Source organism: Nocardia sp. NPDC004860 (assembly GCF_040609015.1).
GTDB lineage: Bacteria > Actinomycetota > Actinomycetes > Mycobacteriales > Mycobacteriaceae > Nocardia.
Window position 1 is genome coordinate 1 of the sequence record NZ_JBEXJI010000006.1, and the last position, 113808, is coordinate 113808.

Sequence of the window (113808 nt, forward strand, 5' to 3'; positions counted from 1 at the left end):
GCACTAGCCATCAGAGCCGCCTGTCATCAAACCAGCCATCCTGAAGTAGACCGATATCCCGAAGTTGACCGACATCACAGTTCGAACAGCACTCGAAGGATGGGTGAACCGTACCACCCGGCTGCGTGCTGCCAGTCGATTCGAGCATTCGACCCGTCCTCCTTCGCAATTCGCTGGTTAACTGTCCAGTTCTGCCCCGCTAGGACAGACATATCAGACCTGAATTCAAACCGCCGGGTTCTATAACCCCTTGCCGCTCGGCCATTCCGACGCCAGCTGGGGTTCGGCCTCCAAATGAGTGAGGCCGTTCCAGCACAGGTTCACCAGATGCGCGGCCACCACTTCCTTGGATGGCTGGCGCTCGTCCAGCCACCAGGTCGCCGCCGTCGCAACCATTCCCACCAGCGCCTGCCCGTACAGCGTCGCCAGCGTCGGATCCAGCCCGCGGCGCTCGAAATCCCCGGCCAGAATGTGGGCCACCTGATTCACGGCCTCGTTCAGCAGACTCGAGTAGGTGCCCTCCGCGGCCGACACCGGCTGATCCCGCATGAGGATCCGGAAGCCGTCGGTGCGCTCCTCCATATAGGTGAGCAACGCCAGCGCCACCTGCTCGAGCCGCACCCGCGAACGGTTCTGGGTGAGCGAGGAGGTGATCATCTCCAGCAGCGTCGACATCTCCCGGTCGACCACCACGGCGTAGAGCCCCTCCTTGCCGCCGAAGTGCTCGTACACCACCGGTTTCGACACCTGGGCCCGCGCCGCGATCTCCTCGATCGAGGTGGCGTCGTACCCCCGCTCCGCGAACAGCGCCCGGCCGATCTCGATGAGCTGCTGGCGGCGCTGAGTGCCGGTCATGCGCGCCCGCGCGGGCCGACTGCCCTCACCGCCCGTCATCGCTACCGCCTCCCTACTCCGCCGTCAGACCGCTCATAACTGTTCCAGACTCTCCAGGAGAATGCGGCCAGGGGGCACTCGCCGTCCGTATTCGCCAACGTAACAACTGATTTGTCTCGATCGAGGTAACTCCTGGGGTACGGGGTCAGTCCGTTGCGTCGTAACCGCCGGTCCGCGACGCGAACCGGCCCCGCACGTGACTCGTCGGCAAGAAACACGGAGAGGCGGGGGAGCACGGTTCGACGTAGGGGCGTACTTCATGCGAGGATCAGACCCGCATGAAGCGCCAATCCGCCGTGGTGTAATGGCAGCACAACTGATTTTGGTTCAGTTTGTCCAGGTTCGAGTCCTGGCGGCGGAGCTCACGAGCAGGGTCGATATGGTGGGCCCCGCACAGAATCGCTGACCACGCTGTGGGTGCTGACCCACTGTGGCCCAGCACAACCTGACTCAGCACACGATGACCGGCAGCCGAGGGAGATCCATGCCACAGCAGACCGCCGTCGTCGTTCTCGCCGCCGGAGCCGGAACCCGAATGCGGTCCAAGACACCCAAGGTGTTGCACCCGCTTGCCGGTCGGAGCATGCTCGCCCACGCACTGCATGCCGCGCACGAGATCGACCCGACGGCGCTCATCACCGTGATCGGTCACGATCGCGAACAGGTCGGCGACGCGGTCGGCAAGGTGGGAGCCGAACTGGGCCGCCAGATCACCCTCGCGGTGCAGGAGGAACAGCGCGGTACCGGGCACGCCGTGCAGTGCGCGCTCACCTCGCTGCCGGAGAACTTCGACGGCGACGTCCTCGTCACCTACGCCGACGTGCCACTGCTGGACGGTCACACCCTGCACGCGCTGCTCGACGAGCACCGCAGCTACTCCGACGGATCCGCAGTCACCGTACTGACTTTCGAGCCCGAGGACCCGAACGGCTACGGCCGCATCGTGCGCGACGCCCAGGGGCACGTGCTGGAGATCGTCGAGCACGCCGACGCCAGCCCGGCCCAGGCGGCCATCACCGAGGTCAACTCCGGCGTCTACGTCTTCGACGCGGCCGTGCTGCGAATCATGATCTCGCGCATCGATACCGCCAACGCCCGCCACGAGCTGTACCTCACCGACGTGCTCAAGCTGGCCCGCGAGGCCGGACATCCGGTGCACGGCGCGCGGCTGATCGATTCCGCCAAGGTCACCGGCGTGAACGACCGGGTGCAGCTGGCCGGCGCGGCCCGCACCCTCAACCGCTACATCCTCGAACGGCACATGCGCGCCGGGGTCACCATCATCGATCCGGGCAGCACCTGGATCGACAGCAATGTGATGATCGGCCGCGACGCCGTCATCCGGCCGGGCGTACAACTGTTGGGCGACACCGTGATCGGCGAGGACGCCGAGATCGGACCGGACTGCACGCTCACCGACGTGACCGTCGGCGACGGCGCCAGGGTGGTGCGCACGCACGGCGAGAAGTCGAGCATCGGCCCGGGCGCGAGCGTCGGCCCCTTCGCCTATCTGCGGCCCGGCACCTCGCTCGGCGCTGAGGGCAAGATCGGCGGCTTCGTCGAGACCAAGAACGCCACCATCGGTGCGCACTCCAAGGTCCCGCACCTCACCTATGTCGGCGACGCCACCATCGGCGAGTACAGCAATATCGGCGCGTCCAGCGTTTTCGTCAATTACGACGGGGTCAAGAAGCACCACACCACCGTCGGCTCGCACGTGCGCACGGGCAGCGACACCATGTTCGTCGCGCCGGTCACCGTGGGTGACGGCGCGTATTCGGCGGCGGGTACTGTACTGCGCAGAAGCGTTCCCCCGGGAGCGCTCGCGGTGTCGGGTGGAGCACAACGCAACATTGAAGGCTGGGTGCAGCGCAATCGCCCCGGCACCGATGCAGCCCGCGCGGCCGAAGCGGCGCTCGCGGCTCTCCCGGATCCGCCGGGAACCACCGAGATATCCAACGAGCAAAAGGATGGCGAACGTCAGTGACCGCGTTCTCTACCGATAACCAGAAGAATCTGATGCTGTTCTCGGGGCGCGCTCATCCTGAGCTCGCCGAGGCGGTGGCCAAGGAACTCAACGTTCACGTCACTCCCCAGACCGCGCGCGACTTCGCAAACGGTGAGACCTTCGTCCGGTTCGAGGAATCGGTGCGCGGCTCCGACGCTTTCGTGCTGCAGAGCTTCCCCGCCCCGCTGAACCAGTGGGTCATGGAGCACCTGATCATGATCGACGCGCTCAAGCGCGGTTCGGCCAAGCGCATCACCTCGGTGCTGCCCTTCTACCCCTACGCCCGTCAGGACAAGAAGCACCGCGGCCGCGAGCCGATCTCGGCCCGCCTGATCGCGGACCTGCTCAAGACCGCGGGCGCGGACCGCATCATCACCATCGACCTGCACACCGATCAGATCCAGGGCTTCTTCGACGGCCCGGTCGATCACATGCACGCGCAGGTGCAGCTGGCCGAGCACATCCGCAACAACTACGACCTGTCCAACATCACGGTCGTCTCCCCCGACGCCGGCCGCGTGAAGGTCGCCGAGAAGTGGGCCAACTCGCTGGCGGACGCGCCGATGGCGTTCATCCACAAGACCCGCGACCCGCTGGTCCCCAACCAGACCGTCTCCAACCGCGTGGTCGGTGAGGTCGAGGGCCGCACCTGCATCCTGATCGACGACATGATCGACACCGGTGGCACCATCGCCGGCGCGGTCAAGGTGCTCAAGCAGACCGGCGCGGGCGACGTGGTCATCGCCGCCACCCACGGCATCCTGTCCGACCCGGCCGCCGAGCGTCTGGCCAGCTGCGGGGCCAAGGAGGTCGTGGTGACCAACACCCTGCCGATCGACGAGGCCAAGAAGTTCCCGACGCTGACCGTGCTGTCGATCGCCCCGCTGCTGGCGCAGACCATCCGCGAGGTCTTCGAAAACGGTTCCGTCACCGGCCTTTTCAACGGGAACGCATAACCGGAACTCTCGTAGGCTCTCAGGGGCTCCGCCCCTGAACCCAACGGCAACCGGGGCTCTGCCCCGAACCCACCGGGGCGGCCATCACCATCGCTTCAACGAGCGCCCCTCCCACTTCCGGGAGGGGCGCTTTTGCGTGAAATGGGGGCGACAATGGATGTCCGTTTCTGCAGGTAAGCGGTAGCGTTGGATCGAACTCAGGGTTGCTACTGGTGCGCTGACTGCGCGGAGAGGTGGTGCCGAATGGCCGGCCGGCCCGACGAGGACGATGCCCGTCTGATGGACGAGATCTTCGACACCGATCAGGTCTTCGACAGCGATGTCGACAACCTCGACTACGACCTGGGCGACGACGATCAGGAGGACGAGATCCGCGAGTACACGCGGTTCATCACCGATCCGCCCGAGGACCTCGTCATCCGCGATCGCGAGAGCGACGACACCGGCAGGCTCGGCATCGGAGCCGAACTCGACCAGGAGTGGAGCCGCCGGCGGCAGCGCGAGGAGTTCGTGGCCGAGGACGACCGGCCCGCGGAGGTCGCCGCCATGGACATCGTGGAGGAACTCGGCGATTAGGACTGTTGCGTAGCACGCCCCGCAGAGGGATATCCCTGAAGACGCACACCACGATCGAGGAGGGCGCGATGAGCACGCCGCCGCACGAGCCCGGCAAGCCGTCGGACGAATCCGGCACCGGACCGGCCGACATGTTCAAGAAGGAACCCGACACGCCAGCGGCGGACACGCCGGAAAACGTCTCGAAGGCACGGCCCACCGAGGAACCGCCCGCGGACGACATCACCTTCCGGTACATCCCGGGCACTCCCCCGCCTCCCGGTCAGCCCGACCCCACGCAGTTCAATCCGGCCGCGCAGTCCGAGCCTCCACCGGCCCAGCCGCAGTACCCGGCGGGCGGGATGTACGGATACCCGCCACACGGCGATCAGCCACCGGGCGCCTACCCGGGCGGCGGGTTTCCGCCCTACCCGAACGCTCCCTACCCTCAGGGTTCGCAGCCTTCTCACCCCCAGGGTGCGCAGCCGCCGTACCCGCAGCAGTTCGGACCCGGTCAGGAGTCCTACGGTCGGCAGCAGCCGTACGGTCAGCAGCCCTATGGGCAGCCGTATCAGCCGTATCCCGGTGGCGCGAATTTCGGTGCGCCGCCACCGCGCAGCGGGCCGCAGACCTTCTCGATCATCGGATTCGTCTGTGCGGTCATCGCGCTCATCTTCTGCCCACCGCTGTTCGGCATCGCAGGCATCGTGCTCGGCGTGATCGGGCACAGCAAGGGCGAGCCGCTGGGCAAGTGGGCCGCGGTCGCCTCCGGGGTGGCGCTGGTGCTGGGCATCATCATCGGGGTCGCGATCTACGGCTCCGGGGTCATGCCGAACACTGATTGACATGACCGCATTCACCGGATTCCCGCTCGCCGGACTCGACTTCTACGAGGATCTGGAAGCCGACAACAGCAAGACCTTCTGGAACGCCCACAAGCAGGTATGGGAGGAGTCCGTCCGGGATCCGATGAAAGCGCTTGTCGCCGAGCTGGAACCGGACTTCGGCGAGGCCAAGATCTTCCGGCCGTACCGGGATGTGCGCTTCGCCAAGGACAAGTCGCCCTACAAGAACCATCAGGGCGCGGTGGTGTACAGCGCGCAGTACTCCGGCTGGTACGTCCAGATCAGCGCGGCCGGACTGCGAGTGGGGGGCGGCATGTACGCCGCCGAGAGCGCCCAGCTGGCCGCGTTGCGGGCCGCCATCGACGACGAGGTGCGCGGGAGGGAGCTGGAAGGGCTGATCGCACAGCTCGTCTCGGCCGGATACCAGATCGGCGGGGACAGACTGGCGACCAAACCCAAGGGCTACGACATCGATCACCCGCGCATCGAGCTGCTGCGGCACAAATCCCTCACCGCCGGAAGAGATTTCGGCGCACCCAAGTGGCTGAGTACCCCGCGCGCCGGCCGGGAGGTCCGGGCGGCGTGGGAGGAGATGCGGCCGCTCATCGAGTGGCTGGCGGCGGTGACGGCGCAAAAGTAGCCGCCACCGCCCGCACTCCTACCTGCGCTCGGTGAGCACCCTGCCTACCTGCGCTCGGCAAGCACCAGGGCGAACCGCTCGGCGGGATCGGTCCACACCCGCTCGGTGGTGAAACCGGCTGCGTCCAGTTCGCTTTCGAGAACCTCGCGGCGGAACTTGGCGGAGATCTCGGTGCGCAGCTGCTCGCCCGCCGCGAAATCGACGGTCAGGTCGAGCGCCGGGATGTGGACGGCCATGGCCTCGGTGGCCTCGAGGCGCATTTCGATCCACTCCCGCTCGGCGTCCCAGATCGCGACGTGCCGGAACTTCTCCGGTTCGAAGTTCGCGCCCAGCCGGGCGTTCAGGACATGCAGCACATTGCGATTGAATTCCGCGGTGACACCCGCGGCGTCGTCATAGGCGGGAACCAGGACCGCCGGGTCGATGACCAGGCCCGCGCCGAGCAGCAGCTGCTCGCCCGGTTCCAGGACATCCCGGATGCCGCCGAGGAATTCGGCGCGCTCGGCGGGGATCAGGTTGCCGATGGTGCCGCCCAGGAAGGCGACCATCCGGCGGCCGCCGCCGGGCAGATTGTCGAGGGTGGCGGTGAAATCACTGACCACGCCGTGCACGCCCAGGCCGGGGAACTCCGCGGCCACCTCGTCCGCCGCCATCCGCAGCGCCGAGACCGAGACATCCTGCGGCACATAGCTCTTCAGCGGACCCTCGGCCTTCAGTGCGTTGAGCAGCAGCCGGGTCTTGGCCGCCGAGCCCGCGCCGAGCTCGACCAGCACCTCGGCCTGCGCGGTCCGCGCGATCTCGCCGACCACCCGTTCCAGCAGGGCCCGCTCGGTGCGGGTCGGGTAGTACTCGGGCAGCTCGGTGATCTTCTCGAACAGCTCGCTGCCACGCGCGTCGTAGAACCACTTGGGCGGCAACCACTTCGGTTCCGCGGTCAGCCCCTGTCGCACGTCCGCGCGCAGGGCGGTCGTCAAATCCTCGTCGGTCAGATGAATTTCCAGCGTAGCCGCAGTCATGAGCCAGCCTTTCCGATCTCGATATCCAGTGGTTCCACCGACACCCGCCCGTCCCGCACGCTCAGCAGCTGCCGATCGGCAATCGGCCGCCACCGCGGATCGTCATCGAACGGTTCCGAGGCCACCAACACGAACCCGTCGGTCTCCAACACCGACAAAGAGTGATGCCACGTCGTCCCCCAAATCCCCGCCCCATCCCCCATCAGCAAGTTCAACCGCGCGCGGGGCGACCGCGCCAGCACCGCCGCCATCACCAGCCGCAGTACCTCCCCCGGATCTCTCGCCCCCGCACCGTGGAACGCCGCGCCGGCCGAGCCGTTCGTGGCCGACCCCCAGGTCCGAACCTCGGGCGCCGCACCGGAAGCCGAGGTGACACTGATCGACGACCGGGACGTCACCGTCGCGCCGAAACTCCGCGATTCGCCGATGCCCGAATGCGCGACGCCCGCAGTGGTGTCGCCGCCACCGCCGAGCAGCCCACGCAGGATCACCCACAGGGCGGCGGAGTCGGTCAGGGATTCTGCCTCCAGGAGCGGTGGCGAATCGAATTCGGCGGCAACCGCACTCAGGGCCCGCCGCCAGTCGGGGATCGCGCCGTTGTGGCTGAAGGCCCAGCGGCCGTGGGTGAACGGGGCGCAGGCTGCTCGCTCCACCGGCATTCCCACTGTGGCGGAACGGATTGCGGCCAGTACTGCTCCGGACCGGATCTGCGGCAACACCTCGTCGACCGCCGGATCCGTCCAGATCGGTGCCGCATTGCGATACCGGCTGACCACCGGACCCGTGCCCGGGGCACCGGCTCCGGCCTGATCCGCCGGAACGCCGGCGGTTTCCGCCGCAGCCCGGATATCCGCCGCCGTGCCGCCGTGCCAGATGACGCCGGGCCCGTGGTCGGGAGCGGCGGCATCGGGGTGGTGCCACCAGGCGACGCCGAAACCGTCGGCGTTGATGGTGCCGCCGCCGCGCATGTCGCGCGGGGCCCAGGATTGGGTGCGCAGGGAATTCGGGCCCCGGGTCAGGAGCACCCCTACCGGGGTGGGTGGGCCCAGGTAGGCGAGGTGACGGCACATCAGCGCTCGTCCGATCTCAGGTCCCGGGCGAGGCGGAACCCGGCGAAGATCTGGCGGCGGATCGGGTGATCCCAGTTCCGGAAGGTGCCGCGGGAGGCGACCTGGTCGGCACCGAAGGAACCACCGCGCAGGACGCGGTAGTCGCCGCCGAAGAAGACCTCGGAGTATTCCCGGTAGGGGAAGGCACGGAAGCCGGGGTAGGCCTCGAAACCTGAAGCGGTCCACTCCCAGACATCGCCGATCAGCTGATGGACACCGACCGGGGACGCCCCCGCGGGGTAGGCCCCGACATCGGCCGGTTCCAGGTGGCGCTGGCCGAGATTCGCCAGGGCCTCGGTGGGATCGATATCGCCCCAGGGATATCGGCGGGAGCGGCCGGTGGCCGGATCGAAGCGGGCGGCCTTCTCCCATTCCGCCTCGGTGGGCAGGCGCTTGCCCGCCCAGTTCGCGTAGGCCTCGGCCTCGAACCAGCAGACGTGCACCACCGGCTGGTGGGCGCGCAGCGGCTGCATGGTGCCGAAAACCCTACGCCACCAACGACCCCCGGCGTCCTGCTCCCAGAACTGGGGCGCGGTCAGCCCCGCCTCCACGCGGTGCGCCCAGCCGCGCTCGGACCACAGCTCGGGCCGCTCGTAGCCGCCGTCGTCGACGAAGGCCAGATACTGCTCGTTGGTGATGGGCGCGGCGTCGATGGCGAAGGCGCCGACGTGCACCGGGTGCGCGGGCCGCTCGTTGTCCAGGGCCCAGGGATCGGAATCGGTGCCCATGATGAATTCGCCTGCGGGAACGACGACTTCACCGGTGACCGCCACCCGCGCGGCGGGCGTGGGCGGCGCGGACAGCACCGCTTCGCCGGTCCGCAGCTGGTGAGTGGCGAGCATGGTCTCGTCGTGCTGCTGCTCGTGCTGGGCGATCATGCCGAAGGCGAAACCGTCGTGGACCAGGTCATTGCCGTGTAAGGGGCTGCGGTCCAGCACATCCCACACCTTGTCCCGCACGGTGCCGACATAGTCGCGGGCCTGCGCCGGATCCAGCAGCGGCAGCGCGGGCCGGTCCGCCCGCGCGTGCCGGAAGGCGTCGTAGAGGTGATCGATGTCCTGCCGCACGGGTTCCCGCCCGCCCACATCGCGCACCAGCCAGAGTTCCTCCTGGTTGCCGATGTGTGCGAGATCCCAGACCAGCGGGCTCATCAGCCGCGAGTGCTGCGCGACCAGTTCGGCCTCGTCGACGCACTCGGTCAGTCCGATGGTCCGCCGGCGCGCCCGCTCGAGCGCGTCCGCGATTCGTCCGCGCAACGCCTCGGTCTCCGCCCGATCCGAACCCGGCAGATGCTGAACAGTCATGAGAGAACTTCCGATTCTGTCGGGGTGCGGCCGCTGCGACATCGGTCGGCGGCGGCAGCCAATTCCTTGGCCGCCTCGGGAGTGGCGGCATGCGCGGTGGCCAGGTCGAGCAGGGCGACCGCGGCTGCCCGCAGCTCCGCGTCGGCCAGCCCGCGCCGGGCGGATTCGGACCAGAGATCCGCGGTGGAGGCGGCCAGAGCCGTTGCCTCCGTAATGGTTCCGGGATCGGACAGCAGCGCGTCGATGGCATGCACCGGCACCGACCACCCGTCGCCCGGCTGCGTGTCGAGGTAGCGGACCTCGAGGTGACCGGCCGCGCGGACCGGCGGGAACAGGGTGGTGAGGTGATAGTCCAGATCCGCCCGGTCCGGGCGGCGACCGATCTCCTCGTCCAGCGCCCCGCACAGCCAGTCGGCGAAGGTGGCCCCCGGCGGGGCCGACCAGTCACCGGCCTGCGGGTCCAGCGACCGCACGCACAGCAGCGGCACGTCCAGCGCCCAGCGCGCGTACCCGGTGATCGGGTCGGTCCAGTCGTGCACGGGCGGCCGGGTGCGGAGCTGATCGAGCCGCTGCCAGGCCCGCATGCGCTGCGAGGCCCAGTCGCCGGGCGGGGCGGTGTGCAGAGCCGGTGAGCAGGCGAAAGCGGCCAGCAGGGCCGGACCCACGGCGTACAGGACCTGCCAGCGGGCGGCGATCTCGGCGGGATTCGCGCCCGCGTCGACGCTCACCTGGGTGGCGGCGGTATTGCACATCATGAGCGCGCCGAACGGGCCGATGCCGGCGAAGGACCGCTCCATGGCCCGGTAGCGCGGCAACTGCAGCACACGAAGCGGCCGCCGAGTGGCATCGGCGGCGGCGGAAACAGTTCGGATTTCGCGGGATTCGAGCAGCTCCCGCAGGCGTATCGAGTCTGCCCGCAAGCGCTCGCACAGTTCGGCGGCGGTGCCGAACGGGGCACTGGACAGTTCGATCTGACCGCCGGGTTCGAGGGTGACCCGGCTGCCTCCCGGCAACGGAACGGCCGGGGAATCGGGGGAAATGGACCGTGGCGCATACGGTCCGAGAGCATCCGCGAGGACCCTCGGGTCCGGACGCGAGTTGGTCGCCGAAAGTTCACCTTGCGCGGTGAGCCACTCCAGTTCGGCGCCGATGAGCAGCGGTGGGCCCTGTTTGAAACAGACTTTTCCGACGTAAGCCTCGGCGGCGGCACGTGACGTGAATTCGCCGCCCGGCTCCGATTCGGCCAGGCCACTGTGCAGCACATCGGTCGGTGACGCCGTGACAGCCATTGCCAACCTCCGTCTGATGCGGTCGCCGCTGGGGATCGCACGGCGACCCAAACAAGAGTAGCGAGCGACGGTGACAAGAAATCTGACGAAAGGGAGAACGCCTGCAGAGGAACAGCCGATTCCCGATCCTGCTATCAGGGCCGCACCGAGAGCACGATGGCCCCGGCATTGCGGCATTCCTCCAGCTCACGGTGGGCATCCGCGGCCTGTTCCAGCGGATGGCGGGCATGGATCCGGGGCCTCGGCTCACCACGGCCGATGCCCATTCGGCATCGCCGCCGCTACTCGGCATCGCCGCCGCTACTCGGCGTCGGATGCGGAAGCTGGGCCGTCGCGCCGGCCCCGGTTCGCCGACCGCACGGGCGCGGCGCCGGCGGTCGTGGTCAGCGAGCATCTGCCCGGGCAGGGCGGTGACGCCCTGGCACCGGCCGCCGTGTCGGCGATGTTCATGCCATCCCATCGTGGGATGGCGCGAAAGCGCAGGCGGCGCAACGGGGTAGCGCGGCTCCCCGGTGGGCGCTCGGCGCGGTGGATAGGGTCGAACATGTGAGAGACAACGCCACACTGGACATCGCCCGTCTGCGCGCCGACACGCCGGGGTGCCGGGATCAGGTCTTTCTCGACAGCGCCGGGTCCTCGCTCCCCCCGCGGATCGTCGTCGACACCGCCATCGACCACCTGCGGCGCGAGGCCGAGATCGGTGGCTACCGCGCCGCCAACGAGCGCATCGACGACCTGCACGGCGTCAAGACGGCCATTGCCGAACTGATCAATGCCGACCCGGCCGCGCTGGCCCTCAGCGACAGCGCCAGCCGCTCCTGGAGCGACTTCTTCTACTCGGTCCCGCTGAGCCCCGGCGATCGCATCCTGATCTCCGGCGTGGACTACGGCAGCAATGCCATCGCCGCCCTGCAGCGCGCCCGGCAGACCGGCGCGGTCGTGGAGGCCATTCCCAGCGACGGCAGCGGGCAGCTCGACCTCGACGCCCTGGACGCCATGATCGACGAGCGCGTGAAACTGGTGTCGCTGGTGCATGTTCCGACCAATGGCGGCCTGGTGAACCCGGTCGCCGAGGCCGCCCGCATCGCACACCGGGTCGGTGCGCTGGCGCTGCTGGACGCGTGCCAGTCGGCCGGTCAGCTGCCGCTCGATGTCGCCGAACTCGATGTGGACGCGCTGTCCGCCACCGGCCGCAAGTGGCTGCGGGGCCCGCGTGGCACCGGATTTCTGTATGTGCGGCCCGACCTGGCGCTGAGTCTCGAGCCCGGCCGGCTCGACCTGCACAGCGCCGAGTGGATCGCCCCCGACGACTACGTGCTCTCCCCGGACGCCGGCCGCTTCGAATTCTGGGAATGCTCGGTCGCGAGCCGCCTCGCGCTGGGCGCGGCCGTGCGCTACCTGCTCGACCTGGGTCCGGCGCAGGTGTACGCGGCGATCGCCGCACGCGCCGAGTACCTGCGCAAGGCCCTGCAGGAGATTCCCGGCGTCGAGGTACGCGACCGGGGCATCCAGCACGCGGGCATCGTGTCCTTCACCGTCGACGGCCTGGAACCGGTCCAGGTGCGCGATCGGCTGGCCGCCGAGGCCATCACCGTGACGGTCAGCCACCGCGGCTCCACGCTGCTCGATATGACCGCCAGAGAACTGAACTCGGTGGTCCGTGCCTCCCCGCACTGCTTCGTCGACTACCAGGACCTGGATCGGTTCGTCGGGGCGGTCAGGACCTTCGCCTGACCGCCGCCCAAAACTCCGAAACGGTTAACAGCCCGGACCGGGCGCGGGATCATTTGAGGTGCTGGTTCGGCGTTTGAGGAGTCGATTGTGAGCCGATTCACCGACGAAATGTATGCCACCGCCCGCGTTTCCCGGAGAGGGCTGGTGACCGGTGAACCGGATGCGCCGGTGCGGCACGACTGGGGCCGGATCCATGACATCGCCCGCCGGATGGCCGGCGGCCTGGCCGCCGCCGGGATCGGCGCGGGCGACGCGGTGGGAGTGCTGGCCGGCATGCCGGTGGACATCGCGCCCGCCTGCCAGGCGGTGTGGATGCGCGGCGCCTCGATCACCATGCTGCACCAGCCGACCCCGCGCACCGATCTGCAGGTGTGGGCGCACGACACCGAGACCGTGCTGAGCATGATCCAGGCGCGGGCCGTCATCCTGGGCGCGCCGTTCGAGATCGCGGAACCGCTGCTGCGCGAACGCGGTATCGCGGTGGTGACCATCGCGGCCATGCGCACGGGCGAGCCGATCGAGCCGGTGCCGACCGGCGAGGACGATATCGCCCTGCAGCAGTTGACATCCGGATCCACCGGGTCGCCCAAGGCGGTGCAGATCACGCACGGCAACTTCTTCGTCAACGCCCACGCCATGTTCGATCGGGTGAAATTCCAGCTCGACGACGACGTGATGATCAGCTGGCTGCCGCTGTTCCACGACATGGGCATGGTCGGATTCCTCAGCGTGCCCATGCAATTCGGCGCCGAAGTGGTGTGCGTGACCCCGCTGGACTTCCTGACCCGCCCCATCCTGTGGGCCGAGTTGATCTCGAAGTATCGCGGAACTGTCACCGCCGCACCGAATTTCGCGTATTCGCTGCTGGCCCGCCGATTGCGCAACGCGGCCGACGGTGCGGTCGATCTGAGCTGTGTCCGCTACATGTGGAACGGTGCGGAACCCGTCGAGGCCGACACCATGGACGCCCTCGCCGAGGCTGGAAAACGCTTCGGCCTCAACCCCATGGCCCTCACCCCCGTCTACGGCATGGCCGAGACCACGCTCGCGGTCTCCATCCCCGATCCGGGCCTCGGCCAGGTCCTCGACGTCGTCGACGCCGACCTGCTGGAGGCCCTCGGCAAGGCCGTCCCCATCCGCGATCCGGAACACCATCACGGCGGCGTGCGCCGGCTGCCGACACTCGGCTACCTGGTCGACAACCTCGAGGGCCGGATCGTGGACGCCGAGCGCCGGCCCCTCCCGGTGCGCAGCGTCGGCGTCATCGAATTACGCGGCCCCGCAGTCACATCCGGCTACCTCACGGTGGACGGCTTCCGCGCCGCGCAGGACCCGGAGGGCTGGCTCGACACCGGCGACCTCGGCTACTTCACCGACGACGGGCTGGTGGTGGTGTGCGGCCGCATCAAGGACGTCATCATCATGGCGGGCCGCAATATCTTCCCCACCGATGTCGAGCGAGCGGCCCTGCGCGTCAAGGGAGTTCGCCCCGGCAATGCGGTGGCCGTGCGCCTCGACGCCGGGCAGAAACGCGAAAGCTTCGCCGTCGTGGTCGAATCCAACGATCACCAGAATCGCGAGGAGGTCCACCGCATCGAGCACGACATCGTGCACGCGGTCTTCTCCGAGGTCGGGGTCCGGCCCCGCAGCGTGACCGTTCTCGGCCCCGGCGCGTTGCCCAAGACCTCCTCCGGCAAGCTCCGGCGCTCGGCCACCGCCACCCACCTCGGCTGAGCCGGCCCGGGGGTGGGTCGCGGCACCGGGCTATTCCGTTCCGGCGACCAGGAGTTCGAGGGTCAGCTTCGGCATCTCCTTGGTGATGTACTGCAACCGCCACTTGTCGCTGAACAGCGCGAGCAGCGCACCGTCGGTGCGGGTGAAGACCTCGACACCGCGCTGGCGATTCAGCTCCTCCGCCGATTCCGCATCGGTGCGCCGGGCCAGCTGGTACGGCAGGTGATCGAGCTGGGTCTCGACATTGAACTCGGATTGCATTCGGGCCGTGACGACTTCGAACTGCATGGGACCGACCGCGGCCAGCACCGGCGACTGGTCACCGCGGGCGTCATTGCGCAGCACCTGCACCACGCCCTCGGAGTCGAGCTGATCGATGGCCTTGCGGAACTGCTTGTACTTGCCCGCGGTCTGGGCCCGCAGCGTCGCGAAGTGCTCCGGCGCGAAGGACGGGATCGGCGGGAACTCGACCTTCTTGTCCACGAACAGGGTGTGCCCGGGAGCCAGCGCGGTGGCGTTGACCAGACCGACCACGTCACCCGGGTAGGCGGTGTCGACGGTGGTGCGCTCGCGGCCGAACACCGTCAGCGCGTACTTGGTGGCGAAGGGCCGCCCGGTCTGCGCATGGGTCACCACCATGCCGCGCTCGAACTCACCGGAGACGATGCGCATGAACGCCAGCCGGTCGCGGTGCGCGGTGTCCATGCCCGCCTGCACCTTGAAGATGACAGCGCTGAACGGCGCGGTGGTATCGCGCGGATTGCCCTTGATGTCCTTGCGGCCGCGCGGCGGCGGCGCGAGCTCGACCAGGGTGTCGAGCAGCTGGCGCACACCGAAGTTCAGCATGGCGGAGGCATAGATGACCGGCGAGGTGTGCCCGCCCAGGAACAGTTCCTGATCGTGGTCCTGCCCCGCGGCCGAGAGCAGTTCGCTCTCCTCGGCGGCGGTGGCCCACACATCGCCCTCGCGCTCGGCGGCCTGTTCGGGCGTGAAGTGCTCCTCGGGGGCGATGGTCGCGCCGCCCGCGGTGCGGGTGAAGTGGATGTACTCGGTGGGCGTGCCCTCCTCGCCGCGGCGCAGCAGGCCGCGGAAATCGCCGGCGATGCCGACCGGGAGGAACAGCGGGGTGGGGGTCAGGCCGATGCGCTCGACGATCTCGTCCAGCAGTTCCAGCGGCGCCTGGCCCGGGCGGTCCCACTTGTTGATGACGGTGATGACCGGGATGCCGCGATCACGCGCGACCTGAAAGAGCTTGAGCGTCTGCGGTTCCAGGCCCTTTGCGGCATCGATGAGCATGACCGCCGCGTCCACCGCGGTGAGCACGCGGTAGGTGTCCTCCGAGAAGTCGGAGTGGCCGGGGGTGTCCACCAGGTTGATGACGCAGTCGCCGTACTCGAACTGCAGGGCCGTGGAGCTGACGGAGATACCGCGCGCCTTCTCCATCTCCATCCAGTCGGAGACGGTGGACCGGCGGCCGGCCTTGCCGTGGATCGCGCCCGCCTCGGAGATCATCTTGGCGTGTAGCGCCAGCGCCTCGGTGAGCGTCGATTTACCCGCGTCCGGGTGGGAGATCACCGCGAAGGTGCGCCGCCGCGCCGCCTCGTCGGCCAGCCGACCGGCGGTAGCTGAGGGGGCAGTCGGGGAACTCACGGGGGACTCCTTTTTGTGCAGACGAGGCAACCGCCCCAGGGTACGTGACCGGCCCCTCTGCCCGACCGGCCGGTCCAGCGCCGTCCGGGTCCGGCACGCTATTCGCCGGTTTGCCCTGCGAGGTGCCGGGCGACAGCCTGCGCGACCAGCGCTTCGATATCGGTCCCCGGCGCGATCGCCTCGATACTGCGATTCGCGACCACCACCGCGATGCCGTGCAGCTGGGTCCACAGGCTCAGGGCTCGCTCGTCCGCGCCGTCGCGCACGCACTCGGCGACCAGTGCCCGCCAGCTTGCGAACATGGGCAGTGTCGTGTTCACCCGCAGGTTCTCGCCGGCGCCCTCCAGCAGGTCGTGGCGGAACATGAGGGTGAACATCTCCGGCCGCGCGGCCGCGAAGCCGATGTAGGCCAGGCAGGTGAGTCGCACCCGCGCCGGGGCCGTATCACCCTGCACCGCATCGATTTCGGTCCGCAGGTCGGCGTAGCCACGCGCGGCGATGGCGGCCAGCAGGGCGCTGTGGGTGGGGAAGTATCGCCGGGGGGCGCCGTGCGAGACCCCCGCCTCACGGGCGATGGCGCGGAGGCCGAGCTCGCCGGAGCCGACCTCCTCGAGCAGGGCGACCCCCGCGGTCACCAGGCGTTCCCGCAGCGGCTCGAGCGAAGTCATGCGTCACATTCTCCCAATAGGGGTAGACAGTGTCTACTCGGGTCCGGTAGGACAGTGAGTAGACATTGTCTACGGGCACGATTCGGGAGGCATTCCATGTGGTACTGGCTACTGAAGCAGGTATTGGTGGGGCCGGTGCTGCGACTCCTCGGGCGACCGAAGATCGAAGGGCTGCACCATGTTCCGAAGGACGGCCCGGTGATCATCGCGGCGAACCATCTGGCCGTGGTGGACTCGTTCTACCTGTGCCTGGTGCTGCGCCGCAGGGTCACCTTCATCGCCAAGCAGGAATACTTCACCGGGGGCGGCTTGCGCGGCCGCATCAATCGGTTCGTCATGAATGCCACCGGCCAGGTGCCGGTGGATCGCAGCGGCGGCACCGCGGGATCGGATTCACTGGCCGCCGCGGTCCGTATTCTCAGGTCGGGCGGTATCTGGGGCATTCACCCCGAGGGGACCCGCTCACCCGACGGCCGCGTCTACCGCGGACGCACCGGCGCTGTCCGGGTGGCCATGGAGACCGGCGCTCCCGTCATCCCCGTCGTGCTGTCCGGCACCGATCGGGTCAATCCGCGCAATCGGCGCTTCCTGCGCCCGGCCAAGGTGGGCATCTCCTTCGGCCACCCGCGCTATATCCCGCCCGCCGATCCGCCGGCCGTGCGCCGGGCCACCGACGAGCTGATGGCGGATATCGTGCGCCGCTCCGGCCGCCCGTACGTCGATTGCTACGCGGCCACATTCAAGGCCGCAGACGCCGCGTAATGGACAGGGCCGGGTATATCGAGACGGCCCGGTATACAGAACAGCCGGTTGCCCGGACCCCCGCGCGGGTCCGGGCAACCGGCCGTCGGCCGGAACGTCAGCTCACCTGAGAGGAAGCGCCGAGGCTGCTCAGCAGGTTGCTGATCAGCGGGATCAGCGAGCCCGCGCTACCGGTTCCGGTCGTGGTGGTGGTCGTCGAAGGGTCGGAGACGGTGACATCCACCGGGCCGGAGGTCGGCACCGACTGGGAGCCGCCGCTCAGCACCACCCACAGGTGATGCGAGCCCGAGGTGGCCGGGGTCCACTGCACGGACGCCTGGGTGGAGCCCGAGGAGGTCGCCGAGCCGACCGACACCGTGGTGTTGGAGGCGTTGGTGTCGTACACGTTGGCGGTAACGCCGGGAACGCCGGTGATGATGTTGATGGTGTACGCCGTGCCGGTCTGGAAGTTGCTGCCGACCACGGTCATACCGTTGTTGGAGGTGTCCGCGGCGGCGAACGGGGCGGTGAGGGCGACGGTGGCGGAGATGGCTGCGATGCCCGCGGCGCTCAGACCGAACCGGCGGATGTTCTTCATGAATCTGTTTCCTTACTTCGAAGACAAGCTACTCAGCGTGCCGATCAAATTGCCTAGCACCGGAAAGGAATCTCCGCCACGGAAGCGGGATTACCCGCAGTAACGGTGGCGGTGATCCGCACCGGTTGCGACAACGAGGCAAACAGACAGCCGGCCGCCGGTTGCCGTGCTGATTTTGGTCAGCCGACGGCGGACGAACTGCCGGTCGACGTCGAAGTGCCATGGCCACCCAGGTTGCCCAGACTGCTCAGGATGTTGTTGATGAGCGGACCCAGGCTGCTGGCGCTGCCGGTTCCTCCGGTTCCGCCCGAGTTGGACGGGGGGCAGTTGGCATTCGAATCGGCCGCGGCGACCGGGGCGGTGAGAGCGACGGTAGCGGAGACAGCGGCGATGCCCACGGCACTCAGACCGAACCGGCGGATGTTCTTCATCAAACTGATCCTTACTCGGAAGACAAGCTACTCAGCCTGTCGTTCGAATTGCCCGGCACCGGAAATGGGGGACGCATTTCCCTATGGCGCAAAGCATTCCCCGCGAGGCGGAGTGATGCGAAATGGTAGTGTGTCAGATTGCGGGAAACAAGAGTGGAAATATTCCTGTGCAATTCCTGGGAACGCCCGCCCCGCACCCGGTCGTCGAGGGGGTGCCGCAGAGACGTTCCGGCCGCATGTTAGAGTCTTCAGGTTGTCTCGGCGAGGGTGTGGCACCCAACTGCCCACCGTGATCGACGCGGCTCGGCCTATACGGCCGTCCATGTTGGTCTTCGCCGACGAGCAGACCAACCTCAGCCAGGGCGGCCCCGTCGCCTGGCGACACGCTGACATTACAGCCGGACGAGCCGTAGGGAGTAGACAGTCATGTCCGACGCCAACCTTCTCGAAGCCACCGTACGCACCGAGTTCGGCAAGGGCGCTGCCCGCCGTACCCGCCGCGACGGCAATGTCCCGGCCGTGCTCTACGGCCACAACGAGGAGCCGCAGCACCTGTCGGTGAACGCCCAGGCGTTCGCTGCCATCCTGCGTGAGCACGGCACCAACGCCGTCCTGAACCTCGACATCAACGGCAAGAAGCAGCTGGCGCTGACCAAGTCGGTCGTCGTCCACCCGATCCGCCGCTACATCGAGCACGCCGACCTGCTGATCGTGCGCCGCGGCGAGAAGGTCACCGCCGACGTGCTCGTCGCCCTGGTCGGCGACGCCGCCCCCGGCACCCTGGTCACCCAGGACGCCACCACCCTGTCCATCGAGGCCGAGGCTCTGAACATCCCCGAGTCCATCGAGGTCTCGATCGAGGGCGCCGAGGCCGGCACCCAGATCACCGCCGGCCAGATCGAGCTGCCGAAGGGTGTCGCCCTGGCCGGTGACGCCGAGGCCCTGATCGTCAACATCATCGCCGCCCCGGCCGCCGCCGAGGAAGAGGCCGCCGCTTCCGAGGAAGCCGCGGAGTAACTCCCTACTCCCACAACGGTTCTCGATGACCGAGGCAACGGCCGGGCCCGCGCTGGTGGTCGGTCTGGGTAATCCCGGATCCGAATACGAGCGCACCCGGCACAATGTCGGTTTCCTGGTCGCCGATGTGCTCGCGGAGCGCGTCGGCGGCCGATTCACCGTGCACAAGAAGTCCGGCGCGGATCTGCTCGAGGCCCGCCTGGACGGGCGCAAGGTGTTGCTGGCCAAGCCGCGCACCTACATGAACCTGTCCGGGCGGCCCGTCGCGGCGCTGGCCAAATTCTTCTCCGTGCCCGCCACCGAGGTGATCGTCGTCCACGACGAGCTCGACCTCCCCTTCGGCGCCATCCGCCTCAAGCGCGGCGGCGGCGAGGGCGGGCACAATGGGCTGCGCTCCATCTCGCAGGCCCTCACCACCAAGGATTATCTGCGCGTCCGCTTCGGCATCGGCCGCCCGCCGGGGCGCCAGGATCCCGCGGACTACGTCCTCAAGCCCTTCTCCGCGCCGGAACGCAAAGAGGTTCCGGTGATCGTCGAGCAGACCGCCGACGCGGTCGAACTGCTGCTGCGTGTGGGCTTGGAAACCGCGCAGAACCAGCTGCACTGACGCGCAACGCATTCGGCGCAGGCGACAGTGACACGTTCGCTGCAGTGAGCAGCGGCCCGATGCCGTCAGCCGATCGTGCTCGTCCCGTCCGAGCTGGGTTCGGTGCGCGGCGATTCCGCGGGTTCGCGGGCGATCAGCCCCCAGCGGCTCGAGGTCAGGCGCAGGCTGGGCAGATCCGACAGGGACAGCACCACCTCATAGGTGCGCTCGTATCCGGTGTGCGCGATGCGCCACTGCCCGTCGTCGCAGCGGACGTAGCGGTCCGAATAGAACGCCGCGCCGCGGAGCAGCATGTTGTGTCCCGGGATGAGGACGGTGTCGGCCAGGTACCAGGTGCCGGTGGCCTCGTCGCCGTGAACGTCGATTTCCGGGTGGTCGCAGCGATGTTCGGTGATGACGTGCGGGCCCAGGGTGTTGCGCATGAAGGCCAGGAAGGCGTCGCGCGATTCGAACTGGAGGTACTCGCTGTAGGTGGCGGTGGCCTCCGGAATCATCGTGTCGGCGAACTCGTCCCACGCCTTCGTGTCGAGCGCGCGCAGGTAACGGAACTTCAGCCGGCTGATCGCCGCGACGGCATCGGAATCCATACCTTCAACCATCCCATCAGGTGTAGGAAACCTTCAGGGATCGGCACGGATTTGTACCGGATCGCTATCAGCCGGATACCGACTCAGCCGTTGATGCTGAAGCAGGTGTTGCAGAAATCCTCGCCGAACTCGGTCAGACGCAGACTCTTTCGCACGATCTTGGGCACGCGACCGGCCTTTTTCAGCGCCTGCTCCACGACGGGCTGCACCTCGAGCACCATGTATCGCGACAAAACGACCGGATCTTCCGAGGTCATGGTGAGACCGAGGCGGTTCAGATTGATCAGGTAGTGCCGGGCCCGATCCGGGTAGCGGACGCCGGACTGCTCCGGAACCGAGGTCAGGTCCCCGGCGACCAGCTCGGAACCGATGCCCAGCGGCCGGTTGGTACGGACGTCCACCGACGGCTGCGGACCCTGCAGCGCCATGAAGCGCAGAATCCGAGCCTCGTCGGGGGCGAGTTGATCGAGGATCCGGTCGTAGGCCGGGTGCACGTCCTCGGTGAAATAGACGTCGGCAGACCGGGCCAGCAGCGCGTCGCCGCGCCGGCGCAGGTCCTCGTTGGTGACCGAGCGCACCAGGCCGTTGGTGATGGCCGCCTGCGGCGCGCCCATGGGAGTCGGTACGTAACTGACGATCTCGCGCACCGAACCCTCGGTGACACCGAGGGCGCTGCGCGCGATGGACCGCAGCGCCGCCCCCGTGCGCTCGGCGATATCGGCCGACGACTCGCCGTCCAGCGCGGCCTGCGTCAGCTGTTTGGTGATCTCGAAGCTGGTGCCGACGGCCCACTCGGTCCCCCGCACCGCGGTGCCGACCGCCAGGCCGGCGGCCCGGAAGGCGCCGCGGATCAGCCGGGCCTCATTGCTGATCTGCCGCTTCTCCACATCCGAACTGCGTTCTACGGCACGGGGTCCCGGACGGGCCACGTCCTGCCCCGGGATCCTGTCTTCCGCCACGTCCATCTCCGAATATCGCCAGGTGAACACAATCGTCCACAGATTATTGCCCCCGACGGACCTTCGGGCACGTTGAACCCGCGAGCCAGACGAAGGTTACCCCAGTCCACGTCCGCCGCAGAACGACGCACATGACCCCCAACACGACCGCACAGGGCGCGATATGGATGTGGTCCGTGCCATTCTCGTGTTCCTATCGAGAGAGAGGAACATCGAGCCCGGCCAGTGTGACCGAGATCTCCGACTCAGACACTCCCCGCTGGACTCGATTCCTAAAGAACCAGTAAGGTCCGAACCGCCGAGGGGTTGTCAACGCCAACGGCGGTGCGTTGCGGGTCGGCAGGAGGGTGTCGTGCTGGAAAGTGTCTTTGGGGTGCGTCCGACCATCCTCTTGGAATTGATCACCATCCCGTTGTTCACGGGCGTGATCGGCTATATCACCAACTGGACCGGTGTGCTCATGCTGTTCAAGCCGATCCGGTTCCACGGGTTTCGGCTGCCGGGCCTGGCTGCGTTGTTTCCATTGCTGCCCAAGCGCATTCAGGTGCTGCCATTGCTGCAGTACGACGGCCGGATCGGCTGGCAGGGCATCGTGCCGTCGCGGGCGGACAAGATGGCCAGCATCGCGGTGGACAAAGGGCTGGCGAAACTCGGCAGCGTCGCGGATTTCTATCGGGAACTGGAACCCGACAAGCTCGCTGAACATTTTGTTGAAATTGCGGACCTTCAGATTCGCGACATTGTCGAGGACATCCTGAAGCGCGAACATCCGCAGCTCTGGTACAACCTGCCGACCGGTCTGCGTGAGATGGTGCACAGCCGCGTACGGGAACAGTTGCCCGATATTCTCCGGGAACTCACCGATGAACTCGGCAAGAACATCGATCAGCTGCTGGACGTCAAGTCGATGACCATTCGCTACTTCCAGGCGCGGCCGCAGATGCTGAACTCGGTGTTCCAGGTGCTGGGCGCCAAGGAACTGCGATTCATGCAGAACTTCGGCTTCTACTTCGGTGCGCCCATGGGTCTGGTGCTGGTCGCCATCCTGCACTTCACCGGCTGGTCGTCGCTGGTGGTGCTGCCGGTCGGCGGGGTGATCATCGGCTGGGTGGTGAACTGGATCGGCATCAACCTGATCTTCGAGCCCGCCTACCCGAAGTGGTGGTGCCCGTGGCGGCAGGGCCTGCTCATCAAACGGCAGCCGGAGATCACCGAGGGGTACGCGGCCCTGGTGGCCAGCGAGATCATGACGGTCGCCAATATCGGTGACGAGCTGCTCAACGGGCCGCGCGCCGACCGCACCATGCAGATGCTCCAGGACACCCTCAAGCCCGCGGCCGACCGGGCGCTCGGACCGGCCCGGTCGGTGGTCAAGTTCGCGCTGGGCAGCCGCGAGTACGACTCGCTGCAGGACACCTTCACCTCCGAGGCGATGACCATCGCGCCGATCGCCTTCGCCGACCCGGCCTTCAATGTGCAGCAGGGCAAGCAGGTGCAGGAGTACATCGCCAAACAAATGTCGGCGCTGCCCCCGCCGGAGTTCGTGGACATGCTGCGTTCGGCCATCAAACAGGACGAATGGCTTTTGTTCGTCCATGGCGGCGCGCTGGGCCTGTTCGCCGGTTACGCTCACCTCCTGATCTTCGGAACAGGAGTGGCCACCTCATGGATATGACCGACCCGTCCACCGGTGGGCGCGCCGAATCAGGTTCGGGCGAGGACGATCCCGCCGATACCGGCACCGACATCGCTGTTCGGCAGGCCGCGCCGCTGCCGGTGCCGGTCGACACGGCCGAGCGCCGGGGCGCGGCCGGGCCGGTGCGCACCGCTACCGGGGTGGTGCGAGTGGCGATGTCGGCCGCGGTCGAGGCGAGCTTCTGGAGCGTGCAGACCGCGCTGGGCGTGACCTCGGTGGTGCTGCGCGGCAGCATGGCCGGGCAGCCGCCGCGCGAGATCCTCTCCGATGCCGGTGCGCAGGTGCGGCATTCGGTCCGGCAGGCGCTGGGCGTGACCGCGCCCGAGGCCGCCGAGATCGCCCCCGAGTCGAGTCCCGCCAGCGTGCTGCGCGCCCGCGGCGCCGAATTGCTGCGCCGCTCCGCCGATTTCCACACCGAGGACGACAACCACCATCACACCGCGTACGCCCGCATCCTGGGCGAGCTCGCGCCCGACGAGGCGCGCGTGGTGCGGCACCTGTACCTGGACGGGCCGCAGCCCGCGGTGGAGGTGAAGACCGGGCGGACGGCCTACCGGGGCGTTTTCAACCTGCTGGGCGAGGATGCCGCGCTGCGGTATCCGAACCGGATCGACGAATATCTGACGAATCTGGACCGGCTGGGCCTGATCGACATCACCCGCGAGGCACTGGGCAATCCGAACCGCTACCAGTTGCTCGAGGCCATGCCGGAGGTGCGCCGGCTGCTCAAGCGAGCCAGCTTCGGCACCAAGGTGATGTACCGGACCATCGAATTGACCTCGTTCGGAGCGGGATTCACCCGCACCTGCTTGCCGGTCCCGTCGCTGGACCCGCAGGTGCTCGAACAGCACGGGTAGAGCTCCGGTTGCGCCCCGCGCAACGCGTATGCCAGGGCGACAACTCATTTCGTGACCGGTTGGGGTACCTCGCCGGGTACGTCCGAAATCGGTTCGCCCCCAACCGCCGGCACGGATGCGTAGCGGATAACGGCTCCCGGCCGCCTGCTGTCGGGGGCGGGCTAGCTGTCGGCGAGTTCGAGCCAGCGCTCTTCTGTGGCTTCCTTTTCCGCTTGCACCTGCTTGAGTTCCGCGCCGAGCGTGACCAGCTTGTCCGGCTCGGTGGCCGCCTCGGCCAGGGCCGCGTGCAGCTTGTCCTCGCGGTCGGTGAGTTTCTCCAGGGCGCGTTCCAGCTTGGCCAGCTCCTTGCGGATCGCGCGGTAGGCGGCCGAATCCGTCGCCGGGGCGGTGGAATTCGCGCCGGCCGGGGCTGCCTTGACCGGAACGGCCGCCTTGCCCGCGGTGAGGCCGGCGCGCTTGCGCAGGTACTCCTCGATGCCGCCGGGCAGGTTGGTGAGCTTGCCGTCGCCGAACAGCGCCCAGGTGGAATCGCAGATGCGCTCGATCAGGTAGCGGTCGTGGGAGATCACCACCAGGGTGCCCGCCCAGCCGTCGAGCATGTCCTCGAGCTGCTGGAGGGTGTCGATGTCGAGGTCGTTGGTGGGCTCGTCGAGCAGCAGCACATTGGGCTCGGCCATGAGGATGCGGGTCAGCTGCAGGCGGCGGCGTTCGCCACCGGACAGGTCGCCGACCGGGGTGCGCTGCTTGGCCGGGGTGAAGCCGAGCCGCTCGGCCAGCTGGCCGGCGCTGATCTCCTTGTCGCCCAGCATCATGCGCTGCGCCACGTCCTGAACCGCCTCCAGCACCCGCATGTTCAGCGGCAGGTCGTCGAGTTCCTGACGCAGCCAGCCGATCTTGACGGTCTGGCCCTGGATCCGCTTGCCGGACTTCGGGTCCGCGTCGCCGGCGAGCGCGCGCAGCAGCGTGGTCTTGCCCGACCCGTTCACGCCGACCAGGCCGACGCGCTCGCCCGGGGCGAGCCGCCAGGTCAGGTCGGTCACCAGTTCCCGGCCGTCCGGGGTGGCGAGGGTGGCGTCCTCGAGCTCGATCACCACGCGGCCCAGGCGCTTTCGCGCGAAGGAGGCCAGCTCGACGGTGTCGCGCGGCGGCGGCACATTGGCGATCAGGGCCTCGGCGGCCTCGATGCGGTAGCGCGGCTTGGAGGTCCGGGCGGGCGCGCCGCGGCGCAGCCACGCGAGTTCCTTGCGGGCCAGGTTCTGGCGGCGGGCCTCGCTGGCGTCGGCCTGGCGGACGCGTTCGGCGCGGGCGAAGATCCAGTCGTTGTAGCCGCCCTCGTAGGTCTCGACCCGGCCGCCCTGCACCTCCCAGGTGCGGGTGGCGACGGTGTCGAGGAACCAGCGGTCGTGGGTGACGACCACCAGCGCGCTGCGGCGGTTCAGCAGGTGCTCGGCCAGCCACTGCACGCCCTCGACGTCGAGGTGGTTGGTGGGCTCGTCGAGGACCAGCAGGTCGAGATCGCGGACCAGGGCGGCGGCCAGGGCGGTGCGGCGGCGCTCGCCGCCGGAGAGGTTGGCCACGGGGGTGTCCATGCCGAGGTCGGCGATGCCGATGCCCTCGACCACGGATCGGATGCGCGGATTGGCGGCCCATTCGTGTTCGGCGACACCGTCGGTGCGCTGATCCTCGGCCAGGCCCGCGAGCACGACCTCGCCGACGGTCGCACCTTCGGGCAGCATGCCGCGCTGGGTGACGACGGCCATGCGCAGATCACCGCGACGGCTGACGCGCCCCGAGTCCGGGTCTTCGATTCCGGTCAGCACTTCCAGCAGCGTGGTCTTGCCGCCACCGTTGAGACCGACGACACCGATCCGCTCCCCCTCCTGAACCCCGAGGGAGATGCTGTCGAGCAGCGGCTTGATGCCGAAGCTCTTGCTGACCGCTTCCAGGTTGATCAGGTTGGCCATGAACAATTCCGCCTCTCCGCGCCTTTCGCCGAACCGAAAGAGCCTACTCACCTCACGTTGCGGACCGGCGGTCACGTACGGGGAGACTTGGCCCGTACCCGACGAGTTACCCGGAACCTTACGAAATCAGTTGTCGCCTGCGATTCGGCGTGCGCCCGGGACCGGGCCGTGGGCGGTGCGCACGCTGCGGCTGACTCCGGCGCCCGCGAGTTCGGCGGCGACGGTGACCGCGGCCTCCTCGCTCTCGCACAGGAAGGCGCAGGTCGGGCCGGAGCCGGAGACGATGCCCGCGAGGGCTCCGGCGGTGACGCCCGCGCGCAGGGTGCGGCGCAGTTCGGGTTTCAGCGAGAGTGCCGCGGCCTGGAGGTCGTTGCCGAGCAGCGGGGCGAGCTGTTTGGCCTCGCCGGAGGCCAGCGCCTGCAACAGCTCCTCCGGGCTGCCGAGTCGCGGCGGGTCGCCGGCTTCGCGCAGGCGGTCGAGTTCGCGGAAGACGGCCGGGGTGGACAGGCCGTCCTTGGCCAGGGCCAGCACCCAGTGAAAGGTGTTGCGGGACAACACCGGCAGCAGTTCCTCGCCGCGGCCGCGGCCGAGGGCGGTGCCGCCGTGCAGGGAGAAGGGGACGTCGCTGCCGAGTTCGGCCGCGATATCGGACAATTCGGTGCGCCCGAGGCCGAGTTCCCACAGGTCGTTCAGGCCGACCAGGGCCGCGGCGGCGTCGGCGCTCCCGCCGGCCATGCCGCCCGCCACCGGAATGCCCTTGGTGATGGCGAATTCCACCAGCGGGGCGCGTCCGGCCATATCGGCCAGCTTGACGGCGGCCTGCCAGACCAGATTGCCGCGATCGGTGGGAACCTCGTCGGCCCCCTCGCCGACAACCTTCACGCGTAGCGCCGAGGACGGCGAGATCTGCACGTCGTCGCTGAGCGATAACGCCTGGAACACCGTGGTGAGGTCGTGGTAGCCGTCCTCGCGCAGGTCGCCCACCCCGAGGTGCAGATTCACCTTCGCGGGCGCGCGCACGACGAGGGGGCTGGGCACAACTGAGAGCACGCGCACAGCCTAGTCGACAGATTTCCCGTTCGAATACTTGCGCCCGGTACCCATGGGGGGTATGTTTCTGGGTGTCGGGGATACCCCCTCACCGTATGAACAGCGAGCGAAGGAGACCACCATGGCCACCAGCACCTACACCGTCACCGGCATGACCTGCGGCCACTGCGTCGGTTCGGTGCAGAAGGAGATCGCCAAGATCGACGGTGTCACCAGCGTGGATGTGGATCTCGCCACCGGCCTGGTCACCGTCGAGTCCGGCGCCGCGCTCGCCGACGCCGATGTGGTCGCCGCCGTCGACGAAGCGGGTTACGAGGTGACGGTGTGAACGATCGGCTGAAGTTCGCTGCCTTCGGCGGCGGACTGGTCGTCTTGTTCGGAGCCGCGCTCGGTATCGGCGCCCTGGTGGGCGACCGGTCCGGCGCGGCCCCGGCCGAGGCCGCCCCCGACCACAGTCGGCACGAGGCCGCCGCGGCGACGGGCCTGCAGGACAGCCTCTCCGGCTACACCCTCGGCGATATCAGCGCCCCCGCCGCCCCTGATCAGCAAGGCGCACTGCAATTCCGAATCACCGGACCGCAGGGCGCCGTCACAAGCTACAACGATCTACATGAGAAGGACCTGCACCTGATCGTGGTCCGCTCGGACGCCAGCCAGTTCCGGCACGTGCATCCGACCCGGGCGGCCGACGGCACCTGGTCCATCAACTGGAAGTGGGCCGAACCCGGCAGCTACCGCGTGTTCGCCGACTTCTCCCCCGCCGGCGGACCCGGCGAACTGGTGCTCAGCCGCACCATCGCGGTCGCGGGGAATGTGACGGGCAAGCCACTGCCGCCGGTCGCGAAGACCGCCGAGGTGGACGGCTACCGCGTCACCCTCGACGGCGACCTGACCACGGCGGGCAGCGAACTCACCTTCACCGTTACCCGCGACGGCAAGCCGGTGACCGATCTGCAGCCCTACCTGGGCGCGTACGCTCATCTGGTGGCGCTACGGGCCACGGACCTGGCCTACCTGCACGTCCACCCGGAGGGTGAGGTCGGCAGGACCGTACCCGGCCCCGATGTCGTCTTCCACGCGCAAGCGCCGAGCGACGGCAACTACCGCCTGTACCTGGACTTCCAGCACGGCGGCGCGGTGCACACCGCGGAATTCACCGACGAAGCATCCACTGCCGCATCCGATTCGGATGCGCCCGCCCACCACGGAGGAGGTCAGTCATGAGCGCCCCGGCGCCCGAGCGTTCGATCGAACTCGATATCGGTGGGATGACCTGCGCCTCCTGCGCGGCCCGGATCGAGAAGAAGCTCAACCGCATGGACGGCGTCACCGCGTCCGTGAACTACGCGACCGAGAAGGCGAAGGTCAGCTTCCCGGAGTCGGTGACGGCCGATGATCTGATCGCCAAAGTCGTCGACACCGGCTACACCGCCGCCGTGCGCCACACCGAACCGGTGAAAACCGAGGCGGCCGAATCCGATTCGGCCGCCTCGGCGGCGGATCAGCTGCGGCACAGGCTGTTGGTGACGCTGGCGCTGGCCGTGCCCGTGGTCGCCATGGGCATGTTCCCGCTGCTGCAGTTCACCAACTGGCAGTGGCTGTCGCTGACCCTGACCGCGCCGATCGTGGTGTGGGGCGGGTCGCAGTTCCACCGGGCCGCGTGGGTGAACGCCAAGCACGGCGCGGCCACCATGGACACGCTGATCTCGCTGGGCACGCTGGCCGCCTTCGGCTGGTCGGTGTACGCACTGTTCTGGGGCACGGCCGGCATGCCCGGCATGAAGCACCCGTTCAGCCTGGCCATCGAGCGCGGCGACTCGTCGTCGGCGCTGTACTTCGAGGTGGCGGCGACGCTGATCACCGCGATTCTGGCGGGCCGCTACTTCGAGACCCGGTCCAAGGAGAAGGCGGGATCCGCGCTGCGGGCGCTGCTGGAGCTGGGCGCGAAGGACGTGTCGGTGCTGCGGGCCGGCGTCGAAACCCGCATCCCCATCGGCGATCTGCGAGTCGGTGAGGAGTTCCTGGTTCGTCCCGGTGAGAAGGTCGCCACCGACGGTGTGGTGGTGGGCGGCAGTTCGGCGCTCGACATGAGCATGCTGACCGGCGAATCGGTGCCGGTCGAGGTGGGTCCCGGCGATCAGGTGGTGGGCGCGACCGTGAACGCGGGCGGCCTGCTGACTGTGCGCGCCACCCGGGTCGGCGCGGACACCCAGCTGGCGCAGATGGCCGCGCTGGTGGAGGAGGCACAGAACGGCAAGGCTCCCGTGCAGCGGCTGGCCGATCAGGTGGCGGGCGTGTTCGTGCCGATCGTCATCGCGATCGCGGTGGCGGCGCTGGGCTTCTGGCTCGGCACCGGCGCGGCCGTGGCGACCGCGTTCGGCGCGGCGGTGGCGGTGCTGATCATCGCCTGCCCGTGCGCCCTCGGCTTGGCCACGCCCACGGCTCTGCTCGTGGGTACCGGGCGCGGCGCGCAGCTGGGCATCCTGATCAAGGGCCCGCAGGTGCTGGAGTCGACGCGGCGCATCGACACCGTGGTGCTGGACAAGACCGGCACCGTCACCACCGGCAAGATGACGCTCGCCGAGGCGATTCCGGCCGCCGGCGTGGATGCCGACGAGCTGCTGTCGGTGGCCGCGGCCGTCGAGCACGGCTCCGAGCACCCCATTGCCAAGGCCGTGGTCGCCGGTGCGGCCGAGCGCGGACTCGACACCGAGAAGGTGGAGCAGTTCGTCAGCCACGGCGGCAAGGGCGTGCAGGGTCTGGTCGGCGAGCGGGCGGTGGTCATCGGACGCGTCGAGTTGCTCGAGGACTGGTCCATCGCGCTGCCGGAGTCCTTGGCGGACGCCAAGATCCGGGCCGAGCGGGCGGGAAAGACGGCCATCGTGGTGGCCTGGGACGGGCAGGCGCGCGGCGTGCTGGTCATCGCCGACGCGGTGAAACCCACCAGCGCCCAGGCGATCTCGGAGATGAAGGCGCTCGGCCTCACCCCGGTGCTGCTGACCGGGGACAATGCGGCCACCGCCCGCACGGTCGCGGATCAGGTGGGCATCGAGCAGGTCATCGCCGAGGTGCTGCCCAGCGACAAGCTGGACGTGGTCAAGAAGCTGCAGGACGAGGGCAAGGTGGTCGCCATGGTCGGCGACGGCGTCAATGACGCGGCCGCCCTGGCCCAGGCCGATCTGGGCCTGGCCATGGGCACCGGGACCGACGTCGCCATCCAGGCCGCCGACCTCACCCTGGTGCGTGACGACCTGCGCGCGGTGCCGACCTCGATCAAGCTGTCGCGGGCCACGCTGCGGACGATCAAGGGAAATCTGTTCTGGGCCTTCGGTTACAACGTGGCCGCCATCCCGCTGGCCGCCGCCGGCCTGCTGAACCCGATGCTCGCCGGTGCCGCCATGGCACTGTCCAGCGTGTTCGTGGTCAGCAACAGCCTGCGACTGCGCCGCTTTCGCGGATGAGGGACACCGGTCACTCGTCCCGCGATACCGGCAGGGCCGCCCCGATCACCGGATCCGGGCGGCCCTGTCGCATCGTGTTGAATGGCGGGTGACCACCGCCGTCCCCTCGCGAGGAGCCCCGTTGACCACCATCGCCGAATACCTGGCCGCCGCCCAGATCGAGGCCGCCCCGGTCGACCCCGCAGCTCCCGGCGCCCCCAAGGTCGCCGTCGGCATTCCCGAAGGCTGGCAGCAGGTTCCGCCGAGCATGTTCCCCGGCTCCTACGGCGTCTGGACCCAGACCCCCGTGAACGGCTGGGCCGACAACGCCGTGGTGCTGGTCGCCACCTTCACCCCGCCCGTCGATGCCCGCGAGCTGCTCACCCACGCCTTCGACGATGCCCGCCGGCTTCCCGGCTGGGAGGACCTCGAAACCGACACCACCGACTTCGAGGGCTGGCCGTCCGCCGGCATCACCGGCACCTACAACGTCGAGCAGCTCACCCTCTGGGCCTACAACCGCTACATCATCGTCGAGTCCGAGAACGGCCAGTACCTGGTCCAGCTCACCATCACCACTCGCAGCGACAGCGACGGCGCCGGCCCCACCACCTTGCTCCAGGGCCTGTCCATCTCGGCCTGACCCGCCGCCTAGCGCGGCTCGAGCTTGTTCGAGCCGCGCCTGCCGCGCAGCCGTCGAACCGCCCGGAATGCCAACCGGCCCAGCCCGATCAGCACGATCAGCAGCACGATGAAGGCGACCACCGGGACCACCAGCGCCAGCATCGTGAGCGCCAGTGAGACTCCGTCCTCGGCGGTGGAAACCACTGGATTCCCCACGCCCGCAGTCGTTCCCGTGACCAACGGTCGCGCCACCGTCCGACCGGCGTGCACACTGCCCGCGGTGACGGCGCCCAGGACGGCGGCGACCGCGGGCGGCAGATGCGAGGACAGACTGGTCTCGGCCGCGAACAGGATCGCCCCCGACACCGGAGCCACGAGCGTCCCGATGCCGTGCAACACCGAATCCAAGGCCGGGATTTTGTCCCCCACGAGATCGAGCACCAACAGCACCGCGATACCGATCAACGCCGGGGTCGACGACAACCACCCGTACGAGCTCCCCAGATCGATCCACCCGGCCCGATCCGCGACCCCCACCACCAGCAGCGGCAGCCAAGCATTCAAACCCGCCGCCCCCGACAGCCCGAAGGCGCCGAGAACCGCCCCTACAGCCGACGTGATCTCCATGCCCCCAGTGTGAGCGACGAAGCCCCGGGCAGTCGGATGCCGCGATCGACGAGTAGCGTGGAGTGGCGGTTTGCCGACCAGTTGCCTTATCCCCGCGGTATACGTGAGGAAGGACGAGAGTCATGAAGCGAGGCGCACTGAAGATCGCAGCAGTACCGCTCCTGCCGATGTTGGCGTTCTTGGTACCGGCCGGTCCAGCAACTGCGGACCCCCTGAATTTCGATTCGGCTCAGGTCACCGGTTCCACGCCGGGGTGCTCGGGCACGGCCGACGCCCAACTGTCGGCCGATCAGGGTCAGACGGGCGATACCTTCGTCGACAGCTCGGCCAAGGTGACGGTGAACTTCATCCCCGACACCAATGCCCTCGACTCGTTGCTGGCATCGCCCGGAAGCTGCGAAATCTCCACCACTGTCACCATGCAGAACCTGGACAACGGCACGAGCACGACAGAGACGAAAACCACCGAGTACGACAGCCATTACGGCTGGCACGCCGCCGTCTTCACCATCGAAGGCTCCGGCCGGGTTTCCGCCCAGGTGAGCACGAACCCCAGCCCATCCCAGCTGACCATCGACGTCCCCGCACCGAGCTGATCACGCCCCAGCACACCCGGACAGACCGGGTGCCATAACCGCGCACTACCGGCAAACCGCGAAGAATCCCGCACGTCGATCGTCCGCGTGACCGCGTCGACCGCTTCGGCCGGCGCGGTCAGCACATGCACAAGTGACGGAAATGCGCTCAACCGCGCCGACGGACGAGTCTTCGGCTCATTCCTGCTGGGCGAGGCGGACGTAGGCGGCCGTATCGAGGGTTTCACCGCGGGCGGTGGGCGCGATTCCGGCTGCGGTGAGGCGCTTTTCGGCCTCGGCAGCGGAACCCGCCCAGCCCGCGAGGGCGGCGCGAAGGGTCTTGCGGCGCTGGGCGAAGGCGGCGTCGATGACGGCGTAGACGCGCCGGCGGAAGGATTCGTCCTGGGGCCAGGGGGATTCGGGGAATCGGTCGATGCGCACCAGCCCCGATTCGACCTGGGGTACGGGCCAGAAGATCTGGCGGCCAACGGTTCCGGCGCGACGAACCGTCCCGAAGAAGCCCGCCTTGACGCTGGGCACGCCGTAGATGCGGCCGCCGGGAGTGGCGGCGAGGCGGTCGGCCACTTCCAGCTGCACCATGACGAGAGTGGTTCGGATGCTGGGGAATTCGGCCAGCAGGTGCAACAGCACCGGCACGGCCACGTTGTAGGGCAGGTTGGCCACCAGCGCGGTCGGCGCGGCGGGCAGGTCGGCGTGGGTGACCTTCATGGCGTCCATGGGGACGACGGTCAGCCGATCGGCGAGCTCGGGGGCGCGCGCGGCGGCGGTCTGCGGCAGGTGGGCCGCGAGGGTCGGGTCGATCTCGACGGCGATGACCCGGTCGACCACGTCGAGCAGCGCCAGGGTCAGCGAGCCCAGGCCGGGACCGACCTCGAGCACGGTGTCGTCGCGGTGGACACCCGCGGTGGCGACGATGCGGCGCATGGTGTTGGCGTCGTGGACGAAATTCTGCCCGAGCTGCTTGGTCGGGCGGACGCCGAAACGCTCGGCCAGCTCACGCACTTCGGCGGGCCCCAGCAGGGCGGCTTTTCCACGACCGGCGACTTCGGGTTCGGACATTCTGGAAAACCTATCAAGCTGCGTGAATCACCCGGGCACCCGGTCACACCGCGAGGGCGATGGCGGGCGGAGTCTAACACTGAAGTTAGCCATGCATTTGCCAGCTCGCTCGGCGGGCGTGGCGGCCCCGCGCGCCGGACCAAATCCGCCATGTCGCACCGTCTTTCACCAGGTATCCGAGTAGCGTCGCCCCTTGGGAACACAACCGTGAAGGAGAGTGCATGCCCGCTCGGCGGATTCGACGGCTCGTCCTGGGCGCGACGCTGCTGACCGCGGCGGTCACGCTGCCCGCGGGACCGGCGAATGCGGACACGGCCCCGGGAATGGACCGCTTCTACCACCAGACACTGGAGTGGAAGCCGTGCGACAACGCAGCCCTCGACGCCGCCGGCGCGCGGTGCGCGGGCGTCCTGGTACCGCTCGACTACAGCAATCCGGACGGTCGCACGCTCACCGTCGCGATCTCCCGCATCGCCGCCACCGACCCGGCGCGCCGCCGTGGCATCCTGGTCACCAATCCGGGCGGTCCGGGCGGCGCCGGCCTGGCGATGACGGTCAACACCCAGAAGGCCATGACCGCGGACGTCCGCGCGCAGTACGACCTGATCGGCATGGACCCGCGTGGCGTCGGCCGCTCCGACGCCGTCAATTGCACGATTCCGGTGCCCACCATGCTCTTCTCCGCCGGATTCGACGTGTTCGGCTATGCCCGCGACACCGCCGTGGCCGCGGCGCTGGCCACCGCGTGCGTGGGCACCGACCCGGAGAAGGCCCGCAAGATCACGACTCGCAATACCGCGCGCGACATGGACCTCATCCGAAGCCTGCTCGGCGAGAAGAAGCTCAACTACTTCGGCGCGTCCTACGGCACCTATCTGGGCGCGGTCTACACGCAGATGTTCGGCGACCACGCCGACCGCATGGTCTTCGACAGTGCCGTCGACCCGGACCGCTACTACGTCGGGCTCTACCAGGACATGGGCGCGATCAACGAGTACGCCCTCGACGACTGGGCGAAATGGGCGGCCCGCCACGACGATCAGTACCACTTCGGCAGCACCCCGGAGGCGGTGCGCGCCTGGGTCGAGGACCTCATCCGGCGGTCCGCGGGTCATGAGATCTACGGCAGCGGCTACCTGGTCGACGAGCACACCATTCCCATGATGCTGCTGGCGCTGCTGCCGAACCCGCAGCTGAATCCCAACCTCGCCGAAGTGCTGACCATGGTGGCGTCGGGCGTGGCAGGCGGCCCCATCGACATGGACGCGCTGAAGGCCAAGATCGTCTCCGTGGTGCCGCTCGACGCCGCCGGCATGGCCGCCATCATGTGCGGCGACAAGGCCGCGCCGCGCGATCCCGCCTGGTACTACGGCAATGTCGAGGCCGCGCGGCCCACGCAGCCGGTGTTCGGGGCGTTCGCCAACAACATCACCGCCTGCGCCTTCTGGCCGGACCCGGTGGAACCGCCCACCGAGATCCACAATGCGAGCCCGGTGCTGATCGTGGCCAATGTCCACGACACTCGCACCGCATACTCGGAAGGGCTTGCGCTGCACGCGGATCTGACCGGGTCACGCCTGGTGACGCTGGCGGACACCAGGATTCACGGCGCGTTCCGGCCGGACCTGAGCCCGTGCCTGAACACTATCGTGAACACCTACTTCGCCACCGGTGTCCGCCCGGACCAGGACGTCACCTGCGAACCCGATTTCGGCTGGTTCCCGAAGTAAGAGATCACGCGACCATCGTCACGGCACGGTGGGCGCGGCCAGGATCCGATCGCTGAACGCGCCGATGGCATTCCACATCTGCGGGTTCAACTGGGTATGGGTGCCGGTGCCGACCACCGTCTGGAAGTCCGCGCCGGCGGCGGCGAGCTGCGCGGCCAGCGCCGCGTGCAACGGGGACGGCACAGTGGTGTCATTGGTGTTGAGCAGCAGCAGGATCGGCGCGTTGTAGCCGTTGACCGGCACCGCCATGTACTCGCTCATGGCGGCCTGGAATTCGGGGGTGTCGAGCGGCCGCGACAGCATGTCGCCGATGCCCATGCCGTCGACCACCTTCATGATGTCCGCGAAGCACAGGCTCTCCGAGGCGTCCACGGCCTGCTTGCCGCGCGGGGTCAGGTAGCTGTCGACATCGACCTCGGGATGGGTGGCGCGCAGCCCGGCCAGCATACTGACCACGAACCCGTTGACCGCGGTCCCGGCCTGACCGGGGATCTCCGGCGCCCAGGGACCGACGAACGGGGCGATCTTCTCCAGATCCGATTCCGGGTCGACCGCGATGGCGCCGCGGAAGTCGAGGTCGGGGGTCTGCGACACCTGCAGGTGCGCGGTGCCCAGCGCCGCCTGACCGCCCTGCGAGAAGCCGGTCACCGCCCAGGTGCGCGAGAGCTCCGGATTCGTGGCGCGGGCCGCCTTGACCAGGTCGATAGTGGCACCGGCCTCGGTACTGATCTCCAGGTACGGGTGCGGGCCGGTGTCGAAGCGGCCCAGGCCCAGATAGTCCGGCGCGACCACGGCGAAGCCCTTGTTCACGAAGTACTGCAGCACCTGGTCTTCCTTGGCCCGGCTCACCTTCGAGGTGTCGGTCTGCCCGCCGCAGCCCGGTCCCATGCCGGAGGTGCCGTGGTCGTAGGCCATGATCGGCCAGCCGCCCGCGGGCGCGGGACCGGACGGAACGAACAGCGCGCCACTGGCTTTCACCGGTTCGCCATTGGAGCGGGTGGTCCAGTAGTCGATGATGGTGCCGTTCGGCAGGCCGCGGAAGCCGTCCGGTAGCGCGGTGGTGGCGAAGGCGGTGCCGGCCGTTTCGGCGTGAGCCGCGGTTCCCGGCAGGACCAGCAGCGTGCCCGCCGATGCTACGGCCGCGGTGAAAATCCGTGTACGCCAACCAACCGACCGCATGAATCCTCCATCAGTCCCGACCCGATGACCATTCCTGTTCGGGGCCCGAGTTTATCGATTTGAACGGAGGACCAGTATGAGAAGACTCTGGCAACCAGCTACGCCCAATTGGGCGCCGGCCCATTGACGTGCCTTGAAACTTGTTCTAATTTCTCGCCATGTCGCGCAGATACGAAGGCCGCCGAGTACTTGTCACCGGAGCGGGATCGGGCATCGGACAGGGCGTGGCCCTGCGACTGCTCGAAGAGGGAGCCCACCTGGTCGCCGCCGATGTGAACGAGGCCGGACTGGCCGCCACCGTCGACGCCGCCCCCGCCGATCAGCGCGAGCGCCTGCGCACCATCACCCTCGACATCTCCGACCCGGTGGCGGTCCGCGCCGTCACCGCCGAGGCCCTCGAATTCCTCGGCGGCCTGGACGTTCTGGTGAACGCCGCGGGCATCCTGCGCGCCGCGCACACCCACGACATGCCCCTCGAGGACTGGAACAGGGTCATCTCGGTCAACCTGACCGGTACCTTCCTCATGATCCAGGCCGCGCTGCCCGCGCTCATCGAATCCGGGCACGGCGTGATCGTGAACTTCTCCTCCACCTCGGCGTTCGGGTCCAATCCCTATATGGCCGCGTACTCCGCGTCGAAGGCGGGCGTCAACGCGCTCACCCACTCCATCGCGCTGGAATACGTGAAAAAGGGCCTGCGCGCGGTCAATATCGTGCCCGGCGGCATCAGCACCGGCATCACCTCCGGCCTGGAACTGCCCGCCGACGCCGACTGGACGCTCATGGCGCGGCTGCCCGGGTGGATCGAGGGCGGCGCGCTCGGCAAGCCCGAGGACATCGCGGGTGTCGTGGCCATGGCGGCCTCCGATGACGGCCGCTACATGACCGGCACCGAGCTCCGCGTCGACGGTGGCGCACTGATGTAGCGACACCGCCCATTTCCATTCGCGACCGGTTGGTACGGAGTTAGGCTGACAAACGCTTCAGCAGCTTCATAACCACGTTCCAGCGGACCGGACGGAGAGTTATGGGATACCGGCGGAGTTTCGGCGTGCTCATCGCAGCCGTGGCGTTGACGGTCGCCGCAGGGTGTGGATCGTCGAACGATACGGGGTCCAAGGAGCCCGGATACGCCGCGACATTGCGGCCCATCATCACCGAACTGATGAAGGACAACGCCATTCCGGGAGCGGTGGTGGTGGTCGAGTCGCCCAAGGACGGCGACTGGACCGCCACCTTCGGGACCGGGACCATCGGCAAGGACGATCCGATGACGGTGGACGACCACTTCCGGATCGGCAGCAATACCAAGACCATGACGGTGACGGTCCTGATGCAGCTCGCCCAGGAGGGCAAGCTCTCGCTCGGCGATCCGATCGGCAAGTACTGGCCGGGCGTGCCGAACGGGGACCGCATCACCCTCGCCCAGCTCGCCGAAATGCGCAGCGGCCTCTACAACTACACCTTCGACTACGACTTCAGCGCCGCGATCGACAAGGATCCACAGAAGGTGTGGACCCCGGAGGAATTGCTGGCCATCGCGTTCGCGCACCCGGTCGATTTCCCGCCGGGCGAGAGATTCGAGTACTGCAACACCAACACCATCCTGCTGGGACTGGTCATCGAGAAGGTCACGAATATGCCTGTGGCCGACAACTTCCGGCAGCGCATCTTCGAACCGCTCGGGTTGAAGCACACGTCGTTCCCCGCGCCGGCGGACTCCTCGATGCCGGATCCGCATCCGCAGGGCTACGCCTTCGGCACCATGGTCTCCACCATCGACACCTTCGCACTGCCGCCGGATCAGCAGGCCGCCGCGCTGGCGGGCACGCTGAAACCGGGCAACCAGACGACCTCGAGCCCGTCGTGGACCTGGACCGCGGGTGCGGCGATCTCGACGGTCGACGATATGACCACGTATACGAAGGCGCTCGTCGACGGCAAACTGCTCGACGCCGAGTTCCAGAAGATGCGGATGGACAGTATCCAGCCGATCGATCCGGCCAATCCGGCCATGGCCGGGTACGGCCTGGGCCTCGTGCGTTTCGGTGAGCATCAGTTCGGGCACGACGGTCAGATCCCGGGCTACATGACCTACATGGCGTCGGACCCGGACTCCGGCCTCACCATCGTGGTCGCCACCAACCTGGCGGCCGTCCCCTCCGGCGAAGGGTCGGCGCTGGTACTGGTGAAGGGCATGCTGCCCACCTTCTACGGCTCCGGTGCTGTGCCCGGACACGATCCGGCACAACGTAATTCGGCTACGAACAACCCCGCGGCGTCTGTATCCCCGACAGGTTCGACCCCATGGACGACACCGCGGTAGTCATCGCGGGCGCCGGACCGGTCGGCCTGACCGCGGCGATCGAGCTGCGCCGCCGCGGCGTGCCGTGCCGGATCGTCGACCCGCTGCTGAAACCGCCGCAGTACGCGAAAGCCGTTGGCATCCAACCGCGTGCGCTGGAAGTGTTCGAGCAGATGGGGGTGCTGCGCCGGATTCTGGACGCGGCGATCCAACTGCACGGGCAGCTCGCCTTCGTCAATGGCGAGCCGGGCCCGCGCATCGAGCTGACGCTGCCTCCGGACGTGCCGTTCGGATTCGTCGGCCTGCCGCAGTACGAGACCGAGCGAATTCTGCGGGACCGGCTCGCCGAGCTGGGCGGCGCCGTCGAACGGGGTACGCGGGTCGCGGCTTTCGAGCAGGACGCCGACGGGGTCACCGTGACGCTCGCGAGCGACATGGGCGAGAAGACCACGCGGGCAAGCTATCTCGTCGGTTGCGACGGCGCGCACAGCACGATCCGCAAGACGCTGGGTCTCTCCTTCGAGGGCGCGGCCTTCACCGAGCACTACATGCTCGGGGACGTGGAACTGAGCTGGTCGATGCCGCGCGGCTACAACATCCGCGCGAGCCACCAGACCGACGGCGTCACCGATGATCTGCTGGTCTGCATCCCGCTCCCCGGCCGGCACCGGTACCGCATCTCCATGCTCCTCCCCGACGGCCGGACACCCGACCGGGCGACCGGCGACGACGGCGTCGAGCACGGCTTCACCACCGGGTGGACGCCCGATCTGCCCGATCTGCAAGCGGTCGTCGACCGGCTCGCCCCCGAACCGGCACAGGTGTCGAACCTGCGCTGGTCCTCGGTCTTCCGGATCAGCCACCGCATTGTCGATTCCTACAGCCGCGGAAGGGTTTTCGTGGCGGGTGACGCCGCCCATATCCACCCGCCCACCGGCGCCCAGGGCATGAACACCGGCATCCAGGACGCCCACAATCTGGCCTGGAAACTGGCCTTGGCGCTCACCGGTGACGCCTCCGAAACCCTGCTCGACTCCTACGACGCCGAACGCCGTCCGGTCGGCGAGGAGGTCGTCGGCCGCACGGTCCGCAGCGCCCGCGAGGGCATCGGGGCGGATTCCACCGATCCCGGCTACGTCCTGCGCCGGGAGGCCCAGCTGCTCATCGACTATGCCGGCAGTCCGATCGTCGCGCCGTCTCCGCCCGGCGAGCCCGCCCCGCCGGCGGGCGCCCGCGCCCCCGACGCCCGCGGCCTGACCCGCGACGCCGTCGCCTTCGACTTCCGGCTGCTGCCCCTCATCGATGGCACCGCCCACACCCTGCTGCTCTACGCGGACGACACCACCACCGATCACGACCTGCGCGACCTGGAACAGCTGGCCGTCACCGCGACCGCTACGGCCCACGGCCACCTGGACGTCTACCTGATCGCCGCACCCCGGGCCGGCGCGGCCGCGACCAGCCTCCCGCTGATCCGCGACACCGCAGGCGAATTCGCCCGGGCCTACCGCGCGGGCCACGGATCGGCCTTCGTCATCCGTCCCGACGGCTACCTGGGCTTCGCCTGCCGCCCGGCCACCACTGCCGACCTCGTCGACTTCCTCGAATCCACTTTCCGGTGACCCTGCGCGTTCGTGTCGAGCGCCGATCGCCCGGGCTGCCGATACTTCCGTTCGGTAACAACAGGATTCGCGTTGCCGACATGCCCGGTGGCAGTAACCACTACGCAAGGGAGATGCGACATGGGTTCCGCAGACCTGATGAGCTGGCTGGCCGAGGGCTACCTCAACGGTGATCCGATCCGCTACCCGCTCTATGTCGGGTTGATGTTCCTCAGCATGCCGTTCCAGCTGCTGTCCACGCTGTCGGGACAGCCCTTCTAACCGATGCCGAGCCGCGAGGTACAGGCCGGCCACGCGCCCCAGCCCTGGCGGGCGCGCGTCACTTCGGCGATGGCGATCTGTTCCTCGCGGGTCGCGAGATCGGCGCGCGGGGCGTAGCGGGTGCCGCCCTGGCGTTCCCAGGTGTTCTGGTCGAACTGGATGCCGCCGAAGAAGCCGTTGCCCGTATTGATGGCCCAGTTGCCGCCGGATTCGCATTTGGCCAGGGCATCCCAGGTGGTGCCGTTCTGCACGTCCGGGACCTCGGTGCCGGGCTTGGCGCCCTTGCGCACGGTCTTGGGCTGCGCGGGCACGATCACGGTGGACTTGATCGGATCCTTGCCCGCCTCATGGCCGTTCACGATGGAGACCGCGAAAGTCACGTCCTGCGTGCCGGGTACGCCCGGATTCTCGACGATCGTGCGGCTCATATTGAGCGTCTGATCCTCGATGATGTTCTCCGGCGGATCCAGCGGCACCCGCTCGGTGCGGTTCTCCACGATCTTGCGGGTGACGGTGATCTTCATGCCGTCGGTGAGCGGGGTGCTCGCGACCGGTTCCACGGAGTCCTGATTGACCAGTGGGCGGCCCTGCGCCTGGAGCAGCTCCCCGATGGTCGGGGCGGCGAGGCGGACCAGCGACGCGGGCGCGCCGTTGTCACTGAGCTCGACCGTGCGCGGGTTGGTGATGAGCAGTTGCGCGCCCTCGAGCGGCAGCGGCGTCGGGCGCGCGGGCGAGGTGAAGACGTCGCCGGGCAGGTTGAGCTTGGTGACCGCCTCGGCCACGGTGAGCGCGGTGGTCCAGGCCTTGGAGGGCGTGCCGTCGACGATGAGCGAGACCTCGCGGGCCCGGTTCAGCGTGATGGTGGATCCGTCGCTGATATGCGCTGCGGCGGAAGGGGATACGTCATCACGGTTGGTGATCGCGTACCCGGCGTCCTTGAGCGCGCCGCGGACGTCCCCGCGCATGGTGGATTCGGCGAACTGCTTGCCATCGATGACGAAGGTGATCTGCTTCTTGCTCATGATGGCAACGCCGGCGCCGAAGATGAGCGTGACGAGCATCGCCGCGATAGCCCCGTACAGCATCGGGGAACGCGACGAGTTGATCTTCGTCAATGCGTGCATCGGAAATCCCGGCATGGTCACAGTACGATAACGAGAGGGTCCGGGATTGACAACCACTCCCGGCGGAACTGCGGGGACGAAAATTACGACCCGATATCGAACCGCAGGTAAATCACGATCGCGCTAGATCGTAGTGAGCTGCGACACAGATGGCGACCCAAAGCCCGGTGTCCGATCCCCGGCAGCGACAACTGATTTCGCAGCGCTGAGGGTAACTCGCCGGGTACGCCCGAAATAGGTTCGCCACCCGGCCGCGGGCACGCGTGCGGTACCCGCGACGGCACCCGAGCCGGGCGCTGAAGTCCCGGAGAGGCGGAACAGTGGATCAGATTCCGTAGACGCGGCGGGCATTGGCGGTGGTGATCTTGGCCAGCTGCACCGGATCCTGTTCGCGCAGTTCCGCCAGTGCGCGCAGCGTGTACGGCAGCATGTACGACTCGTTCTGCGCACCCCGGAACGGATGCGGAGTCAGGAAGGGCGCGTCCGTTTCGACCAGAATCAGTTCGTCCGGAACGAGTTTCGCGGCCTCGCGCAATTCGTGCGCGTTCTTGAAACTGACCGTGCCCGAGAAACTGAGCACATAGCCCTCCTCGACACAGGCCATCGCCATGTTCGCGTCGGAGGAGAAGCAGTGGAAGATCACCGTTTCCGGCGCGCCCTCGTCCAGCAGCACCGCCAGCAGGTCGTGATCGGCCTCCCGGTTGTGGATCATGAGCGGCTTGCCCAGCCGCTTGGCCAGGTCGATGTGCCAGCGGAAGCCCTCGACCTGATCCTCGATCTCGGCGCAGCCGTCCAGCTTGCCGGGCCAGTAGTAGTCCAGCCCGGTCTCCCCCACCGCGACCACCCGCGGATCGGCGGCCAGCTGCTCGAGCTCGGCCTTGGCGGCCTCGTCGAGGTGGTTGGCGCGGGTCGGGTGCAGCGCCACCGCGGCATGGACCCGGTCGTCCCAGTGCGCTGCGCGGACCGCGAAGCGCGCGGCCTCGAGGTCGTCGGCAACCGTCACCAGCTCCCGCACACCCGCCGCGCGGGCCCGCTCCACCAGGGCCGCAACCGCTTCCGGATCGGTGGCCCCGCAGGCATCGATGTGGGTGTGCGCGTCGATGAGCGGCGACAGCGGCTCGGGCGGCTCGGGCGCAGGTCGGCGACTGGTCATGCCCATCCCCCGAAAGAAAGACGTGCGGCACCTGCCATGGGGATATTCACGCGAGCGACGTAGGACACGCAGATAGAGTAGACACACCATGAGCGCATCCGATCGCCCCGCCTTTTACGTCACCACGGCCATCGCGTACCCGAACGGCGCACCGCACATCGGGCACGCCTACGAGTACATCTCGTCCGATGCCCTGGCCCGCTTCAAACGGCTGGACGGCTTCGATGTGTTCTACATGACCGGCACCGACGAGCACGGCCAGAAGGTGCAGCAGGCCGCCAAGGCCGCCGGTCTCGCGGAGCAGGAGTACGCCTCGCGCAACTCCGACGTCTTCGAGAACATGGACAAGGCGCTCGACATCTCCTTCGACCGCTTCATCCGCACCACCGACGAGGACCACCTGGCCGCGTCGGTCGCGATCTGGGAGCGCATGGTCGAGGCCGGGGACATCTACCTCGACACCTACGCCGGCTGGTACTCGGTGCGCGACGAGGCGTTCTACACCGAGGAGGAGACCACCCTCCTCGAGGACGGCACCCGTATCTCCACCGACACCAAGACCCCGGTGGAGTGGACCGAGGAGTCGAACTACTTCTTCCGCCTGTCCAACTATCAGGACAAGCTGCTCGAACTGTACGAGACCCAGCCGGAATTCATCGCGCCCGCGACCCGGCGCAACGAGATCGTCTCGTATGTGAAGGCGGGCCTGAAGGATCTGTCCATCTCCCGCACCACCTTCGACTGGGGTGTGCCGGTGCCGGGTCACCCCGAGCACGTCATGTACGTCTGGGTGGACGCGCTCACCAACTACCTGACCGGCGCGGGCTTCCCCGACACCGATTCGGCGTCGTTCCAGCGGTATTGGCCCGCGGACCTGCACATCATCGGCAAGGACATCTCGCGGTTCCACACCGTGTACTGGCCCGCCTTCCTGATGAGCGCCGGAATCGAGCTCCCGAAGCGGGTTTTCGTGCACGGCTTCGTCAACTACAAGGGCGAGAAGATGTCCAAGTCGGTCGGCAATGTGGTCGATCCCATGGACCTGGTCGACACCTTCGGCCTGGACGCCGTGCGCTTCTTCCTGCTGCGTGAGATCTCCTACGGCCAGGACGGCTCCTACAGCCACGAGGCCATCGTCGGCCGCATCAATGCCGATCTGGCCAACGAGTACGGCAACCTGGCCCAGCGCTGCCTGAAGATGGTGGCCCGCGACTTCGGCGGCGTCGTCCCCACCCCGGGCGAGTTCACCGAGGACGACAAGGCCCTGCTGGAGCGCGCGGGCGACCTGCTCGAGAAGGTCCGGGCCGAGTTCGACCAGCAGCAGATCCATCTGGGTCTGGAGCAGCTGTGGCTCACCCTCGGTGAGACCAACCGCTACTTCTCCGCCCAGGCGCCCTGGACCCTGGCCAAGGCCGGCGCCCCGGAGGACACCGCCCGCGAGGGCACCATCCTCTACGTGACCATGGAGGTGCTGCGCATCGTCTCGATCCTGGTCCAGCCGGTGATCCCCGGCTCGGCCGGCAAGATCCTGGACCTGCTCGGCGTCACCGACCGCGACTTCGCGGACCTCGCCACCCCGCTCCGCCCGGGCACCGCCCTGCCGGAACCGGCCGTGGTCTTCCCGAAGTACGTCGAACCGAAGTAAGAACCGGTGCCCGCCCGCCGCCCTCCGGCGGGCGGGCATCGAGTCCGCTCCAGCATCCGGTCCGCTTACCGCGCCGGTCAACCTGGGGCAGCAGCACGATTTGGGGCACCCGCGCCGACCAACGGGCCCGGATCAGCTGTTGGCGAGGGGTCAACGGTGTCGGCCGACATCGACCGTTCCCCGTTCTCTCTCCTTCTCCGAACAGCTGCCGGAGCCCGGTCAGGGGGCCGCGCATGGGTCGATGGTGGTGGTGCCGGGCGACCGCGGCGTGAGCATGAACAGCTGGTAGGAGCAGTTCTGCGGGTGAAAGGCGTTGTAGGAACGCATGGTCAGGCTCATGATCTCGCCGGTGGCCGGGTTGCGGACCTGCACGAGCGAGTCGTTGAACAGGTCTTCGTCCATCGGGGTGTTCCACATGCGCGCGAATTCCGGGTTGACGCTGCAGGTTTCGATGATCTGGGCCAGGCGCTCGGGGGCGACCACGCCGGGCGAGAGGACGCGCAGGCCGAAAACCAGGCGGTGCACGATGGTGTCCCAGTTGACCAGCAACTCGCGAGCTTCCGGGATGGTCAGGAACTGCTCGATGACATTGACCGGGCGCTCGGCGCCGGGCGCCGCGGGGGCCAGCCACGGAAACGCCCCGCCGGCAGCCCGATTGGCCGCGAGCACCTCGTATTCGGGAAAGCGGTGGAAGTACGCCGGACAGGGCAGGGCCTCGAGATGGTCGAGGTCCTCTTGGCGCAGCTGGGGTGGCCAGGTGCCGCGCGCGAAGGTGGACACCCTGGGCAGGGCCAGCGAGACCACCTTCTCGAGCATCCACATCGGTACGTCCATGGCGGCACACCAGTCCTCGAGCCGGTCCGCCGAGACCGTGCGCTCCCCGCTCTCCAGCTTCCGGTAGAGCGAGACGCTGACGAACATCCGCCGAGCGGTCTCCTCCTGCGTGAGGCCCTGATTCTCCCGGCGGTGCCGCAGGTACATTCCGAGCAGCGGCTGCTCCGGAATCGGTGTGAGCGCGTCGAGCATCTGTCCGCCTATCCATCCAGCAATCCTTCAGCTAAACATTTACCGAAGTAGCCAGTGAGGATCCAGTTTTCCGGTCCAGCCAGCGTACGGACCGCGGCACCCGACAGCGACCCCGGACCTGGACAGAAGTCCACGCCGATGACGACGGCCGATCCACCATTGCCACGATGTGCATATGCGGTCCAACGACACGAGGAATGGTCGTTCGTCGCGCCGGAACGGACATTCCGATCCGTGGGGAGTTCCATCGGCCGGCGCGGGCCGGGTCCGCGGATATCCCGGCGGTGATCGACGGACAACCGGCGTTGATCGTCGACGGCATTGCCGAGCGCACCCGGCGGCTGATCCGGCGTGGGGAGATTTCCCCACTGCCGCAACGGATTCCGGATCTACGTGCCTTCACCTTCGCGGTTTTGCGGCTGCCGCGACTGTAGCGTCCGCGGTAGCCGGCGGCGACTGAGGTCACCCGACCGCAATCCCGGGACGCCACCGATCCGGGCGCCCACCGATAATGACCATCTGAAGCGAACGCGGTTCAGTGAGAGAGGGAATGGATGCGCGACAGGCAGGTCCACATGACGGCTCGCGCACCACAGGGGACGTTGCAGCGCACCAACTTCGACGAACGGCACCGCGCCGCCCGGGACGCCGTCCTCACCTCGCAGCGCGGCCGGCTGCTCGAGGCCATGGTGGAATGCGTCGAGGCCAGGGGCTACCACGCCACCACACTCACCGATATCGTGGCGCGCGCCCGGGTCTCGCGCAGCACCTTCTACGAGCACTTCAGCAATAAGGAGCACTGCTTCATCGAGGCGGTGCGCACCGCCTCCGACATCATCGCGACCCGCATCGCCGACGAGCTGGCCCAGCTGCCCACCGACGCCGGCGCGTACGAGCGCATCGAGTCCATCGTGGTCACCTTCTGCGAAACCGTGGCCTCCGAACCGGATTTCGCACGGCTGATGCTGGTCGAGGCGTTCAAGGTGGATCAGGAGTCGGTGGCACTGCGGGATCTGTCGGTGGATCGGTTCGCGGATCTGTACCGGGTCTTCTACGCCCAGGCGCGCGCGACCGATCCGAGCCTGCCGGTCATCGCCGACGAGCTGTTCGCGCTGATTCCGGATGCCATCGGCGAACGCACCCGCCGGGTCATCGTGGCCGAGGGGGCGCATCGGGTGCCCGAATTGGCGCCGCTGTTCGTGGAGTTCGTGATCGCGGTGCTGGGCCTGCCCGCGCAGGCCTGAATCGCTACGCCTCGTCGCGAAATCCACTGTCGCCCAGACAGTTTTCGGGTCGGTGCCACCGGAGCGCGCGGGTGTGACGTGGCCGGGTGAACTCACTCACAGCGAGAAGCTCGGTTCGTCATCCCCGGGCCATACCGATGACACATAACGGACGATCGCCAGGCGGTGACCACAGCGCCCGGCTTTCGGCGAACCCCCACCTCAGCCAGGCCGCGGGCGGCCAGGCCGGGTGCGGAAATTTTGCGACACCGCGCGTAACACTAAGCGTGCGTTCACGTTTCGTCTCAGACAGCCACACGGAACGCGATAGTTCCCCAAGCTAGTTACTCTCGGGTAGCCTCAGTTCATCCGAGCTTGACGAACACACATTTCACTCTCTTCCACGAGGTTTCAGCCTCCCAGTTCCAGGAGTCCCCTGTGCCGCAATCTCGATTCGAGTCCATCGGCGCCTATCTGCCCGAGAAGCGTGTTACCACAGCCGAACTGCTCTCACAATTGAAGGAGGTCCCGGAGTTCGATCTCGAACGAATCACGGGTGTCAAGGAACGCCGTTTCCGCGACACCCGCCCGGAGACGCTCGAGGACTCCTTCGCCCTGGCCATGAAGGCCGTCGAGGACTGTCTGTCCAGGTCATCTTATGCCGCAGGCGATCTCGACATCATCATCTCGACCTCCATCACGCGCAGTAAGGAGGGCACCAAGATGTACATGGAGCCGTCCTTCGCCGGCGCCATCGGCCGCGCCATCGGCGCTCGCGAGGATGTCATCGCCTTCGATCTCTCGAATGCCTGCGCGGGCATGATGAGTGGCGTCTACATTCTCGACCGAATGATTCGCAGTGGCGCGGTGAAACGCGGCATCGTGGTCAGCGGCGAGGCTATTACGCCTATTGCCGAAACGGCCGTGAACGAGATTTCCAGTAAATACGATCTGCAATTCGCGTCGCTGACCGTCGGCGATTCCGGTGCGGCCGTGGTGCTCGACGAGGCCGTGGACGACAACGACAAGATCCACTACATCGAGCTCACCACCGCCTCGGAGTTCTCGCACCTGTGCCTGGGCATGCCCAGCGACAAGTCCAATGGCGTGGCGCTCTACACCGACAACCGGAAGATGCACAACGAGGCGCGGTTCCTGCTGTGGACCGACACCCAGCGCAACTTCATGGAGGCGAACGGGATCACCTTCGCCGACGAGGGTTTCGACTACATCATCCACCACCAGTTCGGCGCGGCCGCGATTCCGTTCATGAACGCGATCGCCGAGCGCGAGTTCGGCCACCCCATGCCGCCGGACCTGAATGTCATCGAGAAGTACGGAAATACCTCCAGCACTTCGCATTTCATCGTGCTCCACGATCAGCTCAGCCAGCAGAACCTGGCGGCCGGGTCGAAGATCCTGATGATTCCGGCGGCCTCCGGCGTCGTCGGCGGCTTCCTGTCCACCACCATCTCGTCGCTGAAGGTCTGAGGTACTGCCATGGGTGTGCGCATCAAGTCCACCGGAATCAGCCGGGACACCGACACTTTCAGCATCGTCGAGCTCAGCGGCCGGGCCGCGCGACGGGCCATGGAGAGCGCCGGCATCGAGCCCGGGCAGGTCGGGGTCATGATCAACGCGGGCATCTTCCGCGACAGCAATACCGTCGAGCCGGCCGTGTCGGCCCTGATCCAGAAGGCCGCGGGCATCGGGCTCGACTACGTGAAGGAGGACCCGCGGTCGTTCTCCTTCGACCTCATGAACGCCGGCACCGGCGTGCTCAATGCCGTGCAGGTGGCGCAGGCGGTACTGGCCACCGGGAGCGCCGAGCACGTGCTGGTGGTGTCGGGTGACACCCACCCGTCGCTGACGCGCTCCGCCGCCGACGACGAATTCCCCTACGCCACCGCGGGTGCGGCGCTGCTGCTGGAGCAGACCGGCGAGCCCGAGGGCTTCGGCCGGGTGCACACCCGCGCCGCCGCGGGCGCTCCGGGCCTGGAGTCCTACGTGGACACCGAGACCATGGGCGATCGCGGCCGCGGCATCATGACGGTCGAGCGTGAACCCGGCTATCTGGACCGGCTGCTGGCCACCGCCGCCGAGGCCGCGCGCGCCGCGCTGTCGGACAGTGCGGTCGACAAGACCACCACCGCCCTCATCGCCGCCACCCCGAGCGCCGACTTCCCGGCCCGGCTGGCCGCCGAACTCGGCATCGCCGCGGACGCGGTGTTCACCCCGGACCTGACCGACGGTGACCCGCACACGGCCGCGCTCACCCTGGCGTATCACGCGGCCGCCCAGGCGGATTCGCTGGCCGGCTACCGCGATGTGCTGTTCGTGGCGGCCGGTGCCGGCCCCTCGGCCGCCGCGGTCGTCTACCGGCTCCCGGCCCTCGCCGGAGCCGCGGCGTGACCACCGCGACCTATTGGCAGGCCATCGACCGCTTCCGAGCGGTGGTGGCCGCCGATCCGGACCGTGAGGCGGTGATCTACCCCGCGGGGAAGACCGCCTCCGGACTACCGGACTACCGCCACCTCACCTACCGTGAGCTCGACGAGTGGTCCGACACCATCGGCCTGCACCTGGCCGCGGCGGGCGTGGGCCGTGGCACCCGCACCATCGTGCTGGTGCTGCCCAGCCCGGAGCTGTACGCGATCATGCTGGGGCTGTTGAAGATCGGCGCCATCCCGGTGGTCATCGATCCGGGCATGGGCCTGCGCAAGATGCTCAACTGCCTGCGCGCCGCGAATGCCGAGGCGTTCGTCGGCATTCCGCAAGCGCACGCGGCGCGAGTGCTGTTCGGCAAGTACTTCCGGAACGTGCGGGTGACTCTCACCGTCGGCCCGCGCTGGTTCTGGAGCGGACCGACCCTGCGCAGCTGGGGCGCGCCGGTGACCGCGGGCCGGCTCGGCAACCGGTTCCGCGCCGACGGCGCGGCCGGTCCGGTCGGCGCGAAAGTCGCGGCGCGACTGCAAGAACTGCTGGCCGCCCGCGCCGAGCGGCGGACCGCCGGCGAGCACCGGGCCCCGTTCGACGCCTTCACCCTGCGCGAACGGGTGCCGGCGCCGGCGGACGAGGTGCTGCTCATCGCCTACACCACCGGCAGCACCGGGCCCGCCAAGGCCGTGGAGATGACGCACGGCAATCTCAGCGCCATGGTCGAGCAGGTGCACGCGGCGCGCGGCCGGGTGGAACCGGGCACCTCGCTGATCACGCTGCCGCTGGTCGGCATTCTCGACATGCTGCTCGGCTCACGGTGCGTACTACCGCCGCTGGTGCCGAGCAAGGTCGGCTCCACCGATCCGGCGCACGTGGTCGACGCCCTCAACCGGTTCGGCGTGAAGACCATGTTCGCCTCCCCGGCCGTGCTGATTCCGCTGCTGCGGCACCTGGAGACGCACAAGACGCCGGTGCCGACCCTGCACAGCATCTATTCCGGCGGCGCACCCGTCCCGGACTGGTGCATCGCCGGGCTGCGGCAGGTGCTGGCCGAGGACGCCGAGGTGTATGCCGGGTACGGCTCCACCGAGGCGCTGCCCATGTCCACCATCGAATCCCGGGAACTGCTGGGCGGTCTGGCGGAGCGCGCGCACCTGGGTGACGGCACCTGTGTCGGGCGGCCCGCCGAGGGTGTGCGGGCCCGGCTGGTCGCCATCACCGACGATCCCATCCCGACCTGGGCGCAGGCCGAGGCCCGCGAATCCGAGCTGGTCGCCACCCGCGGCATCGGCGAGCTGGTGGTGTCGGGACCGAACGTGAGCACCCGCTACTACTGGCCCGAGGCGGCGAATCTGGCGGGCAAGATCCACGAGGGCGACACGGTGTGGCATCGCACCGGCGACCTGGCCTGGATCGACGGCGAGGGCCGGATCTGGTTCTGCGGCCGCAAGAGTCAGCGCGTGCACACCGCCGCCGGACCCATGTTCTCCGTGCAGGTGGAACAGGTCTTCAACATACTGCCCGGGGTGATCCGCACCGCGCTGGTCGGCGTGGGCACTCGCGGCGCGCAGCTGCCGGTGCTCTGCGTGGAGGCCGCGCCCGGCACGGACACCGCGGCGCTGACGGCGCAGTTGCGGCAGCGGGCCGGCGAATTCGATGTCACCGCACCGGTTTCCACGTTCCTGTTCCATCCGAAGTTCCCGGTCGATATCCGACACAATGCCAAGATCGGCCGCGAACAACTCGCGGTCTGGGCGGCGGAGCAGCTCGGAAAGGACGACGGACGATGAAGGTGACTGTGCTGCGGGCGATTCCGGTACTGGGATGGCTCTACCTGGCCCTGGGGCTACTGCTGGCGGCGGGCGATCGCGCCCCCGCCGGCCGGCTGCTGCGGGCGGTGTTCTGGATCGACGCCTTCCTCAGCATCGTGGTGCACGCGGCCCAGATCCCGGCCGCGCTGAGGGCGACGGCGGGCACCGAGCACTCGCCGGTCAAGACGGCGGCCATGACACAGATCTTCGGAATCACGTGGTGGAAGACCCAGGAGGCCGTATGAGCGGGTCAGGCGCGGAGGAGGCAGCCTGCGTAACCACGCAGCGCCCCCGATCATGCGGAGAGGATAGAGCGTGAAGGCACTGGTTACGGGGGCATCCGGGTTCCTGGGCGGGGCGATCGTGCGCCGCCTCGTCCGGGACGGCGGCTTCGAGGTGGCCATCCTGGCCCGGCCCACCAGCAATCTGCGTGACCTGTACGAGGTCATCGACGAGATCGAGATCATCACCGGCGATCTCACCGATCAGGTGTCGCTCGAACGCGCCACCAAGGGCGTGGACGTGGTGTTCCACAGCGCGGCGCGGGTCGACGACCGCGGCACCCGGGCGCAGTTCGTGGCCGAGAACGTCACGGCCACCGAGAGTCTGCTGCGCGCCGCCAAGCGCAACGGTGCCTCGCGGTTCGTGTTCATCTCCAGCCCCAGCGCACTCATGGACCGCGACGGCGGCGATCAGGTGGACATCGACGAATCGGTGCCGTACCCGAGCCGCTACCTGAACGTGTACTCGGAGACCAAGGCCGCGGCCGAACGCGCCGTGCTGGCTTCCAACACCGCCGAATTCACGGCCTGCGCGCTGCGGCCGCGCGCCATCTGGGGCGCCGGCGACCGGTCCGGGCCGATCGTGCGGCTGCTCGGGCGGGCGGCCGCGGGGACGCTGCCGGACCTGTCCTACGGCAAGCAGGTGATGGCCTCGCTGTGCCATGTGGAGAACATCGCGGAGGCGGCCGTCCTGGCGGCGCGCTCCGAGCGGGTCGGCGGCAGGGCGTATTTCATCGCCGACGCCGAGCGGACCGACGTGTGGGGCTTCCTCGGCGAGGTGGCCACCGGCCTCGGCTATCCGAAGCCGACCCGGCAGCCGAATCCGCGGGTGCTCACCGCCGCGGTGGCCGCCATCGAAACCGTCTGGCGCCTGCCGTTCGTCGCCACCCGGTGGTCGCCGCCGCTGACGCGGTACGTGGTGGCGCTGATGACCCGCACCGCCACCTACGACACCTCCGCCGCCACCCGGGATTTCGGCTACCAGCCGATCGTGGACCGCGAGACCGGGCTGACCGAGTTCCTGGCCTGGCTCGAAACCCAGGGCGGCATCGTGGCATTGACCGAGAAGATCTAGGCAGGGGTACACACATGTTCCGCCGTCCCATCTCCCCCACCGAGCTCATCTACTTCCCCATGCGGGATCTGGCGCCGCCGTTCCTGATGCAGCTGGTGGTGGAGGGCCGGGGCAGCATCGATCCGGAGGCGCTGCTGCGCGCGGTCGCCACCGCCGCCGACGCCAATCCGGGTGCGCGGCTGGTCCGCGACGGCAAGCAATGGGTGGACAGCGGGGTCGCGCCGAGCGTGCGGGTGGTGGACCACGCCCTGGAATATCCGGCGCTGGAGGCGGATCCGGTGCTCACCAGCCCGATCGGGCCGACCTCGGACGCCACCGTGGAGGTGCTGCTGCTCACTGCCGCACCCACCACCCTGGTGTTCCGGGTCTTCCACGGCGTCATGGACGGCATGGGCATGGTCATGTGGGCCACCGATGTGCTGCGGGTGCTGCGCGGTGAGGAACCCGTCGGTGCGCCCGATCCGATCGCCGACGCCGAACTGGTGCGCAAGGTCGGCGCGCCGGGGCGGCCCACGCTCATGCTGCCGCGCTTCCGCTCGGCGGTCGGGCACGGACGGCAGGACCCGGGCGAACACCGGCACCTGTTGCGCACCCGCACCATTCACGCGACCGGGCCGGGCGCGCTCATGCGGGTGGCGGCGCTGCTCGCCGAGGAGGGCGGGCCGATCTCGCGCATCATGATCCCGGTCGACATCCGCCGCCACGACCCGGAACTGCGGTCCACCGCGAATCTCGCGCTGCCGCTGTTCCTGGACGTGCGGCCGGGCATGGATTGGAAGCAGCTCAACGAGATCAAGCGCGCGGGCCTGAAGGAGAACCGCGAGCTCAACCAGATGGACAACGGCGGGCTGAAATACCTGCCGCAGGCGGCGGGACGCGGGCTGCTGCGCACGCTGAACCTGCTCGGCTCGCGTACCGGCCGGAACCTGGCCTCCGCCACCGTCTCCCACATGGGCCGCTACGACCTCGACGCACTCGCGGTCCCCGGCTTCGCCCCCACCGCCATCAAGGTCATGCCGCAGCACAGCGTCGCCATGCCGCTGCTGTTGGGCATGACCGAATGCGGCGGACGCACCGAGCTGACCGTCTCGGTCCGCAACGGACGCGGCGTTCCGGAACGCTTGGACGCTCTGCTGGACCGCATCGTCCGCACGCTGGAAAGCGAACTGACGCCGACGAATTCGGACGCGACCGCCTGACTCTCCTCTCGACCCGAGCCCGGGCCGCGGCAATAGGCCACTCGCACACAAGGATCGGAGTGCCCCATGACCGTCGTCGACAGTTCCCCCGAGGTCACCGAGACCGCGGAATCAGATGGCCTCATGGCCGCCTGGGCGCGGGTCGTGGTGGCGCGGCCGAAGACCGTGCTGGTGATCGCGGTGCTGTTCGCACTGGCCTGCGGGCTGTTCGCGGCCGGGCTGCAGCAGCGGGTGAGCTCGGCGGGATTCGTGGTACCCGATGGTGAATCCGCGTCGGTGGATGCCTGGGTGACCGAACGCCTGGGGCCGCAGAACCCGGATGTCATCGCGATCTACACCGCGCCCGAGGGGCAGTCGCTGGCCGATATCGGGCCGAGAGTGACCGCGGCGATCGGCAAGCTCGATCCGGCGCTGTTGGATCGGCCGGTCGAAAGCTATTGGAACAGTCCGCGATCACAGTACCTCCGATCGTCCGATGGACGGCAGGCGGTGGCGGTCGTGTTCTCGGCGGGGAACGACAATCAGCGGGTCGCGGAGTATCCGAAACTTGCTGCCGCACTGCGTATTCCGGGACTCGACACCAAGCTGACCGGATACAGCGCACTGGCCGACACCATCAGCGATCAGTCGCGGCACGATCTGGTGCTGGCCGAATCGATTTCGATCCCGCTGACCGCGATCGTGCTGGTGCTGGTATTCGGCGGGGTGGTGGCCGCCTCGCTGCCGGTGCTCATCGGCACGCTGGCGGTGGTGGGGGCGCTGGGCGCGGTCGGGATCATCGCGCGGATAACCGAGGTCAGCGTGTTCGCGATGAATGTGGTGTCGCTGCTGGGGCTCGGATTGGCCATCGACTACGGGCTTTTCATCGTCGGACGGTTCCGCGAGGAGCTGGGGCGGGGACGCACGACCGAGGAGGCGGTGACCCGCACCCTGCGGACCGCCGGGCGCACCGTGCTGTTCTCGGCGCTGCTGCTCATGTGCGCGTTCGCGGGCACCTTCGTGTTCCCGCTGGCTGTGCTGCGCTCACTCGGTGTCGGGGCCATCGCCGCGGTCGGGCTGGCCGCGCTGCTGTCGGTGACCGCGCTGCCCGCGATCCTCACCCTGCTGGGCTCGCGCATCGGCAAGTGGAGCTGGCGCGCGGACGCCTTCGAGCGCTCGGAGGAACGGGCGCAACGATTCTGGGGACGGGTCGTCACCGCCGTCATGCACCGGCCTGGCACGGTCGCCATCGCGGTCGGTGCGATCCTGCTGGTCCTCGCCGCACCGTTGTCCGGGGTCCGGCTCGGCGATGTCGACCACACCGCACTGCCCGCCGGGAACGAAACCCGCGTCGCCGTGGAGGAATTGAGCGCGCACTTCCCGGCCGCGAACAGTGGCGCGACCATCCTGCTGCGCGAAACCGACGGCAGCGCACCGACTCCGACCGCCATCAGCACCGCCTTGCGCGAGATCGGCGGCGTCCGGGGCGTGCGCCAGGCGACGGCGCTGGACACCCGCGACAACACCACCGTCATCCATGCGGCGCTGGCCGCTCCGGACCGCTCGCCGCGGGCCCAGGACGTCGTGCGCGACCTGCGTGACCTGCGCCTGGACGGACTCGACCTGCGGGTCGGCGGCGAGAGCGCCAGCACCGTCGACAGCGTCGCCGCCGTCCTCGACCGGTTGCCGCTCATGATCGTGGTGATGGTGGCGGTGACCCTGCTCATGCTGGCACTGGCCTTCCGCTCGATCGTGTTGCCGCTCAAGGCCGTGCTCATGGCGTTCCTGAGCCTGACGGCCACCTTCGGGGTGCTGACCTGGATCTTCGATCAGGGTCACCTGGCCGGTGCGCTGCACATCAGCGTCGGACCGCTGTCGGCGGGCATGATGGTGCTCATCATCGCCGTGGTCTTCGGGCTGTCCACCGACTACGAGGTGTTCCTGCTCTCGCGAATGGTGGAGGCCCACAACGCCGGTGCCGACACCGAGGAATCGGTGCGCATCGGCACGGTGCAGACGGCCCGCGTGATCACCGCCGCCGCAACGCTGCTCGTACTCATCACCGGGGCGTTCACGCTCTCCCCGCTCACGCCCATGCGTTTCCTCGGCCTGGGCATGGTGATCGCGCTCGTCATCGACGCCACCCTGGTGCGCATGCTGCTGGTTCCGGCCCTGGTCAAGCTGATGGGGCCCGCCAACTGGTGGGCCCCGGGCAATCGGAGAAAGGTTCAGCCGAAGAGTTCGATCAGCGCGGGTGCCGGCACGGTGTAGCGGCTCGAAAGCGCCTCGGCGAGTGCCTTGTTGGGGCGAACTCCTGGGCGGCTCATGCCGCGGCCTCCTGCCGGGTGTAGACCAGGTTCACCACCCCGCAGTCCAGGGGACGGCAGTCGGTGAGCGTGAGGGTGGCCGGCATCTGGTCCGGGGTGAAGAATCGCGCGCCCGGACCGCCCAGGATCAGCGGAAACACCAGCAGGTGCAGCTCATCGAGGAGGTTCTCGGCGATCAGGTAGCGCACCAGGGTGCCGCTGCCGCCGATGCCGATGTGCTGATGCCGGTCCTTGAGCGCGCCGATCTCCTTGGCCAGGTTGTCGCGCAGGATGGTGGTGTTGGCCCAGTCGGTGGACTCCAGCGTCGTGGACACCACGTACTTGGACATGGCGTTGACGGCGTCGAAGTACGGGCCGGACTGGCTGGTGAAGAAGGGTTTCAGGCCCTCGTAGGTGGTGCGGCCCAGGAGCATGGCGTCATTGCCCGCCATGATGGCGCCCACGGCCTGCTGCACCTCGGCGTCGTTGAAATACGGCCCGGTGTGCGGATCGGTCGGCGAGATCGACGGGGCGAGACCGGTCCAGCCGCTCTCGGTCACGCCGTCCAGCGAAAGGTACTGCCCTGCAACAATTTTTCCCATGCGTCCACGGTCGCAGTTTCGGAAGGCCCAAGGAATTGCCGGGTTCGCAAGAGAGCGATGCCGCAGCGGAATGAATGCGGGGCGGGCATACTCGAGCACATGGTCGAGCCGCTGCCTCGGACCCCCGAGGGCGTGGAACTCCGGCACCTGCGCGCCTTCGTCGCGGTCGCCGAGGAATTGAACTTCGGCCGCGCGGCGCAGCGGCTCTACCTCACCCAGCCCGCGCTCAGCCGGACCATCCGGTCACTGGAAAAGCTGGTGGGCTGCGACCTCTTCCATCGCAATACCCGCAGCGTGGGCCTCACTCCCGCGGGCACGGCGCTACTGGATCGAACCCGTGACGTGCTCGCCGGCCTGGACAGCGCCCTGACGGCGGCCCGCGCGGCGGGCGGCGCGCTCTCGGCCCGCATGGACCGGCTGTGGAGTCCGGTGGAGGAGACGTTCAACGGCGACCTGACGCCCATGCGGTCGGCCTTCGAACTCATGCACGCGCAATTCCCCATCCCGGAGGGCGTGCTGCTGGAGCCGGTGAACGCCGGCGGGGTGCCCGGCATCCAGCTCGCGCGCCCCGAGGACTCCGAGACCGTCGCCGTCTACGCGCACGGCGGCGGCTTCATGATGGGCTCGGCCTACGGGTATCGCGGCATGGCGGGCGCGGTCGCCGACGCCGGGCACACCCGGGTACTCGTGCCCGAATACCGGCTCGCCCCCGAACACCCCTTCCCGGCCGCCCGCGACGATGTGTGCACCGCCTACCGCTGGCTGCTGGATTGCGGTAGACCACCGGAAAGTATTGCGCTGGTGGGTGATTCGACCGGGGCCATGCTGATCCTGTCGGCGCTGCTGCACGCCCGCGAGTGCGGACTGCCCATGCCGCGCGCGACCGTGCTGCTGTGCCCCGCCGTCGACTTCTACGCCCCCGCCGACGACCCGCCCGCCGACGCCGAACAGCACATGCGCTTCCAAACCGCCTACCTGGCGGGCCGCCCGGTGAGCGACCCGGAGGCCAACCCCATGTGCGCCGATCTCACCGGCCTACCGCCGACCCTGGTGCAATCCGGTGAGTTCGACGGCCTCGGGCGGAATACCGATGCGCTCGTCGAGCGGCTGCGAGCGGCCGATGTCGCGGTCCGGCACGACAGCTACCCGGTCGACGGGCATGCCTTCCAGATCTACTGGTCGTTCCATCCCGAGGCGGCCGAGGCCATCGGGCAGGTCGGCGACTTCCTCCAGAAGCCGGCCCCGGTCACGCCCTGAATGTTCGTGTCGCGCACCGGTACTCCGGTGACGCAACTGCATGTCACGGATACCGCACGTGACACACAGCTGCGCTGACCGGGCCGCCACGCTCCTCGTTGAACGCGGCGCACCCGTGAACCGGGCCGGACCCGACACCGGCGGAAACCGATTCGGCCGGCGCGCGTCGGCCCGCGGAGATGGGCGCACAACCCCCTTCGTCGTGCGCACATCTCGACGGGCCGACGCCCGGTTCAGGGGCGAAGCCGCACCGGCAGGGCGGCGAGACCTCGCACGATCAGGGATTTGCGCCAGGTCAGTTCCGCCCCTGCGGCCAATTCCAGATCCGGGTAGGCCGCGAGCAAACGGCTCAGCGCGATCCCGCCCTCCATGCGCGCCAGGGGCGCGCCGACACAGCGGTGGACGCCGTGGCCGAAGGCGAGGTGGTTCTTGTCGGTGCGGTCCAGGTCCACCCGGTGCGGATCGGCGAAGCGGGCCGGATCGCGGTCGGCGGCGGCCATGGACACCAGCAGGCGCTGGCCGGCCGGGATTTCGACGCCGCCCAGGGTGACCGGGACGGTGGTGTAGCGGAAGGTGGCCTCGCTCGCCGGCGACTCGTAGCGCAGCACCTCCTCCACGAAATCCGGTACCCGATCCGGGGTGTCGGCCAGTGCGGCCCGGACGTCCTTGTCCGTCAGCAGGATCGCGACCGCGTTCGAGATGAGGTTCACGGTGGTCTCGAAACCCGCGACCAGCAGCAGGAACACCATGCTGATCAGCTCGCGGTGCGAGAGCCGGTCGCCGTCCTCACTGGCCGAGATGAGTTCGGAGAGCAGGTCATCGCACGGTTCGTCGCGCTTGGCGTTGATGAGCTGATCGATGTAGGCGAGGAACCGCTGCACCGCGGCCCCGCGGGCCTCGACGGTCTCGTCATTGGAGACCAGGGTGGTGGACCAGGCGCGGAAGTCGTCGCGATCCGCGTGGGGGACACCGAGCAATTCGCAGATGACCAGCATGGGCAGCGGGAAGGCGTAGCGGTCCAGCAGATCCTGATCGACGGCGGCGTCGGCGGCCAGGTCGGCGAGCAGGGCGTCGGCCAATCCGGTGATGCGCGAGGCCAATTCGCGCACGGCACGACTGCTGAAGGCCCGGTTCACCAGGGTGCGCAGGCGGGTATGCTCCGGCGGGTCGTAGAAGAGCATCATGTCGCCGAACATGGCGCCGGCCGCCTGGGCGCCCGCGCCATCACCCGCCAGGGCCGTGCGCGCACCCTCGGATCTGAGGGCCTTGCTGATGGCAGGGTCCAGGAAGGCCGTCTTGGCCGCCTCGTAGCCGGTGATCAGCCAGCCGGTGCCGCCGTCCGGGAAGCGCACGAAATGCGCGGGCCCGCGCGCACGCAGCAGGTCGTATGCGGCGTGCGGGTGCTGATAGAAGTCATCGGTCAGCACGAACGGCTCGATCGCCAATTCGCCTGCCGGGACCTCTGTTTCGTGCACCATGATCGGGGACTCTAACAGCGGGCGGGTTGACGGGTCCCGCCATCGGCCACCCCAGCCGCTGCATACACTCACAGTGCAAAATCTCGGCCACAGCTACCGATCATCCGGCCGCGCGGACGCCCGATCCCCGGCGCGAAATCCACACGGCCGCGCCGACGGCCAGAGCCGCCACGGCGTAGTAGTACAGCTGCGGCAGTCCCAGCGTGTCATCCCCCATCACCAGGTACAGCGCGACATTGATCAGCCAGTGCCCGACGGTGCCGATCAGAGCCCGCTGCCAGTAACCACCGACCGCGAGAAACCCCAGCACGCAGGCGAATCCGAGCACCGCCGCCAGGAACGCCGCCGCCACGGCCGGTCCCGCCGCGAACGCCTGTACATGCCACACCGCCCAGATCACCCCGGTGATCCCGATCGCCACCGGCCGGGCATACCGCGACTCCAGCACCGGCTGCAGGAATCCCCGCCAGCCCGCCTCCTCCCCCGCCGCCCCGACCAGCTGGAGCAGCACGAACACCGCGAAAGGCACCCCACCCACCGCCGCCGGACCGTGCAGCTTCATCGAGTCGGAGGCCATGGCGGCGGTCGACAGGCCGATGGCCGCACACGAAACCACCACCGCCACACCATGTCCGCGCACCACGTCCCACGACGCCGGCACGGGCAGCAGGGCCGCCAGGCGCTGCCGCCACACCAGGGCCACGACACCTACCGCCACCGCGGGCCCGAACTGCGTCAGCGACAGCGCCGCCGGGTCGATCCCCGAATTCGGCTGCACCACAAGCAGAACTCCGGACGCCAGGAACGCCAGCACCACGTAGACGCCGGCCATCGCGCCGATACTTCCCGACCGCACCTCATTCGAGATCACCCCGCGATGGTCGCACCGGGGTTCTCGACGGTCCTCACCCCCGAGAGTGATTCCCGCACTGCGATATCAGACTCGAGAGCCAGTCCCGAGCCCTCCCAGCAAGCCGAGCCCCGCCCGGCTACTCGGCGGCCCGCGCGGCGAGCACCGCGTCGTAGAGTTCGCGGCGCGAGGCCCCCGTGGCCGCGGAGACCTCGGCGCACGCGTCCTTGAGCCGCAGCCCGGAACCGATCAGCGCCTCCACCTGGCCGACCAGGTCGGCGGGCTCGGCGGAAACCGGTTGCGCGCCTTCGAGAACCACGGTGATCTCCCCCCGCGCACCCTCGACCGCCCACGCGGCCAGCTCGGCCAGCGTGCCGCGCACGACCTCCTCGTAGGTCTTGGTGAGCTCCCGGCACACTGCGGCGCGGCGCTCCGGGCCGAGCACCTCGACGGCATCGGCCAGGCAGTCCGCAAGACGGTGCGGGGCCTCGAAGAACACGACGGCCCGCGGCTCCGCGGTGAGCGTCCGCAGCCACTCCTTGCGCTGACCGGACTTGCGGGGCGGGAAGCCGTCGAAACAGAACCGCTCGACCGGCAGGCCGGACAGCGCGAGCGCGGTGGTCACCGCGGACGGGCCCGGCAGACAGGTGATCGGGAGGCCGCGCTCCACGCAGGCCGCCACCATCCGATAGCCCGGATCGCTCACCGACGGCATCCCGGCATCGGTGACGAGCAGCACGGTACGACCGGACTCGATCTCCTCGAGCAGCATCGGGATCCGCGCGGTCTCCACGTGGTCGTAGAAGCTCACCACCCGGCCGGTGATCTCGATGTCCAGGGCCTTGGCCAGTGACCGGGTCCGGCGCGTGTCCTCGGCGGCCACCACCTCGGCGGTCGCCAGCGCGTCCCGCAGCCGCTGCGAGGCATCCCCGATATCGCCCATGGGAGTGGCCGCCAAGACCAGCCGTCCGCCGGCACTCGGCTCCGCGCTCATGGTGCTCCTACTCCTCGAAAGGTCCGCCAACTCGCCCCCGACTCTATCGATGCGATCGACCGGCACCGCCAACCTCCATCCTCACCGCGGCGGGACTCGGGGGCGGGTACCGCTTACGATCGACGGCGTGACCCAGGTGACCGACGTGCGACCGGCAGCGGTGGGGGCGGAGACGGCGGCGCTGTCGAGTCCGGCTCCGCTGGTGCCCTCACCCGATTTCGGGCCCACGGACTGGGCTCGGGGGTGGGTGGTCACGCTGTTCCTCACAGCCATCGCCGCCGTCACCCGGTTCCTGTTCCTGAACTATCCGACCGATCTGCACACGCCCGTCTTCGACGAGAAGCACTACGCGCCGCAGGGCTGGCAGGTGCTCACCGGCGGCGGCGTGGAGGACAACCCGGGCTACGGGCTGGTGGTGCACCCGCCGGTGGGCAAGCAGATGATCGCGCTGGGCGAGGCCATCTTCGGCTACTCCCCCTGGGGATGGCGGTTCACCGCGGCCGTCTCCGGAACCCTGATCGTGCTGCTGGTGATCCGCATCGTCCGGCGGATGACCCGGTCCACGCTGATCGGCGCGTTCGCGGGCATTCTGATCATCTGCGACGGGCTCACCTTCGTGTCCTCCCGCATCGGCATGCTCGACATCTTCCAAGCGCTGTTCGTGACAGCGGCTTTCGGCTGCCTGGTGGTGGACCGCGACGACATCCGGGCGCGCATCGCGCTGGTGGCCGCGCAGGGCCGCATCGACGACAGCCCATACGGGCCGCGTTTCGGGGTGCGCTGGTGGCGCTTCGGCGCGGGCGTCCTGCTCGGGCTGGCCTGCGGCACCAAATGGTCCGGCGCGTACTGGATCATCGGTTTCGCCGCGCTGGCACTGGCCTTCGATCTCTCGGCCCGCCGCGGCTACCGGGTGCAGCGGCCGTGGTGGGGTGTGGCCAGACGGGATCTCGGGCCCACCGTCTACGCGCTCGGCGTGATCCCGGTATTCGTGTACCTGGCCTCCTTCTGGGGCTGGTTCGCCAGCGAGACCAGCTACGACCGGTACGCGGTCGGGGTGAAGGTCGGACGCGGCGGCGACTTCTCCTGGGTACCGAGCGCACTGCGGGGACTCTGGTACTACGGCGGCGAGGTGCTCACCTTCCACTCGCAGCTCACCAATTCCGCCGGCAATCACCATCCCTGGGAATCCAAGCCGTGGACCTGGCCCATGGGCCTGCGGCCGATGCTCTACTACTACGCCGACACCAATGTGACCGGCTGCGGCCAGCCCACCTGCGTGAAGGCCGTGATGGCGATCGGCACCCCCGCGCTGTGGTGGGTGGCCTTCCCCATGCTGGCGTGGGCGCTGTGGCGCAGCGCGGTGCGCCGCGACTGGCGCTACGCGGCGGTCCTGGTCGGCTACGGCGCGGGCATCCTGCCCTGGTTCCTGGACCTCGACCGCCAGATGTACTACTTCTACGCGGTGCCGCTGGCCCCGTTCCTGGCCATGGGTGTGGCGCTGGCGCTCGGCGACATCCTCGGCCACGCCCCACCCGTCGGGCGACGGCTGTCGGGAGCCCCCGGCTGGCAACACTTCACGCCGCTCAGTGAGCGACAAGGCCTGGGCCTGCTACTGGTCAGCCTCTACCTGGCACTGGTCATCGCCAATTTCATCTGGCTCTGGCCGATCCTGACCGCCCAGGCCATCACCCCGGGCAACTGGCACGACCACCTGTGGCTCCCGAGCTGGCGGTAGGACTGACGTCAGGTCGTGGGGGCCAGCCCCCACACCCCGAAAAGACTTGGGGGCCGAGCCCCCGAACCCCACGTAAGTTGCTCGGCGCGGATCCGCCGAAACTAGGGAGCAGTAGGAGTTTCGCCGAGCGCCGCGTGCAGATAGCGGACGGCTGCCGTGTCATCGAGACCGAGTCGGCGAATCACCGCGACGTATTCGGTGGCCGCGCGGCCGGCCAGGTCGCGGGTGGGGTCGCCGGAGGAGGCGATGAAAGAGCCCAGGCGGCCGCGGGTTTCGAGAACGCCGTCCTGCTCGAGCTCCCGGTAGGCGCGGGCCACGGTATTCGGGGCCAGCTTCAGCGTCGCCGCCAGCGCCCGGACCGTGGGGATCTTGGTCCCGGCGGCCAGTTCGCCGGAACGGACCCGGGCGATGATGCCCTGGCGCAGCTGCTCGTAGGGCGGGACCGTCGAGTGGTGGTCGACCGGGATGTCCAGCATGGCTTCATCACACCTCGTCACGCGACAGCGGGCAGGACAGGCAGCGCGGACCGCCACGGCCGGAACCCAATTCGGAGCCGGGGATGCGCAGCACCTCGATTCCGGCGTCTTCGAGCCGCGCATTGGTGTTCTCGTTGCGCTCGTAAGCGACCACCACGCCGGGGGCCAGGGCGAGGGTGTTGTTGCCGTCGTCCCACTGCTCCCGCTCGGCGGTGACGCCGTCCAGGCCGGTGTCGACCACCCGCAGCTTGCCGATACCCATGGCCTCGGCCGCCACGCGCAGGAAGGGATCCGGGCCCGAGATACTCACCCCGTGCCCCTCCTCCTTGCGAATAGTGAAGGCGCACAACTCATCCTGGATGGCCGGGTACATGACCACCGCGTCGACGTCCACCATGGTGCAGACGGTGTCGAGATGCATGGTCGCCCGGGTCTGGGCGATCGGCACCACGAGCACGGTGCGCGCCAGATCGTCCTCGAACAGGCTGCGCGCCAAGGCTTCCGCGCCCGCCGCCGTGGTGCGCTCCCCCACCCCGACCGCCACCACGCCCGGCGCGAGCAGCAGCACGTCGCCACCCTCGATCGGCGCGGTGTGCGATTCGTAGGCTCGCCGCACGCCCAGGAAGCGGGGGTGGAACGCGTAAATCAGGTCGGTGAGCGAGGTTTCGCGGGCGCGGGCCGGCAGCGCCAGCGAGGTGATGGCCACCCGCGGCCCGATCCAGAAGGAGGAGTCCCGGGTGAACAGCAGATTGGGCAGCGGGTCGATGACGAAGTCGTGCCCGTGGTGCATGCGCCGCACCAGTGAGGTGGCATCCGCCCCGAAGGGCAGCTCGTCGAATGTCATGCCGGACATGAGGATCTGCGCCAGTTCCGGCGCGGGCACTCCGCGCAGGTAGGCCGCCAGCTCGTCGGCGAGTAGGTGCCCGAGCCGCCGCGCGTCCACCGCACCCGAGATGCCCTGTATCCGCGCGGCGCCGCTGACCTGGATGGTCTCGGTCAGCACATCGGCCAGCAGCAGCACCTCCACGCCACGCCCGCGCAACACCCCGGCGAAGATGTCGTGTTCCTGCTGGGCACGCTCGACCCAGGGAATGGCGTCGAAGAGCAACTGGTCGTTGTTGCGCGGGGTGAGCCGGCGCAGCTCGTCGCCCGGCCGGTGTAACAGCACCGTGCGCAGCGCGCCGACCTCCGAGGTCACGGAAAACGGTCGCGCCGTGGGTGCGGCCTTTGTTCCCATGACACGACGGTAGTTCCCCGCGGCACGGATGGCATGGAATTCGCGACTCGAGTCGCACCCTGGGAGAACCCTGGAGTCGCACCGGCGAAAAACCTGGAGTAATGTTCAGGTATGCAGACCGCGTCGTGGCAGGCGAAGGAGCTGACTCCCGGTCAGCTCGCTCAGCGAGCCGGAGTTTCGGTGTCCGCCTTGCATTTCTACGAACGAGAGGGCCTGATCACGGCCCGCCGCACCAGCGGGAATCAGCGCCGCTACCCCCGGGAAACCCTGCGCCGGGTGGCCTTCATCCGCATCTCACAGCGGGTCGGCATTCCGCTGGCCGAGATCCGCCGCGCCCTCGACAACCTCCCCGACGGCCGCAACCCCACCCGCCGCGACTGGGAGACCCTTTCCACCACGTGGCGCGCCGACCTGGACGACCGCATCGAACAGCTGGTCCGGCTGCGCGACAACCTCACCGGCTGCATCGGCTGCGGCTGCCTCTCGCTGGGCGTCTGCAAGATCTTCAATGCCCACGACCACCTCGGCGACGAGGGCCCCGGCGCGCGCGTGCTGGACACCCACGCCGCCGAGAACTGCGCCAAGGCTGTCTGCGCCGGCATGCCCGACCAGGCGTGACTACTTGCGCGGCAGGAACGAGGTGAACAGGTCGTTCGCGCGGCGCATGGCGAACTCGTAGGGCCAGGCGAACTTGCGGGACCACCAATAGCCGAACCGGATGTCGAACTGGGTGTGGATCAGGTAGGTGCCCTTCTCGACACCGCGCAGGATCGCCTCGGCCACCTGGTCGGGCGACTTGGCGTGGTGGCGGAAGCGCTTGATCCAGGCCTGGATTCGCGGGTCGTCGCGATCCACGCCGACGATGTCCACGGTCTGCACCAGCGGCGTGTCGACCGCGCCGGGCACCACCAGGTGGACGTCGATGTCGTGGCGCGCCAGATCGAAGCGCAGCACCTCCGACACGCCGCGCAGGCCGAACTTGCTGGCGCTGTAGGCGGCATGCCAGGGGAAGGCCATCAGACCGGCGGCCGAGGACACATTGACCAGCGCACCACCACGTTTCGCCTCGATCATGGGCGGCACGAAGTTCTCGATGACATGGATGGGTCCCATGAGGTTCACATCGACCAGGCGTTTCCAGTGGCGGTGCTCGAGGTTCTCCACCGTCCCCCAGGTGGAGATGCCGGCGATGTTCATCACCACATCCAGCGAGCCGAGCTCCTCGTGCACCTTCTCCGCGAAGGCGGTGACGGCGTCGTAGTCGCTGATGTCGAGGGCGGTGGCGACCTCGACGATGCCGCCGGTGGAACGGATGGTTTCGACGGTCGCGTCCAGCCCCTCGGCATTGACGTCGGTGAGCACCAGCCGCGCGCCCTTGCGGGCCGCCGCGAGTGCCGTCGCCCGGCCGATGCCGCTCGCCGCGCCGGTAATCAAAGTCTTCTTGCCCCTCAGGCTACGATCACGCACGTCGATCCATCCCTCACTTCGACAGCCCTGTCAGACCGCACGCTACTACGCGAACAATCCTGTTCGCGAGTCGGGCGCATACCCGTTACGCCCCTATTTTCCTGGGCGCACGCACCCCGGTCCGGGATTCCGCGCACGGTGCGGGGACGTTAGGGAGTCGTGCCCATCCGGACCGCCGGACCGTGACTCAGGACGGCCCCGGCAGCACCGACCGGCTGGTCCCCGGCAGGTCCAGATCCAGCGCGATCCGCCCCGCCGCCAGATGCTCCTCGACCTCCCCGCCCGGCATCGGCCGCGCGATCAGGAACCCCTGCGCGCGGTAGCAGCCCAGCGCCACCAGCGTGCGCGCCGCCACGGTGGTCTCGACGCCCTCGCCGACCACCCCGAGACCGAACGAACCCGCCAGCCCCACAATCGATTTCACGATCGCCAGATCATCGGCGCTGGCGCCCAGCCGCTGCACGAAACCCCGGTCGATCTTCACCGCGTCCACCGGCAGCGCCTTCAGGTGCGACAGCGAGGAGTACCCCGTCCCGAAGTCGTCGATGGCGATCTGCACACCCATCCGCTTCAACCCGCGCAGGGTCACCTGCGTGCGCGCAAGATCCTGCACCACAACATGTTCGGTGATCTCCAGGCACACCGACGACCCGTCGATGCCGTACCGCCGCAGGATCCCCTCGATGGTCTCCACGAAATCCAGCGAAACCAGCTGCACCGGAGACACATTGATCCGGATCACCACATTCGACGCCAGCCCCCGCCGCCGCCACTGCGCGAATTGCTCGGCGGCCGTGCGAATCACCCAGCGACCCAGCTCCCCCGCCAGATTGGTGGCCTCCGCGACACCCACGAACGCACCGGGCGGCAGCAGCCCGCGCGTCGGATGCTGCCAGCGCACCAGGGCCTCCAGCGCGACCACCCGGCCGGTGCGCAGATCCACCTCGGGCTGATAGTGCAGCACCAGCGAACCGTCCGACACCGCGCCGCGCAGATTCAACTCCACGTCGTCCTGCAGCTCGAACTGCGCGCGCATGGCATCGGTGAACACCGCGACCCCGTTGCCGCCGCTCGACTTGGCCGACAGCAGCGCGTGATCCGCACGCCGCAGCACATCGGCGACCGTGGTCTCGCCCGGAATGCCGAGCGCCACGCCGACGCTCGCGCCCCGGCTCACCGTCTCCTCGCCGACGGTCACCCGCCGCGCGATGAGCTGCTGAATCCGGCTCGCCTCCCGCTCGGCCGCCGCCGCGTCCATCGGCTTGGCCGGCACGATCACGAACTCGTCGCCACCCAGCCGGGCGATCACGTCACCCGGATCCAGATTCTCGCGCAACCGCGTGGCGAGCGTGCGGATGAAATTGTCCCCGGCCGTGTGCCCGAGAAAGTCGTTGAGCGCCTTCAGCCGATCCAGATCCAGGAAGAACGCCGCCACCGGCCCCGGCCGTCCGGGCCTGAGCCGCTCCTCCATGTGCTCGAGCAGCGCCCGCCGATTCGCCAGTCCGGTCAGATCATCGTGCATGGCGATATATCTGAGCCGTTCCTCGGCCACCACGCGCGCCTGCAACTGTGCGAACAGCGCGGCAATCGCCTTGAGGACATTGAGTTCGCGAGTGCTCCACTCGCGGTCGCCCTCTTTGATGAAGCCGAGCAGCCCCGTCGCCTGGCCGCGTGACACCAGCGGCACCGCGGCGGCGGAGACGGCTTCGATACCGGCCGCCTGGTGGATCAGACGCTGATAGTCGGCGAATTCCGGGATGGGCCTGATGATGATCGGCTCGGTGGTATCGCCGAACCGGGTCAGCGCCGCGGTGGGGTCGTCGAGGTTGGCCACCTGCAGTGGATCGTCGGTTTCCGGAACCGCCCGATGCGGCCACTCCGCGATGAGCACCGATGCGAGCCGAGCCTCATCGGTGAAGCGCAGAAAGCTGAAATCGACATCGAAGTGCTCCACCAGCCAGGCCAGCACCCGTTCACTCGCGGCCGCCATCGTAGACGCATCGACCGCCATCAACTCCGAGGCGACCTGGGTCACCAATGAGTCGAGCGTTCGCCGAGGCACTTCTTCTCCGATCTCAATTGCCGCGCGTGGTAGCGCCCGGTATTGGACGTCGCCTGCTGCGGACCGCGGGCTCCGACGCATACCCGAGACGCAGTACCAACGCCATCGTTTCGTGCCCAGGCACTTCCAACAGCTCCAGGAAGCTGCCTTGAAGTGACGTTAGTGTATCGGCGAACTCCGGGGAAACCGTATGTAGTTCCTCGGGGCGTCGTGCATAAAGAAACACGGGTGACACCGGTTGAACAGCGAGACCGTACTGTTCCGCGGCGATCCAGAGACGCTGAAGCGCCTCGCCGGCGCGCGCGTACGCGACGAGTTCCGACGGGTCCAGCGGCGGCTTCGGAAAGGTCAGGGCTACCACGGCCGAACTGGTCTGCATCTTCGCCAGCGCGTCTTCCACCAGCGCGGTGCCACCCGACCACGACCGCAGCTGGGCCATCACGTCCGCGCGAACGGCGATCTCGAGCTTGGCCAGCTCGTCGGGTTGGAGATCCAGCGTGCGCAGATCCATCCCGGTCCGTAGATCATCGCCGGGCCAGCGCAGCTCGGAGGTCATCTCCAGGTGCATGTCCGGCGTCAGGTAGCGGGTCCGCTCGGACTCGGCGAGGATCCGCGCGGCGGAGTCGATTCGCCGCCGATCGGTGACCATGCGGAGCGTCGCGCCGGCCCGGGTCACGGCTTCGTGAAGTCCGTCCAATATCTCGTCCGGTATCGGCGCGCCGGTCCCACCGCCCCGATTGGTGTGCCGGGCAAGCAGCGCCCGGTAGCTATCGGAGAGCTCGGGATCAGTGCCCGACCCCAACCGCAGCACGGCGGTGAGCAGTTCCGAATCGCAGGTGCGCAGTTCGCTCTCACCGAGCAGACCGTGCGCGGCAGCCGCGACACGGGCGTTGAACAGCGCCGCACCGACCGCCAGTGCGCTGCCCCGATACCCGATGTCCATCATCGAAGAGTGTTGGGGCGCAAGGGTGATCGTCACCTCGCCCCAATCTGCGCGCAGTGCCCAGGGCTGCGCGTTACCACCCGAGGGCGCCCGCTGCGCACACTCGAGCACCGCCGCGATGCCGGATTCCGGCCGAGGGTCGTCCGGTTCGTCCGGCCACACCAGTTCCTTGCGCACCTCGGGCTCGGTGATCTCGTCCAGGCTCTTTTCGATATCGACGCGGGTGCGTCCCGACCGCAGCGGCTGCCCGAGTCCGATCCTTCGCACCGCGGCGGCGACATTGGAACCACCGAGCTGCACGTCGGACGCCAGTTGCGGCCAGCTGTTGAGGGTCTGGCCGATCTCCACCATGCTCGCCGCGAGCGTCGCAGAGAGATTGCGCCCGTCCAGAACTCGAACCATGAGGGGTGTTTTGTCGCGGGTGGACAGCCCGCGCAGCTCAGCGGCGGTGACACCGCCGAGCAAACCGTGGAAGGGCTCACGCTCCGGTTCCAGATCGAAGCGCTCGACATCGAGCAGACCGCGGTCGCTGGAATGCATCACCAGCGGAAGCCGGAGCCGACGGGCGCCTTCGCGCACGGCGAGCTTGATATCGAACGAATCGCACTCCTCCACAACGATATCCAGGCCGGTGAGGAAGGCGTCCATGTTCTCGTCGTCGAGCCCGGCCGGAAGGATCTCCACGGGCAGATACGGGTCCAGTTCCGCGATCCGGCGGGCCGCGACGACTGCCTTGTTGGCGCCGATGTCGAACAGGGTGCCCGGGAGGCGGTTCAGGTTCGAGAGCTCGACGGTGTCGAAGTCCGCCAGCCGCAGCAGACCGCAGGTGCCCTCCATGGCCAGCATGTGCGCCACGGCGTGACCGACGCTCTGCCCGACCACCCCGATCGCCTGGGCGCCGAGGGTCTGCTGCTCCGCGCGGGTGAGGTTGTTGCGATTCCGGTCGAGCCGGACAGCGCGGAGCAATTGCGGGCCGGGCAGCGCGATTACGGCCCGCCGCCACGGATAATGAACCCAGCGATCCGATTCCGATGTTTCGGACAATTCTGGCGGAGCCACCAGACTCGCGAACTCGGCCCGCAGTCCGTCTCGCAAGTCCCGAGACTCGATGGCCGGATTCGCCAGCAGTTCAGCAAGTCGCGCGGCCTGCCCGGAATCGGATTCATCGAGCAGTACCGGCCGATAAGACTCGCCCGATACTTCGTTTTCGATCATGTTTAGGCCGAGCCCTGGGCTGAAGTCCAGGCAACGCGCGGCAAAAGGCCATTCTGCGTCAGTTGGGACAATTCGAGATCGAGCAACCGAGCCTGCGATTCGGTGGCCACCGAATTGTAAGTCTCCATATCCCACCAGATCGCGAACGTACGATAACGATCGTCCGGATAGGATGACGGCGGAATCCACCAGGCCACATTCGCCCCGCTGCCACGATAGAGATTCAGCGCGTGCTCGGGCGAATGCGCACTCGTGTAGCGGACCCCCAGCAGCAACGCGGCATGAACGCACGCCCTGGCCATCCAGTCGGCCAGCGCATGACGGTGTGGGGAGTCGCGAGCGGCCCAACCGGCCTTGCACTCGATCACACCGTCAGGGATCTGATCGGCCACCAAGCGCCGGAAGGCCGAGCCGCCTTCCAACCCCGCCCAGCTCGCGACGGCGCGCATCTCGTCGACCTGCTTGTGCGGCCCCTCTGCCCGGACCCCGGCGACCACCCGACCGTCGGCATCCAGCGCCACGAGGAAGAGGGAGGTGGAGAGGCCGTCGATCACCTTGTGGTACTCGAGCGCCTCCTCGGCGCCGAACCGCCGATATGCCTCGAGCGCACCATCCATGTTCTGGCGCCACAGGCCCGGATCGGCCTCCGGAGGACCCACCAGGATGGTGTATCCCGTTTTCGGCTCCCGAAATCGGAGCATGCCGTGACCAGGGCCTTGCGCCGGGACGCGCTCGATCGGTTCGACTGCCATACAGTTCCACTCCACTAAAAACGACCCGCGCGACTGCTGCGCCTCCGCCCGATACGGTCATGCATCAACCGCCGTCGGACGTGGGCGCCTAGGGGAGTATCCGTCAGCCAACTGAAATTGTCCAGGCAACCGCAAATGTCCCGAAACCCAAACGTGGTTCCAGTAATCCCCCCGGTCAAACCATTGCTATCAATCATGAAATACAACGACAAGACCGGTTGGTACCCATTGGGTTAATAGTGAGCAATCACACCAGGATGGAGATGAAAAGCTCCAGCTCGGTCGTGCCGTGCCAGATCTCGATCTCCTCGCGGTAGGCGCGGGTGATCTCGGCGGAAGCGGTCGCGTCGTCGACCTGAGCCCAGACGTCCTCGGCCGGATCGTGATAGTCGCCATTGGGCCGGAAGCGGGCGTAGACGCCCTTGGGGACGCGGATGAGGACGTCGCCGACCGGGACGTCGTCGGGACCCTTGTACTCGTAGGAGACCAGCACGTTGTAGTTGCCGGCGGGGTCGGGAACGTAGACGGTGGCCAGCGGGCGCTCGGCGCCCTCCCGGTCACGCAGGCGGTCGCGCAGGAACTCGATGAGCTCGCTGTTGGAGACCTTGAAACTGGGGCGCACCCGCGGAACCACCAGGCCGCCGTAGACCCCGCCGGGCCGGACCACGATCGAATAGGTCATGACGGCTCGACCGCCAGGTACAAATCGATCTTGTACGCGTGCGGGTAGGTCTCGAAGTCGCCGGTGTGAATGCGCTTGATCTGCTTGTGTTCCTCCGCGTAGGCGATTTGCGTCCACAGATCCGTCATCACCTGGGGGAAGTTGCCGACCGAGGAGAAGCGGGCGTAGGTGCCGCGCGGTAGGCGGGCCACCACGTGGCCGCGGGTCACCTCGTCGAGCGAGCCGCACTGGTAGCCGACGATCTGGGTGTTGTAGGTGCCGAGCTCGGCCGCGTAGTCGGTGTAGGCCGAGGCCAGCGGACCACCGAGTTCCTGGTGCAGGACCGCGGCCCAGGCCACTTCGAGATCGTGGTCGCGCAGTTCACCGAGGGCACGTTTGGGACTGCGCACCGGCAACCCGGCAACCCACGTCTCGTCCCGCTCGACGATCTCGAACTGCATTGGATGGAAACTCTCTCGAGGTGTGGTTCACAGCCAGTCGGCCAAGCCTTCGCCATGCTATCAATCAGCCCGGACCGTACCCGGCGACACGACAGAGGTGCTGGCCTCCCCCGCGCGCGGGCGCGTCGCTCACCCGTCGCGGCGGCGGTGCGGGCGGGCCATCGGGGCGTGCCAGTGCCGGAACAGCGCGATCAAGCGCAGGCCGACCGCGCCCGCCCCCGCCAAACCGCCGGTCCAGTACGTGTATTGGCCGTAGTGCAGCAGCAGCGCCGTCGCCACGGAACCGAGCAGGGCCGGCACGGCGTACAACTCGCCGTCGCTGAGCACGCTGGGGGTGACACCGGCCAGGACATCGCGGATCACACCGCCGCCCACCGCGGTCACCAGGCCCAGCGCCGCCGAGGAGGTCGCCGACATGCCGTGCTGGAACGCGGTCACGGTGCCGGTCACACAGAAGATGCCGAGGCCGATGGCGTCGGCGATATTCAGCGGGGTGCGGACCAGGCGCACCGGCGGATGCCAGAAGAAGATGACGGCCGCGGCCAGCAGGGCGACTCCGGCATAGGAGACCTGGACGAAAGCCAGCGGCGGGGTGCGGCCGATGACGAGGTCGCGGATCACACCGCCGCCGGTGGCGGTGGCGACCGCGAGCACCGCGATGCCCACCACATCGAAGCGGCGACGCACCGCGAGCAGCGCGCCCGACACTCCGAATGCAAACACGCCCAGCAGGTTTCCCACACTCTGTGCCGCGTCGACAGGGGTACCAAGTTCGACGAGATCACTCACCTGTGGCCCACTTCCGTTTCCATCGCTAACTTTCGGCTACCGGCGCACAGTATGCCCGGCCCGCCACACCGGCACTCCGCCGCACGGTCGGTGCGGCTTTGTGGTTGAGTCGCCCCTGTGTGCCGCACAATTGCCCAGCTAGAAGCGGAACTTACCGCGTGTCGAGACTGCCCTCGGCTGGTGGCATGGCGCGAGCAGGTCGCACACGAGAAGCGGGCCGCTTTCAGTGACGAGAATTACTGGGGCAAGCCTGTTCCCGGCTTCGGTCCCGCGGACGCCCGGCTGCTGATCGTGGGCCTGGCACCGGCCGCGCACGGCGGTAATCGCACCGGCCGCATGTTCACCGGCGACCGCAGCGGCGACGTCCTCATCGCCTGCATGCACGCCGCCGGTCTCGCCAACCAGCCCACCAGCGTCTCCGCCGACGACGGCCTGCGACTGCTCGGCACCCGCGTCACCGCCCCCGTGCACTGCGCCCCACCCGACAACAAACCCACCCCCACCGAGCGCGACACCTGCCGCCACTGGCTGACCACCGAATTGACCCTGCTGGCACCCACCCTCCGCGCGATCGTCGTCCTCGGCGGCTGGGGCTGGCAAGCCCTCCTGCCCGCCCTGGCCGAATCCGGCTGGGCCATACCCAAACCCAAGCCCCGCTTCACCCACGGCGCCCGAATCGAACTGGCCCCAGCCGTCCCCGGCCGCTCCCCCCTCCACCTGTTCGGCACCTACCACCCCTCCCAGCAGAACACCTTCACCGGCCGCCTCACCCCAGCCATGCTCGAGCAGGTCCTCACCGACGCCGCCCACGCCGCCGGCCTCCCCGTCCACCGCCCCTAGACCCGGCCGACCGCGGCGGGCAGGTCGATTCGGCTGTCCACGTCTGGCATTCAATGAGGTCACCAGCCCCGCAGCGGGCGACTCGGCTCGACTGTCCGGACTCGGCATCCAGCGAGATCGCCATCATCGAGCCCGGCGACACGATTCGACTGTCCCGACTCGACATCCAGCGAGATCGCCATCATCGAGCCCGGCGACACGATTCGACTGTCCCGACTCGACATCCAGCGAGATCACCATCATCGAGCCCGGCGACACGATTCGACTGTCCGGACTCGGCATTCACGAAGGTCTCCGGCGACGGTGCGGGTGGGTGCATCGGCCAGGGGCACGGCACTCTCGGTGGTGGGGTCGCCGGACCGGATACGATGCGGGCGTGAGCAGGGCCGATGACGAATCCGACCGGGAGGAGGCGGCTGCCGATGGGGCGGCCGGGGGTGTGAAGGTGCGCCGCAGCCGGGCCGGGACGCGACAACGGCTATTGGACGCGGCGTTCGAGGCCTTCGCCGAGGAGGGATTCGGCCGGTGTTCGGTCGAGCAGGTGTGTGAGCGGGCCGGATTCACACGGGGTGCGTTCTACTCGAACTTCACCTCGCTGGAGGAATTGTTCCTGGCCATGTGGGAGCAGCGATCGGCATCGATGCTGGCCGAAGCGGCAGCGATGCTCGATACGCCCGGCGGAGTGGGCGGCGATCCGCGGCGAGCGGTCGAGCAGGTGCTGGCGGCAGTTCCGGTGGATGACAAGTGGTTTCGAATCACCTCGGAATTCACCGCGCACGCCCTGCGCAATCCCGCGTTGCGACAGGTGATGGTGGCGCGAGAGGAGGCGATCGCCGCAGCACTCACCCCTGTGGTGGTCGCACTCATGCGCCGCAACGGCCGACGTGTACCGGATCCGGCGGCTCTTGGCCGGGCACTGGTGGCAGTGCACGACGGCACGCTGGGCCAGTGCCTGCTGGAACCGGACAACCCGGCAGTACGCGAGTACCGCCTCGACCTGTTCCTGCGAGTACTCGACTCCTACAGCGAGCCCATCTGAAAGCTCGGGCCGGCCGCTCATGAGCGAGCCCATCTGAGGGCTCGGGCCGGCGCTCACGCCTGAACGGAGTTCGGCGATGCCCCGGTCGCCGTGCGCCCGCCCACCCCTACATCCACAGAAACCCTCTCCAACCAGCCGATTCGTCGACTCCCCACCCCACCTGCTAAAGTTCTCCAGCGCGGGCCGGAAACGTCCCCGCGGGGCTATAGCGCAGTTGGTAGCGCGTCTCGTTCGCATCGAGAAGGTCAGGGGTTCGATTCCCCTTAGCTCCACCAGGTTTGCCATTGCGCGAACACCGTTTTCGGAGGCCCTGGCTGGCGGTTTATCGCCAGCCAGGGCCTTTTTCGTATCTGTGGCCCTTGCCGCCGTCGAACCGGTTCCAGATGTCGGGGGCTGGGGGATGCGGAAGACGGGGACGATCGTGGTGGGGCTGGTGATCTTGATTTCGGCGATGAGGGCTTCGACCAGCGCCTTGCGGGTCTGGTCGGTGCCGGAGCGGATGAGTTCGGCGATGTGGTCGGCAGTCTGCGTAAGAGTCGCGGGCGCGGGCACGGTCGGGGCGTCCTCCAGAGCGGCGCTCAGTTGATCGCGTCGGGTGGCGAGTTGGCGGGCGGTCTGGCGCAGGCTGGTGAGGCGGTCGCCGACGAGTTCGGCGTCCATACTGCCGTTTTCGAACGCGGTCAGGTACCGGTCGATCTTGGAGTTGGTTTCGGTGATCTTCGCCTGCGCGGCGGCCAGTTCAGCATGCTGGGCGTCGTATCCGGCGAGGTGCTGGCGTTGAGCGTGGGCGACCGCGTCGGCGATCAGCTGGTACTGGTTGCGGTAGAAGCGGGCGAGAGCGTCGAGCACGGCAGTCTCGACGTAGTCGGCATTGAGTCTCGCGCCACTACACACGCCGGAGTGGTAGCGGTTGCGGCTGTGGCAGGTGTAGTAGCGGTACACGTTGTTCTTGCCGTGGGCGCGGGTGCCGATCATGGCTTTGCGGCAGTCCGGGCAGCGCATGAGCCCGGTCAAGGTGTAGTCGGAGGCGTTGGAGCGGCGGTGGGCGTGGTCCTCGCCGCGGGCGGTGAGCAGGCGCGTGGCTTCGGCGAAGGTGTCGGTGTCGATGAGTGGTTCGTGGCAGTCGGTGACGGTGATGTCGCGGAAGGTGAGTTCGCCGATATAGATGCGGGAGGCCAGGATTCGCAGGATGTGAATGCCGGACCAGGTGCCGCCGGTGGAAGTGCGATGCCCTTGCTCGGTCAAAACCTTCGCGATGGTTTTGGAGCCGAGTCGTTCTCGGGTGTAGAGCCCGTAAATGCGTTGCACGATAGCGGCTTCGGTCGGGTTTGGGGAAGCTCCTCAACGCCGGTACGGCAAGGTGGCCAGTACGCCGAGTCCCGTCAATCGGGGGTTGTTCAGCGGCAAGACCGCATCCCAGTACTCGGCACGCACCGCATCCCATAGCGTGAAGTACTTGGGAAACCAATCTCGCGCCTGTGCCAGATCGGGCTGTGGTGTGCCGTCGCTGAAGTAGACAGTGCCAGGTGCACCACCGGGGAAGTCGGCAACCGATCCGTCCGCGCGAACCTGATAGGACGAGCGATGAGCGGATGCTTTGTCGGTGAACGACACCATGACGATGCGGTCCCCGGTGATCAGCCAGCTGGCTGATAGATCCTCAATCTCGGTGATGTGCAACATGTTTCGTTCCGCCTATTGGAAGTAGCGACCGCGGGTAGACAGGGTCCGTCGGCCGCGATCGGTGATTTCCCAGGTGCCGCGCCCACCGCGTCGCCGTCCCACGATCAGCCCCCGCGAGGACAATTTCGACACCGCATTTCGGGTGCGCCACATGGTCAGTTGCGCTGACTGTGCGATGGATTCGACGCCGAGAACCCCGCCGGGCGCGAGCGAAGCCAGCACCGCGACCTGCGCTTGATCGAGTCTGGTGGTTTTGGTCATGGGAAAACGATGAACCCGCTACGGACGGTTGTACGGCATCGGTGACGATCCTGTGGAAATGGCGTGAAACCGCAGCGTGCGATCGATTCCGGACCGTATCGTTGTCCCAGAATGGGAAATCATGGCGGCCGGACAGGGAGGACGGACCATCATGCCGGATGCCATAGCGGACCAAGACGGTCACACCGACGACACCGCCAGTAGTACCCTGCCGCGTCGACAGTTGGGCCGGATGCTGCGCGAGGCGCGCGAGGCGTCAGGAATGTCGTTGGAAGCGGCGTCCCGGTTGATGGAGTGGGGGAAGTCGACGCTGGGGCGGCTCGAGAAGGGGCAATCGGAGCGGGTACGGGTTCGTGAAGTGATAGGCCTGGGCGAGCTGTATGGGGTGAGCGAGGAGAAGATGGCCGCGCTCAAGGGCCTGGCCCAGCAGGCTCCGGCGCGGTCATGGTGGCACGCCTACGGTGACCTGATTCCGGCGAACTTCAACTTGTTCGTCGGATTGGAAGCCAGCGCAAGGGAACTGGCCTACTACCAGCCCCTGATCGTTCCCGGAATTCTCCAGACCGCCGACTATGCCCGAGCGCTGGACCGTCGGTTCTTCCCCCACGAGACCAACGCCGAGCTGGACCGCCGTATTGAACTGCGCCAGCAACGCCAGAATGTCATCCTGCGTAAACGGCAGCCCGCCAGCCTGATCACCGTCTTGAACGAGTCGGCGGTACGAACCCGTGTCGGTGACGGACACATCATGTCAGCGCAACTGCGCCGCTTGGCTGACCTCGGCACCCAGTCCAACATCCAGGTGCAGTTGCTGCCGTATCGCGCAGGGTTTCCGTTGGGAATGCCGCTGCCGTCCTTCACTATCCTCGATTTTGGCCGTGACCAGCGCGGGAAGCTCGTTGAGCCATCAGTGGTGTTTGCCGAGAGCTATACCGGTGCCATGTACTTCGAGCGGGTTGCCGATGTAGGAAGGTTCCGCACGGCGTTTCAAGAAGTCCTGAAAGCGACCTTGGGCGCGCGTCCGACCCGAGATCTGTTGCGAGAGATAGCAAGGGAGCATGAGAATGATCGTTGATCTGACCGGGGTCAGGTGGTTCAAGTCGAGTCACAGTTCTGGGGGGCAGGAGTGCGTGGAGGTCGCGTGGCTGGATGCCGGTGCGGTCGGCGTCCGTGACTCGAAGAACCCGTCTGGCCCGGCGTTGATCTTCACACTTGCTGAATGGAACGCCTTCACGACTGGAGTTAGGTGCGGAGAATTCAACGGCCCCAGTTGATTTCGATGTTCTTGTGAAGCATCGATCGGTCTGTCGGGAGGTCAGATCGATCCGGGATTTCCTGTAGTTGTGCCCGGATTCCTGTCCAAGCCGTTGCGGCCATCGGCTCATGGTCGAGCAGCATCCACAGCTATTCTCGATTCCGTGGTGGTGGTAGTTCGACCACCCTTGTGACGAGCGCCGAAGTTCTCTGTAACGTGCATTGGGGGTTGGACGGATGGGGCCACGCGAGCCTGGTTTGCCGGTGGAGTTCGTTACTGCTGTCGCTGCCCAGGCTGCTCCGGGCTCGGCTGTCGCGACGTTTGCGGCGCAGCAGGCGAGATCGTTGCCTGCCAGCCGCGATCGAGGGCGCTTGTTGTCGGCGTTGCTGTCTGTTGCGTTTCGCGATGTAGCCCCAGATTGGCTACTGAAGGTGGCTGTCGACCAGGCGCTGACCGGCGCAGATGAACATTGGATAGGTCCAGATATCGACCTCGCCGCGACCGCTCTGACCCATCCAGATTGTGAGGTCAACTTCCGTGACGATGCATTGCAGCAGTGCACTGACGGCCAACTGGCGAATCTCGGAGCAGCATGCAGGCCAGCAACTCTCACGGCTGCTGTAGCCGTCGAGTTGCGCCGCAGATCCCCAGATCCGATGCCGATGACGCGTCAGCTGCTGGATCAACCGACGCCGGCGCAGAAGGTCTTGAGCACCGAGCGGCTTGCCGATCTGGTGTTCGACGTCGCGTTCGAATTACTTCCAACCCACCCCCATCCCGATCGAGATGACAACGCAGACTTCGAGAGCTGGCACGCGCACTTCCGCGATCGGCGCAGCGCGTAGGAGGCGATGTGGACCACTGTCCTGAAGCGCCAGTCTGACCGGCACGCAGAACTCGTGGACCGAACTGAGGATGACCCGGCCAATGACGTCATCCGCTCACAACTGCTCCGCAACATGCCCTGGATGGTTGAGCCCACGCTGCTCAAAGACTTGGCCGCGGTTGACCTTGACGGCTTCCACACCGCTGTACTGACCACCGACCTGTGCCGTGAGCTCCGCGACGGTGCCTCGATCGAGGCGGTACGAAATCGGTTTGCTAACCGAATTGATCAGCTATCTTCCCGCGGTCGTCGTCTGGTAGAGATGTACTTCGACGAGGGCGTGATGGATCCGAAGTGGGGTTGCAACGAAGCAACGAGGTGGGCGTCCCGCGCTGTGGAGGGCAACTGGCGGCTGATACTCAATCCTGCTGAGGCCAAGCCCCACTATGGAGAACCGTATTCTTGGCGGGCTTCCTCGACCGATCTCGGGATTCTTGGCCGCACCTTCGCAGAAACGACCGTATCGGCGCTCATGATGTGGGAGCCGGATTCGGATCGACTGGCTGGGGATGCGCCGTTACTGCGTTGGGTGGCCGAAGTCCTGACCCATCTGCCGCGTATCTCTGACGATGTGAAAGATGTTGTCCGTCCTATCGTCGAATCCGCGCGCGAGGCCGTCCGGGCTTCGTCGTTCAGTGTCCGCTATCACCACACAGATCGTGGCACACTTGAGAAGCTTGTCGCCAGGATTGAGAAGATCGCCGCCGAGCCCGCACCGGATATCTCATCCCGCAGGTCAGCTTTGGGAGATCCGGCCCAGGTCACCCGCCGCGAACTTGCAGAGGTCCCTGCCGACGTCCTGATCAGTTACCTCGATCGCCATACCGGCGACGATCTTCTGATTGAGAAGGCGCTCTTGGCTGTCGCATCGCTTCCGAATCCAGGCCCGCGGCCCCAGTTTGGCGACGTACTCGGTCGCCACTCCGACCCGGACGCGGCGGTTCTCGGCCTCACCTACGATCTGAGGCGCAGGCTCGGCGGTAACCCGCCAGCCCGTGAGCAATGGGCACGAGAAGTCCTAGCCCTACCGAACTGTGCTCCGAATGTCATCCGCGCTCTGCCAGCCTGGACCGCCCTAAAACTCAGTAACGGCTATGGCAGTGCATACCCCGAGATCATCGACGTGGTCACCAACGTCCTCGGCGACGAGACCGCATCTTGGAAGCGATTGGCCGCCAGCCCTATCAGCTATACGGGACCGGCCGCGTGGCTGCGCCTCGGTGACGTTCTCGACGCTGCACGTTCCGGCACGGACTGGCCACCACCACCATCGAGGTAATCCGTGAGCATCGCGGGCTAGCAGGTGCGACATTCGTGACCCAAAATCTCATGTCCGGCGTTCAAGACAAAGAAGTGCCACCGATTTGAGACAAGCGGGTTTGTTAAGAGGGCGTTAGAGAGTGCCGTCCAACAAATAAAACCGACTGTTAGGTATATATTGCCTGCAACTGCGAGATTACGAAACAGTACGGTCACATCCGGGAGCGCATGCCCACACCTCGAACTGTCAACCGACTGACGACTCGTGCCAATCGCTGAGCGGACACTTCCTGACTTCAGTTTTCTTGCTAGCGTTTGAACACACTATGGCCATAGGGGTCGAGATGGCGTCAGCGAGATTCGGCTGACTAGCGATGAGGGGGGCAGCGTGCACCAGTCTGCGTACAGTGAACCGATCCTGCGTTGGGCTGGAGGAAAGCGCTGGCTACTGCCTACCATTAAGTCCGTTCTGGGGAATGTCGTTGTAAACAATTATCACGAGCCTTTTCTTGGCGGTGCTGCGGTATTTCTGGGGACCTCATATTCGGGCCAGGCGTTTCTTTCCGATATCAACGCGGAGTTGATCGAAGTATACGAGTGCATCCGAGATGATTACGAAAGTGTGTTTGACATACTGGAAGGTCACGTAAACACCCCTGAGCATTACTATCAAACTCGGAGCGAGGTGCCGGATGCGCCGATTGAGCGCGCCGCTAGGTTCATCTACCTGAACCATACATCGTTTAACGGTATTTATAGAGTAAACCTTTCGGGGACGTATAATGTCCCGTACGGTAGCCGAAAGAGTATTAATCTTCCCGCACTGGACACCTTGAAATCTATTTCAGCGCGCCTTCAGCACGCAAAGCTCGAGGCCCGCGATTTTGAGCACTGTATTGAAAATGTCGAGCCTGGCGATCTCGTGTTCTTGGATCCCCCCTATACGGTCGCTCATAATAATAATGGTTTCGTGAAGTACAATCAGAAACTATTCTCATGGGCCGATCAATGTCGGCTCAGTAACCTGATAGATAAAATCAAGAGGGCAAACGCCTACTATATATTATCCAACGCTGCACATGATTCGATAGCCGAACTATTTGAAAAAGGTGACCAGCGGGTTGTAACACAGCGGAAGAATGCTGTTGGTGGAGCATCATCCTCGAGGGGATACGCGTCAGAATACCTGTTCACCAACGTGGGGCGGGCATGACTAAAGGCGATTCCAGTAGTCGAAACGACGTGCAGAAGTACCTGATTCCTTTCAAGAACATACCTGCGGAGGTACGCCGCAGGTTCGCGCAGTATCACATCAAATCCGTCCCAGCTTCCGCCGTCGCCGATCTCGAAAGTGATGGTTGGCTAAAAGAAAAGTCAATGAAGACCGCGGTCAAGATGAGAAAGCCAAAGACCGCATGCGAGCGCTTTGTTGACCGCACTTGGGCAACATTTGCCAAGCTGGGCTTCACCTACATGAGTAATTCTTTGGGTGGTACACCATGGCTGGCGGACAACAGTCCGCGGGACCTCGATATATTTGCGGCAGATGACGAGGTCGCGCTTGTCATCCTCTGCCGCTATTTCGAAGAAGGTAAAACCCAGAGCTTTAGGGCTGACATTGATTTCCTGCAAGCCCAACGCAATAGGATCATCAGCCGTATAAGGACCGAGTTCCCTGGTCGCAAGATCAGGTTCATCTTGGCTGCCGGAAACTGCGACGTATCGGCTCAGACGTTGACGACACTTGAAAACGCTCAGATTTCCTATATGGATGAGGACATTCTCGAATACTACAGAGACCTCACAGGGCATCTCGGTAAGGCTGCCAAGTATCAATTGCTCGGCAGTCTATTCGCGAATCAGAAGATTCCTGAACTTGAACCGCGTGTCTCCGCGATAGAAGCACGCATGGGTGGACACACCTACTACTCGTTCGTAATCGAGCCGGAAAGGCTCCTGAAAATAGCGTATATCCTGCATCGAACCAAGGCGAATCAAGGCTTGATGCCAACCTATCAGAGGCTAATCCGTCGGCCACGCCTCGCAGCCGTATCAAAATTCGTCGAAGGTGGCGGATTCTTTCCCAACTGCCTGATCTTGAATATTGATTCCGGCAGGCGGGGCGGCGTGCGGTTCGATATACATGGGGGCCAAGTACCTGATTCTAAGAGCCGCACGGGGACGTTATACCTGCCACAAACATATCGTGCGGCATACGTTATTGATGGCCAACATAGGCTGTACGGATACGCCAATTCGAAGCGAGCTGGATCGGATCTCATTCCAGTCGTGGCCTTTGTGGACCTCGACCGCGCAGAGCAGGTGAGGATATTCATGCAGATCAACGAGCATCAGCAGGCAGTGCCGAAGAATCTCCGCAACACTCTGAATGCTGACCTTCTATCTGATTCTCCGAATCTTCGAGACAAAGTTCGCTCACTCGTGCTACAAGTGGCTCAACAACTCGGCGAAACAAAACCGTCGCCACTATACGGGCGAGTTCTAGTTGGCGAGAGCGTTCGGTCGCCGATTCGATGCATAACCATAGATGCAATCAAACGCGGGATCGAACGCGCAAATTATCTCGGTGTCTTCGGAAGATCCGACGTGGTTCACGTTGGGACTTTCTATGTCGGGACAAATGAAGAAACCGTTGCGCGATTGGTTGAGTTTCTTGAACTTTGTTTTGATTACATCAAGGGCGGGCTTAGGAGTCAATGGGATCTTGGCAGCGCGGAGGGTGGGTTTGTATTCATAAACATTGGAGTTGAGTCGCTACTGAGAATATTCAGTGACGCGGTTGACCATATAATTGGCGACCGCGATACTACGCAAGTATCAAGTCATCCCTCGAAGGTATTCGAAGAAATAAAATTCCTGCTCGATCCAATGATTAGCCATCTTCAAGGCCTTTCTCCCGAAGAGCGATCGGAGTATCGGAAGCAGTACGGTTCAGGTGGCAGCACTCGCTACTGGCGCCGATTGCAGATCGCCATTCATGCTGAAGTTCCAGAATTCAACCCTCCCGGGCTTGCCGAGTACATCAAAGATGAAACGAAGCAGTTCAATAATGAATCTTCCGACATGGTGAGGGAGCTTGAGCATTTCCTAAAGAGTGACATTAGGGGCCGTCTTGAAGATGAATTCGGCAATGAGTGGTTCAAACGAGGGGTGCCGAGGGCCGTTCAGAGCGAGGCTGGAAAAATGGCCGTCGAGAAGAATCTGGAGCGGGGCACCGAAGATGCGGTAGAGGCCTGGGATTGCCTGTACCTTCTGGACTACCAGAAGATTCTTACAAATGATCATGCCAGGTGGGTGAGTTTGTTTGAGAAGCGGTACACGAAACCCGGTGATGAGCGGTCTCGTGGATCGTGGAAAGATCGGACTAAATGGTTACAGAAGCTAAACGTCATTAGGAATGAGTTGTTTCATGGAGGATCGGTGAAAGAAGACGACTACGAATTTCTTATCACATTGAAGACTTGGCTAGTTGAAGGCAAGGTGGACAACGATCTGTAACCACTAAAGCGAGATACGGAGAGGCCCCGTCGCGCCGTGCGCTGGGGCTCTCGTTGGCGTCAGTAACTCGAAGGGTTTTCATCGGCTGGAGGTCTCGCACTCAACGTGCGCCACCGTCGCAGGACTCGCCGTCCGTAATTGTTCGTTCCAGCAATGCGATCCAATTCCGCCCACATCTTCTGCTCGGCGGTCAAGGTAACTCCCGAGCGAGACGCGGTATCGGTCGATTCTGGACGGCCGTGGTCTCGAGTCTCGGATGCGGGTCTCGTCTCGCAGCCGCTCTCGGCGCGGCGCTGGCGGAGGGCTCGGTTGAGCAGTTCGACTGACAGCAGCAACGCCAGCGGCGGGCACCCCGCCACTACCAATCCGAGCCCACTCACTAGCGGCGCGCTGGCGAGGTTCGCGCACAACGACAATCCGACCCCAAACAGGAACGCCAGCCATGCAACCCGCCGATGTCGACCGGCTCGGGTCTGCCAGAGTTCGATCGTGGCGACGGTCATCATGCCGTCCACGATCAGCGGCCAGATCCCGGCCGTGGCCTCACCTGCCCCGAACCGCAGCGCGAACATGCGCCCGTGCCGGTATGAGACGTAAGCCGCGCCCAGGCACACCAACGCCACGCACGCGCACTGTACCCACAACCCGCGGCCCTGCTGATCCCGGTAGTCGGTGGCCATTACCGATCACCACCCACGGCCACGCGACGGGTACCCACCGGCTTGATCCGGATCTCCGGTCCGTCGGCGGTCAGGGTGTTCGGGTTGTGGAGCGTCAGGCCCACATAACGAAAAGCCGCCCGTCACCTCGGAAGAGATCACGGGCGGTTTGCGTTTTCGGAGCTATTCGGATTGGTGATCGCCGGTTCCCGTCCGCAGTGCATCCGCAGCTTTCGCAAGTGCGGACCGCGCGGCAGGTCGAGAGCATCCGCAACGGATTCGAGGCCGTCCGGAAACAGGTCGGCGCAGGCGTCCAGGGTCATCGCAGCGGACTTGTGACCGAGAATGGTCTGCACCGCCTTGGGTTCGCGCCGGCGCTGATCGCCAGAGACGCGGCCGTGTGTCCGAGGTCGTGAGGGCTGATGCATGGGAAACGCTCTGTCGCCCGGGTGTCTCCCTGCCTGTCCCCCTCATCAATCAAGAAGACAGCGAGACGATGGCGGCTGTCTCCTCGGTGGGCCCTGAGTCTGGCTGACACCACCCGCATGCCGACCTGGGTTCCGAGGCGAGAAGCCGCAGGCGTGAATACCCGGAGTGCATCTGTGGCCGAAGGCGTTGCTGGTCGCTGAGGTGTTCGCGCAAGGGGGCCTCGGATCCGGCCTGCGCGCCCGGGACCGTCTGCAAGAAGTGACCGGGGCCGGACCTGGTCGCTGAAACGTCGGGCCGAAACGGGGTTCTCGGGCAGGGGTTAGGCAGTATCTTGCGAAGCGCAACTGTTTCACATCAAGTATCGGGGAATACTCATGCGTCGCATCCTTGCCCTCGTCGTGCTCACCGCCGCGGCCCTCACCGCCGGAATGGGTTCGGCCGCAGCCGAATCGCCGTCGACCGGTTCGGCCGCGGGTTCGGCCGGGTCTGTCGTCAATGTCATCTGCGCGGTGGTCAAAGTGATCCAGCCCTCAGCCTGCACGGTCTCGATTCCCGAGAACAACGGGGGGTAAATGAGTCCACGCCTACGGGAGGATCGCCGATTCGCTCGGCCCGGCGGTAGTGAGGCGGGGGTGGAACCAAGCCCGAAGGCATGGCGCCAGAAGGCTCAGGATCCGAAGGCCGCCCGCCGGGCCGTCATCGGCTACCGCAAGGCCTTGGAGGATTCACGCATCGTCGTCGCGGCCCCCGTTCGCGTGTCCCAACTCGCGCGACGTCTATCTGAAAATGATGTCAGTCAGACCCGATAGGCTGCGTCAATCCCCTTGATATATAGGGATTTTCGACCACCGAGAAGGACGTGATGATGAAGACACGAAACCGTCGGGCGGGCATTGGAATCGCCGGATTCGTGGCATTGGCCAGTGTTGTCGGCGTCGGTTCGCCGATGGCATCGGCCGATACATCCAACAACGGTCTCTCGATTTCGGGGAACACGTACTACGTCAATCAGGCCTATACGATCACGGCAACCGCCGATCTCCTCCTGTAGCCCTCTCTCCCAACCCCCCTCCGTGACTTCTGTGCCCACGTCGCATCGCTGGAAGTATCCCTGGCGGCTGAATCGGAAAGGCGTCACCGCACCGCCGCTGGTTCGTCACCCCGGCGACCGTTTCGTCCGTCACGTTCGAGACTCCTACGACCACCTGATATCGGAGCGTCAGCGTCTCCTGCCCGTCCGTCCCGGCAACCAATAGCCTGCCCCTACTTCCCCGGCATCTCCTGCCGAGACTGGAAGTTCGACGAGCCCGCGGGACGAACCTCAACGCCGTCCTTCCCCATCCGCGACCAGATCGAACGACACGTTCACGCGCTACGAGGGTCACCGTGCACTGACGCGGCTGGCATGATCGCGGGGTGGACCTACGATTCGGTATTCAGTTGGCGCCGACGGTGACCGAGCTACCTCAGCTGCGCGCGATGGCCAGGGTGGCGGACCGGGAAGGCCTGGATCTGCTCGGCATCCAGGATCATCCGTACTCGGGCGGGCTGGCCGACACTTTCGCGGTGATCGCCACCGTGCTGGCGGAAACCGAACGGCTGCGGGTGTTTCCGGATGTGGCGAGCCTGCCACTGCGCGGGCCCGCGATGCTCGGGAAGCAGGCTGCGACCTTGGATCTCCTCAGCGGCGGACGGTTCGAACTCGCCTTGGGCGCGGGCGCTTTCTGGCCGGCGATCGGCGCCATGGGCGGCCCGATGCGGTCGAATCCCGAAGCGCTGCAGGCGCTCGAGGAGGCCACCGCGATCATTCGGGCGATGTGGCATCCGGGGACGAAGGCGAAAGTCGAAGGCACGCACTACACCGTGAAGGGCGTGCAGTCCGGACCCGCGCCCGCGCATCCGGTCGGGATCTGGTTCGGCAGCGTCGGCCCCAAGGCCAACGCGCTCACCGGGCGCATCGCCGACGGCTGGGCGGCGCCCATCCCGCATTACCTCCCGTACGAGAAATGGCAAGCGACACAGGACATCATCTCTGCCGCCGCCATCGACGCGGGACGTAAACCGGGCGACATCACACGGATGGCACAGCTCGTCGGAACGATCACCGACACTCCGGGGCCGGTCACGCTCCGCGGCGAGGAACCGATTCGCACCGACGCTGCGGGCTGGGCCCGCATTCTGGCCGATCTCGCCACGGAAACCGGCTTCGACACCTTCGTGTACTGGCCGGAGTCCGCCGACGATACCCAACTTCACCGCTGGATCGGTGACGTCGTTCCTTCCACCCGCGCCTTGTGCGCCTGACCATCCAAGGTGCGCCGATTCGAGTAGGTTCGCATCAGCTCCACTCTCGAACGATCGCCCGTGACCTCGGCAGAGGTCGCGGGCGATCGTCGTTTTCGATCTGTTCGAGCAGAACTCAGCGAATCGCACTCCGATCCCGGAGGTCGTCGGCGACCCGATGGAATTCATCGAGCCACAACACCGACATCGGGCATGGTTCCTCCGCCAAAAGTCGGTCGTTTGTCCGACTGTAAGATAGGTCGCGTCGAGGTAGCGTGCAAGAGTTGTGCGAAGTTCGTCGGCCGGCGGAGCGAGGAGAACCCGTGGTTTACGTCAAAGCGTCCGAACGCGAGGAGCAGATCGTCGCGGCGGCCATCACCACGCTCAGCGAATTGGGCGTGCCGGCCACTACGCTGCGCGCGGTCGCCGCGCAGGCCGGGCTCGCGCTCGGGACGCTGCACTATGTGTTCCCTACCAAGGACAAACTGCTGCGCGCGGTCATCACCACGCTCATCCGCGACATCTCCGAGGCCCTGCGGGCGGAACTCGAACTCGACAAGGGCGTCGAGCACGCCCTTCGGCACGGCGTGACCAGCTTCTGGGAAAGGTTGGTGCGCAACCAGATCGGACTGCAGATCATGCAGTACGAACTGATGGCGTACTCCGTGCGCAGCGACGCGGGCGGCAGCCTCGCGCAGCTGCAGTTCGAGCGCTACAGCTCGGTCGTCACCGAGTTCTGCGAGCAGGCCGCCCAGGCCGCGGGCGAACGGTGTGCCGTCGGTTTCGACACGCTCGGACGCCTGGCGCTGGCCCAGGTCGACGGGCTGATCCTGCAATACATCTCCAGGCCGGATGACGACCGAGCCCGGCGGGACCTGAACCAGGCTCTGGACATGCTCGTCCTGTTCGCCGACCCACAGCCGGTGGCACGGAGTACCGCGCGGCGAACGAGCGCGACCGACACCGACGCCTCATAGCTGTTCGCTGCTTCCGCTCCACCACCTATTGCGTCCTGGGTCACACTCGACCTATCGTAACTCGTACGGTTGTCCGACTTAGTTCGTGAGGATTCCCTGTCCTCGGTCGGCCCGGTTCGCCATCTGGAGTGAGACGAAATGACCCAACAGAATCCGCATGACCTGCCCGGCCTTCGGGACCCCGCACGGACCGTCACGGTTGCCGTCATCGGCGCGGGGATAGCCGGTCTCATCGCGGCTCGCGAGTTGCACCGACGGGGCATCGACGTCATCGTGCTCGAATCCGCGGCGCGGGCCGGCGGGCGGATGATGGCCGAGACCACCGCGCTCGGTTCGAGAGTCGACCTCGGCGGCCAGTGGATCGGGCACGGGCATCATCGTTTCGAAGACCTCGCCGCAGAGTTCGGCACGACCGTCTTCGCGATGCACACCCCCAAGCGGCCCAAGATCGTCGACGGCGACAAGACCATCAAGAACTTCGGGGCGTCGGCCGCGACCGTCACTGTGGTCCTGCTGGCCTGGGAAATCGCGACGCGCCTGGGCCTTCCTCGAGCACAGACCACCCGGAGCGTGCAGTCATGGCTGCGGCGAGTACCGGGTCGGCGAGCGCGCCGACTGCTGGAAGTCCTTGTCTCGGTGTCCACTACCGCCGACCTCGACCGTTACTCGATGCGCGCGTTCCTGGAGATGGTTCGATTCCAAGGCGGACTCACCACCATGCTCTCCACGGCGGGCGGCGCGCAGGACAGCCTCGTCGCCGAGGGGGCTGGGACACTGGCCGAACGACTGGCCGCCGACCTCGACGGCAGGGTGGTGTTCAACAGCGCGGTGACGGCGTCGCACCGCGACGAAACCGGCGTGACCATCCACTCCGCTTCCGGGACATACCGCGCCGCCAAGGTGATCGTGACCGTCCCGCCACCGATGGCTGCTCTCATCGAACACACTCCCCCGTTGCCCGTCGCACGAAATCTCCTGCAGGACACCACCTATATGGGTTCGGTGTACAAGGCGATCGCCGTCTACGATCGCCCGTTCTGGCGCGAGAACGGCCACGCCGAATCGTTGATGCTCTCCGATCCCGGCATGGCGGTATTCGATACCTCGGCGCCCGGCGGGCCTGGCCATCTCTGCGTTCTCATCGCGGGCCCCGAGGCGCGAGGGCTCGATGATCTCACCGCCGACGCGCGCCGCGCATTGATACTCGGCGCCATTGCCGCACAGCTGGGCTCCGACGTGCTCATACCAAGAGGCTGGCACGAAAAGTCTTGGCACCAGGACCGATACGTCGGCGGTGGTTACACGGCTCTACCCGTCATCGGTCACGACGAGGGGTACTTTCCGGCATGCGCAGCACCGGTGGGCAACATCCACTGGGCCGGCAGCGAGACCGCGAGCGAACACGCCGGATACATCGAGGGAGCAATCGAATCCGGCGAACGGGTCGCAAGGGAGATCGCCGAAATACTCTCCGCCACACGCGGAGACGACGCAACCAGCTCCCCGACCAGTTCGTGACCACCGCCCCGCCCTCACGCGAGAAACCTCGACAACGGCGAACATCGCCCGCCAGCGAACATCTCGAAGTTCGCCGCCGACATCGAACGCATCGCCAACGACGGCCTCGTCGACGAACTTTTGGCCCAGTAGCAACAGCTGCTCGTCCTGCATGGCGCTCTTCATCGTTGGCTCGCCTCGTTTCTGGGTCATTCCGGGACTCCACCCGGCCGGATCGGAGCCGGACCGCACCAGTTGTTGCGGGCTCTCCCGGCTGTTGTACTCGAGCCGATCGCGAGTTGGGTGTCCTCTTTCATCGACCGGTGAATTGGGCCGGGCGACGTTCGATGAACGACAACATGCCTTCCTTGGCGTCGTCGCTGACCGAGATGCGCCGTAATTGGTCGCGGATCGCGTCACCGGCGGCGACCTCACCGTCGGTCAGCGCGAGGTGGGCAGAGGCCAAGGTGGTTTGGATACCGAGCAGGACCTGCGCACTGATCCGGTGAGCCAATTCGATTGCGCGGGTGAGTTGCCGGCCGGTCTCGACAACCTCTTGAACCCGTCCCAACCGCAGCGCCTGGCCGGCGTCGAACGGATCTCCGGTCAGCAGCCAGCGCATCGCGTTGCCCCAGCCGGCTTCGCGTGGCAGCCGGTAGGTGGCGCCGCCGAGAGGGAAGATCCCTGGTTGCACTTCCATCTGAGCGAATTGGGCGTTGGCTGCGGCAATTCGGATGTCGGCTGCCAACAGCAGCTCGATTCCGATGGTCATCCCACTCGCCGAGCGAGGTCCTCGGCGACGACCGACCGATGGTCATCGGCCACCAAGCGTGACAGTCATCCAGGCAACGCGCGGTCGGTGGCCATCAGGCCAGCGAGTGTCCGACCGTCCGGTGCCATGCGCCCACCGACACGATGAGCTCGGCAGAACGATGCAGAGGAAATCTCATCGCCCACAGCACCGCCATCACCACCAAGAATCCCCAGGTCGATGAGCTGGGGATTCTTGCGTTTCACACCCCTTGCCCGGGGCTGGTCGTCGAGTACTGAAAAGGCTGGCGTCGGGTCGGCGACTGGCCGGAACGGGAATTTCCAGTAGCCCATGGGTTTACAGGCCTTCGGCAAGGACTGCTTGCGGTTTCACTACTCAGCGTTACTATCTACTAGTAGTCAGCAACACAGAGTAGTAGGAGGTGATCCGTGGGCAAGCAGATGACGGAGCTGCTCAAGGGCACATTGGAAGGCATTGTGCTGGCGATCCTGTCCGTGCGGTCGGCGTACGGGTACGAGATCACGGCGTGGCTGCGGGAGCAGGGGTTCTCCGATATCGCCGAGGGCACCATCTACGCCCTGCTGATCAGGATCGAGAAGAAGGGCCTGGTCGACGTCGAGAAGGTCGCCTCGGAGAAGGGGCCGCCACGCAAGGTGTTCACCCTCAATGCGCAGGGGCGGGACTATCTCGACGAGTTCCGCAGGAGCTGGAACTTCCTTTCCGAACGGCTCGAACAACTCCACGAAGGCGGCAAATAGTCATGGATATCTCGAAATTCACCGCGAAGGTGATCGGCGACCTCGGCGACAAGCGACGGTGGCGGCAGTACAAGGAACGCGCACGGCGGCTGCCGGTGAACTACCGCACGGCAATCGACGCGTTCGAGCGATACCTGATGGTGTACGGGCCGGGCGGCAGCGTCGCCATGTTCGAGGACCTCGCCGATCTTTTCGAACAGAGCGCGGCCGATCGCACCCCGATCAGGGAGGTCGTCGGCGACGACCCGGTGGAATTCATCGAGACGTTCGCGCGGAACTACCAGGAGGACGCGTGGGTCAACCGCGAACGGAAGCGGCTGGTCGACGCCATCGAGCGCGCCATGGGCGACGACACCGGCAGCTGACCATCGCAGCCTGAAGGGAGAGCAACCCGATGGGGAAGATCGTTCATGTCGTCCACCAGTCGCTGGACGGCTACGTAGAAGGGCCGAATGGTGAATTCTACTGGCCCACCATGGATTCCGACGTCGACGCGTATTGGCGCGGACTCGCCGACACGGCGGGGACCTTCCTCTACGGCCGGGTCACCTGGGACTTCATGTCCGAGTACTGGCCCCGGGCCGAGCAATGCGCATTCCATCCCGGCGACGCCGACTTCGCGCCGGTCTGGCTGGCCAAGCCGAAGGCCGTGGTGTCGCGCACGCTCGACAGTGCGCCGTGGAATACTCGCGTGTTCTCCGACTTCGGGTCCCTGGCCGCTGCGGCGGGTCGCGAGCAGGGGGACTTCCTCCTGTGTGGTGGATCCGAACTCGCGTCGTCGTTGACTCGCGACGGATTGATCGACGAGTACCACATTTTCGTGCACCCGGTCCTGTTCGGCGGCGGCAAGCCCGTTTTCACCGATGTGAATGTCGGTGCGGCACTGCGATTGACCGAATCGCGGGTACTGGACAAACAAGTCGTCCTGCTGCGCCACGAACGGCTCGAGACATCGAATTCACCGGGATGACCAGCGCGACCCAACCGATCAACGCCACGCGGAACGCAGCGTGGTCGAATGGTCGACCGGGCGGGCCCCACCGCTGATGCGGTCCACTAGTGCGGGGTCATGGCGGACTCGACGGTACCGTGATTCGCTTCGAATGCGCCGACGCCGCTAAAAAATCGAAAATTTTGTGCGCGGGTCGGTGATGGAATCGTCAAGAGCCACGGGGCGCCTTCCGGGTGGATATCCAATGGGAGCTCAGGTCATGTCGAAGCTGGAGGCAGGTTATGGGCATCATCGGCAGGGAAGTCTGCCTGTCGTCGTTCCATGTGCAATGGTCGCCGGCGGAGGAGGTGTACATCGCGCGCTCCGACCAGCACCCCGGTCTCGCCGCTCGCGATGAGTGGTCCTCCCTCGCCGCCGTCGACACCCTGATCGATCTGATCGAACGCCGAGGGCGGCACCAGGATTGGTCGGGGCGGCCCGCCGCGTGAGATACGCCGGCCCCGGCTCCTATCTCGAGTTCGATCGTCGGTGGGAGCTGTTGCGGACGAACCTGTGGTTCGTGCCGACGCTCGAAGTGCTGACGGCGGTGGGCTGTTCGTCCTAACCTATGCCCTCGCGCTGCGCGCACTGTCCCGCGGTGAACGACACGTTCACCGCACTGACCTTTAACGAAAACACTGGACATCCTGGGGGCTTAGGCAGGCCCCAGCGGACGTCGGACCGGCCTACACCTCGATCTGCGAGCCCATGATGACCGTGCGTTCCCGGGGAAGGCCGAAGTATTCGGCGGCGTCGGCGGTGATGTGGCTGGTGGCGATGAACAGGCGTTTGCGCCAACGGGCCATGGTGGGTTCAGGGCCGGGGCGGAGTTCGATGGTGGACAGGAAATAGGAAGCCCCGGCCAAGTCCAGGGGGCCTTCGGTTTCGGCGGGGTCGAGCAATGCGAGTGCGGCTGGGACGTCGGGGGTTTCCATGTAGCCGTAGCGGGCGGTGACGTGGATGATGCCGTCCTCGCGGTAGTCCAGGTGGTCGATGGTGATGCGCTGGTCGACCGGAACCCGCGGGACCGGTTCGGTTTTGATCGACAGGAATACGACCTGCTGGTGCCGTACATGGTTGTGCTCGACGTTGGCGCGCATGGCCAGGGGAGCGGTTTCCTTGCCGCGGTTGAGGAATACCGCGGTGCCGGGGACGGTGACCGTTGCCGGCTTGCCCTCCTGCAAATGGTCGATGAACACGCGCAGTGATCCTTCACGCTGTTCGCGTTCGGCCGTGACGATCTCCCGGCCGCGCTGCCAGGTGGTCATGATGGTGAACGCGGTCAGGCCGATCAGTAGCGGCAGCCAGGCGCCGTGCACGAGCTTGGTGAGGTTCGCCGCGACGAACAGCAGGTCGACGATCAGCAGCGGGGTCGCGGCGAGCGCGATCAGCCACATCGGCGTATGCCATTTCGCCCGTGCGACATAGAAGAACAGCAGGGTGGTGATGGTGATGGTGCCGGTCACCGCCATACCGAAGGCGAAGGCCAGTGCGGCCGAGCTGCGGAACGCGAACACCAGCGTCAGGACCGACACCATCAGCAGCCAGTTGATCCACGGCACGTAGATCTGCCCGATGGTCGATTCGGAGGTGTGCGCGATCCGCAGCCGCGGTAGGTAGCCGAGCTGAGCGGCTTGGGCGGCAACGGAATACGCGCCGGTGATCACCGCCTGTGAGGCGATGACAGTGGCGGCGGTGGCGAGTATGACCATCGGCAGTCGTCCCCAGCCGGGGACGAGCAGGAAGAACGGGGCGCTGGCATTGGCGGGGTCGTCGAGGATCAGTGCCCCCTGTCCCAGGTAGCTGAGCGCGCACGCCGGGAAGACGAGGAACAGCCAGCCGCGGGTGATGGCGCGCCGGCCGAAATGCCCCATGTCGGCGTAGAGCGCCTCGGCGCCGGTGACCGCGAGCACGACCGCGGCGAGTGCGAAGAACGCGATTCCGAAGTGGCCGAACAGGAATCCGAGCGCATAGGTGGGTGAGAGCGCCTTCAGGATTTCCGGATGCGTGGCGATGCCGGTGACGCCCAGTGCGCCGATGGTCACGAACCACACGATCATCACGGGCCCGAACATGCGGCCCACCGCCGCGGTGCCGCGCCGCTGTACGAGGAACAGCCCGATGATGATCACCGCCGTGATCGGCACGACCAGCTCCGCGAGCGAGGGCTGCACCACCTTCAGACCCTCGACGGCCGACAGCACCGAGATCGCCGGGGTGATCATGCTGTCGCCGAAGAACAGTGACGCACCGAAGATTCCGAGCGCCGACAGCGCGAGCGCGGTACGCCGCCCGCCCGGCGCGACCCAGCGCCGCAGCAGCGTGATGAGCGCCATGATGCCGCCCTCGCCCTCGTTGTCGGCACGCATCGCCAGCAGGACGTAGGTGACGGTGACGATGATCATGACCGACCAGAACACCAGCGACACGACACCGAACACATTGTCGCGGCTCACCGGAACCGGATGCGGGTCACCGGGATCGAACACCGTTTGCAGGGTGTAGATCGGGCTGGTGCCGATATCGCCGAACACCACACCGAGCGCACCGACGATGACCGCCAGCCGGGCCGTGTCGTGCGCGGCGGATATGCCCGGTGTCGACTGCGTCGCGGGGGTGTCACCCGTTGCCCCCGTAGGTCGCTGCTCGGTCACAGTGGTACCTCCTCCGAGCGGGCGGCCGTGCGGATGCCCGCGAATCGTGCCGGACGTTACCGGCTCGCAGGCACAACGTCCGACACGCCCTCATCCCAGCGCGGCAGTCACCACTGCAACGGCCGAAACGGGTCTCGGCCAATGCGATGTCAGGCGCGAGACGTCGCGGCAAGCCCTCCCCCCTGCTGCGGCGCAAGCTCAGCACTCGGCCGGCGGCTCTTCCCAGGACCGAGTGATGCTCTGCAAGCCGGCCACCATCGTGAGGAGCACGCCCCGCACCGGCACAAATCTCCGCAGAAGCGCTGTATTGCAACCGGATTCGGAAAGCATGTCGAGGATCTCGACGACATGGCGATGGGTTGCCGGCTCGTCCATCCGCATCGGGTCATCGTGATCGCCGGCCAATCGAACCATCTCCTCGTTGCCCGGAAATCCTCCGGACGGAAGATGGAAGATAGGCGCGTCCGGACGGTGACAACAGCTGCCTTGACGCACCCTTGGCGCTGTCGACCTGCTTCTTTGCAAGATCTATACGACCTGACGACGAAGCCGCCGCGGCCCATTCGAGACCGCGAACATACCGCCGGACGCGAGGCCGTTCTGGCCTGCACCACCACCCGCTGACCCTCTACCGCCACACTCTCCATCACCAGCGGCAGCAATCCCGAAAAGGCAAGCCCAACAACGTCATCCACCTCAACCACCGAGGCATCATGCCGTCAACCAGCCCCGATCACCACCGTAAGTGCGCCCGAGCCGTTGATCCGAGAGTCCCCTTCCTGACGGTATCGGTGAAATTCGTTGCCGGCGTTTCGATCTGATCAGCGCACGGGGTGAGGAACTTCCCATAGGGCGCTGACCGGCATTGCGAGCATCTTCGGACCGAAGGGCAATGTTTGTTGACCTGTGTGGAGCACGATGCCGGCGAGGAAGTCATCACCGAGGCGCTCGGCGAGGTGGCGGAGGTGACGGAAGTCGTCCGGTGCCACGGTGGAGGCTGCTTTCACTTCGATGCCGACGACTTCGCCGCGTCGGTTCTCGAGGACGGCATCGACTTCGACCTGGTCCTTGGTGCGGTAGTGGTACATCTCGACATCCTCCGAGGACCAAGTGCGTTGGCGTGCGAGTTCCATCAATACGAAGCCCTCGAGTAGTGGACCGAATCGGCCATTGGGGCGCAGCATGTTTCGGACGTCAGCTCCGACGAGGTTCGCTGCAATGCCGGAGTCGACGAAGGCTACCTTCGGTGTCATCGTCGCGCGGCTGCTCAGGTTTCGGGACCATGCCGGTATTCGTTTGATGAGGTAGACCTCTTCGAGCAGCGTCAGATAGCGTTTGACTGTCGAGGCACCGAGGGCGAGGTCGTTGCTGAGCGTGGTCTTCGCGAGTAGTTGTCCGGAGCGGAAAGCGACCAGTTGTAGCAGTGCGCGCATCTCGGAGGTGCGCTCGATCTCTGAGAGCTGGCGGATGTCACGGGTGATCAGGTCGCCGACGTAGGAGTCGAAGAAAGCTCGCCGGCGCTTGTCGGTGCTACGCGCGATCGCTTCCGGGAAGCCACCGCGGACGATCCGCTCGGCGTAGTCGGCTCGCGACACCGTTGTGGAGTGGCGCACCTTGTCGCCGTGGGTGAAGACCGCGTCGATGAAGGCATCGGGTGTGCCGTCTATCTCGCCTTGAGAAAACGGCCACAATTCGATTGTCTCCATACGACCGACCAGAGTGTCCGGCAGTGCTCGTAGTCCGAGCACGCGCGCGGAGCCCGTCAGCAGATATTGGCCCGGGCGCGGATCTGCGTCCACTTGCGCCTTGATCGCCAGCAATAGCTCGGGTGCCCGCTGGATCTCGTCCACCACCATCAGGATCGGCGAGTCGGCGAACCCGTCCGGGTCGTTGAGTGCGGCCTGCCTGGTCAGAGCGATATCAAGGTCACGCCATTCTGCGTCGTGGCCCTCGCGGCGAGCCGGACGAGGGTGCTCTTGCCGCATTGCCTCGCTCCATTGACGAGGACGACGCGAGTGTCGGCCAGTGCGTCGGCGACCGCCACTTCAGCACGTCGGGGGACGACTGGTCCATGTCGGGTCTGCATGGTCATACACTCCGTCCGCCCATCCGCGCCGCGTGGCCGCAGTCGCGCTCAGCGCCTGATCATAATCAGTTTTCGTCCAGCAGGTGGTTGATTGGTCGCAGCATGGCTGGTTGATTGGTCGCAAAGTTAGTGGTTGATTCGTCGCTATCTGGGTGGTTGATTCGTCGCGATGGATCCGATGGATTGGTCGCTACCTTCCACCGAACTATTCCGGCGATCCCCGGTTCCGACGTCGCCGACAGTGACAACGACCCCGGACATGAGTGGGGCGGACTGGCCGGGCTACTGGTCGCAGGGTTCCAACGCTTCGTAACCCGAGAGTATGGCCACGGATCCAGCAACGACTGGACAACCAGCGGGAGCGGCGGGAGCGGCGGCGGCGCTGAGACTCGTGGCCCCTCGGCATGGATGGGTCGAATCGGGTGGGTGGTGAATCCTTTTCGCGGTTGGTTGCTCTTATGGGGGTGCGGGCATCGAGGTCGGCACGTGGAGGAAGGGTTCTCATGACCGTAGTGGTGGTTGCCGTGGTTGTTGCGGCTGTGTCGGTTTGTGGTTGCGTGCTGTTCCTGCGTAATCGGAAGCGGTCGCGTGGGTAGGGGCGCGCCGTCCTCGTGGCCTGCGGCGGACATTGTGGTCGCGGCTCAGGGCGGGGATGAGGCGTCGATTGCGGCGTTGGTTTCCGGTGCGCATCCGCATGTGCGGCGGTTCGCGTATTCGCTGTGCGCGAGCAGCCAGGATGCCGAGGATGCGGCGCAGGAGGCGATGATCGTGCTGTATCGCAAGATCGGAACTCTGCGGGCCACCGGTGCGCTGGCCTCCTGGATGTTTCGGATCGTGCGCAACGAATGCTTGCGGCGAGTCGCGGACCTGGCCCGCCGCTCCGAAACGAGTGCCGAGGTGTGCACCGCCTCGGCCGAGGACGACGTGCTGGCCCGGCTGGAGATCGAGCGGGTGGCCGCGGCCATCGCGTCCTTGCCCACCGATCAGCGCCGGGTACTGATCATGCGTGACGTTCAGGGCCTGCCGGGAAGTGTGGTAGCCGAATCGGTCGGGCTGAGCACGGCGGCGATGAAGTCTCGGCTCCACCGTGCCCGCACCACCGTGCGCTCCGAGCTGGATGCCTGGAGGACGGCGGCAGCGGAATGAACAGTCGTACCTCGGGCGAAAGGTCTTTCGCCAGCAAGTCCGTTCCTGCCCATCTGGCACGAGGAGTCATCGGATTCGGGCTGCTCGCCGGATCGGTCGCCCTGGCACCGGTTTTCGGCATACCGAGTCTGCTACTGCTGCCGATCGGTGTCCTGGCCCTGCGCGGCTGTCCCATGTGCTGGGCGATCGGCCTGATCCAGACGATCTCACGAGGACGCCTGCAACGCTCCTGCACCGACGACGCCTGCCACCTGACCCGCGTCGAGGGGAACGTCAGGCGCGGGCCGCGCGCACCGAGACGGTGATCGCGGCCGCGACCACGATCGCGCCGGCGGCGATGAGAGCCGTTGCCGCCCAGCCGAACCAACTCACCGCGGCCGCGCCGAACGCGGTACCCGCACTGCCGCCGACGAAGTACACCAGCATGTACGCGCTGTTGAAACGAGCTGTCGCGGCCGGATCGATGGCGAGCACGGTGCTCTGATTGGCGACCTGCGCGGCGAACAATCCGGCATCGAACAGGCCCAGGCACGCCAGCGTGACAACGGTATTCGACAGGCTCGTCGCGAGAATCACGGTCGCGGCGGCCGCGAGCCCGAGCCCGGCCAGGATCACCCGGCGCGCCCCGACCCGATCGGTCCAGGCCCCGGCGACCCGTGTCGCCACGATGCCGAGCAGTCCGGCGCAGGCGTAGAGCCCGATGCGCTCGGCGGAATACGAGAACGGAGGTTCCGACAGGGCCACCGCCAGACCGGCCCACACCGCACAGAAGGCGAAGAACCACAACGCACCTCGCCCGGCCGCCAGCCGCAACACCGGGAACCGCGCGTACAGCCCCGGCAGACCGCGCAGCAGCCCCAGGTAGCTGGTGCCGGCGTTCCCGGTTTCGGCGGGCAGCACCGCGCGCGCCGAAACCGCTACCACCGCGCAGGCCGCCGCCAGCAGAAGCAGCATGCCGCGCCACCCGATGGCATCGGACAGCCACCCGCCCACGATGCGCCCCGATAGAATTCCCGCCGAGATCCCCGCCGTGACCACGCCCAGCACGGTCGCCCGCCGCGCCGGTTCCGCGAATCGGCCTGCCACCGAACTCAATTGGGCCCCGACCGAGGAGGCGGCCCCGATCACGCCGATGGCGAGGCCGAGCAGCCACGGTGACCCCACCGCCGCCGCCCCGGCCAGCGCCACCCCCAGCGCCCAGAACTGCGCCGCCACCACCGTCCGCGGCGCCACCCGATCCACCAGCGGCACCAGCAGCGCGAGCCCCGCCATGTACCCCACCGGCCCGCACGCCAGCGCTCCCCCGACCTCGGCGAGCGATGCCCCGAACGACCCGGCCACCGCCGCGATGGCCGGCTGCAGCGGATAGATGCTGGCAGTCCCCAACGCGGCCGCGACGGCCATGAACCACACCACCGGCGTCCGCAGGCCCGTAACCCGTTCAACGGCAATCAGTTCCGTTTCCATACTCCCGACGCTACGAACACCCCGCCCGTGCGGCTGGCGAGAATCGGACATCGCCGTCACGCCGGCAGCGGCGTGGTGGCAATGTGTCAGCGCATTCCTTCTACTCTGTTGCGGGGATGTCTGTTTCGCGATGACTGGGGCGTCGGGCAGGTGGTCGGTGACGGCACGTCATCTGCCGGCGTCGGTGTCGATCTGCTGGGCACGGCGCAGCAGGAGGGGGTCGTGGGCATTGATCAGCAGCAGGTCGGGGGACTGTCTGGCCCACAGCTCGGCGAGGCGTTCGTGGTTGGCGCGAACCGCGTTCATGTCGTGTGCGACACAACGTTCCATCGCGGTCAGGGCTCGTGGCACCGGTGTGAGGCCGTCGAGCTGGCCGTGGTGGTAGAAGGAGTCGCCGGCGTGGAAGATCCATCGTTCGCCGGTGTCGACGGCGATGGCGGCGTGGCCGCGGGTGTGGCCGGGCAGGCTGATCATGACGAGGCCGGGGGTGATCTCGGTGAGTTCCTCGGCGGCGGCGAAGCCGTTCCAGGGATCGCCGTCGCCGGGGGTGTGGCAGACCAGGGTCGGGTGGTGGTCGCGGTGGGTGGGCAGGTAGCGGGCCTTCTCGGCGAAACCTGCCGGCTGCCGGGCGGCGTTCGCTTCATCGGCGGTGAGATGCACTCTGGCCCACGGGAAGTCGGCGAGGCCGCCGGTGTGGTCGGCATCGAAGTGGGTCAGCACGATATCGCGGACATCACGCGGGTCGAAGCCGAGACGTTCGAGTTGCCGAATGGCGGACTCGTTCTCGTCGAACCTGGGGCGCACGTAGAAACGTGCCGGTCCGAATCGGGCTGCGGGGTCGGCGGCATCGCGCAGCCCCAGCCCGCTGTCCACCAGCACGAGGCCGGTGCGGGTCTCCAGGAGCAGGACGTGACACACCAAACCTGCGGGGGTGCATGGGGGATGCATGGTGCCGCAGTTGAGGTGGTGGACTTTCATCCCAGCGCCTCGAACATCGCCGTCATGGCTGCGGGATCGCCTCCGATGAGGCCGGCGTCGATGGCCTGGATCGGATTGCTGCCGTCCCAGTTCGCGGCTGCCATCCGGACCAGGTCGAAGACGAGCCGCTTGGTGCCGCCGACATCGGAGATCTCGATGACGGTGCCGGGGTGATGCTCCGTCTCGAGGTAGGCGAATCGGCCGTCGGCGCCACCGATGCGGCCCTCCTGCCCGACGGTGAATCCGGCCGCGAGCGCCCGCTCGTAGAGCTGCTGGTAATCGTCGCTCCAATAGGCGATGTGTTGCACGCCTTCGTGTCCCGCGTCGAGGAAGTCGCGGTACATCGAGGGCGCGTCGTTGACCGGGCTGATCAGCTCGATCTGGATGTCACCGCTGTTGGCGACCGCGACATCCATCACCATCGCCGACGGTTCACCCCGGTAGGTGAAGTCCTCCGGGCGCACACCGCGCAGGAAGAACCACGGACCGATACCGCAGGCGACGAAGTTGCGCATCGATTCCTCGATATCGTGTACCACGTAACCGATTTGGGCGATGCCGCCGAACAGGTTGGCCACCGGGTCGGGGGCCGGCGCCGGACCGGGGTGGGCGTCGGCGAACGACAGGACGATCTTGCCGGTGGCCGCGTTGTCGCGCAGGCGCTGCGCGGCGGCCCGCGCGTCGCCGACCGGGTAGACACTGTCGAGCGTGGGGGTGATCTCCCCGGCGGCGAGCGCGGGCAGGACCCGGTCGGCGAGCGCCCCGACGACATCGGCGAGTTCGGTGCGGGTGCGAATGCTGAAGGTGGTGCCGAGCACTCGCTGACGGCGGAAGGCCAGGGTGTCGAGATCGAGTTCGGTGCCCGCACCGGCGAGCCGGCCGATGCTGATGATCGTGCCGCCGATCGCGGTGGCGGCAGGGAGCTGCGCGAAGAGGCTCCCGCCGACGTGGTCGAGGGTGATGGTCGCGCCCTTGCCGTCGGTGGTCGCGAGCACTACCGCTGCCAGGTCCTCGGCGGTGGTGTCGACCACGACGTCGGCGCCCGCGTGCAGCAGGGCAGGCCGTTTACCCGCGCTGGTCGTGGTGGCGATGACCGTGCCGGCACCGAGGGCCTTGGCGAGCTGGATGCCGATCAGACCGATCGAACTGGCGCCGCCGACGATGAGCACGGTGTCGCCCGGGGTGAAACCCGCCTGGGTGACCAGTGCGTCGTGTTCGGTGATCAGGCCGACGGGCAGGGTCGCCGCGGCGTCGAAACCGAGATTATCGGGGATCGGCACCACCAGACGGGGGTGGCACAGGGCGTAGTCGGCGAAGGCTCCGGCGGTGATGCCCATGACCCGGGTACCGACGGGCAGGTGCGGTGCGAGCAGGCTGGAAGTCTCGACGACTCCGGCGACCTCCAGGCCGGCGACGAAGGGCCCATCGCCCTGCGAAGTGGCGGTGTAGCTGCCGTCGAGGGCGTAGAGGTCGGCACGGTTGAGACCGGCGGCCATGACCTGAATGCGGATGGCGCCCAACTGCTCTGGCAGCTCGCGGTCCTCGCGGACCCACTCGGTTCCCTTGCCGCCGATGAGTGCACGCATTGTGGTCTTCTCCTTGCGTTCGTTCGAGGTCATGGCGGGAGTCAGTCGCCCAGGTCCGGAGGTGTGGTGTTCAGCAGGCGCGGGTCGGGTTCGCCGCCGGTGGTGGCGGCTCCGGCGAGGGCTCGCGCGAGGGTGAGCAGGTCGCGGGGTTTGCGTTTGTCCAGCCCGCCCAGCAGTTGCTTGAGGACGGTGAGCTGGTCGAAATAGATCCGCTCGATCGCCAGGTGCTCGTGCTCGTCGAACACGAAATAGGCCGTCATCCTGGTCCGATGGGCCGACCCGGTGGGCGGGATCTTGCCCAGCGGCCCCAAATGGGTTCCCAGCAGCCAGAATTCGACGATCACGGCGTCGTGGCTGTGGCGCAGGGCGATGATCTCATGGTCCTGGTCGGGGAACGCGACGCGGGTGTCGCGGTAGTAGTCGCGGACCTCGGTGTCGCCGTCGTGGACGACCATCGGTGCGATCAGCTCGTAGTGCGGGTGCGGGAACGTCGACAGCGTGGCGTCCCAGTCCTGGGCCACCTCGTCGTGGAAATGATCGAGGACCAGCTTCTCCCGAGCACGCAGCACGGCTTCGGGCGGCAGGGTGAATCGTGAAGGCATGGTTGGTCTCTCCTCAGCGCTGAGGGCCATGAGTGAGGTGGCCGTGGTGGAAGGTGGGGTGGGTACCCGGGTTGGTCCAGACGCCGGTGAGTTCGCTGGACGGGAAGAACTGCAGAAAACGTGGGTCGGCCTGACTTCGGTCGGCCAGCGTCTTCTCGAGGATGATCGAGTTGTACTGGTCGGCAGTGGTTTCCATGGTGTTGGCGTTGAGCACGATCTCCTGCCGCCATTCCCGCGCCCACCGCGCCAGCCCCGGCAATCGGGAGTGTTCCGGGGTGAGCGCCTCGGCCGCGATCACGTTCTCGCTGCTGACCCAGATCCCGGTCGAGGTGTTGACCACCAGGCTCTGATTGCCGAACACGTGCCCGGGAGTCTTGACCACGGCGACACCGGGCCCGAGGACGACCGAGCCCTCGATGGGCAGGAACGCCTCGGGGGGAACATCCCGGTAGGCGGCGGGCTGGTACCACGGCCGTTGCAGCGGATGCAGCTCGGCCATGCCCGCGAGCTCGTCGCGTTGCACGATGACCTTGGCGTTGGGGAAGATCGCCGCCGGTGTGGTGTCGAGGTCGGTCTGATGGACGGTGGTCCCGATCCAGCGCCGCAGATCCTGGGTGTGGAGATGGTCGAACATCAGATAGTCGACCTCGTCGCGCGCGATGCCCAGGCGCGACAGATGGCCCAGCGCCGTACCGTGCTCGGTGACCATGCGCCGCTCGATCATCGCCGGGGTCCGCTGGGAGAGATTGTCGAAATACGGTGTGTAGCGGCCGAGTTCGACGTCGGAGGGCTCGAACAGCAGGGTGCGGGTGCGTCCGCCGGAGTCGTGCCAGCGGATCACGAGCATCCGGTTGGTGATCGACAGGAACGGTGCGATCGCCCGCGAGGCGCGGAACAGACCGAACCGAGTCGGGTACGGCAGGGTCACCAGATCGCAGGTGGTGATGCTGTCGGGGGTGCCGGTGCCCGGGAATTCGCGACGGAACGCCTGTGCCTGTTCACGAGCGACCCGCAGCCGTGCGCCAGGACCGCCCTCGACGTGCGCGAGATCGGTGAAAGTGTCGATACGGGTTCCAACGGCCGGTAGATCGACCACATCGGAAGTGCCCCAGGGGAAACGCATGCCGGACTCCAATATCCACAGCGTGGGTTTTATGCAGTCGTGACAATATACCCACAGTGTGGATTTAATCAAGGGTGTGCGGCAGAATGGCCGCATGACCAGCCCAGCCCCCTCGACGCGCCGGGGACGGCCCCCGAAAGGGTCCGGCCAGCTCACCCGGGCGGGGATCGTCGCTGCGACCCTCACGGTGATCGACGGCGACGGTATCGACGCTGTCGGAATGCGCGCGGTCGCACGCGAGCTCGGTGTCGATCCGAAGAGCCTGTACAACTACGTGGACGGCAAGGACGGGCTGCTCGATGCGGTGGCCGAACATCTGCTGGGCTCGATCGAGCTGCCCGCCCGTCGCGGTGATCTCCGTGGTGACCTGCGGGCCATCGCGGAGGCGTTCCGCGATCGGGCTCTGCTGCATCCCGCGGCCGCCGCGCTGGTGCTCACGCGGCAATTGGCATCGGTGGAGGGCCTGGCACCGATCCAGGCCGTCCTGGAAGCACTGCTCGCCGCAGGCTGCGATCCGCGGGAAGCGGTCCATCTGATGCGGACGATGGTGGCCGCCCTGATCGGTACCCTGCTGCGCGAAGTCAACGCCGGTCCCACCTACGGAACCAGCGACATCGCCGGGATCGCCGCGCGCCAGGCGACGCTCGAACAGTCGGGACTGCCCGCCGTCGCGGAAGCCGCTCCCTACCTGGCGCGATTCGACAAGCAGGAGGAATTCGACTACACGATCGATCTGGCGCTCGACGCGGTCATCGCCCGCATCGACGGTCCGGCGCGGAGCTCCCGGTAGCCGGCAAAATCTCAGCCCTCACACGGATCCGAGATGAGCGAGGGCTGCCTCGGCGGCATTGGCGCCGCACATGCCGTGGGCACCCGGGCCGGGTGGGGTCGCGGCGGAGCAGATGTACATGCCGGGGATACCGATCGCATACGGGGACAAGGTGATTCGTGGGCCGAAGACGAGCTGGCGAATGTCCTTGGCGCCGGTCATGATGTCGCCGCCCGTGAAGTTCGGGTTGTGGGCAGCGAATTCGGCGGTCGGGCTGACGGCGTAGCCGATGACGCGGTCACGGAAGCCGGGAGCGAACTGCTCGATGCGCCCGATGATCGTTTCGGTGGCATCGCCGGTATAGCCGTGCGGGACATGGGCGTAGGCCCACACGGGGTGGACATCGCCCACCGAGCGTTGCGGGTCGGCCAGATATTGCTGGCCGACCAGGACGAACGGCCGCTCGGGCAGCCGACCGGCATGGATATCGCGCTCCGCGGCGGCGACCTCGGCGAACGGACCGCCCAGATGGACGGTCCCGGCGCGGCGGGCGTCCGGATTGGACCAGGGCACCCCCTCCGCGACCGCGAAGTCGACCTTGAACGCACCCGGTCCGCGCCGGAATCGCCGGTACGCGTGGGAGATTCGCGACGGCAGCCGGTCGCCGAGGATCTCGGCCACCGATTCCGGGGCCAGATCGAACATGGTGAGGTCGGCCTGCGGCAGTTGGGTGGCCGTCTCGATCCGGATGCCGGTCTCGATCTTGCCGCCGAGGTCGGCGAGCAGGGCCGCCAGCGCGTCGGCGATGGCCTGCGAGCCGCCGGCCGCCACGGGCCACCCGTAGCGGTGCCCGGCGGTGAGGATGCCCAGCCCGATGGCCGAGGTCATCGGCAGGTGCAGCGGCCGGAAGGCATGCGCCGCAACGCCTCCGAACAGCGCTCGCGCCTCCTCGGTCCGGAAGATCCGGGCCAGCGTCGAGGCGGGTAACGGGGTCGGTGCGCCGAAGCGGGCCAGGGTCAGCGGGTTCCGGGGCACCCGCAGCAGGGGTTGCAGGATGTCCTCGGCCAGGGCGTCGTAGCGGGCGGAGGGCGCGCCGAACAACGACGTCCACCGCTGCCCGTCGCGGCCGAGCCCGGCGGCGGTGCGCTCGACCGACCGGTGCAGGACGCCGGCCCGGCCGTCGGCGAGGGGGTGCACGCAGTCGATCTCCGTTGTGCGCCAGGACAATCCGTATCGATCGAGTCCGAGTTCACGCAGGAACGGCGAGCCCGCGGCCATCGGGTGGACCGCCGAGCAGTGGTCGTGCAGCAGTCCGGGAACGATGGCCTCGAGGGTGCGGGTGCCGCCCCCGATCTCCTGGTCGGCCTCCAGGACGGTGACCCGAACGCCTGCCCGGGCGAGGGCCACGGCGGCGGCGAGTCCATTGGGCCCGCCGCCGACGACGGTCGCGGTGGTCATGCCAGCGCTCCGTGGCCGTGCTGCTGCTGGTCGCGAATCTCCGCCGGGGCGGCCACTTCTGGCTGCGGCCGGGTCCAGGTGACCGCCAGCGGGATCGGGCCGTTGGGCAGCCACGGCTGCTCCGCCACGGCCTCGGCGACCTTCCAGGTGCCCCGCTCGATCACCCCGAGCGCGGCGTCGATGACCTGGTAGTGCTGCACCGTGCTGCCCCACGCCTGCGATTCCACCCAGACGACGATGGCCTCACCCGGTTCGAAGCGGGCTTCGCGCTGTACGGCGGCGATGAAGTCCGCATTGTGCAGGTGCCCGTCGCCGAAGTTGAAGCCGATCACCGAGTTGCAGAGGAATTCGCCCTCGCGCACGGTGCGGGCATCGATGTCGGGCAGGTTCTTCAGCAGCACCGAGAACAGGCCGCGGCCCTGGCTGTGCATGGTGCGCCAGGCGACGACCTGCTGCATGGTCACCTCGGCCCACGCCGGCTCGTAGCCGAATTCGACGAACTGGTCGATTTGGTTCTTGGCGGAGCGCGTCACCCTATCCAGTTTGCCCTCCGCGCCGGGGGCGAAGGCCCACACCGCCGAGGCCCAGTTGCCGGCGTACTGCCGCATGGACGGCAGGAACGACACCTTGTCGGGCCGGAAATTGCCGAGGATCGGGAAGATCAGCAGTCCGGCGATCAAACCGAGTGCCAGCCACGGCGAGGAGAGGTCGAAGACGCCGTAGCCGTGCCAGTTCGGGAAGCCCAGGAACAGGAACACCGTCGCGTAGGCGAAGAGCACGTTCCATTCCAGCGGCACCGCCAGCGGGAAGGTCGACACGATGAACAGGTGGAAGATCACCATCACCGCGACGGCCGCCAGGGTGAGCCAGCGGTTGGTGGAGAACAGCAGCACCAGCGGCGTGATCACCTCGACCGTGGTGCCGCCGACGTGCGCCATCACATCGGCGATGCGGGACGGGCGCAGATCGCGCGGGAAGTCCCGGTAGTGCGCGCGTTTGAACCAGGTGAACGGTACCGACGGGCTGTTGCTCACCATGGGCGGCACCACCTGCGAGAAGTGCTTGCCGAACTTGGAGACACCCGCGCCCACCCACACGACGACGATGAGCAGTTTCAGCGCGATGATCATGTCGACGAAGGGCAGCACCGCGAAGAAGAACAGTGCGGGCAGATACTGTTCGCCACGGGCGGCCAGGAAAATGGTCTTGTCCCGCAACCCGTTCAGGACGAGCAGCACGATCGGCGCGATGAGCAGCGCCGGATTCACCAGGCCGGAGGTGTTGCCCGGTACCGCCGCCGACAGCGAATCACTGTGCACGCCAGGCGAGAACAGCGCGACCGCCACGCTCACCAGCAGCGCGATGTACAGCGTGATGTCGAACCAGCCGCGCCGGTCGCCCGCGGTGAACGGCACCCAGGTCCACGGCCGCAGCCGGATGGTGCGCGGCCGCGCCCAGAACCGGATGCCGCCGGTCATGGGTTTCACCTTGCCCGCCAACGGACCCCACGATCCGGCGATGCCGACGCTCTCCAGCAGGACGGTCCACAGGATGACCTTCTGGTAGACGATCGGCTGGTTCCACCACTCGCTCACGTGCCAGAACGCGGGCAGGTGCGAGGTGGTGGTGGCGACGACGATGCCGCCGAGGGCGTACAGCACGATCAGTTTCAGGATGTAGATCGTGTGCACCATGCGCGGTGAGCCGAAGCCGTGTTCGGCCCAGTTGACGGCCAGGATCCGCATGCGCTCCATGAGCGGCAGCCGCAGGAAGCGCTCGGGCTCCACGGCGGGCAGATCGGGTTCGATGAATCCCATGACGATGCTCCTTGCTGAAAAGTAGTGGGAATCAGAGCGTTTGCGCGTCGAGGCGGCGCAGCGCGGGTTTGTCGATCTTGCCGACCGCGTTCTTGGGCAGCTGGTCGAGAATCGAGATGGCCACCGGCAGTTTGTATTTCGCCAGTCCCCTGCGGGCGTGCTCTCGAATGCCGTCGGCGTCCAGGGCAGCGCCGGTGGTGAGGGCGGCGAACAGGATCGGCTGTTCGCCGTAGACCGGGTCCGGCCGGCCCACGACAGCCGCCTCGGCGATCTCGGGCAGCTGGTAGACGACGGTCTCGATCTCCTTGGGGTAGATGTTCTCGCCGCCGCGGATGATCATGTCCTTGGCCCGATCCACCAGGACCAGGTAGCCGTCCTCGTCCAGCCGCCCGATATCACCGGTGTGCAGCCAGCCGTCCACAACGGTGGCAGCGGTGACATCGGGCCGATTCAGGTAGCCGCGCATGACATTCGGGCCGGAGATCAGGACCTCACCGACCTCCCCCGCCGGCACGTCGTCACCGTCCGGACCGAGGATGCGAATGCGCTGGCCCGGCAGCGGCAGACCGACGGTGCCCGGCTTACGCAGTCCGGCAATCGGATTGAGTGTGCTGGCACACGTGCCCTCGGACAGGCCGTAGCCCTCCACGACCGGGATGCCGTAGCGGGCCTCGAATTTCGCCAGCACCCCGATGCTCGCCGGGGCGGCCCCGCAGATGGCGAAGCGCACCGACGAGGTATCCGGGTCTACATCCGCGGGCCGGTCGGCCAGCATGGCGTAGATGGTCGGCACGGCGGAAAAGTATGTGGGCCGCGCCTTTTCGATCCGGTCGAAGAAGCTGCCCGCATCGAACCGGCCCGCGACGGTGGTGCGCCCGCCCGCCAGTAGCGGGGACAGCACGCTCACCACGATCCCGTTGACGTGGAACAGCGGCAGGACGAGCAGACTGTGGTCACTCTCGTTGAGATCCAGCGCGTCGATGACCATGCCGCACATGGCGAGCAGATTCGCGTGGTCGAGCATGACCCCTTTGGGCCGCCCGGTGGTGCCGCTGGTGTAGATGAGCAGGGCCAGCGCGCCGGGGTCCGTGTCGATCGGCTCGATGTCGATACCAGGGCCCGCGAGCAACTCGCCCAGCGGGATGACAGCGCACCCGGGGCCATCGAACAGCGCATCGGTGACCATCGCCTTCGCGCCGGCGTCGGCCACCTGGAAGGCGATCTCGTCGTCGACCAGCGCCGGATTCACCGGTGTGACCGCCGCGCCCAGCCGCCACGCGGCGAACAGCGTCACCACCAGGTCCGCGGTATTGGGCAGCCGCACCGCGACCACGTCGCCGGCGCCGACACCGTGGCCGTGCAGGGTCGCGGCGGCCCGCTGCACCGCCGCGAGGAACCGGGTGTTGTCGAGATCGGCCCAGTCGTCTGCGAGGGCGGGGGCGGTCGGCCGGGCAGCGGCCCTGCGATCGGGTAGTGCCGGGAGGTTCATGAGTTATGTCCTTGGTGGAGGAAAAGTGATGGCGACCACGGTAGAAATCGCCGGCCCCCGCGCCACCGTCGTGCGTGAACGAAGTTCCGGACCGTATTTGTCGCCGGGAGACAACCCGCTCGGCGAATCCGCCGCCACCGCGCGGTCCCGGATCTACGGTGGAGGGGTGACGGTTGCGCGGCACGACGGCGACGTCGCGGTGGGCCGCTATCTGGAAGCGATCGCCGCCCGGTTGAACGCCAGGGTGACGCAGGTGAGCGCCGCCATTCGCGACGCACTGGAGGACGACATCGTCGTGCTGCGCGGCGATACCCGCACGGTGGAGTTGCTCGGCGCGAGCGTCGAAGCCAATGTGGACACCCTGCTGCACGGCGTGCGCCACGACATTCCGGTGGATTGCATCCAGGCCCCCGGCGCGGCCGTCGAGTACGCCAGACGTCTCGCGCAGCAAGGTATTCCGGTCAATGCGCTGGTGCGTGCCTATCGGCTCGGGCAGCGACGAATGACCGAGATCGTGTTCGCCGAGTTGCACGCCATGGACATTCCGGCGGCCGACCGGGTCACCGCCATCGAGCGCATCACGACGATCCTGTTCGAGTACATCGACCGTATCACCGAGCAGGTCGTGTCGATCTACGACGACGAGCGTGAGCGGTGGCTGGAGAGCCGGAACAGCCTGCGCGCGCTACGCGTCCGCGAATTGCTGACCAGCCGCAAGACCGTCGACGCGGACGCCGTGTCCACGGCCCTCCGGTATCCGCTGCGCTGGCATCACGTGGCGCTGGTGCTCTGGTATTCGGACTCCGAGGACGACGAGATCCGCCGCCTGCAACAGTTCGTCCGCGAGCTCGGGCAGGAGCTGGCCGTGGAGGCGAATCCCCTGTTCGTCGCCACCGATCCGGCCAGCGCGTGGGCCTGGCTGCCCTATCGCGCGGATCCCGGCGATCCGGTCGCGCGCATTCGGGCCCGGGTCGCCGCCGAGCCCGGCCCGCCCGGTATCGCCATCGGTCCGGCCCAGCCGGGCCTGGACGGCTTCCGGGCGTCGCATCGGCAGGCCGAGCGAGCCCACGGCGTAGCGGTCGCCCGAGGCTTGCCGAATCCGCTGCTGGCCGCATCGGAACCGGGTCTCGCGGCAGCGGCGCTGCTGGGCGGCGATCTCGGCGAAACCCGCGAGTGGGTGGGCGAGGTGCTGGGAAATCTCGCCTGCGACACCGACAATGACGAACGCCTGCGCGAGACCCTGCGCGTATTCCTGCGCAGCGGTTCGAGTTTCAAGGCGGCGGCCGGTGAACTGGATCTGCATTTCAATTCCGTGAAGTACCGCGTCGGCCGGGCCATCGAGCGCCGCGGCCGGCCGATCACCGGCGATCGGCTCGATGTCGAACTCGCCCTGCTGGCCTGCCACTGGTACGGCCCGGCGGTGCTGCGCCCGCAGGGCTGAGAGCGCGAGCGGCTGCCGCACGCGGAGGACAAGACCGGGACTCATCTTCGTCTCCGCGACACAATGGCAGCGGCGCGCCGGCGGCCTATCTTTCTCGCCATGAATTCCCCCAATTCCACGAGGAGTGACTCATGGTGACCAAGTCCGACCACGCCGCCGAACCCGCACAGGCCGACGAACTGGCCGCACCGCTGGATCTACTGCTGACCGGCTCGGCAGTCGGCATCGGCCGTCGGATGCTGCCCAACAATTCCTGGAGCCGGCTGGCCGTGCACCTGGCCCGGCGGCCCCGTGTGGTGGGCGGGCGGGTGTCGGCACTGCGGCACGAGCTGACTGATATCGCGCGCGGACGGTCCGATCGGGTTCCGGCCAAGGCCGACAAGCGCTTCGCCGATCCGGCCTGGCAGAGCAATCCGATCCTGAAGCGCAGCATGCAGGCGTATCTGGCCGCCGGCGACACCGCCGAGGAACTGCTCACCGATGCGCATCTGGACTGGAAGGACGAGCAGTGGATGCGCTTCGTGATCGACAATGTCCTCGAAGGGGTGTCGCCGAGCAACAATCCGCTGCTCAATCCGCTGGGCTGGAAGGCGCTGGTCGACACCGGCGGGGCGAGCGCGGTGCGCGGGCTGCGGCGCTTCGTCGGCGATATGGCCCGGGCGCCCCGGGTTCCCGCCATGGTGGAGCCGAACGCCTTCACGGTGGGCGAGAACGTGGCGGTCACGCCGGGTTCGGTGGTGCTGCGCACCGAAGTCTTCGAGCTGATCCAGTACACGCCGCAGACCCCGCGGGTGCACACGGTCCCCTTGCTCATGGTGCCGCCGGTGATCAACAAGTACTACATCATGGATATCGCGCCGCACCGCAGCATGATCGAGTACTTCCTGTCGCAGGGCCAGCAGGTGTTCGCCATATCGTGGCGCAATCCCTCGGCCGCGCAACGCGATTGGGGTTTCGACACCTACGGCCAGGCCATCATCGACGCGCTCGGCGCCGTCGAGACGATCACCGGTTCCGAACGCACCCACCTGCAGGCGTCGTGCTCCGGCGGCATTCTGGCGGCCATGACCGCGGCCCACCTCACCGAGATCGGGGAGGACCACCGTCTGGCCGGGCTGACCCTGATGGTGACCGTCCTCGACCAGGCCCGCGCCGGATTCGCCGCGGCCGCCATCGACGAGGAGACCGCCAAGACGGCCATCGCGGTCTCCCAGCGCAAGGGCTACCTGGACGGCCGCTCGCTGGCCGAGGTGTTCGCCTGGCTGCGGCCCACCGATCTGGTCTGGCGGTACTGGGTCAACAACTATCTGCAGGGCCGCGCGCCCGCGCCCTTCGACGTGCTGTTCTGGAATGCCGACACCACCCGCATGACCGCCGCCCTGCACCGCGACATGGTGCTGATGGGTGTGCACAACTCGCTCACCGTCCCCGGAGGCGTGCACATGCTCGGCACGCCCGTGGACCTGTCGCGGGTGACCGTGGACACCTACGTGGTGGCCGGGCTCGCCGACCACATCTCGCCGTGGCAGGCCTGCTATCGCAGCGCCCGGCTGCTGGGCAGCAAGGATTGCCGATTCGTGTTGTCCACCAGCGGCCATATCGCCGCGCTGGTGAATCCGCCCGGAAATCCGAAGGCCGCCTACCGCGTCGGCGCGCCCGACGACGCCGATCCGGCCGCATGGGTGGACAACGCCGCGCAGCAGGCCGATTCGTGGTGGCCCGACTTCGCACACTGGCTCGCCGAACGCAGCGGACCGGACCGGGACGCACCGGCGACGCTCGGCGCCCCCGATCTGCCGGCCCAGGACCCGGCCCCCGGCACCTACGTGCTCACTCACTGAAAGGCATACCGTGACAACACGACTCGACTCACCCGCCGACCTGATCGGCCTGACCGGACAGCAACTCGGTACCACCGAATGGATCGAGATCACCCAGCCGCAGGTGCAACTGTTCGCCGACGCCACCGGCGATCACCAATGGATCCACACCGATCCGCGGCGGGCCGCCGACGGGCCCTTCAACGGCACCATCGCGCACGGTTATCTCACGCTCTCACTGGCGCCGGCGATGATCGCCGACGTCCTCGAGATCCGCGACCTCACCGCGGCGCTGAACTACGGCCTGAACAAGGTGCGCTTCCCCGCGCCGGTGCCGGTGGGGTCCAAGATTCGGGCGGTGGTGACGCTGACTGCCGCCCAGCGGAAGACCTCCGGCGTGGAGGCGGTGTTCGGCCTCACCTATGAGATCGACGGCAGCAGCCGCCCCGCCTGCGTCGCCGACGTCGTGGTGCTCTACCCGTGAGCACGCCGATGCCCGCCAACGACGTCGAGCAACGGCTCATTCCCATACTGGGACAACAGATTCGGGTTCGTGTACACCGGGGCGAGGTGTTCCGCCGGTGCTGTGCAACGGGATCGGGGCCGCGTTCCCGATAGGGCACACAGCGGTGCGAATCGACCGCACCGCCCGCGCCATCAGCAGAGGACGCGGGCGGCATTCGTCTGCCGGAGTGCGGATTATCTGGTGGGTTCGGGGTGGGTCGTCGGGGTGTGGATGATGTCGAAGTAGACGGTCTTGTCGTCCGCCGTGGGATAGACGCGGTAGGTGAAGTCCTTGTCGTTCAAGGTGACGATGTCGACCACGCGGGTGAATTGTTCTTGGCCCGCATCATTTTTCGCGACGATGGTGCGAGTTCTGCCGTCCGGGGAGACGGACCAGTCGCCGTGCATTTTCGGGGTGTCGTCGAGGTTGAACATCGTGAAGGTGCCGTCGGCCTTGAAGTAGGCGAAGCCGACGTAGTTTGTGACATTGTCGTCGGTGAGGGGGACCGCGGCGCCGTGGGCGTCGGCCGCGGAGGTGGTCTCCCAGGGTGTGGCGGCCAGCATGGCCGCGGGCGAGCCCGGCGTCACCGCCGCGGATGCCGAGGTGACCGCCACGGATGCCGAGGTGGGCGCCGCACCGGAGGTGGTGGTCGGGATCGGCTCGCTGCTGTTGCTACTGCAAGCGCCGAGCAGGCCGACCGCCGCGAGGGCCATGGCAAGAGTCGCGATCTTTTTCGTCATCTCTTTACCTGTCATCGGACTCACTGTAGTTATCCGGCGGCGAGACTCCGCTCGACGAAACGCTGGCAAGCCTGCACCGCCGCGGCGAGGTCGAAGGCGTCGGGCGCGATGAGGTGCTGGGCGGCGACGCCGCGGGCCATGCCGGTCAAGGCGATCAGGCCACCAGGCGGGGGCGAGACGGCAACCCGTGAACCGAAACGACATCCGCCCATGTGGATCGAGACCCACACGGGCGGATGAAATCCGGACTCAGTGCCGCGGCGGCGATTCCGACCGGTTCATGGACCGGACTCGCATGTTCAGTTACCTTGGGCCGCAGCCGAAATCGGCTGCCACTTCCGCCAGGTCTCGAGCCGCGACTCATAGTCGGCGGTGGCGATGGCCAGCGGGACCTCGCCGAGAAACAGACGCAGCGGCGGCTCGTCG

The 113808-nt window shown here is 67.2% G+C and carries 109 protein-coding genes, 2 tRNA genes and 2 pseudogenes (1 of these 113 only partly in view); 60 read left to right on the forward strand and 53 right to left on the reverse strand.

Features of this window, described 5'->3' with window-relative positions; all coding sequences use genetic code 11:
* Positions 1-240: 240 nt before the first annotated feature.
* Positions 241-855, reverse strand: a complete 615-nt coding sequence (locus tag ABZV44_RS14495) for a TetR/AcrR family transcriptional regulator (protein WP_354836545.1) — start codon at positions 853-855, stop codon at positions 241-243.
* Between the two features lie 329 nt (positions 856-1184).
* On the opposite strand from ABZV44_RS14495, the gene ABZV44_RS14500 reads away from it, so the two are divergent.
* The 6 genes from ABZV44_RS14500 (at position 1185) to ABZV44_RS14525 (ending at position 5898) form a co-directional block, all read left to right on the forward strand.
* A tRNA-Gln gene (locus ABZV44_RS14500) sits at positions 1185-1255 on the forward strand.
* A 123-nt stretch (positions 1256-1378) separates the two neighbouring features.
* Positions 1379-2881: a bifunctional UDP-N-acetylglucosamine diphosphorylase/glucosamine-1-phosphate N-acetyltransferase GlmU gene (gene glmU / locus ABZV44_RS14505; RefSeq protein ID WP_354836020.1), complete on the forward strand. Its 1503-nt coding sequence runs from the start codon at positions 1379-1381 to the stop codon at positions 2879-2881.
* A complete protein-coding gene (locus tag ABZV44_RS14510) occupies positions 2878-3858 on the forward strand; it encodes a ribose-phosphate diphosphokinase (RefSeq protein ID WP_354836022.1) in 981 nt (326 codons plus the stop codon). The genes glmU and ABZV44_RS14510 overlap by 4 nt, the downstream gene beginning before the upstream one ends.
* A gap of 243 nt (positions 3859-4101) precedes the next feature.
* Complete coding sequence (locus ABZV44_RS14515) at positions 4102-4434, forward strand: hypothetical protein (RefSeq protein WP_354836024.1); 333 nt, start codon at positions 4102-4104, stop codon at positions 4432-4434.
* 68 nt (positions 4435-4502) lie between these two features.
* Positions 4503-5258, forward strand: coding sequence for a hypothetical protein (locus ABZV44_RS14520; protein WP_354836026.1), 756 nt, complete (start codon positions 4503-4505; stop codon positions 5256-5258).
* A gap of 1 nt (position 5259) precedes the next feature.
* The gene (locus ABZV44_RS14525) at positions 5260-5898 is read left to right on the forward strand and encodes a DUF2461 domain-containing protein (RefSeq protein WP_354836028.1); all 639 of its coding nucleotides are present in this window, start codon (positions 5260-5262) and stop codon (positions 5896-5898) included.
* Between the two features lie 44 nt (positions 5899-5942).
* Here ABZV44_RS14525 and egtD read toward each other — a convergent pair whose 3' ends face one another.
* The 5 genes from egtD to ABZV44_RS14550 form a co-directional block, all read right to left on the reverse strand.
* Positions 5943-6914: an L-histidine N(alpha)-methyltransferase gene (egtD, locus tag ABZV44_RS14530; protein ID WP_354836030.1), complete on the reverse strand. Its 972-nt coding sequence runs from the start codon at positions 6912-6914 to the stop codon at positions 5943-5945.
* On the reverse strand, positions 6911-7984 hold the full coding sequence (locus ABZV44_RS14535) for an ergothioneine biosynthesis protein EgtC (protein ID WP_354836032.1): 1074 nt from the start codon (positions 7982-7984) through the stop codon (positions 6911-6913). The genes egtD and ABZV44_RS14535 overlap by 4 nt, the downstream gene beginning before the upstream one ends.
* A complete protein-coding gene (gene egtB / locus ABZV44_RS14540) occupies positions 7984-9327 on the reverse strand; it encodes an ergothioneine biosynthesis protein EgtB (protein WP_354836034.1) in 1344 nt (447 codons plus the stop codon). The genes ABZV44_RS14535 and egtB overlap by 1 nt, the downstream gene beginning before the upstream one ends.
* Positions 9324-10616, reverse strand: coding sequence for an ergothioneine biosynthesis glutamate--cysteine ligase EgtA (gene egtA / locus ABZV44_RS14545; RefSeq protein WP_354836036.1), 1293 nt, complete (start codon positions 10614-10616; stop codon positions 9324-9326). Before egtA ends, egtB begins: the two co-directional genes overlap by 4 nt.
* 134 nt (positions 10617-10750) lie before the next feature.
* A complete protein-coding gene (locus ABZV44_RS14550) occupies positions 10751-10882 on the reverse strand; it encodes a zinc-binding dehydrogenase (protein WP_354836038.1) in 132 nt (43 codons plus the stop codon).
* 280 nt (positions 10883-11162) lie between these two features.
* On the opposite strand from ABZV44_RS14550, the gene ABZV44_RS14555 reads away from it, so the two are divergent.
* Positions 11163-12350, forward strand: a complete 1188-nt coding sequence (locus tag ABZV44_RS14555; protein ID WP_354836040.1) for an aminotransferase class V-fold PLP-dependent enzyme — start codon at positions 11163-11165, stop codon at positions 12348-12350.
* Positions 12351-12437: 87 nt separating this feature from the next.
* On the forward strand, positions 12438-14084 hold the full coding sequence (locus ABZV44_RS14560) for a fatty acyl-AMP ligase (RefSeq protein ID WP_354836042.1): 1647 nt from the start codon (positions 12438-12440) through the stop codon (positions 14082-14084).
* Between the two features lie 30 nt (positions 14085-14114).
* Here ABZV44_RS14560 and ABZV44_RS14565 read toward each other — a convergent pair whose 3' ends face one another.
* Together ABZV44_RS14565 and ABZV44_RS14570 are read right to left on the reverse strand one after the other, a co-directional pair.
* On the reverse strand, positions 14115-15734 hold the full coding sequence (locus ABZV44_RS14565) for a peptide chain release factor 3 (protein ID WP_354836044.1): 1620 nt from the start codon (positions 15732-15734) through the stop codon (positions 14115-14117).
* Between the two features lie 98 nt (positions 15735-15832).
* Positions 15833-16402, reverse strand: a complete 570-nt coding sequence (locus ABZV44_RS14570) for a TetR/AcrR family transcriptional regulator (RefSeq protein ID WP_354836046.1) — start codon at positions 16400-16402, stop codon at positions 15833-15835.
* A gap of 96 nt (positions 16403-16498) precedes the next feature.
* Between ABZV44_RS14570 and ABZV44_RS14575 the strand changes: the two genes are divergently transcribed.
* On the forward strand, positions 16499-17164 hold the full coding sequence (locus tag ABZV44_RS14575; RefSeq protein ID WP_354836048.1) for a lysophospholipid acyltransferase family protein: 666 nt from the start codon (positions 16499-16501) through the stop codon (positions 17162-17164).
* 97 nt (positions 17165-17261) lie between these two features.
* Here ABZV44_RS14575 and ABZV44_RS14580 read toward each other — a convergent pair whose 3' ends face one another.
* Both ABZV44_RS14580 and ABZV44_RS14585 read right to left on the reverse strand, forming a co-directional pair.
* Positions 17262-17741 carry a hypothetical protein gene (locus ABZV44_RS14580; RefSeq protein ID WP_354836050.1) on the reverse strand — a complete coding sequence of 160 codons (480 nt, stop codon included), beginning with the start codon at positions 17739-17741 and terminating at the stop codon, positions 17262-17264.
* A gap of 179 nt (positions 17742-17920) precedes the next feature.
* A complete protein-coding gene (locus tag ABZV44_RS14585) occupies positions 17921-18172 on the reverse strand; it encodes a hypothetical protein (protein ID WP_354836052.1) in 252 nt (83 codons plus the stop codon).
* Positions 18173-18598: 426 nt separating this feature from the next.
* On the opposite strand from ABZV44_RS14585, the gene ABZV44_RS14590 reads away from it, so the two are divergent.
* Together ABZV44_RS14590 and pth are read left to right on the forward strand one after the other, a co-directional pair.
* Positions 18599-19189, forward strand: coding sequence for a 50S ribosomal protein L25/general stress protein Ctc (locus ABZV44_RS14590; protein ID WP_354836054.1), 591 nt, complete (start codon positions 18599-18601; stop codon positions 19187-19189).
* 25 nt (positions 19190-19214) lie between these two features.
* Complete coding sequence (pth, locus tag ABZV44_RS14595; RefSeq protein ID WP_354836056.1) at positions 19215-19796, forward strand: aminoacyl-tRNA hydrolase; 582 nt, start codon at positions 19215-19217, stop codon at positions 19794-19796.
* A gap of 65 nt (positions 19797-19861) precedes the next feature.
* On the opposite strand, the gene ABZV44_RS14600 is transcribed toward pth, so the two are convergent.
* Entirely contained in the window at positions 19862-20383 is a 522-nt protein-coding gene (locus ABZV44_RS14600) for a nuclear transport factor 2 family protein (protein WP_354836058.1), read from the reverse strand.
* Positions 20384-20466: 83 nt separating this feature from the next.
* Positions 20467-21348: a DUF4393 domain-containing protein gene (locus tag ABZV44_RS14605; protein ID WP_354836060.1), complete on the reverse strand. Its 882-nt coding sequence runs from the start codon at positions 21346-21348 to the stop codon at positions 20467-20469.
* A 346-nt stretch (positions 21349-21694) separates the two neighbouring features.
* Here ABZV44_RS14605 and ABZV44_RS14610 point away from each other — a divergent pair, with 346 nt between their 5' ends.
* Positions 21695-23017, forward strand: a complete 1323-nt coding sequence (locus ABZV44_RS14610; protein WP_354836062.1) for a hypothetical protein — start codon at positions 21695-21697, stop codon at positions 23015-23017.
* On the forward strand, positions 23008-23895 hold the full coding sequence (locus ABZV44_RS14615) for an Abi-alpha family protein (RefSeq protein WP_354836064.1): 888 nt from the start codon (positions 23008-23010) through the stop codon (positions 23893-23895). Before ABZV44_RS14610 ends, ABZV44_RS14615 begins: the two co-directional genes overlap by 10 nt.
* Before the next feature lie 161 nt (positions 23896-24056).
* On the opposite strand, the gene ABZV44_RS14620 is transcribed toward ABZV44_RS14615, so the two are convergent.
* The gene (locus tag ABZV44_RS14620) at positions 24057-25859 is read right to left on the reverse strand and encodes an ABC-F family ATP-binding cassette domain-containing protein (RefSeq protein WP_354836066.1); all 1803 of its coding nucleotides are present in this window, start codon (positions 25857-25859) and stop codon (positions 24057-24059) included.
* 126 nt (positions 25860-25985) lie between these two features.
* Entirely contained in the window at positions 25986-26909 is a 924-nt protein-coding gene (locus tag ABZV44_RS14625; RefSeq protein ID WP_354836068.1) for a 4-(cytidine 5'-diphospho)-2-C-methyl-D-erythritol kinase, read from the reverse strand.
* Between the two features lie 121 nt (positions 26910-27030).
* Here ABZV44_RS14625 and ABZV44_RS14630 point away from each other — a divergent pair, with 121 nt between their 5' ends.
* From ABZV44_RS14630 to ABZV44_RS14645, 4 genes are all read left to right on the forward strand, one after another.
* Positions 27031-27237 (forward strand): cation transporter, encoded by a 207-nt coding sequence (locus tag ABZV44_RS14630; RefSeq protein WP_354836070.1) that lies wholly within the window; start codon positions 27031-27033, stop codon positions 27235-27237.
* Positions 27234-28133, forward strand: a complete 900-nt coding sequence (locus ABZV44_RS14635; protein ID WP_354836072.1) for a hypothetical protein — start codon at positions 27234-27236, stop codon at positions 28131-28133. Before ABZV44_RS14630 ends, ABZV44_RS14635 begins: the two co-directional genes overlap by 4 nt.
* Entirely contained in the window at positions 28130-30370 is a 2241-nt protein-coding gene (locus ABZV44_RS14640) for a heavy metal translocating P-type ATPase (RefSeq protein ID WP_354836074.1), read from the forward strand. Before ABZV44_RS14635 ends, ABZV44_RS14640 begins: the two co-directional genes overlap by 4 nt.
* 121 nt (positions 30371-30491) lie before the next feature.
* Positions 30492-30992, forward strand: a complete 501-nt coding sequence (locus ABZV44_RS14645; RefSeq protein WP_354836076.1) for an LpqN/LpqT family lipoprotein — start codon at positions 30492-30494, stop codon at positions 30990-30992.
* An 8-nt stretch (positions 30993-31000) separates the two neighbouring features.
* Here ABZV44_RS14645 and ABZV44_RS14650 read toward each other — a convergent pair whose 3' ends face one another.
* Positions 31001-31600 (reverse strand): DUF4126 domain-containing protein, encoded by a 600-nt coding sequence (locus tag ABZV44_RS14650; RefSeq protein WP_354836078.1) that lies wholly within the window; start codon positions 31598-31600, stop codon positions 31001-31003.
* A gap of 122 nt (positions 31601-31722) precedes the next feature.
* On the opposite strand from ABZV44_RS14650, the gene ABZV44_RS14655 reads away from it, so the two are divergent.
* On the forward strand, positions 31723-32196 hold the full coding sequence (locus ABZV44_RS14655; protein WP_354836080.1) for a hypothetical protein: 474 nt from the start codon (positions 31723-31725) through the stop codon (positions 32194-32196).
* 177 nt (positions 32197-32373) lie between these two features.
* Here ABZV44_RS14655 and rsmA read toward each other — a convergent pair whose 3' ends face one another.
* Positions 32374-33255, reverse strand: coding sequence for a 16S rRNA (adenine(1518)-N(6)/adenine(1519)-N(6))-dimethyltransferase RsmA (gene rsmA, locus ABZV44_RS14660; RefSeq protein ID WP_354836082.1), 882 nt, complete (start codon positions 33253-33255; stop codon positions 32374-32376).
* A gap of 221 nt (positions 33256-33476) precedes the next feature.
* Here rsmA and ABZV44_RS14665 point away from each other — a divergent pair, with 221 nt between their 5' ends.
* A complete protein-coding gene (locus tag ABZV44_RS14665; RefSeq protein WP_354836084.1) occupies positions 33477-34985 on the forward strand; it encodes an alpha/beta fold hydrolase in 1509 nt (502 codons plus the stop codon).
* Positions 34986-35003: 18 nt separating this feature from the next.
* On the opposite strand, the gene ABZV44_RS14670 is transcribed toward ABZV44_RS14665, so the two are convergent.
* A complete protein-coding gene (locus ABZV44_RS14670; protein WP_354836086.1) occupies positions 35004-36164 on the reverse strand; it encodes an alpha/beta fold hydrolase in 1161 nt (386 codons plus the stop codon).
* 158 nt (positions 36165-36322) lie between these two features.
* Between ABZV44_RS14670 and ABZV44_RS14675 the strand changes: the two genes are divergently transcribed.
* The 4 genes from ABZV44_RS14675 (at position 36323) to ABZV44_RS14690 (ending at position 40352) form a co-directional block, all read left to right on the forward strand.
* Positions 36323-37090 (forward strand): SDR family NAD(P)-dependent oxidoreductase, encoded by a 768-nt coding sequence (locus tag ABZV44_RS14675; RefSeq protein WP_354836088.1) that lies wholly within the window; start codon positions 36323-36325, stop codon positions 37088-37090.
* A gap of 125 nt (positions 37091-37215) precedes the next feature.
* Positions 37216-38490, forward strand: a complete 1275-nt coding sequence (locus tag ABZV44_RS14680; protein WP_354836090.1) for a serine hydrolase domain-containing protein — start codon at positions 37216-37218, stop codon at positions 38488-38490.
* Complete coding sequence (locus tag ABZV44_RS14685; protein WP_354836092.1) at positions 38472-40091, forward strand: FAD-dependent monooxygenase; 1620 nt, start codon at positions 38472-38474, stop codon at positions 40089-40091. Before ABZV44_RS14680 ends, ABZV44_RS14685 begins: the two co-directional genes overlap by 19 nt.
* Before the next feature lie 120 nt (positions 40092-40211).
* Positions 40212-40352, forward strand: coding sequence for a hypothetical protein (locus tag ABZV44_RS14690; protein ID WP_354836094.1), 141 nt, complete (start codon positions 40212-40214; stop codon positions 40350-40352).
* Here ABZV44_RS14690 and ABZV44_RS14695 read toward each other — a convergent pair.
* Positions 40349-41476 carry a transglycosylase family protein gene (locus tag ABZV44_RS14695; protein WP_354836096.1) on the reverse strand — a complete coding sequence of 376 codons (1128 nt, stop codon included), beginning with the start codon at positions 41474-41476 and terminating at the stop codon, positions 40349-40351. The genes ABZV44_RS14690 and ABZV44_RS14695 overlap by 4 nt on opposite strands.
* Before the next feature lie 325 nt (positions 41477-41801).
* Entirely contained in the window at positions 41802-42629 is an 828-nt protein-coding gene (locus ABZV44_RS14700; RefSeq protein ID WP_354836098.1) for a TatD family hydrolase, read from the reverse strand.
* Between the two features lie 88 nt (positions 42630-42717).
* Here ABZV44_RS14700 and metG point away from each other — a divergent pair, with 88 nt between their 5' ends.
* The gene (gene metG / locus ABZV44_RS14705; RefSeq protein WP_354836100.1) at positions 42718-44274 is read left to right on the forward strand and encodes a methionine--tRNA ligase; all 1557 of its coding nucleotides are present in this window, start codon (positions 42718-42720) and stop codon (positions 44272-44274) included.
* 219 nt (positions 44275-44493) lie between these two features.
* Here metG and ABZV44_RS14710 read toward each other — a convergent pair whose 3' ends face one another.
* The gene (locus ABZV44_RS14710; protein ID WP_354836102.1) at positions 44494-45300 is read right to left on the reverse strand and encodes a helix-turn-helix domain-containing protein; all 807 of its coding nucleotides are present in this window, start codon (positions 45298-45300) and stop codon (positions 44494-44496) included.
* A gap of 197 nt (positions 45301-45497) precedes the next feature.
* Here ABZV44_RS14710 and ABZV44_RS14715 point away from each other — a divergent pair, with 197 nt between their 5' ends.
* The 9 genes from ABZV44_RS14715 (at position 45498) to ABZV44_RS14755 (ending at position 55578) form a co-directional block, all read left to right on the forward strand.
* Positions 45498-45734, forward strand: coding sequence for a hypothetical protein (locus tag ABZV44_RS14715; protein WP_354836104.1), 237 nt, complete (start codon positions 45498-45500; stop codon positions 45732-45734).
* A 120-nt stretch (positions 45735-45854) separates the two neighbouring features.
* Complete coding sequence (locus tag ABZV44_RS14720; protein WP_354836106.1) at positions 45855-46544, forward strand: helix-turn-helix domain-containing protein; 690 nt, start codon at positions 45855-45857, stop codon at positions 46542-46544.
* Positions 46545-46961: 417 nt separating this feature from the next.
* The gene (locus ABZV44_RS14725; RefSeq protein ID WP_354836108.1) at positions 46962-48014 is read left to right on the forward strand and encodes a 3-oxoacyl-[acyl-carrier-protein] synthase III C-terminal domain-containing protein; all 1053 of its coding nucleotides are present in this window, start codon (positions 46962-46964) and stop codon (positions 48012-48014) included.
* Between the two features lie 9 nt (positions 48015-48023).
* Complete coding sequence (locus ABZV44_RS14730; RefSeq protein ID WP_354836110.1) at positions 48024-48935, forward strand: hypothetical protein; 912 nt, start codon at positions 48024-48026, stop codon at positions 48933-48935.
* On the forward strand, positions 48932-50752 hold the full coding sequence (locus tag ABZV44_RS14735; RefSeq protein ID WP_354836112.1) for a fatty acid CoA ligase family protein: 1821 nt from the start codon (positions 48932-48934) through the stop codon (positions 50750-50752). Before ABZV44_RS14730 ends, ABZV44_RS14735 begins: the two co-directional genes overlap by 4 nt.
* Positions 50749-51018 carry a hypothetical protein gene (locus ABZV44_RS14740; protein ID WP_354836114.1) on the forward strand — a complete coding sequence of 90 codons (270 nt, stop codon included), beginning with the start codon at positions 50749-50751 and terminating at the stop codon, positions 51016-51018. The genes ABZV44_RS14735 and ABZV44_RS14740 overlap by 4 nt, the downstream gene beginning before the upstream one ends.
* Before the next feature lie 70 nt (positions 51019-51088).
* Positions 51089-52129 (forward strand): NAD-dependent epimerase/dehydratase family protein, encoded by a 1041-nt coding sequence (locus ABZV44_RS14745; RefSeq protein ID WP_354836116.1) that lies wholly within the window; start codon positions 51089-51091, stop codon positions 52127-52129.
* A gap of 14 nt (positions 52130-52143) precedes the next feature.
* Entirely contained in the window at positions 52144-53328 is a 1185-nt protein-coding gene (locus tag ABZV44_RS14750; RefSeq protein WP_354836118.1) for a peptide synthetase, read from the forward strand.
* 123 nt (positions 53329-53451) lie between these two features.
* The gene (locus tag ABZV44_RS14755; RefSeq protein WP_354836547.1) at positions 53452-55578 is read left to right on the forward strand and encodes an MMPL family transporter; all 2127 of its coding nucleotides are present in this window, start codon (positions 53452-53454) and stop codon (positions 55576-55578) included.
* A 52-nt stretch (positions 55579-55630) separates the two neighbouring features.
* Here the strand turns inward: ABZV44_RS14755 and ABZV44_RS14760 are convergent, their stop codons facing one another.
* A complete protein-coding gene (locus ABZV44_RS14760) occupies positions 55631-56215 on the reverse strand; it encodes a dihydrofolate reductase family protein (RefSeq protein WP_354836120.1) in 585 nt (194 codons plus the stop codon).
* Positions 56216-56314: 99 nt separating this feature from the next.
* On the opposite strand from ABZV44_RS14760, the gene ABZV44_RS14765 reads away from it, so the two are divergent.
* The gene (locus ABZV44_RS14765; RefSeq protein WP_354836122.1) at positions 56315-57472 is read left to right on the forward strand and encodes an alpha/beta hydrolase fold domain-containing protein; all 1158 of its coding nucleotides are present in this window, start codon (positions 56315-56317) and stop codon (positions 57470-57472) included.
* Positions 57473-57705: 233 nt separating this feature from the next.
* Here the strand turns inward: ABZV44_RS14765 and ABZV44_RS14770 are convergent, their stop codons facing one another.
* The 3 genes from ABZV44_RS14770 to rsmI all read right to left on the reverse strand — a co-directional run bounded on the left by ABZV44_RS14770 (position 57706) and on the right by rsmI (position 60794).
* The gene (locus ABZV44_RS14770) at positions 57706-58950 is read right to left on the reverse strand and encodes a cytochrome P450 (RefSeq protein WP_354836124.1); all 1245 of its coding nucleotides are present in this window, start codon (positions 58948-58950) and stop codon (positions 57706-57708) included.
* A gap of 100 nt (positions 58951-59050) precedes the next feature.
* Positions 59051-59821 (reverse strand): type II CAAX endopeptidase family protein, encoded by a 771-nt coding sequence (locus ABZV44_RS14775; protein WP_354836126.1) that lies wholly within the window; start codon positions 59819-59821, stop codon positions 59051-59053.
* Positions 59822-59939: 118 nt separating this feature from the next.
* Positions 59940-60794: a 16S rRNA (cytidine(1402)-2'-O)-methyltransferase gene (rsmI, locus tag ABZV44_RS14780; protein ID WP_354836128.1), complete on the reverse strand. Its 855-nt coding sequence runs from the start codon at positions 60792-60794 to the stop codon at positions 59940-59942.
* 181 nt (positions 60795-60975) lie between these two features.
* Here rsmI and ABZV44_RS14785 point away from each other — a divergent pair, with 181 nt between their 5' ends.
* The gene (locus tag ABZV44_RS14785) at positions 60976-62529 is read left to right on the forward strand and encodes a phospholipid carrier-dependent glycosyltransferase (RefSeq protein WP_354836549.1); all 1554 of its coding nucleotides are present in this window, start codon (positions 60976-60978) and stop codon (positions 62527-62529) included.
* 101 nt (positions 62530-62630) lie between these two features.
* Here the strand turns inward: ABZV44_RS14785 and ABZV44_RS14790 are convergent, their stop codons facing one another.
* Together ABZV44_RS14790 and arcA are read right to left on the reverse strand one after the other, a co-directional pair.
* Complete coding sequence (locus ABZV44_RS14790) at positions 62631-63005, reverse strand: GntR family transcriptional regulator (protein WP_354836130.1); 375 nt, start codon at positions 63003-63005, stop codon at positions 62631-62633.
* 7 nt (positions 63006-63012) lie between these two features.
* On the reverse strand, positions 63013-64242 hold the full coding sequence (gene arcA, locus ABZV44_RS14795; protein ID WP_354836132.1) for an arginine deiminase: 1230 nt from the start codon (positions 64240-64242) through the stop codon (positions 63013-63015).
* A 111-nt stretch (positions 64243-64353) separates the two neighbouring features.
* Here arcA and soxR point away from each other — a divergent pair, with 111 nt between their 5' ends.
* On the forward strand, positions 64354-64860 hold the full coding sequence (soxR, locus tag ABZV44_RS14800; protein ID WP_354836134.1) for a redox-sensitive transcriptional activator SoxR: 507 nt from the start codon (positions 64354-64356) through the stop codon (positions 64858-64860).
* Here the strand turns inward: soxR and ABZV44_RS14805 are convergent, their stop codons facing one another.
* From ABZV44_RS14805 to ABZV44_RS14835, 7 genes are all read right to left on the reverse strand, one after another.
* Positions 64861-65709: an SDR family oxidoreductase gene (locus ABZV44_RS14805; RefSeq protein WP_354836136.1), complete on the reverse strand. Its 849-nt coding sequence runs from the start codon at positions 65707-65709 to the stop codon at positions 64861-64863.
* A gap of 187 nt (positions 65710-65896) precedes the next feature.
* On the reverse strand, positions 65897-67699 hold the full coding sequence (locus ABZV44_RS14810; RefSeq protein ID WP_354836138.1) for a sensor domain-containing phosphodiesterase: 1803 nt from the start codon (positions 67697-67699) through the stop codon (positions 65897-65899).
* Positions 67700-67784: 85 nt separating this feature from the next.
* Positions 67785-69929, reverse strand: a complete 2145-nt coding sequence (locus tag ABZV44_RS14815; protein ID WP_354836551.1) for an Rv1355c family protein — start codon at positions 69927-69929, stop codon at positions 67785-67787.
* 2 nt (positions 69930-69931) lie between these two features.
* Complete coding sequence (locus ABZV44_RS14820; RefSeq protein ID WP_354836140.1) at positions 69932-70681, reverse strand: hypothetical protein; 750 nt, start codon at positions 70679-70681, stop codon at positions 69932-69934.
* 247 nt (positions 70682-70928) lie between these two features.
* A complete protein-coding gene (locus ABZV44_RS14825) occupies positions 70929-71363 on the reverse strand; it encodes an effector binding domain-containing protein (protein WP_354836142.1) in 435 nt (144 codons plus the stop codon).
* Positions 71360-71803: a GyrI-like domain-containing protein gene (locus ABZV44_RS14830; RefSeq protein WP_040861458.1), complete on the reverse strand. Its 444-nt coding sequence runs from the start codon at positions 71801-71803 to the stop codon at positions 71360-71362. The genes ABZV44_RS14825 and ABZV44_RS14830 overlap by 4 nt, the downstream gene beginning before the upstream one ends.
* 129 nt (positions 71804-71932) lie before the next feature.
* A complete protein-coding gene (locus ABZV44_RS14835) occupies positions 71933-72526 on the reverse strand; it encodes a TRIC cation channel family protein (RefSeq protein ID WP_354836144.1) in 594 nt (197 codons plus the stop codon).
* 183 nt (positions 72527-72709) lie between these two features.
* On the opposite strand from ABZV44_RS14835, the gene ABZV44_RS14840 reads away from it, so the two are divergent.
* From ABZV44_RS14840 to ABZV44_RS14850, 3 genes are all read left to right on the forward strand, one after another.
* The gene (locus ABZV44_RS14840) at positions 72710-73432 is read left to right on the forward strand and encodes a uracil-DNA glycosylase (protein WP_354836146.1); all 723 of its coding nucleotides are present in this window, start codon (positions 72710-72712) and stop codon (positions 73430-73432) included.
* Between the two features lie 445 nt (positions 73433-73877).
* Positions 73878-74471 (forward strand): TetR/AcrR family transcriptional regulator, encoded by a 594-nt coding sequence (locus tag ABZV44_RS14845; protein WP_354836553.1) that lies wholly within the window; start codon positions 73878-73880, stop codon positions 74469-74471.
* 199 nt (positions 74472-74670) lie between these two features.
* Positions 74671-74746: transfer RNA gene (locus ABZV44_RS14850), tRNA-Ala, on the forward strand.
* Positions 74747-75317: 571 nt separating this feature from the next.
* Here the strand turns inward: ABZV44_RS14850 and ABZV44_RS14855 are convergent.
* The 3 genes and pseudogenes from ABZV44_RS14855 to ABZV44_RS14865 form a co-directional block, all read right to left on the reverse strand.
* A pseudogene (locus tag ABZV44_RS14855) lies at positions 75318-75785 on the reverse strand (recombinase family protein); the annotation flags it as partial.
* Between the two features lie 27 nt (positions 75786-75812).
* Positions 75813-76154, reverse strand: coding sequence for a hypothetical protein (locus tag ABZV44_RS14860; protein WP_354836148.1), 342 nt, complete (start codon positions 76152-76154; stop codon positions 75813-75815).
* A gap of 12 nt (positions 76155-76166) precedes the next feature.
* A complete protein-coding gene (locus tag ABZV44_RS14865; protein ID WP_354836150.1) occupies positions 76167-76415 on the reverse strand; it encodes a hypothetical protein in 249 nt (82 codons plus the stop codon).
* Between the two features lie 121 nt (positions 76416-76536).
* Between ABZV44_RS14865 and ABZV44_RS14870 the strand changes: the two genes are divergently transcribed.
* The 6 genes from ABZV44_RS14870 to ABZV44_RS14895 all read left to right on the forward strand — a co-directional run bounded on the left by ABZV44_RS14870 (position 76537) and on the right by ABZV44_RS14895 (position 83335).
* Positions 76537-77490, forward strand: coding sequence for a helix-turn-helix transcriptional regulator (locus tag ABZV44_RS14870; RefSeq protein WP_354836152.1), 954 nt, complete (start codon positions 76537-76539; stop codon positions 77488-77490).
* Positions 77480-77689, forward strand: a complete 210-nt coding sequence (locus ABZV44_RS14875) for a DUF397 domain-containing protein (RefSeq protein ID WP_354836154.1) — start codon at positions 77480-77482, stop codon at positions 77687-77689. Before ABZV44_RS14870 ends, ABZV44_RS14875 begins: the two co-directional genes overlap by 11 nt.
* A gap of 244 nt (positions 77690-77933) precedes the next feature.
* Positions 77934-78515: a hypothetical protein gene (locus ABZV44_RS14880; RefSeq protein WP_354836156.1), complete on the forward strand. Its 582-nt coding sequence runs from the start codon at positions 77934-77936 to the stop codon at positions 78513-78515.
* 6 nt (positions 78516-78521) lie between these two features.
* The gene (locus ABZV44_RS14885; RefSeq protein WP_354836158.1) at positions 78522-79835 is read left to right on the forward strand and encodes a hypothetical protein; all 1314 of its coding nucleotides are present in this window, start codon (positions 78522-78524) and stop codon (positions 79833-79835) included.
* Between the two features lie 369 nt (positions 79836-80204).
* Positions 80205-81029, forward strand: a complete 825-nt coding sequence (locus ABZV44_RS14890; RefSeq protein ID WP_354836160.1) for a Dam family site-specific DNA-(adenine-N6)-methyltransferase — start codon at positions 80205-80207, stop codon at positions 81027-81029.
* Positions 81030-81058: 29 nt separating this feature from the next.
* On the forward strand, positions 81059-83335 hold the full coding sequence (locus tag ABZV44_RS14895) for a DGQHR domain-containing protein (protein WP_354836162.1): 2277 nt from the start codon (positions 81059-81061) through the stop codon (positions 83333-83335).
* 59 nt (positions 83336-83394) lie between these two features.
* Here the strand turns inward: ABZV44_RS14895 and ABZV44_RS14900 are convergent, their stop codons facing one another.
* The gene (locus tag ABZV44_RS14900) at positions 83395-84015 is read right to left on the reverse strand and encodes a DUF2637 domain-containing protein (RefSeq protein WP_354836164.1); all 621 of its coding nucleotides are present in this window, start codon (positions 84013-84015) and stop codon (positions 83395-83397) included.
* Positions 84016-84152: 137 nt separating this feature from the next.
* Positions 84153-84427, reverse strand: a pseudogene (locus ABZV44_RS14905) (tyrosine-type recombinase/integrase); the annotation flags it as partial.
* A gap of 370 nt (positions 84428-84797) precedes the next feature.
* Between ABZV44_RS14905 and ABZV44_RS14910 the strand changes: the two are divergent.
* The 5 genes from ABZV44_RS14910 (at position 84798) to ABZV44_RS14930 (ending at position 89201) form a co-directional block, all read left to right on the forward strand.
* Entirely contained in the window at positions 84798-84995 is a 198-nt protein-coding gene (locus ABZV44_RS14910) for a hypothetical protein (RefSeq protein WP_354836166.1), read from the forward strand.
* 293 nt (positions 84996-85288) lie between these two features.
* Positions 85289-85474, forward strand: coding sequence for a hypothetical protein (locus tag ABZV44_RS14915; RefSeq protein ID WP_354836168.1), 186 nt, complete (start codon positions 85289-85291; stop codon positions 85472-85474).
* 401 nt (positions 85475-85875) lie between these two features.
* Positions 85876-86727 carry an LLM class flavin-dependent oxidoreductase gene (locus ABZV44_RS14920; protein WP_354836170.1) on the forward strand — a complete coding sequence of 284 codons (852 nt, stop codon included), beginning with the start codon at positions 85876-85878 and terminating at the stop codon, positions 86725-86727.
* A gap of 302 nt (positions 86728-87029) precedes the next feature.
* Positions 87030-87683 carry a TetR/AcrR family transcriptional regulator gene (locus ABZV44_RS14925; protein WP_354836172.1) on the forward strand — a complete coding sequence of 218 codons (654 nt, stop codon included), beginning with the start codon at positions 87030-87032 and terminating at the stop codon, positions 87681-87683.
* Positions 87684-87821: 138 nt separating this feature from the next.
* A complete protein-coding gene (locus ABZV44_RS14930) occupies positions 87822-89201 on the forward strand; it encodes an FAD-dependent oxidoreductase (RefSeq protein WP_354836174.1) in 1380 nt (459 codons plus the stop codon).
* Between the two features lie 292 nt (positions 89202-89493).
* Here the strand turns inward: ABZV44_RS14930 and ABZV44_RS14935 are convergent, their stop codons facing one another.
* The gene (locus ABZV44_RS14935) at positions 89494-89952 is read right to left on the reverse strand and encodes an enoyl-CoA hydratase-related protein (RefSeq protein ID WP_354836176.1); all 459 of its coding nucleotides are present in this window, start codon (positions 89950-89952) and stop codon (positions 89494-89496) included.
* A gap of 428 nt (positions 89953-90380) precedes the next feature.
* On the opposite strand from ABZV44_RS14935, the gene ABZV44_RS14940 reads away from it, so the two are divergent.
* The 4 genes from ABZV44_RS14940 to ABZV44_RS14955 all read left to right on the forward strand — a co-directional run bounded on the left by ABZV44_RS14940 (position 90381) and on the right by ABZV44_RS14955 (position 92150).
* A complete protein-coding gene (locus tag ABZV44_RS14940) occupies positions 90381-90710 on the forward strand; it encodes a PadR family transcriptional regulator (RefSeq protein ID WP_354836178.1) in 330 nt (109 codons plus the stop codon).
* Positions 90711-90712: 2 nt separating this feature from the next.
* Positions 90713-91075 (forward strand): DUF1048 domain-containing protein, encoded by a 363-nt coding sequence (locus ABZV44_RS14945; protein ID WP_354836180.1) that lies wholly within the window; start codon positions 90713-90715, stop codon positions 91073-91075.
* A 29-nt stretch (positions 91076-91104) separates the two neighbouring features.
* Positions 91105-91680, forward strand: coding sequence for a dihydrofolate reductase family protein (locus ABZV44_RS14950; RefSeq protein WP_354836182.1), 576 nt, complete (start codon positions 91105-91107; stop codon positions 91678-91680).
* Positions 91681-91943: 263 nt separating this feature from the next.
* Positions 91944-92150 carry a hypothetical protein gene (locus tag ABZV44_RS14955; RefSeq protein WP_354836184.1) on the forward strand — a complete coding sequence of 69 codons (207 nt, stop codon included), beginning with the start codon at positions 91944-91946 and terminating at the stop codon, positions 92148-92150.
* 237 nt (positions 92151-92387) lie between these two features.
* Here the strand turns inward: ABZV44_RS14955 and ABZV44_RS14960 are convergent, their stop codons facing one another.
* The 3 genes from ABZV44_RS14960 to ABZV44_RS14970 form a co-directional block, all read right to left on the reverse strand.
* The gene (locus ABZV44_RS14960) at positions 92388-94292 is read right to left on the reverse strand and encodes a potassium transporter Kup (RefSeq protein WP_354836555.1); all 1905 of its coding nucleotides are present in this window, start codon (positions 94290-94292) and stop codon (positions 92388-92390) included.
* Between the two features lie 261 nt (positions 94293-94553).
* Positions 94554-94736 carry a hypothetical protein gene (locus tag ABZV44_RS14965; RefSeq protein WP_354836185.1) on the reverse strand — a complete coding sequence of 61 codons (183 nt, stop codon included), beginning with the start codon at positions 94734-94736 and terminating at the stop codon, positions 94554-94556.
* Positions 94737-95176: 440 nt separating this feature from the next.
* On the reverse strand, positions 95177-96340 hold the full coding sequence (locus ABZV44_RS14970; protein ID WP_354836187.1) for an ATP-binding protein: 1164 nt from the start codon (positions 96338-96340) through the stop codon (positions 95177-95179).
* A gap of 689 nt (positions 96341-97029) precedes the next feature.
* Between ABZV44_RS14970 and ABZV44_RS14975 the strand changes: the two genes are divergently transcribed.
* Positions 97030-97587, forward strand: a complete 558-nt coding sequence (locus tag ABZV44_RS14975) for a sigma-70 family RNA polymerase sigma factor (RefSeq protein WP_354836189.1) — start codon at positions 97030-97032, stop codon at positions 97585-97587.
* Complete coding sequence (locus ABZV44_RS14980) at positions 97584-97892, forward strand: hypothetical protein (protein ID WP_354836191.1); 309 nt, start codon at positions 97584-97586, stop codon at positions 97890-97892. Before ABZV44_RS14975 ends, ABZV44_RS14980 begins: the two co-directional genes overlap by 4 nt.
* On the opposite strand, the gene ABZV44_RS14985 is transcribed toward ABZV44_RS14980, so the two are convergent.
* The 5 genes from ABZV44_RS14985 to ABZV44_RS15005 form a co-directional block, all read right to left on the reverse strand.
* Positions 97861-99054, reverse strand: coding sequence for an MFS transporter (locus tag ABZV44_RS14985; protein ID WP_354836193.1), 1194 nt, complete (start codon positions 99052-99054; stop codon positions 97861-97863). The genes ABZV44_RS14980 and ABZV44_RS14985 overlap by 32 nt on opposite strands.
* 168 nt (positions 99055-99222) lie before the next feature.
* Positions 99223-100032 carry an MBL fold metallo-hydrolase gene (locus ABZV44_RS14990; protein WP_354836195.1) on the reverse strand — a complete coding sequence of 270 codons (810 nt, stop codon included), beginning with the start codon at positions 100030-100032 and terminating at the stop codon, positions 99223-99225.
* Entirely contained in the window at positions 100029-101618 is a 1590-nt protein-coding gene (locus tag ABZV44_RS14995; RefSeq protein WP_354836197.1) for a VOC family protein, read from the reverse strand. The genes ABZV44_RS14990 and ABZV44_RS14995 overlap by 4 nt, the downstream gene beginning before the upstream one ends.
* A 41-nt stretch (positions 101619-101659) precedes the next feature.
* On the reverse strand, positions 101660-102220 hold the full coding sequence (locus ABZV44_RS15000) for an ester cyclase (protein WP_354836199.1): 561 nt from the start codon (positions 102218-102220) through the stop codon (positions 101660-101662).
* Between the two features lie 13 nt (positions 102221-102233).
* Positions 102234-103343, reverse strand: coding sequence for a hypothetical protein (locus tag ABZV44_RS15005; protein WP_354836201.1), 1110 nt, complete (start codon positions 103341-103343; stop codon positions 102234-102236).
* 94 nt (positions 103344-103437) lie between these two features.
* Between ABZV44_RS15005 and ABZV44_RS15010 the strand changes: the two genes are divergently transcribed.
* Positions 103438-104133 carry a TetR family transcriptional regulator gene (locus tag ABZV44_RS15010; RefSeq protein ID WP_354836203.1) on the forward strand — a complete coding sequence of 232 codons (696 nt, stop codon included), beginning with the start codon at positions 103438-103440 and terminating at the stop codon, positions 104131-104133.
* 18 nt (positions 104134-104151) lie between these two features.
* On the opposite strand, the gene ABZV44_RS15015 is transcribed toward ABZV44_RS15010, so the two are convergent.
* The 3 genes from ABZV44_RS15015 to ABZV44_RS15025 are packed head-to-tail and all read right to left on the reverse strand — an operon-like array spanning position 104152 to position 108876.
* Positions 104152-105570 carry an NAD(P)/FAD-dependent oxidoreductase gene (locus tag ABZV44_RS15015; protein ID WP_354836205.1) on the reverse strand — a complete coding sequence of 473 codons (1419 nt, stop codon included), beginning with the start codon at positions 105568-105570 and terminating at the stop codon, positions 104152-104154.
* Complete coding sequence (locus ABZV44_RS15020; RefSeq protein ID WP_354836207.1) at positions 105567-107387, reverse strand: DUF3556 domain-containing protein; 1821 nt, start codon at positions 107385-107387, stop codon at positions 105567-105569. The genes ABZV44_RS15015 and ABZV44_RS15020 overlap by 4 nt, the downstream gene beginning before the upstream one ends.
* A gap of 31 nt (positions 107388-107418) precedes the next feature.
* Positions 107419-108876, reverse strand: a complete 1458-nt coding sequence (locus ABZV44_RS15025; protein WP_354836209.1) for an AMP-binding protein — start codon at positions 108874-108876, stop codon at positions 107419-107421.
* Positions 108877-108904: 28 nt separating this feature from the next.
* Between ABZV44_RS15025 and ABZV44_RS15030 the strand changes: the two genes are divergently transcribed.
* The 3 genes from ABZV44_RS15030 to ABZV44_RS15040 all read left to right on the forward strand — a co-directional run bounded on the left by ABZV44_RS15030 (position 108905) and on the right by ABZV44_RS15040 (position 112621).
* Entirely contained in the window at positions 108905-110317 is a 1413-nt protein-coding gene (locus ABZV44_RS15030) for a helix-turn-helix domain-containing protein (RefSeq protein WP_354836211.1), read from the forward strand.
* 131 nt (positions 110318-110448) lie between these two features.
* Positions 110449-112158 carry an alpha/beta fold hydrolase gene (locus ABZV44_RS15035; protein WP_354836213.1) on the forward strand — a complete coding sequence of 570 codons (1710 nt, stop codon included), beginning with the start codon at positions 110449-110451 and terminating at the stop codon, positions 112156-112158.
* A 10-nt stretch (positions 112159-112168) separates the two neighbouring features.
* Positions 112169-112621: a MaoC family dehydratase gene (locus ABZV44_RS15040; RefSeq protein ID WP_354836215.1), complete on the forward strand. Its 453-nt coding sequence runs from the start codon at positions 112169-112171 to the stop codon at positions 112619-112621.
* 215 nt (positions 112622-112836) lie between these two features.
* Here the strand turns inward: ABZV44_RS15040 and ABZV44_RS15045 are convergent, their stop codons facing one another.
* The 3 genes from ABZV44_RS15045 to ABZV44_RS15055 form a co-directional block, all read right to left on the reverse strand.
* Positions 112837-113397 carry a DUF4822 domain-containing protein gene (locus ABZV44_RS15045; RefSeq protein ID WP_354836217.1) on the reverse strand — a complete coding sequence of 187 codons (561 nt, stop codon included), beginning with the start codon at positions 113395-113397 and terminating at the stop codon, positions 112837-112839.
* A gap of 14 nt (positions 113398-113411) precedes the next feature.
* Positions 113412-113612: a hypothetical protein gene (locus tag ABZV44_RS15050; RefSeq protein WP_354836219.1), complete on the reverse strand. Its 201-nt coding sequence runs from the start codon at positions 113610-113612 to the stop codon at positions 113412-113414.
* A gap of 69 nt (positions 113613-113681) precedes the next feature.
* Positions 113682-113808 carry the 3' portion of an SDR family oxidoreductase gene (locus ABZV44_RS15055; RefSeq protein ID WP_354836221.1) on the reverse strand. 692 nt of this gene lie beyond the right edge of the window, so only the last 127 of its 819 coding nucleotides appear in the window; its start codon lies beyond the right edge, outside the window; the stop codon is at positions 113682-113684.

Coding starts and splice junctions, on each gene's coding strand:
- arcA (WP_354836132.1), bottom strand. CDS start 64,242: ATGGGAACAAAGGCCGCACCCACGGCGCGACCGTTTTCCGTGACCTCG.
- ABZV44_RS14990 (WP_354836195.1), bottom strand. CDS start 100,032: ATGAAAGTCCACCACCTCAACTGCGGCACCATGCATCCCCCATGCACC.
- ABZV44_RS14695 (WP_354836096.1), bottom strand. CDS start 41,476: ATGCACGCATTGACGAAGATCAACTCGTCGCGTTCCCCGATGCTGTAC.
- ABZV44_RS14995 (WP_354836197.1), bottom strand. CDS start 101,618: ATGCGTGCACTCATCGGCGGCAAGGGAACCGAGTGGGTCCGCGAGGAC.
- ABZV44_RS15000 (WP_354836199.1), bottom strand. CDS start 102,220: ATGCCTTCACGATTCACCCTGCCGCCCGAAGCCGTGCTGCGTGCTCGG.
- ABZV44_RS14620 (WP_354836066.1), bottom strand. CDS start 25,859: ATGGCCAACCTGATCAACCTGGAAGCGGTCAGCAAGAGCTTCGGCATC.
- ABZV44_RS14615 (WP_354836064.1), top strand. CDS start 23,008: ATGGATATGACCGACCCGTCCACCGGTGGGCGCGCCGAATCAGGTTCG.
- rsmI (WP_354836128.1), bottom strand. CDS start 60,794: ATGAGCGCGGAGCCGAGTGCCGGCGGACGGCTGGTCTTGGCGGCCACT.
- ABZV44_RS14985 (WP_354836193.1), bottom strand. CDS start 99,054: ATGGAAACGGAACTGATTGCCGTTGAACGGGTTACGGGCCTGCGGACG.
- ABZV44_RS14910 (WP_354836166.1), top strand. CDS start 84,798: ATGCGTCGCATCCTTGCCCTCGTCGTGCTCACCGCCGCGGCCCTCACC.
- ABZV44_RS14675 (WP_354836088.1), top strand. CDS start 36,323: ATGTCGCGCAGATACGAAGGCCGCCGAGTACTTGTCACCGGAGCGGGA.
- ABZV44_RS14970 (WP_354836187.1), bottom strand. CDS start 96,340: ATGCGGCAAGAGCACCCTCGTCCGGCTCGCCGCGAGGGCCACGACGCA.
- ABZV44_RS14790 (WP_354836130.1), bottom strand. CDS start 63,005: ATGCTGGACATCCCGGTCGACCACCACTCGACGGTCCCGCCCTACGAG.
- ABZV44_RS15010 (WP_354836203.1), top strand. CDS start 103,438: ATGACCAGCCCAGCCCCCTCGACGCGCCGGGGACGGCCCCCGAAAGGG.
- ABZV44_RS14945 (WP_354836180.1), top strand. CDS start 90,713: ATGGATATCTCGAAATTCACCGCGAAGGTGATCGGCGACCTCGGCGAC.
- ABZV44_RS14810 (WP_354836138.1), bottom strand. CDS start 67,699: ATGGCGGCCGCGAGTGAACGGGTGCTGGCCTGGCTGGTGGAGCACTTC.
- ABZV44_RS14550 (WP_354836038.1), bottom strand. CDS start 10,882: ATGGGCATCGGCCGTGGTGAGCCGAGGCCCCGGATCCATGCCCGCCAT.
- ABZV44_RS14650 (WP_354836078.1), bottom strand. CDS start 31,600: ATGGAGATCACGTCGGCTGTAGGGGCGGTTCTCGGCGCCTTCGGGCTG.
- ABZV44_RS14825 (WP_354836142.1), bottom strand. CDS start 71,363: ATGACCTATTCGATCGTGGTCCGGCCCGGCGGGGTCTACGGCGGCCTG.
- ABZV44_RS15020 (WP_354836207.1), bottom strand. CDS start 107,387: ATGGGATTCATCGAACCCGATCTGCCCGCCGTGGAGCCCGAGCGCTTC.
- ABZV44_RS14630 (WP_354836070.1), top strand. CDS start 27,031: ATGGCCACCAGCACCTACACCGTCACCGGCATGACCTGCGGCCACTGC.
- ABZV44_RS14715 (WP_354836104.1), top strand. CDS start 45,498: ATGGTCGTTCGTCGCGCCGGAACGGACATTCCGATCCGTGGGGAGTTC.
- ABZV44_RS14700 (WP_354836098.1), bottom strand. CDS start 42,629: ATGACCAGTCGCCGACCTGCGCCCGAGCCGCCCGAGCCGCTGTCGCCG.
- ABZV44_RS14640 (WP_354836074.1), top strand. CDS start 28,130: ATGAGCGCCCCGGCGCCCGAGCGTTCGATCGAACTCGATATCGGTGGG.
- ABZV44_RS14755 (WP_354836547.1), top strand. CDS start 53,452: ATGGCCGCCTGGGCGCGGGTCGTGGTGGCGCGGCCGAAGACCGTGCTG.
- ABZV44_RS14860 (WP_354836148.1), bottom strand. CDS start 76,154: ATGTTGCACATCACCGAGATTGAGGATCTATCAGCCAGCTGGCTGATC.
- ABZV44_RS14665 (WP_354836084.1), top strand. CDS start 33,477: ATGCCCGCTCGGCGGATTCGACGGCTCGTCCTGGGCGCGACGCTGCTG.
- ABZV44_RS14525 (WP_354836028.1), top strand. CDS start 5,260: ATGACCGCATTCACCGGATTCCCGCTCGCCGGACTCGACTTCTACGAG.
- egtD (WP_354836030.1), bottom strand. CDS start 6,914: ATGACTGCGGCTACGCTGGAAATTCATCTGACCGACGAGGATTTGACG.
- ABZV44_RS14710 (WP_354836102.1), bottom strand. CDS start 45,300: ATGCTCGACGCGCTCACACCGATTCCGGAGCAGCCGCTGCTCGGAATG.
- ABZV44_RS14495 (WP_354836545.1), bottom strand. CDS start 855: ATGACCGGCACTCAGCGCCGCCAGCAGCTCATCGAGATCGGCCGGGCG.
- ABZV44_RS14730 (WP_354836110.1), top strand. CDS start 48,024: ATGGGTGTGCGCATCAAGTCCACCGGAATCAGCCGGGACACCGACACT.
- ABZV44_RS14935 (WP_354836176.1), bottom strand. CDS start 89,952: ATGACCATCGGAATCGAGCTGCTGTTGGCAGCCGACATCCGAATTGCC.
- ABZV44_RS14765 (WP_354836122.1), top strand. CDS start 56,315: ATGGTCGAGCCGCTGCCTCGGACCCCCGAGGGCGTGGAACTCCGGCAC.
- ABZV44_RS15015 (WP_354836205.1), bottom strand. CDS start 105,570: ATGACCACCGCGACCGTCGTCGGCGGCGGGCCCAATGGACTCGCCGCC.
- ABZV44_RS14575 (WP_354836048.1), top strand. CDS start 16,499: ATGTGGTACTGGCTACTGAAGCAGGTATTGGTGGGGCCGGTGCTGCGA.
- ABZV44_RS14815 (WP_354836551.1), bottom strand. CDS start 69,929: ATGATCGAAAACGAAGTATCGGGCGAGTCTTATCGGCCGGTACTGCTC.
- ABZV44_RS14685 (WP_354836092.1), top strand. CDS start 38,472: ATGGACGACACCGCGGTAGTCATCGCGGGCGCCGGACCGGTCGGCCTG.
- ABZV44_RS14770 (WP_354836124.1), bottom strand. CDS start 58,950: ATGGTGCACGAAACAGAGGTCCCGGCAGGCGAATTGGCGATCGAGCCG.
- ABZV44_RS15035 (WP_354836213.1), top strand. CDS start 110,449: ATGGTGACCAAGTCCGACCACGCCGCCGAACCCGCACAGGCCGACGAA.
- ABZV44_RS14865 (WP_354836150.1), bottom strand. CDS start 76,415: ATGACCAAAACCACCAGACTCGATCAAGCGCAGGTCGCGGTGCTGGCT.
- ABZV44_RS14690 (WP_354836094.1), top strand. CDS start 40,212: ATGGGTTCCGCAGACCTGATGAGCTGGCTGGCCGAGGGCTACCTCAAC.
- ABZV44_RS14950 (WP_354836182.1), top strand. CDS start 91,105: ATGGGGAAGATCGTTCATGTCGTCCACCAGTCGCTGGACGGCTACGTA.
- ABZV44_RS14570 (WP_354836046.1), bottom strand. CDS start 16,402: ATGACTTCGCTCGAGCCGCTGCGGGAACGCCTGGTGACCGCGGGGGTC.
- ABZV44_RS14900 (WP_354836164.1), bottom strand. CDS start 84,015: ATGGCCACCGACTACCGGGATCAGCAGGGCCGCGGGTTGTGGGTACAG.
- ABZV44_RS14955 (WP_354836184.1), top strand. CDS start 91,944: ATGGGCATCATCGGCAGGGAAGTCTGCCTGTCGTCGTTCCATGTGCAA.
- pth (WP_354836056.1), top strand. CDS start 19,215: ATGACCGAGGCAACGGCCGGGCCCGCGCTGGTGGTCGGTCTGGGTAAT.
- rsmA (WP_354836082.1), bottom strand. CDS start 33,255: ATGTCCGAACCCGAAGTCGCCGGTCGTGGAAAAGCCGCCCTGCTGGGG.
- ABZV44_RS14965 (WP_354836185.1), bottom strand. CDS start 94,736: ATGCGGATGGACGAGCCGGCAACCCATCGCCATGTCGTCGAGATCCTC.
- ABZV44_RS14605 (WP_354836060.1), bottom strand. CDS start 21,348: ATGGACGTGGCGGAAGACAGGATCCCGGGGCAGGACGTGGCCCGTCCG.
- egtA (WP_354836036.1), bottom strand. CDS start 10,616: ATGGCTGTCACGGCGTCACCGACCGATGTGCTGCACAGTGGCCTGGCC.
- soxR (WP_354836134.1), top strand. CDS start 64,354: ATGCAGACCGCGTCGTGGCAGGCGAAGGAGCTGACTCCCGGTCAGCTC.
- ABZV44_RS14580 (WP_354836050.1), bottom strand. CDS start 17,741: ATGAAGAACATCCGCCGGTTCGGTCTGAGCGCCGCGGGCATCGCAGCC.
- ABZV44_RS14830 (WP_040861458.1), bottom strand. CDS start 71,803: ATGCAGTTCGAGATCGTCGAGCGGGACGAGACGTGGGTTGCCGGGTTG.
- ABZV44_RS15005 (WP_354836201.1), bottom strand. CDS start 103,343: ATGCGTTTCCCCTGGGGCACTTCCGATGTGGTCGATCTACCGGCCGTT.
- ABZV44_RS14670 (WP_354836086.1), bottom strand. CDS start 36,164: ATGCGGTCGGTTGGTTGGCGTACACGGATTTTCACCGCGGCCGTAGCA.
- ABZV44_RS14980 (WP_354836191.1), top strand. CDS start 97,584: ATGAACAGTCGTACCTCGGGCGAAAGGTCTTTCGCCAGCAAGTCCGTT.
- egtB (WP_354836034.1), bottom strand. CDS start 9,327: ATGACTGTTCAGCATCTGCCGGGTTCGGATCGGGCGGAGACCGAGGCG.
- ABZV44_RS15045 (WP_354836217.1), bottom strand. CDS start 113,397: ATGACAGGTAAAGAGATGACGAAAAAGATCGCGACTCTTGCCATGGCC.
- ABZV44_RS14520 (WP_354836026.1), top strand. CDS start 4,503: ATGAGCACGCCGCCGCACGAGCCCGGCAAGCCGTCGGACGAATCCGGC.
- ABZV44_RS14720 (WP_354836106.1), top strand. CDS start 45,855: ATGCGCGACAGGCAGGTCCACATGACGGCTCGCGCACCACAGGGGACG.
- ABZV44_RS14600 (WP_354836058.1), bottom strand. CDS start 20,383: ATGGATTCCGATGCCGTCGCGGCGATCAGCCGGCTGAAGTTCCGTTAC.
- ABZV44_RS14535 (WP_354836032.1), bottom strand. CDS start 7,984: ATGTGCCGTCACCTCGCCTACCTGGGCCCACCCACCCCGGTAGGGGTG.
- ABZV44_RS14915 (WP_354836168.1), top strand. CDS start 85,289: ATGAAGACACGAAACCGTCGGGCGGGCATTGGAATCGCCGGATTCGTG.
- ABZV44_RS14930 (WP_354836174.1), top strand. CDS start 87,822: ATGACCCAACAGAATCCGCATGACCTGCCCGGCCTTCGGGACCCCGCA.
- ABZV44_RS14655 (WP_354836080.1), top strand. CDS start 31,723: ATGAAGCGAGGCGCACTGAAGATCGCAGCAGTACCGCTCCTGCCGATG.
- ABZV44_RS14870 (WP_354836152.1), top strand. CDS start 76,537: ATGGCGGCCGGACAGGGAGGACGGACCATCATGCCGGATGCCATAGCG.
- ABZV44_RS14515 (WP_354836024.1), top strand. CDS start 4,102: ATGGCCGGCCGGCCCGACGAGGACGATGCCCGTCTGATGGACGAGATC.
- glmU (WP_354836020.1), top strand. CDS start 1,379: ATGCCACAGCAGACCGCCGTCGTCGTTCTCGCCGCCGGAGCCGGAACC.
- ABZV44_RS15030 (WP_354836211.1), top strand. CDS start 108,905: ATGGCGACCACGGTAGAAATCGCCGGCCCCCGCGCCACCGTCGTGCGT.
- ABZV44_RS14760 (WP_354836120.1), bottom strand. CDS start 56,215: ATGGGAAAAATTGTTGCAGGGCAGTACCTTTCGCTGGACGGCGTGACC.
- ABZV44_RS14820 (WP_354836140.1), bottom strand. CDS start 70,681: ATGGCAGTCGAACCGATCGAGCGCGTCCCGGCGCAAGGCCCTGGTCAC.
- ABZV44_RS14875 (WP_354836154.1), top strand. CDS start 77,480: ATGATCGTTGATCTGACCGGGGTCAGGTGGTTCAAGTCGAGTCACAGT.
- ABZV44_RS14885 (WP_354836158.1), top strand. CDS start 78,522: ATGTGGACCACTGTCCTGAAGCGCCAGTCTGACCGGCACGCAGAACTC.
- ABZV44_RS14590 (WP_354836054.1), top strand. CDS start 18,599: ATGTCCGACGCCAACCTTCTCGAAGCCACCGTACGCACCGAGTTCGGC.
- ABZV44_RS14750 (WP_354836118.1), top strand. CDS start 52,144: ATGTTCCGCCGTCCCATCTCCCCCACCGAGCTCATCTACTTCCCCATG.
- metG (WP_354836100.1), top strand. CDS start 42,718: ATGAGCGCATCCGATCGCCCCGCCTTTTACGTCACCACGGCCATCGCG.
- ABZV44_RS15025 (WP_354836209.1), bottom strand. CDS start 108,876: ATGAACCTCCCGGCACTACCCGATCGCAGGGCCGCTGCCCGGCCGACC.
- ABZV44_RS14585 (WP_354836052.1), bottom strand. CDS start 18,172: ATGAAGAACATCCGCCGGTTCGGTCTGAGTGCCGTGGGCATCGCCGCT.
- ABZV44_RS14740 (WP_354836114.1), top strand. CDS start 50,749: ATGAAGGTGACTGTGCTGCGGGCGATTCCGGTACTGGGATGGCTCTAC.